Source organism: Caldicellulosiruptor morganii (assembly GCF_026810225.1).
Taxonomy (GTDB): domain Bacteria; phylum Bacillota; class Thermoanaerobacteria; order Caldicellulosiruptorales; family Caldicellulosiruptoraceae; genus Caldicellulosiruptor; species Caldicellulosiruptor morganii.
The window spans coordinates 2,295,172-2,410,514 of sequence record NZ_CP113865.1; the positions used below are offsets into that span (position 1 = coordinate 2,295,172).

Annotated in this window: 99 protein-coding genes, 4 pseudogenes and 4 CRISPR repeat arrays (2 of these 107 only partly in view); of the genes and pseudogenes, 37 read left to right on the plus strand and 66 right to left on the minus strand. The window is 35.8% G+C overall.

Annotation, left to right across the window (positions count from 1 at the left end; translation table 11 throughout):
- Positions 1–1,332: the 5' portion of a CRISPR-associated CARF protein Csx1 gene (gene csx1, locus OTK00_RS11285; protein WP_045168752.1), read on the minus strand. It extends 81 nt beyond the left edge of the window; the window shows 1,332 of its 1,413 coding nt (coding positions 1–1,332); its start codon is at positions 1,330–1,332; its stop codon lies off the left edge, out of view.
- Positions 1,333–1,467: 135 nt separating this feature from the next.
- Between csx1 and cas10 the strand changes: the two genes are divergently transcribed.
- The 7 genes from cas10 to OTK00_RS11320 all read left to right on the plus strand — a co-directional run bounded on the left by cas10 (position 1,468) and on the right by OTK00_RS11320 (position 10,814).
- Positions 1,468–4,380 carry a type III-B CRISPR-associated protein Cas10/Cmr2 gene (gene cas10, locus OTK00_RS11290; protein ID WP_045168751.1) on the plus strand — a complete coding sequence of 971 codons (2,913 nt, stop codon included), beginning with the start codon at positions 1,468–1,470 and terminating at the stop codon, positions 4,378–4,380.
- Between the two features lie 43 nt (positions 4,381–4,423).
- Positions 4,424–5,638 carry a type III-B CRISPR module-associated protein Cmr3 gene (gene cmr3, locus OTK00_RS11295; RefSeq protein ID WP_045170062.1) on the plus strand — a complete coding sequence of 405 codons (1,215 nt, stop codon included), beginning with the start codon at positions 4,424–4,426 and terminating at the stop codon, positions 5,636–5,638.
- A 7-nt stretch (positions 5,639–5,645) separates the two neighbouring features.
- Complete coding sequence (gene cmr1, locus OTK00_RS11300; protein WP_045168750.1) at positions 5,646–6,857, plus strand: type III-B CRISPR module RAMP protein Cmr1; 1,212 nt, start codon at positions 5,646–5,648, stop codon at positions 6,855–6,857.
- A gap of 24 nt (positions 6,858–6,881) precedes the next feature.
- Positions 6,882–7,988, plus strand: coding sequence for a type III-B CRISPR module RAMP protein Cmr4 (cmr4, locus tag OTK00_RS11305; protein ID WP_045168749.1), 1,107 nt, complete (start codon positions 6,882–6,884; stop codon positions 7,986–7,988).
- A gap of 1 nt (position 7,989) precedes the next feature.
- Entirely contained in the window at positions 7,990–8,373 is a 384-nt protein-coding gene (gene cmr5 / locus OTK00_RS11310) for a type III-B CRISPR module-associated protein Cmr5 (protein WP_045168748.1), read from the plus strand.
- Positions 8,348–9,385, plus strand: a complete 1,038-nt coding sequence (gene cmr6, locus OTK00_RS11315) for a type III-B CRISPR module RAMP protein Cmr6 (RefSeq protein WP_045168746.1) — start codon at positions 8,348–8,350, stop codon at positions 9,383–9,385. The genes cmr5 and cmr6 overlap by 26 nt, the downstream gene beginning before the upstream one ends.
- A gap of 481 nt (positions 9,386–9,866) precedes the next feature.
- Positions 9,867–10,814 carry an ISNCY family transposase gene (locus tag OTK00_RS11320; RefSeq protein ID WP_045168612.1) on the plus strand — a complete coding sequence of 316 codons (948 nt, stop codon included), beginning with the start codon at positions 9,867–9,869 and terminating at the stop codon, positions 10,812–10,814.
- 283 nt (positions 10,815–11,097) lie between these two features.
- Here OTK00_RS11320 and OTK00_RS11325 read toward each other — a convergent pair whose 3' ends face one another.
- Both OTK00_RS11325 and OTK00_RS11330 read right to left on the minus strand, forming a co-directional pair.
- Positions 11,098–11,376 (minus strand): hypothetical protein, encoded by a 279-nt coding sequence (locus OTK00_RS11325; protein ID WP_045168745.1) that lies wholly within the window; start codon positions 11,374–11,376, stop codon positions 11,098–11,100.
- A gap of 704 nt (positions 11,377–12,080) precedes the next feature.
- Positions 12,081–12,380, minus strand: a complete 300-nt coding sequence (locus tag OTK00_RS11330) for a hypothetical protein (protein ID WP_045168743.1) — start codon at positions 12,378–12,380, stop codon at positions 12,081–12,083.
- A gap of 598 nt (positions 12,381–12,978) precedes the next feature.
- Positions 12,979–15,603: a CRISPR direct-repeat array (repeat unit 29 nt; unit sequence GTTTACATCCCTCATAGTTCAGATAAAAC).
- Between the two features lie 130 nt (positions 15,604–15,733).
- On the opposite strand from OTK00_RS11330, the gene OTK00_RS11335 reads away from it, so the two are divergent.
- Entirely contained in the window at positions 15,734–16,681 is a 948-nt protein-coding gene (locus tag OTK00_RS11335; protein WP_045168612.1) for an ISNCY family transposase, read from the plus strand.
- 82 nt (positions 16,682–16,763) lie between these two features.
- Positions 16,764–19,375: a CRISPR direct-repeat array (repeat unit 29 nt; unit sequence GTTTACATCCCTCATAGTTCAGATAAAAC).
- A 503-nt stretch (positions 19,376–19,878) separates the two neighbouring features.
- Positions 19,879–21,171: an IS110 family RNA-guided transposase gene (locus tag OTK00_RS11340; protein WP_045168742.1), complete on the plus strand. Its 1,293-nt coding sequence runs from the start codon at positions 19,879–19,881 to the stop codon at positions 21,169–21,171.
- Between the two features lie 177 nt (positions 21,172–21,348).
- Positions 21,349–23,495: direct repeats of the CRISPR family, unit length 29 nt; unit sequence GTTTACATCCCTCATAGTTCAGATAAAAC.
- Positions 23,496–23,655: 160 nt separating this feature from the next.
- Here OTK00_RS11340 and OTK00_RS11345 read toward each other — a convergent pair.
- The 10 genes from OTK00_RS11345 to cas6 all read right to left on the minus strand — a co-directional run bounded on the left by OTK00_RS11345 (position 23,656) and on the right by cas6 (position 37,272).
- A complete protein-coding gene (locus OTK00_RS11345) occupies positions 23,656–24,900 on the minus strand; it encodes an IS110 family RNA-guided transposase (RefSeq protein WP_045168741.1) in 1,245 nt (414 codons plus the stop codon).
- A 521-nt stretch (positions 24,901–25,421) separates the two neighbouring features.
- Positions 25,422–27,708: a CRISPR direct-repeat array (repeat unit 29 nt; unit sequence GTTTACATCCCTCATAGTTCAGATAAAAC).
- Positions 27,709–27,933: 225 nt separating this feature from the next.
- Positions 27,934–28,197, minus strand: coding sequence for a CRISPR-associated endonuclease Cas2 (cas2, locus tag OTK00_RS11350; protein WP_045170061.1), 264 nt, complete (start codon positions 28,195–28,197; stop codon positions 27,934–27,936).
- 186 nt (positions 28,198–28,383) lie between these two features.
- Positions 28,384–29,364, minus strand: a complete 981-nt coding sequence (gene cas1b, locus OTK00_RS11355) for a type I-B CRISPR-associated endonuclease Cas1b (protein WP_045168740.1) — start codon at positions 29,362–29,364, stop codon at positions 28,384–28,386.
- A gap of 5 nt (positions 29,365–29,369) precedes the next feature.
- Positions 29,370–29,882 carry a CRISPR-associated protein Cas4 gene (gene cas4, locus OTK00_RS11360; protein WP_045168739.1) on the minus strand — a complete coding sequence of 171 codons (513 nt, stop codon included), beginning with the start codon at positions 29,880–29,882 and terminating at the stop codon, positions 29,370–29,372.
- Between the two features lie 18 nt (positions 29,883–29,900).
- Entirely contained in the window at positions 29,901–32,645 is a 2,745-nt protein-coding gene (locus OTK00_RS11365) for a CRISPR-associated helicase/endonuclease Cas3 (protein WP_045168738.1), read from the minus strand.
- Entirely contained in the window at positions 32,638–33,459 is an 822-nt protein-coding gene (cas5b, locus tag OTK00_RS11370) for a type I-B CRISPR-associated protein Cas5b (protein ID WP_045168737.1), read from the minus strand. The genes OTK00_RS11365 and cas5b overlap by 8 nt, the downstream gene beginning before the upstream one ends.
- Before the next feature lie 57 nt (positions 33,460–33,516).
- Positions 33,517–34,617 (minus strand): type I-B CRISPR-associated protein Cas7/Cst2/DevR, encoded by a 1,101-nt coding sequence (gene cas7i / locus OTK00_RS11375; protein ID WP_052670810.1) that lies wholly within the window; start codon positions 34,615–34,617, stop codon positions 33,517–33,519.
- Positions 34,618–34,655: 38 nt separating this feature from the next.
- Complete coding sequence (locus OTK00_RS11380) at positions 34,656–35,168, minus strand: hypothetical protein (protein WP_045168736.1); 513 nt, start codon at positions 35,166–35,168, stop codon at positions 34,656–34,658.
- Positions 35,165–36,436, minus strand: a complete 1,272-nt coding sequence (locus OTK00_RS11385) for a hypothetical protein (RefSeq protein ID WP_045168735.1) — start codon at positions 36,434–36,436, stop codon at positions 35,165–35,167. The genes OTK00_RS11380 and OTK00_RS11385 overlap by 4 nt, the downstream gene beginning before the upstream one ends.
- A gap of 50 nt (positions 36,437–36,486) precedes the next feature.
- Complete coding sequence (gene cas6, locus OTK00_RS11390) at positions 36,487–37,272, minus strand: CRISPR-associated endoribonuclease Cas6 (RefSeq protein WP_045168734.1); 786 nt, start codon at positions 37,270–37,272, stop codon at positions 36,487–36,489.
- A gap of 392 nt (positions 37,273–37,664) precedes the next feature.
- Between cas6 and OTK00_RS11395 the strand changes: the two genes are divergently transcribed.
- The 3 genes from OTK00_RS11395 to OTK00_RS11405 are packed head-to-tail and all read left to right on the plus strand — an operon-like array spanning position 37,665 to position 41,624.
- Complete coding sequence (locus tag OTK00_RS11395) at positions 37,665–39,551, plus strand: sialate O-acetylesterase (protein ID WP_045168733.1); 1,887 nt, start codon at positions 37,665–37,667, stop codon at positions 39,549–39,551.
- A 24-nt stretch (positions 39,552–39,575) separates the two neighbouring features.
- Positions 39,576–40,373, plus strand: a complete 798-nt coding sequence (locus OTK00_RS11400) for a polysaccharide deacetylase family protein (RefSeq protein ID WP_045168732.1) — start codon at positions 39,576–39,578, stop codon at positions 40,371–40,373.
- Between the two features lie 24 nt (positions 40,374–40,397).
- Entirely contained in the window at positions 40,398–41,624 is a 1,227-nt protein-coding gene (locus OTK00_RS11405) for an endo-1,4-beta-xylanase (protein ID WP_045168731.1), read from the plus strand.
- Positions 41,625–41,816: 192 nt separating this feature from the next.
- Here the strand turns inward: OTK00_RS11405 and OTK00_RS11410 are convergent, their stop codons facing one another.
- From OTK00_RS11410 to OTK00_RS11420, 3 genes are all read right to left on the minus strand, one after another.
- Positions 41,817–43,034 (minus strand): RNA-guided endonuclease InsQ/TnpB family protein, encoded by a 1,218-nt coding sequence (locus OTK00_RS11410; protein WP_045168730.1) that lies wholly within the window; start codon positions 43,032–43,034, stop codon positions 41,817–41,819.
- A gap of 124 nt (positions 43,035–43,158) precedes the next feature.
- Complete coding sequence (locus OTK00_RS11415) at positions 43,159–45,237, minus strand: alpha-amylase family glycosyl hydrolase (protein ID WP_045168729.1); 2,079 nt, start codon at positions 45,235–45,237, stop codon at positions 43,159–43,161.
- 182 nt (positions 45,238–45,419) lie between these two features.
- The gene (locus OTK00_RS11420; protein WP_082054590.1) at positions 45,420–45,659 is read right to left on the minus strand and encodes a hypothetical protein; all 240 of its coding nucleotides are present in this window, start codon (positions 45,657–45,659) and stop codon (positions 45,420–45,422) included.
- A gap of 70 nt (positions 45,660–45,729) precedes the next feature.
- Here OTK00_RS11420 and OTK00_RS11425 point away from each other — a divergent pair, with 70 nt between their 5' ends.
- Positions 45,730–46,284 carry a biotin transporter BioY gene (locus tag OTK00_RS11425; RefSeq protein WP_045168727.1) on the plus strand — a complete coding sequence of 185 codons (555 nt, stop codon included), beginning with the start codon at positions 45,730–45,732 and terminating at the stop codon, positions 46,282–46,284.
- Here OTK00_RS11425 and recD2 read toward each other — a convergent pair.
- The 5 genes from recD2 to OTK00_RS11450 all read right to left on the minus strand — a co-directional run bounded on the left by recD2 (position 46,217) and on the right by OTK00_RS11450 (position 49,942).
- Positions 46,217–48,439, minus strand: coding sequence for an SF1B family DNA helicase RecD2 (gene recD2 / locus OTK00_RS11430; RefSeq protein ID WP_045168726.1), 2,223 nt, complete (start codon positions 48,437–48,439; stop codon positions 46,217–46,219). The genes OTK00_RS11425 and recD2 overlap by 68 nt on opposite strands.
- A 167-nt stretch (positions 48,440–48,606) precedes the next feature.
- Entirely contained in the window at positions 48,607–49,119 is a 513-nt protein-coding gene (locus OTK00_RS11435; RefSeq protein WP_045168725.1) for a hypothetical protein, read from the minus strand.
- Between the two features lie 76 nt (positions 49,120–49,195).
- Complete coding sequence (locus OTK00_RS11440; protein WP_082054589.1) at positions 49,196–49,345, minus strand: YvrJ family protein; 150 nt, start codon at positions 49,343–49,345, stop codon at positions 49,196–49,198.
- Between the two features lie 106 nt (positions 49,346–49,451).
- On the minus strand, positions 49,452–49,661 hold the full coding sequence (locus tag OTK00_RS11445; RefSeq protein WP_045168724.1) for a DUF2922 domain-containing protein: 210 nt from the start codon (positions 49,659–49,661) through the stop codon (positions 49,452–49,454).
- A gap of 68 nt (positions 49,662–49,729) precedes the next feature.
- Positions 49,730–49,942: a DUF1659 domain-containing protein gene (locus OTK00_RS11450; protein ID WP_045168723.1), complete on the minus strand. Its 213-nt coding sequence runs from the start codon at positions 49,940–49,942 to the stop codon at positions 49,730–49,732.
- Between the two features lie 207 nt (positions 49,943–50,149).
- On the opposite strand from OTK00_RS11450, the gene spoVAC reads away from it, so the two are divergent.
- From spoVAC to queC, 5 genes are all read left to right on the plus strand, one after another.
- Positions 50,150–50,608, plus strand: a complete 459-nt coding sequence (spoVAC, locus tag OTK00_RS11455; RefSeq protein ID WP_045168722.1) for a stage V sporulation protein AC — start codon at positions 50,150–50,152, stop codon at positions 50,606–50,608.
- A gap of 54 nt (positions 50,609–50,662) precedes the next feature.
- Positions 50,663–50,827, plus strand: a complete 165-nt coding sequence (locus OTK00_RS11460; protein ID WP_241765436.1) for a hypothetical protein — start codon at positions 50,663–50,665, stop codon at positions 50,825–50,827.
- Positions 50,828–50,841: 14 nt separating this feature from the next.
- Positions 50,842–51,249 carry a beta-ketoacyl-[acyl-carrier-protein] synthase family protein gene (locus OTK00_RS11465; RefSeq protein WP_052670807.1) on the plus strand — a complete coding sequence of 136 codons (408 nt, stop codon included), beginning with the start codon at positions 50,842–50,844 and terminating at the stop codon, positions 51,247–51,249.
- A 38-nt stretch (positions 51,250–51,287) separates the two neighbouring features.
- On the plus strand, positions 51,288–51,641 hold the full coding sequence (gene spoVAE, locus OTK00_RS11470) for a stage V sporulation protein AE (RefSeq protein WP_045168721.1): 354 nt from the start codon (positions 51,288–51,290) through the stop codon (positions 51,639–51,641).
- Between the two features lie 127 nt (positions 51,642–51,768).
- Positions 51,769–52,437: a 7-cyano-7-deazaguanine synthase QueC gene (gene queC, locus OTK00_RS11475; protein ID WP_045168720.1), complete on the plus strand. Its 669-nt coding sequence runs from the start codon at positions 51,769–51,771 to the stop codon at positions 52,435–52,437.
- A gap of 71 nt (positions 52,438–52,508) precedes the next feature.
- Here the strand turns inward: queC and OTK00_RS11480 are convergent, their stop codons facing one another.
- On the minus strand, positions 52,509–54,227 hold the full coding sequence (locus OTK00_RS11480) for a peptidoglycan DD-metalloendopeptidase family protein (RefSeq protein ID WP_045168719.1): 1,719 nt from the start codon (positions 54,225–54,227) through the stop codon (positions 52,509–52,511).
- Between the two features lie 490 nt (positions 54,228–54,717).
- On the opposite strand from OTK00_RS11480, the gene OTK00_RS11485 reads away from it, so the two are divergent.
- Entirely contained in the window at positions 54,718–54,960 is a 243-nt protein-coding gene (locus tag OTK00_RS11485; RefSeq protein ID WP_045168718.1) for an AbrB/MazE/SpoVT family DNA-binding domain-containing protein, read from the plus strand.
- A gap of 67 nt (positions 54,961–55,027) precedes the next feature.
- Here OTK00_RS11485 and rsmI read toward each other — a convergent pair whose 3' ends face one another.
- Both rsmI and OTK00_RS11495 read right to left on the minus strand, forming a co-directional pair.
- Complete coding sequence (gene rsmI, locus OTK00_RS11490; RefSeq protein ID WP_045170058.1) at positions 55,028–55,888, minus strand: 16S rRNA (cytidine(1402)-2'-O)-methyltransferase; 861 nt, start codon at positions 55,886–55,888, stop codon at positions 55,028–55,030.
- 7 nt (positions 55,889–55,895) lie between these two features.
- Entirely contained in the window at positions 55,896–56,609 is a 714-nt protein-coding gene (locus OTK00_RS11495; RefSeq protein ID WP_045168717.1) for a tRNA1(Val) (adenine(37)-N6)-methyltransferase, read from the minus strand.
- 142 nt (positions 56,610–56,751) lie between these two features.
- Here OTK00_RS11495 and OTK00_RS11500 point away from each other — a divergent pair, with 142 nt between their 5' ends.
- Entirely contained in the window at positions 56,752–57,138 is a 387-nt protein-coding gene (locus OTK00_RS11500) for a response regulator (protein WP_045168716.1), read from the plus strand.
- A 40-nt stretch (positions 57,139–57,178) separates the two neighbouring features.
- Here the strand turns inward: OTK00_RS11500 and hydG are convergent, their stop codons facing one another.
- Together hydG and OTK00_RS11510 are read right to left on the minus strand one after the other, a co-directional pair.
- Positions 57,179–58,612: a [FeFe] hydrogenase H-cluster radical SAM maturase HydG gene (gene hydG, locus OTK00_RS11505; RefSeq protein ID WP_045168715.1), complete on the minus strand. Its 1,434-nt coding sequence runs from the start codon at positions 58,610–58,612 to the stop codon at positions 57,179–57,181.
- Positions 58,613–58,633: 21 nt separating this feature from the next.
- The gene (locus OTK00_RS11510) at positions 58,634–58,879 is read right to left on the minus strand and encodes a TM1266 family iron-only hydrogenase system putative regulator (protein ID WP_045168714.1); all 246 of its coding nucleotides are present in this window, start codon (positions 58,877–58,879) and stop codon (positions 58,634–58,636) included.
- 317 nt (positions 58,880–59,196) lie between these two features.
- Here OTK00_RS11510 and OTK00_RS11515 point away from each other — a divergent pair, with 317 nt between their 5' ends.
- From OTK00_RS11515 to OTK00_RS12195, 9 genes and pseudogenes are all read left to right on the plus strand, one after another.
- Entirely contained in the window at positions 59,197–60,291 is a 1,095-nt protein-coding gene (locus OTK00_RS11515) for a glycosyltransferase (RefSeq protein ID WP_045168713.1), read from the plus strand.
- A complete protein-coding gene (locus OTK00_RS11520; RefSeq protein ID WP_045168712.1) occupies positions 60,292–60,918 on the plus strand; it encodes a glycerol-3-phosphate acyltransferase in 627 nt (208 codons plus the stop codon).
- Positions 60,919–60,990: 72 nt separating this feature from the next.
- Entirely contained in the window at positions 60,991–61,266 is a 276-nt protein-coding gene (locus tag OTK00_RS11525) for an alpha-glucosidase C-terminal domain-containing protein (protein WP_045168711.1), read from the plus strand.
- Positions 61,267–61,427: 161 nt separating this feature from the next.
- On the plus strand, positions 61,428–61,847 hold the full coding sequence (locus OTK00_RS11530; RefSeq protein ID WP_045168710.1) for a Fur family transcriptional regulator: 420 nt from the start codon (positions 61,428–61,430) through the stop codon (positions 61,845–61,847).
- A gap of 23 nt (positions 61,848–61,870) precedes the next feature.
- Entirely contained in the window at positions 61,871–62,407 is a 537-nt protein-coding gene (gene rbr, locus OTK00_RS11535) for a rubrerythrin (RefSeq protein ID WP_045168709.1), read from the plus strand.
- A gap of 160 nt (positions 62,408–62,567) precedes the next feature.
- A complete protein-coding gene (locus OTK00_RS11540; protein WP_045168708.1) occupies positions 62,568–63,806 on the plus strand; it encodes a DNA methyltransferase in 1,239 nt (412 codons plus the stop codon).
- A 2-nt stretch (positions 63,807–63,808) separates the two neighbouring features.
- Positions 63,809–64,486: an MjaI family restriction endonuclease gene (locus OTK00_RS11545; RefSeq protein ID WP_045168707.1), complete on the plus strand. Its 678-nt coding sequence runs from the start codon at positions 63,809–63,811 to the stop codon at positions 64,484–64,486.
- Positions 64,487–64,817: 331 nt separating this feature from the next.
- On the plus strand, positions 64,818–65,960 hold the full coding sequence (locus OTK00_RS11550) for a hypothetical protein (protein ID WP_045168706.1): 1,143 nt from the start codon (positions 64,818–64,820) through the stop codon (positions 65,958–65,960).
- Positions 65,961–66,075: 115 nt separating this feature from the next.
- Positions 66,076–66,249, plus strand: a pseudogene (locus OTK00_RS12195) (DUF2752 domain-containing protein); the annotation flags it as partial.
- Between the two features lie 204 nt (positions 66,250–66,453).
- Here OTK00_RS12195 and OTK00_RS11555 read toward each other — a convergent pair.
- The 6 genes and pseudogenes from OTK00_RS11555 to OTK00_RS11580 form a co-directional block, all read right to left on the minus strand.
- Positions 66,454–67,395, minus strand: coding sequence for a hypothetical protein (locus tag OTK00_RS11555; protein WP_045168705.1), 942 nt, complete (start codon positions 67,393–67,395; stop codon positions 66,454–66,456).
- 110 nt (positions 67,396–67,505) lie between these two features.
- A pseudogene (locus OTK00_RS12265) lies at positions 67,506–67,631 on the minus strand (acetylxylan esterase); the annotation flags it as partial.
- 30 nt (positions 67,632–67,661) lie between these two features.
- Positions 67,662–68,405, minus strand: a pseudogene (gene ptsP, locus OTK00_RS11565) (phosphoenolpyruvate--protein phosphotransferase); the annotation flags it as partial.
- A gap of 8 nt (positions 68,406–68,413) precedes the next feature.
- Entirely contained in the window at positions 68,414–68,866 is a 453-nt protein-coding gene (locus OTK00_RS11570; RefSeq protein ID WP_045168703.1) for a PTS sugar transporter subunit IIA, read from the minus strand.
- Positions 68,867–68,870: 4 nt separating this feature from the next.
- On the minus strand, positions 68,871–69,806 hold the full coding sequence (gene pfkB / locus OTK00_RS11575) for a 1-phosphofructokinase (RefSeq protein WP_045170057.1): 936 nt from the start codon (positions 69,804–69,806) through the stop codon (positions 68,871–68,873).
- A gap of 25 nt (positions 69,807–69,831) precedes the next feature.
- Positions 69,832–70,587: a DeoR/GlpR family DNA-binding transcription regulator gene (locus OTK00_RS11580; protein WP_045168702.1), complete on the minus strand. Its 756-nt coding sequence runs from the start codon at positions 70,585–70,587 to the stop codon at positions 69,832–69,834.
- A gap of 346 nt (positions 70,588–70,933) precedes the next feature.
- On the opposite strand from OTK00_RS11580, the gene OTK00_RS11585 reads away from it, so the two are divergent.
- The 4 genes from OTK00_RS11585 (at position 70,934) to OTK00_RS11600 (ending at position 75,298) form a co-directional block, all read left to right on the plus strand.
- A complete protein-coding gene (locus OTK00_RS11585) occupies positions 70,934–71,317 on the plus strand; it encodes a GntR family transcriptional regulator (RefSeq protein ID WP_045168701.1) in 384 nt (127 codons plus the stop codon).
- A 2-nt stretch (positions 71,318–71,319) separates the two neighbouring features.
- The gene (locus OTK00_RS11590; protein ID WP_045168700.1) at positions 71,320–72,201 is read left to right on the plus strand and encodes an ABC transporter ATP-binding protein; all 882 of its coding nucleotides are present in this window, start codon (positions 71,320–71,322) and stop codon (positions 72,199–72,201) included.
- Between the two features lie 1,169 nt (positions 72,202–73,370).
- Complete coding sequence (locus OTK00_RS11595; RefSeq protein ID WP_045168697.1) at positions 73,371–74,093, plus strand: ABC transporter ATP-binding protein; 723 nt, start codon at positions 73,371–73,373, stop codon at positions 74,091–74,093.
- Positions 74,093–75,298, plus strand: coding sequence for an ABC transporter permease (locus OTK00_RS11600; RefSeq protein WP_045168696.1), 1,206 nt, complete (start codon positions 74,093–74,095; stop codon positions 75,296–75,298). Before OTK00_RS11595 ends, OTK00_RS11600 begins: the two co-directional genes overlap by 1 nt.
- A gap of 65 nt (positions 75,299–75,363) precedes the next feature.
- Here OTK00_RS11600 and OTK00_RS11605 read toward each other — a convergent pair whose 3' ends face one another.
- Both OTK00_RS11605 and OTK00_RS11610 read right to left on the minus strand, forming a co-directional pair.
- Entirely contained in the window at positions 75,364–76,485 is a 1,122-nt protein-coding gene (locus OTK00_RS11605) for a sugar ABC transporter permease (protein WP_045168695.1), read from the minus strand.
- A gap of 2 nt (positions 76,486–76,487) precedes the next feature.
- A complete protein-coding gene (locus OTK00_RS11610) occupies positions 76,488–77,381 on the minus strand; it encodes a sugar ABC transporter substrate-binding protein (RefSeq protein WP_052670805.1) in 894 nt (297 codons plus the stop codon).
- A gap of 216 nt (positions 77,382–77,597) precedes the next feature.
- On the opposite strand from OTK00_RS11610, the gene OTK00_RS11615 reads away from it, so the two are divergent.
- Positions 77,598–78,260 (plus strand): type 1 periplasmic-binding domain-containing protein, encoded by a 663-nt coding sequence (locus tag OTK00_RS11615; RefSeq protein ID WP_241765434.1) that lies wholly within the window; start codon positions 77,598–77,600, stop codon positions 78,258–78,260.
- A gap of 4 nt (positions 78,261–78,264) precedes the next feature.
- On the opposite strand, the gene OTK00_RS11620 is transcribed toward OTK00_RS11615, so the two are convergent.
- Positions 78,265–79,482 carry an RNA-guided endonuclease InsQ/TnpB family protein gene (locus OTK00_RS11620; RefSeq protein WP_045168694.1) on the minus strand — a complete coding sequence of 406 codons (1,218 nt, stop codon included), beginning with the start codon at positions 79,480–79,482 and terminating at the stop codon, positions 78,265–78,267.
- Between the two features lie 181 nt (positions 79,483–79,663).
- On the opposite strand from OTK00_RS11620, the gene OTK00_RS11625 reads away from it, so the two are divergent.
- Positions 79,664–80,410, plus strand: a complete 747-nt coding sequence (locus tag OTK00_RS11625) for a DUF72 domain-containing protein (protein WP_045168693.1) — start codon at positions 79,664–79,666, stop codon at positions 80,408–80,410.
- 37 nt (positions 80,411–80,447) lie between these two features.
- Here OTK00_RS11625 and OTK00_RS11630 read toward each other — a convergent pair whose 3' ends face one another.
- Both OTK00_RS11630 and nagA read right to left on the minus strand, forming a co-directional pair.
- Complete coding sequence (locus OTK00_RS11630) at positions 80,448–81,788, minus strand: glycoside hydrolase family 30 protein (protein WP_045168692.1); 1,341 nt, start codon at positions 81,786–81,788, stop codon at positions 80,448–80,450.
- Positions 81,789–81,945: 157 nt separating this feature from the next.
- Positions 81,946–83,091, minus strand: coding sequence for an N-acetylglucosamine-6-phosphate deacetylase (gene nagA / locus OTK00_RS11635; protein ID WP_045168691.1), 1,146 nt, complete (start codon positions 83,089–83,091; stop codon positions 81,946–81,948).
- Between the two features lie 176 nt (positions 83,092–83,267).
- Between nagA and OTK00_RS11640 the strand changes: the two genes are divergently transcribed.
- Positions 83,268–83,687: a hypothetical protein gene (locus OTK00_RS11640; protein ID WP_045168690.1), complete on the plus strand. Its 420-nt coding sequence runs from the start codon at positions 83,268–83,270 to the stop codon at positions 83,685–83,687.
- Positions 83,688–83,827: 140 nt separating this feature from the next.
- Positions 83,828–84,094, plus strand: coding sequence for an NPCBM/NEW2 domain-containing protein (locus OTK00_RS11645; RefSeq protein ID WP_268760856.1), 267 nt, complete (start codon positions 83,828–83,830; stop codon positions 84,092–84,094).
- A 141-nt stretch (positions 84,095–84,235) separates the two neighbouring features.
- Here OTK00_RS11645 and OTK00_RS11650 read toward each other — a convergent pair whose 3' ends face one another.
- The 29 genes and pseudogenes from OTK00_RS11650 to OTK00_RS11790 all read right to left on the minus strand — a co-directional run.
- Complete coding sequence (locus OTK00_RS11650) at positions 84,236–84,943, minus strand: hypothetical protein (protein ID WP_045168688.1); 708 nt, start codon at positions 84,941–84,943, stop codon at positions 84,236–84,238.
- A 28-nt stretch (positions 84,944–84,971) separates the two neighbouring features.
- Positions 84,972–85,322 carry a M12 family metallo-peptidase gene (locus tag OTK00_RS11655; RefSeq protein WP_045168687.1) on the minus strand — a complete coding sequence of 117 codons (351 nt, stop codon included), beginning with the start codon at positions 85,320–85,322 and terminating at the stop codon, positions 84,972–84,974.
- A 239-nt stretch (positions 85,323–85,561) separates the two neighbouring features.
- Complete coding sequence (locus tag OTK00_RS11660) at positions 85,562–86,638, minus strand: glycoside hydrolase family 11 protein (RefSeq protein WP_052670803.1); 1,077 nt, start codon at positions 86,636–86,638, stop codon at positions 85,562–85,564.
- Between the two features lie 225 nt (positions 86,639–86,863).
- A complete protein-coding gene (locus tag OTK00_RS11665; RefSeq protein ID WP_157841000.1) occupies positions 86,864–87,547 on the minus strand; it encodes a hypothetical protein in 684 nt (227 codons plus the stop codon).
- A gap of 376 nt (positions 87,548–87,923) precedes the next feature.
- Positions 87,924–91,079 carry a glycosyl hydrolase gene (locus OTK00_RS11670; protein ID WP_045168685.1) on the minus strand — a complete coding sequence of 1,052 codons (3,156 nt, stop codon included), beginning with the start codon at positions 91,077–91,079 and terminating at the stop codon, positions 87,924–87,926.
- 138 nt (positions 91,080–91,217) lie between these two features.
- A complete protein-coding gene (locus OTK00_RS11675; protein ID WP_307733340.1) occupies positions 91,218–91,526 on the minus strand; it encodes an ABC transporter permease subunit in 309 nt (102 codons plus the stop codon).
- A gap of 249 nt (positions 91,527–91,775) precedes the next feature.
- Positions 91,776–93,659, minus strand: a complete 1,884-nt coding sequence (locus OTK00_RS11680) for a hypothetical protein (RefSeq protein ID WP_045168683.1) — start codon at positions 93,657–93,659, stop codon at positions 91,776–91,778.
- Between the two features lie 499 nt (positions 93,660–94,158).
- Positions 94,159–94,710, minus strand: a complete 552-nt coding sequence (locus OTK00_RS11685) for a hypothetical protein (protein ID WP_045168682.1) — start codon at positions 94,708–94,710, stop codon at positions 94,159–94,161.
- Positions 94,682–95,455 carry an ImmA/IrrE family metallo-endopeptidase gene (locus OTK00_RS11690; protein ID WP_045168681.1) on the minus strand — a complete coding sequence of 258 codons (774 nt, stop codon included), beginning with the start codon at positions 95,453–95,455 and terminating at the stop codon, positions 94,682–94,684. The genes OTK00_RS11685 and OTK00_RS11690 overlap by 29 nt, the downstream gene beginning before the upstream one ends.
- A complete protein-coding gene (locus OTK00_RS11695) occupies positions 95,452–95,820 on the minus strand; it encodes a helix-turn-helix domain-containing protein (protein ID WP_045168680.1) in 369 nt (122 codons plus the stop codon). The genes OTK00_RS11690 and OTK00_RS11695 overlap by 4 nt, the downstream gene beginning before the upstream one ends.
- Before the next feature lie 323 nt (positions 95,821–96,143).
- The gene (locus tag OTK00_RS11700) at positions 96,144–96,278 is read right to left on the minus strand and encodes a hypothetical protein (protein ID WP_268760792.1); all 135 of its coding nucleotides are present in this window, start codon (positions 96,276–96,278) and stop codon (positions 96,144–96,146) included.
- A gap of 154 nt (positions 96,279–96,432) precedes the next feature.
- Positions 96,433–96,606: a hypothetical protein gene (locus OTK00_RS11705; protein ID WP_198525718.1), complete on the minus strand. Its 174-nt coding sequence runs from the start codon at positions 96,604–96,606 to the stop codon at positions 96,433–96,435.
- 5 nt (positions 96,607–96,611) lie between these two features.
- Complete coding sequence (locus tag OTK00_RS11710; RefSeq protein ID WP_045168679.1) at positions 96,612–97,088, minus strand: type II toxin-antitoxin system VapC family toxin; 477 nt, start codon at positions 97,086–97,088, stop codon at positions 96,612–96,614.
- A 634-nt stretch (positions 97,089–97,722) separates the two neighbouring features.
- On the minus strand, positions 97,723–98,085 hold the full coding sequence (locus tag OTK00_RS11715; protein ID WP_045168678.1) for a YkgJ family cysteine cluster protein: 363 nt from the start codon (positions 98,083–98,085) through the stop codon (positions 97,723–97,725).
- Positions 98,086–98,340: 255 nt separating this feature from the next.
- The gene (locus OTK00_RS11720) at positions 98,341–98,520 is read right to left on the minus strand and encodes a hypothetical protein (RefSeq protein WP_045168677.1); all 180 of its coding nucleotides are present in this window, start codon (positions 98,518–98,520) and stop codon (positions 98,341–98,343) included.
- Positions 98,521–98,749: 229 nt separating this feature from the next.
- Positions 98,750–100,273, minus strand: a complete 1,524-nt coding sequence (locus OTK00_RS11725) for an Athe_2463 domain-containing protein (RefSeq protein WP_241765433.1) — start codon at positions 100,271–100,273, stop codon at positions 98,750–98,752.
- A gap of 3 nt (positions 100,274–100,276) precedes the next feature.
- A complete protein-coding gene (locus OTK00_RS11730; protein ID WP_241765432.1) occupies positions 100,277–100,651 on the minus strand; it encodes a hypothetical protein in 375 nt (124 codons plus the stop codon).
- Positions 100,652–100,669: 18 nt separating this feature from the next.
- Complete coding sequence (locus OTK00_RS11735; protein WP_045168676.1) at positions 100,670–102,316, minus strand: hypothetical protein; 1,647 nt, start codon at positions 102,314–102,316, stop codon at positions 100,670–100,672.
- 327 nt (positions 102,317–102,643) lie between these two features.
- Positions 102,644–102,856, minus strand: a complete 213-nt coding sequence (locus OTK00_RS11740) for a type II toxin-antitoxin system HicB family antitoxin (protein WP_045168674.1) — start codon at positions 102,854–102,856, stop codon at positions 102,644–102,646.
- Positions 102,857–103,428: 572 nt separating this feature from the next.
- A complete protein-coding gene (locus tag OTK00_RS11745) occupies positions 103,429–103,767 on the minus strand; it encodes a type II toxin-antitoxin system PemK/MazF family toxin (RefSeq protein WP_045168673.1) in 339 nt (112 codons plus the stop codon).
- The gene (locus OTK00_RS11750) at positions 103,764–104,015 is read right to left on the minus strand and encodes a ribbon-helix-helix protein, CopG family (RefSeq protein ID WP_045168672.1); all 252 of its coding nucleotides are present in this window, start codon (positions 104,013–104,015) and stop codon (positions 103,764–103,766) included. The genes OTK00_RS11745 and OTK00_RS11750 overlap by 4 nt, the downstream gene beginning before the upstream one ends.
- 376 nt (positions 104,016–104,391) lie before the next feature.
- Complete coding sequence (locus OTK00_RS11755; protein WP_045168670.1) at positions 104,392–104,649, minus strand: hypothetical protein; 258 nt, start codon at positions 104,647–104,649, stop codon at positions 104,392–104,394.
- Between the two features lie 160 nt (positions 104,650–104,809).
- Positions 104,810–105,931 (minus strand): annotated as a pseudogene (locus OTK00_RS11760) (RNA-guided endonuclease TnpB family protein).
- Positions 105,925–106,332 carry an IS200/IS605 family transposase gene (tnpA, locus tag OTK00_RS11765; protein WP_045168669.1) on the minus strand — a complete coding sequence of 136 codons (408 nt, stop codon included), beginning with the start codon at positions 106,330–106,332 and terminating at the stop codon, positions 105,925–105,927. Before tnpA ends, OTK00_RS11760 begins: the two are co-directional and overlap by 7 nt.
- A gap of 41 nt (positions 106,333–106,373) precedes the next feature.
- A complete protein-coding gene (locus OTK00_RS11770) occupies positions 106,374–106,634 on the minus strand; it encodes a hypothetical protein (RefSeq protein ID WP_045168668.1) in 261 nt (86 codons plus the stop codon).
- A gap of 188 nt (positions 106,635–106,822) precedes the next feature.
- Positions 106,823–106,960 (minus strand): hypothetical protein, encoded by a 138-nt coding sequence (locus tag OTK00_RS11775; RefSeq protein WP_268760793.1) that lies wholly within the window; start codon positions 106,958–106,960, stop codon positions 106,823–106,825.
- Between the two features lie 6 nt (positions 106,961–106,966).
- Positions 106,967–107,116 (minus strand): hypothetical protein, encoded by a 150-nt coding sequence (locus OTK00_RS11780; protein WP_241765431.1) that lies wholly within the window; start codon positions 107,114–107,116, stop codon positions 106,967–106,969.
- Between the two features lie 277 nt (positions 107,117–107,393).
- Positions 107,394–110,624, minus strand: coding sequence for a hypothetical protein (locus tag OTK00_RS11785; protein WP_045168667.1), 3,231 nt, complete (start codon positions 110,622–110,624; stop codon positions 107,394–107,396).
- 90 nt (positions 110,625–110,714) lie between these two features.
- On the minus strand, positions 110,715–115,343 hold the 3' portion of the coding sequence (locus OTK00_RS11790) for a carbohydrate binding domain-containing protein (protein ID WP_045168666.1). 564 nt of this gene lie beyond the right edge of the window; only the last 4,629 of its 5,193 coding nucleotides appear in the window; its start codon lies off the right edge, out of view; its stop codon occupies positions 110,715–110,717.

Consider the following 115,343-nt stretch of genomic DNA (forward strand, 5'->3'; position numbering starts at 1 on the left):
TAAATACCTTACGTTATTCTTTTTTTCTTTCTCCTCTACCCACTCTACCCAAATAAACTTCTTTTCAAACCCACAGTGAGCAAAAAAATTTCGTTGCTCTTGTTGCTCTTTTTTATTAGAGATTTTTATGTAATTCAATTTATCTTTTTCATCTGATATTTCTAGTCTATCCAATTCGACTTTCAAAATATCGATGTGATTTTTAAGTCCAAATATTTTATACATTTTTCCTGCTTTATCTTCCAAATCTTCTATTGATATACCTTTTTGTTTTTGGTATTTTGAAATTTCTAAATTTTTTATTGTATCTATTATCCCCAAATAAAATCCAAGTGTATTTAACATTTTGATCCAGAGATTTTTATTTAGCTTGGGAGATTCTTTATAGCTTTTCACTATCTTGCTATACATATTGTTAATAATATTTTTCAGTAACTCCTTAACTTCGTCTGCTTCATCAATTTCAGTTTCGGTATCAAATAGATAAAGAGGTGTATTGTTTTTTATACTACTAAAAATAAGCAGGAATCTATTCAAAATAGCTTCTACTTGATCTTTGAGGTTCTCTAGTTCTATTTCAGATAATTTTTTATAAATTTCATTTAAATCATTTGATTTCAATGGAGACTCAAAGAAAACAATAAACATCTGTTTTTCACTATACACCTGATAAACATTTTTATTTCCAGGTAGAATGGGATCACAAATTGTTACAAATAATCCTGGTCTTCTTTCTTTATTAATCCAGTGTCTTAAATTTGCAAACGTTGCAAAATGTCTGAGTGCCTCAAGCATAGCTGAAATATAAATATTGTGCCCACTTGAAATATCAATATAAATTTCTTCTATTAAGCTTTCCTTTTCAAGGTACCTTTTTAACATGTCAAGGAAAATTTCTAATACTATATCTCCATAAGCGGTATCAAAACGCACTTCCTTTGTATTTTCTCCATCTTTACCATATAAATACCTACCCATCGAATGAATCACTATAAAATCATCTTTTTCTTTGCCATAAGGAAAATAATTTTCAAAAAAGCCTCGAGGGTTTCTAAAGTATTCATCTTCTTTTTCCCAAATTTCTTCAATTTTCTTCTTGCATATATCATCCAGTTTCGAATTGTTTTTAAGTAAAGTAGGATTAAAAGGTAAACTTACTGGGTAGAGAAGCACTACTTCTGTTTGTTCATTTTTTACGCTATTGAAATACTTTTTTAAATAAAGTGAACTTAATTCTGCCTCAATGCAATTTTTTTCATCCTCATCTACAAATTTAAACTTTTGAGGTTCCATATTAGAATCCAATCGCCCCAATTGATATATTAATTTCATTAATTCAGCCTCCTATAACATAATTAATACTTTTAACTATTGATTTCTTTTCTGTATATGATATAATTATACAAAATCTTTCTTTACAGTATCAACCCTGTCGAATTTTATCAAAAAATACGAAAGGTGAGCAAAATGGGTGTATGGAAGCTAAAACTAAAGGCTTTTCTGCATGATCCTCTTGACAAACAATGGGTACTAAGCTTTGATTGCCCAAAAAATAAAGAACATGAATCTCATGAAATGGTATCAGAAAAACTTCTCAACTATATTCTCCCCAACGAGTGTATAGAAGAATTCTCCGAGATAACCAAAATTGCAGACGAAATTTCATACCCGATGAACGAAATAAACGAAATATTAGAAAATCTTAAAAAACCTACTATTATAAAGCCTGAAGAAATTTGTTTTCATGATATTTACTCACGAAAAATCAGGAAAAAAGTAATTAACAAATATTTTAAAAATAAACATAAAAGGCTTGAAAAGTTTTTTCAATTACTTGGAAACATTTTTTTAAATTTGAATTGCAATGATGAAGAAAAAGCAAAATTGGCTTTTTTACTTCTCTGGCAGTATGTTCCTGATTTTTTCAAATGGGTAACTATTCATCCAGCAGATAGTCAAATACCTTCACACTCAATTTATAATCATTTGGTTCAAACAAGCGCAATTGCAACTGCTATTACAAACGTCAATGAACTTTTATCTGGTAAGTTAGAAGGTGATATCCCAGCGTTTTTAATTTTCACAATTGGACCTGTCCAAAGTTTTATTGCAAAAGCACGTAAAACTCAGGATTTATGGGCAGGAAGCTACATTCTTTCGTATCTTACATACAAGTCTTTGGAACCTCTAATAGATGAACTTGGTCCTGACATGGTAATTTACCCAAATTTGAGAGGTCAACCTTTAATAGAAAGATGGCTACATAACATTTTTTCCAGTATTAGAGATAAAAATGAGTCTTTTGAACAGATTATAGAATCATTTAAAGCAATGTTTTGCCATAATAATAAAGAAGATAATGAGCAAAAACTTCTGATTGCAAATATTCCAAATCGTTTTCTGGCATTTATACCTTTTAGTAGAAAGAATATAGCAGATAAATGCAAAGAATCCCTTACCAATACTTTGACAAAGTTTGCAAAAGAAATTGACACTCTGGTAAAAGAAGAATATTTAAAAGATTTTGAGATCAACCCTGCTTTTCAGGATGAAATAAAAAACCAGCTATTATCATATTTTCAAGTTTATTATGCAGTATTGCCCTGGACCACTAACAAATGCAATTTAGAAAGTGGTGGTAATATTCCTGGTGAACTGACAAGTGAAAGTGTATTTAATGACCATAAAATTTTATTTGAAAAGAGTGAAATTCGTAACCTCATTATTGAAGAAATAATTAAATTGAACCAAAACTCTAAAAATGGGGACAAAATCGATTATTCAAAAGCAGGCATAGGCAGGTCATATCCTTTACTAATTGATTTATTAGAAAAACTTCTGGGCGCTCGGAAAAGTATTAGAGATTTTCAATATTTACCTTCTCGTAATAGAGAAAAATGTCATCTGTGCGGTGAAAATGAAATAGTATCTTTATCCATAGATGAAAAACAAAATAAATCTTTATGGGAAAAATTGAGAAAAAAAGAGCCAGGGCTTTTAAAAGAAAACGAAAGACTTTGCAGTGTTTGCTTATTCAAAAGATTTTTCCCAAAATTGCTTGAGAAAGAGCTTGAAATTAAAGTCTTATCATTCCCTTCAACTTCTGAGATTGCTTCTATACCGGCAAAAGTAGAACTTCTGAAAAACAATGAAGAGTTTGTTAAAAAATTTGTGGAGAAATATAACAATTTTAAAAATTCAATTGAAGCAAGTGGCAGGAAGCTTCCATTTTCAGAAACAGTTCCTGCTTTGAAAAAAATGTATGGTGGTAAATACTGCAGCCTGTGTTCCATTGATGGTCAGTGGCTTATGATAGAAAGTTACTCAAAAGATTATCTTAAAAATGAGTTTGGAATTGAAAAAATTGATGAAAGTTTTCTCCGCACTATCGGAGAAATAAAAGAACTTTTATATAAAGAAAATCTGAATTTTTCAAGGTATTTTGCAATTTTACAAATGGACGGCGACCACATGGGCAAATGGATTAGAGGATTCGGAAGTTTTGAGGAAAGTGAAAAAATAGAATTCCCCACAATAAAAGAAACCATCCATGAAAAGGTCCTTGAAGATTTACAAAATAACTTTAAAGACAGCACTAATATTAACTTAGATAGTCTTATTGAGAAAGTACATCCTTCCACTCCTACATACCATCAAATATTAAGTAGCAGACTAATTTCATTTGCTTTACACGAGGTTAGACGAATAGTAGAAGAAAAATATTTTGGAAAATTGATATATGCAGGTGGCGATGATGTTTTAGCTTTGCTTCCTGTAAATACTGTTTTGAACTGTGCATACGAACTTCAAAAGCGATATAAAGAAGTAGTAAATTCAAGGGCTACAATGAGTGCAGGTATTGTTATAGCTCATCATAAATACCCACTGTCGCTTGCACTAAAAGCAGTAAGTAGCGCTGAGAAAAAGGCTAAAAATCTGCTTGGCAGAAATGCCTTTTGTGTTCAGCTTATAACCCACTCGGGTGAAACCAAAGAGAGCGGTGGAAAATGGGATCTGGTAGACTTTATAAATAAAATAAGAAACGACCTTCAAAATGGTTCAATTCCCAAAGTATTTTGTAACCAAATAATTGAGATTATGAATCAGCTTTTAAACGTTGAACAGGAATCTGTTTCACAAGAAATAGTAGAGATTTTGAAACTGGAAATAAGACGGTTATGGCAAAGAAAGAAGAAATATGAAGGCAAAAAGCCCATTTTAAAGATAGAAGATGTAATTGAGCGCTTTGAAAAATATATAGCTCAAGATATCAAAAATTCCGAAAATTCTCTCTTATATAAAACTCAGAAAATTTTGATGTTTGGCTATCTATTTTATTTAGCAAAGTTTTTGACAGGCAAAGATGATCTTAATTTATAAAAAGCAGCTCTAACAAATTATATCTGAGGTGGTTCTAAAAATGATGTTAAAGTTTGAATTTAAGCCCTTTGATGTGCTGTTTTTTGGAAGTGGTAAACCTTTTAACAGGGGAGATGACGCAAGTTCCATCTTCCCTCCGTTTCCACACACCCTTGCCGGAGCAATATCACAAAGACTTACAACTTTTTCTAAGATAGAGTCTTCAAGGACTATAAAGTTTATCTTTGGCCCTTTTGTAAAAAGACTGACAACAATTTCTGAGGAAGAAACTTTATTTTTCCCTGCACCTTCGAATATATACACTGCCCGAAAAGAAGATAAACCTGATTTTTTCTGCATACTAAATCCATTTGAAAATATGAGTCTGAAGTTATTTCTTTCCCAAAATACTAATAAGCCAAATACAATATATACATTTTGTGTTTACACTAAAGATGAGACCGAAATTGAACCCTTCAATGGGTTTGTCTCAATGAAATATTTAAAACACTGGTTAGATGGAACGTTAGAAAATAAACTTTCAAATACAGAAAATAAAGTAGAAAATAAAAACAACATTATCAAGCTTGATGAAATATGTCAAAACGATGAGAGAATTGGCATAAAAATAAATCCAGAACAAGGAACTGTAGAAAAAGATAGTGGTGTTTACAGAGTATCCTTTAAAAAACTCAAGACTGAACCTGCAGAAGAGTTTTCACTTGTTGTTTGGGCAGAGTTTGATCTTGAAGATGAAAATCTCAAAAAAGCTAATTTAGGATATGAACAAATAAAAGCTATTTTTGAAAAAGAACCACACGTGTTAAAAGTTGGGGGCGAGTCAAAAACTGTGTTTTATAAGCTTGAAGAAAGTTCATTCTTTGATGAAATAAAGGATCTTCTTGAAACTGAAAATACTATCGTTGGATTTTTAAAGTGTGAAAATGATAGTTTATCAATGATCCCCAAAAAAGTTTCAAAAATAGAAAAAGGCGAAAAAGTTCAGTTTTTATTTTTAACACATGGAGTATCTGGTAGTTTCTTGCCTGATTTGCTCAGGAGATGTGGTTTTAGAACTATAAGCATGACAATGAATGGTTGTCCCAATGTAACACTGTATTCATCAAAAAGCAAAAGATTTTTCTCAAAAGCAATTCCAGCTGGCACAGTAATTTGGACAGTAGCAGAAAAAGATATTGAAATCTCATCTGAGAACGCTTGTACTTTATCTCAAAATAATTTTATTGGTTCAAACCTTGTCCTGATTAGAAAGGAGTAAACAGAAAATGAGGGAATATACCTTTCACTGTGAGGTTGTCACTCCCCTTTTTATGGGTGGGAGTGATCCCAAAAAATTAGAATTAAGAAGCCAGTCTTTTAACGGACTTTTTAGGTACTGGTTCCGAGTTGGCGGAGGAAGTTTAGAAGATGAAAAAAGAATTTTTGGCTTTGGTGGAAATAATGCCAGAAAAGGACTTGTGCAGATAATAGTCAGACAATTGCCTCCCATTAACATTTGGCATAAAGATATAATGAAAGATACTGAGCTGGTTAAAGGTATGTATTATTTGAATAATTTTTTGCAAAGAACCGAACGCGAATGTGCTTTTATTACAGGCCAACAGTTCAAATTAATATTTCGCTTTTCACCTTTAGCAACAGAAGATGATATCAAGAAGTTCTTCTGCAGTGTGTGGCTTGCAATTAATCTTGGTAACTTTGGTGCAAGGGCAAGAAGAGGCTTTGGCTCTATAAAAGTTAATAGTATAGACGGCACAGATGAACTGTATTCTTTTCTTCAGTTTAAACCTCAAAGCTCTTTAGAAATTTGGCTCCCTGATAATCTTAAAGTGATAAAAAACACTTTGTTTGCGGAAGAAAGAAAAAGTATTCCCTGTTTGTTTAATAATAGTGTTGAAATATACTATTTAAAAAAAGAAGATTTAGAAAATTCCTATAATAAATGGTTTTCAGAAATACGCAAAAACAGAAAAAGTAATAAATATGTACCAAATTTAGAAACAAGCGATTTAAATCTAAATAATCCTTTTAAAGTATTATCATTTATGGGCTGCTTACTTATGGCTTTTAGAAATTATTACTTACCTGACTATGCAAACTTAATTTCTGCGGTTAACAATCCAAGTGAAGCAGTCAAAAAAGGAATAGTAATAGAAAGAGCGTTGTTTGGTTTGCCTCTGATTTTTATAATTGGAAAAAAAACTTATAATGTTAGTGCATATATTTCAACAAAAGAAACCAAAAAGTTAGAAAGAAGAGCATCACCTTTGTGGTTTAAAGTATTACTAAATTCAAGTTTAAATAGTATTGAAAGCTTGTTTATAGTAATGAAGTCTGAATTTTTACCGAAAAACATGATAATAAATTTGAAAATCCAAAACAGCGAAATAAAATGTTCAACAAATAAATGGAACGCTTTAGATACTTTTATCGCTACACTTAAAAAATATGAAATAATTGAGAAAATCAATTTTTAAAAAATAAAACAAAGGAGTGATAAAATGTTCAAAGATTCAATTTTAGTCACATACTATTGCGAAACTCCCATACATATGGGATCTGGGCAGAGTATTTCATATGTGGATTTGCCTATTCAAAGAGAAAAGCATACTGACTTTCCTGTTATATGGTCAAGCAGTATAAAAGGTGTGGTTAGAGATAAGTCATTCAGATGTGATTGGAGTCCAAATAAAATTAACTACATCTTTGGTTCTGACCAGGAAGAAACCTCTGATAATTTAGTACCAGCATGTGTGAGTTTCACAGATGCAAAAATACTTTTTTATCCTGTTCGTTCAGCAAAAGGTATATTTGCTTGGATTTCTTGTCCATTTGTTTTAAAAAGATTTCTTAAAGAAGCAAAAAGCGCAGGCACTATTAGCAAAAATGTGTCAACCGCAATAATTAACTGTATAACCTTTATAGAACCTATTTCTCAAAACAAAGTAGTATTACTTGACAGCAGTGCCTTTATTAAGAATTCTTCAGAGAAAGTCATGTTAGAAGAATTTGAATTTTCTGCAGAAGTTAAAGAAGTTGAAGAGGTTAATGAAACTATAAGATTTTTCAAAAGTATCCTCCCAGAAAATGAGCTTACAAAAGAATTTGAAAAAAGATTAGTGATAGTTCCAGATGATATTTTTTCAGCTTTTGTTAAATATGCAGTCGAAATTAGAACAAGGATTAGAATAGACCAAATAACAGGTGTTGTTGATGATAAAGCATTATTTACTGAAGAACTCTTGCCTGCAGAGAGTATTTTTTACGGATTTGTTTTTACAACCGACCCGTTTTTCGGTATTGATAACGATGTATATAACAAATTGAGTTCCTCTCCTATTGATTGGGAAAAATTGTGCAATTCTGTTCCCAATGAAAAGTTAGATATCTTAAAAGAGGCAGCGGGAGAAAGAAGTGAAAACGAAGCTGATAAAAGAGATGACAGGTATTTGTTTTCTAAAGATGTTGCCAATCAACTTATAAAGCTTCTTGACAATGGACTTCTCCAACTTGGTGCAGATTCAACTCTTGGAAGAGGTTTTGTAAAGGTAAAAACTACTTCAAAACATTCTTCAGACTCTGAAGATAAGCAGGAGGTAAGTGGTTAAAATGAGTATAAAAAGTACAGAACAAGAAATAGCATCGTTTTGCTTTAAGGAAATTCCTTCCTCTAATAAAACTCAACTAGCAGATAATAACGACAAACTTTCAAAGTTTAAATCTGATATAAGAAGACTTCCCGCTATGATAACCAATAATGGTCTTTTAGCTACCATGACATTTTATAAAAAGAATAATGATAAAGTTTATAATATAATAAACAAATGGTTTTCAAATAAATCAGGAAGAGATATTGATCTAATTAAATATCTAACTAATTTAACTTATGAAGAGCTGCTTTTCAAAACATCTGAAGCTCTTAAACTTGCTGACTGGTTAAAAAGAATTGTTGAGGTGAAAATTAAAGATGACAAAACAACACAAGAGGAATAAGCCGGAGTGGAATTCACAAACGAATCCACAGTTTCATTCAGCCATTGTCGAACTTGATAACTTAGCTCTTGCTTTTTCTAAAGGAATTTCGGTGGAAATTCGCAAGAAAAAAGTTTGCGAAATAAACCAAGAATATAAAAGAGATTTTTTTCAACAACTATTTAAAGGCAGAAAAAAAGATAATTTTCCCCTTATTGAGCATCAACTATTTAATAAAATGAAAAAAATAGAAGAGCATTTGCTTTCTAATCATTTTGTAAAAGTAGTTGATGCCAGCTTTAAAAATATTTCGAGACTTGTTGTAGGTTTAGGATCCGAACATGTTTTCGAAACATCCTTAACTCTTGATTATATTTGGGGAATCCCTTATTTACCTTCATCCGCTGTCAAAGGTATATGTAAGGCTACTGCATTCTGGGAAATAGTTTCTTATTCTTTAAAATTGAAAAACTATGATAAAAAAGAATCTCAAGAAGGAAATTCTCAAAATGAGATTGATGAATTAACAAAATATGTTTTTCAGAATTTATACAATGAGGATATTCATTTTGAAAATAACAAATCATCAGAACTTAATGACACTGAGAAAACAATCTTATTATGCAAACTTATATTTGGTGCACAGAACTTTGAAGGGTTACTCACATTTTTAGATGCATACCCCCAAAATTTATCAGAAGTAGCTGATATATTCGATTTAGATGTAATAAACTCTCATTACTATGAATATTATAATAATCCCGAAAATAACCCTGCTGGAGACTGGTATAATCCACAACCCGTGTACTTTCTAACAGTAAAACCAGGAATTGAATTTAAGTTCTGTGTATTTTTTGATCAATTTCGCGCTGAGAAGTTAATAAAATCTTTTAGGGCAGGAAATATTTATTCTGAACTAATTGAAATGTTTAAAAAAGATAATTTTAAATTTATTAGAAATATTATAGAAACTTCCTTAAAATCTTATGGCATAGGTGCAAAAACACGTTTAGGTTATGGTTTGTTTGAATAGGAAGAATAACTATTTCTAAGCCTGTTAATAATAACAGGAGTAATTAATCTCGTATTGCAATACAACTAAATTTTCCATTATATACTGATTTTTATATATCAACTTTATAATGCTTAGTATAAGGAAAACTATATGAAGATAAAAGTAACAAAATCAAATAAATTTATTTCGATCTATATAATGTAAAAATATTTAAAAATATTTTGTAGATCTTTGGCAATATTGCAACAAAAAGAAAAATCAGAAGAATTTATCAATTCTAAAGCAGTGATAATAAATGTAGTAAATAGAAACAAATAGACGAAAATTTAATCGTTCATAATAAGGACAAGTCAGAAAATTATGTCCATTTGTAATAAATAGCTTGTTGAATAAAACATATTGACATAAAAGTAATAAATTTATAAATGGAAAAAACCATCCTCCTTGAGATAAAATTTTAAGAAGAGAATACTAAAAAACCCAAGCAAGGAGGATGGCAATGACTAATTTTATTAAAGCACAAAAACAAAAATTTTTAAAGATATTTATGACAATTGAAAAAGTAATAAAAGATTTAGGATTGAAGATAAAAAACAACAAAAGAGGAAGACCGAAGAAATTTAAGCTGAGCCATATAATAGCTTGTTTTGTTTATAAAGTCAAAAATAGGATAAACAGCTTTAGGGAATTAGAGTACAAGATAAATGAAGATGAAGAATTTAGAAAGGTCATAGGAATAGAAAAGAGCCCCGATCATTCATATTTTTCAAAATGGGCTAAAATGATTGAAGAAGAATATATAGAAGCAATAGCAAGAATTTTAGTAAGAGAAATAGATCCCAAGACAAGAGTTTGTGCTATAGATTCTACACCTTTGAGAAGCTCGAGGGGTGATAGAGAAGCAGGAGTAGGAAGATGTGTTAGTTTAGGTTTTTACAATGGGTATAAATTACATGTGCTAGCAACAGTTGAAGATGAGGTCATACCGATAGTATGGTGGTTGACATGTGCAAATATTCATGATAGTAAAGCGGTAGAACTTTTGTATGAAGCTAAGATATTTGGACCTGATGTAATATTAGCAGATGCAGGTTATGATTGTACAAAGTGGTTTGATGTGGCTGATAGACTTGGAATAAAGTTTGTAGCGGGTATAAATAAGAGAAATACTAAGGATTTTAACAATGTCAAAAATATTCTGAGAGCACAAAACATAGAATTTTTAAGAAGTAAAGAAGGACAAAGAGTATATAAGCAAAGGATAAAAATTGAAAGATTATTTGGGAAGCTGAAAGGAGAATATAATTTAGAACAAGTACGGCTAAGAGGTTTTAGAACATATAAGAGACATGTTGACTGGATAATGGTTACTTATTTGATAGAGCTTTATATTCAAAAAATTGAAAACTGTAAATTTTCTTTTAAATATGCATGGAATAATTTATAGTCCCATATAGTTACATTAATAGTAGAATTATTTATTCAACAACTTAGTAATAAAGAAAACATAAAGTTTTTTTAAAACAAATATAGATACTCTTTGAAAGGTGAGGAACCCTATTAATTACTCTTCTAATCCTCACCTTCTATTTTTAACAATATTTTTACTCATAAGCAGAAACGATTTTTACCAAATCACTTTGTCGTTTGTCACAAATTTCTCATTATTTTTGTTTATATATCTAACAAAAGCCAAAATATACTGATTTAATCATGTTCAATTTCAAAGACTATATCTTGGGCTTTAACTCCCCTCTTGCAACCTTATCCATATACCACCACCAACCTGTTTCTCCATTTGGTGGTCCTATTACAAAAGGTGCAAGTTTATCTGCATATTTCAAAACTTTTTTCTGTAGCTCTCTACCTTCGGGGGTATCAAGCAGTTGTTTTTCCTGGAGAATATCAAGAAGATTTAATAAGTAACTTACCGCAAAATAATCAGGCTCTTCCTCTTGATAAATATCAAGACTTTCAGCTTCCATTTTAGCTCTTTTTAGAATTTCCACGTTATTACCTCCACAGAATTATTTACATCTCTGATAACTCAAATATAAACTGTAATTTTACTTCCAAAATATTGTAATATGTATTGTAACCTCAAAAACTTCTTTACATTTTCATTATCTTTATTTTTACACTTTCCATTCTATACTGCAGAAGGCTTCTTTTCTCTTCTACCTTAAACTTTTTTGAGGAAAACTTTCTGGTACATATTTTCCTTTGGCAGGTATTTTGGCATTAAAACTTTCTCTTTTGCTTTTCCTTCTGTTTTGGCTTTCAATAAGCTCAAAAAATATTTAAAAGCTTCAACCACCGAAAAAATAAGTGTTTTCTGTGCAACCCTTGATGGCAATAAATCTGTAGTTTTTGCTGCTTTTTTGTAAGATAGTATACAATACTTTTTGCAGCTATTCCTGAGATTAAAAAAGGGTTCTGAATTATACGATACAGAGCAAAGTTGTACAGGTTTTTTGAAAAGTGACAAAACTTTTGTAAAAGTTTGTATGTTTTCTTATTACATCTTATATGATTTTTTGTGTTTTGTGCAATTAAAATAACTTAAAAATATTTTATCGTATTTTAGCAATTCATTTCTATTTTGAGGAAGATAAAATTTTTGCTATATTTTCAATAAATTTTGCGTTTCAGGATTATATAAAAATAGAGATACTACCAATTAAGAGCAGAACTCTTGTAATTTTTTTGTTCTTCATATCATTGGCTTTAAATTCCCATTTTCGTCTACCTCATATACCCTTCTATATTTTTTCCCATTTATTTCTACATCTTCTATTATGAATTCTTTTCCGACTAAGTTTTGATATTCTTGTTCCCATTGTTTTCGCAGGATATCTGGCGGAGTATTTTTTATTCTTTGTTTTTCTGCTTTTAAAGATTTTAGTAATTTATGTTTAGTGAGGTCATCAATCATTTCTGAATTTTTTATCTGTTGTTCTAAATCATTTAAACTTATTTTGATTTCTTTTATTTTTTTGTTTTTGCTTTCCATAATTACCCCTCCCAATTTTATGTTTCTATTTTAATTTAGCACATTCTCCACCCTATTTTCAAAAAAATTTACTGGTCGGAAGTTAAAATAAAACTTGACTACTACAAAGTTAAGAATTAAAGGAAATTAATTGCAATGGTAAAAGATGTAATTTTTAAGGCAGCTAAAAACACAGTAACCCCAGCAAAGTATTAAATACGTATTGCTCTCAAGTTGAATTCAATTGCCCAGCTCTTACAAAGCTTTTAGAATATCTGTTAAACTGCAATTTGTATATCAGAATAAAAAATCTACCTTTATGGTATATTTTTTTAATCAATAATTATTCTTGTAAAATTGGCTTTAAAATAAATATTTTAAGCAAAGTAATTGAAAAATAGGGCATCTCTTTTTAAACACCATGCTTGCGAAATCTTACAATTTTTCAAGTTACACTAAAAATTAGATGCACAAAATTATTGACAAATTTCCAAGAGCTACCTTATTTTTTCAAATCTCATTTCAGCTCATTTTTCCTCATTTTCGTTCATTACAGGAATGCTCATAGTTCAGATAAAACTAGCAAAAACAGGAGGTTTAAACTTAGGTTCAATCTCAGTTTTACATCCCTCATAGTTCAGATAAAACCAACTCACTTAATCTTTTCATCTCTATTTCTTTTTCGTTTACATCCCTCATAGTTCAGATAAAACTATCCTATGAATTCTACCATATTCTCCCACCTTTCAGAGGTTTACATCCCTCATAGTTCAGATAAAACTTTGTTATGACACAAGAAATTTTTGCTGTGTTGTTTGTAGTTTACATCCCTCATAGTTCAGATAAAACTATCAGCGATATTACGACAGTCTAAACAATCTCATCAGTTTACATCCCTCATAGTTCAGATAAAACTTCCTTGAACATTCTGTTAATTTGAGCTGCACTAAGATTGTTTACATCCCTCATAGTTCAGATAAAACCCTGTTACAAAATATTCTATCTTTTGAATTAATAATGAGTTTACATCCCTCATAGTTCAGATAAAACCCTGTTACAAAATATTCTATCTTTTGAATTAATAATGAGTTTACATCCCTCATAGTTCAGATAAAACTCAAAGCCCGGCTGTTTGTGTTTTGTTGTTATGTAAGGTTTACATCCCTCATAGTTCAGATAAAACGGTAGATATTGGTCTACAGGCAACACACCATTTATTGGGTTTACATCCCTCATAGTTCAGATAAAACAGCGACAGCGAGCTTGCCCTTGACAGCCAAAAGACGAGTTTACATCCCTCATAGTTCAGATAAAACCTTCTTTTTCTCTTATATTTATCACGAATATTATTTAGTTTACATCCCTCATAGTTCAGATAAAACTGTATCAGCAGATTCTCCAAATGGTGGCTTAATATAGTTTACATCCCTCATAGTTCAGATAAAACCTATGTCGCTGAAAATAACAAGCATATAATTGCTCAGGTTTACATCCCTCATAGTTCAGATAAAACGCTTGGGAGTTAGATTTGCATCAATAATGACTCCAGGTTTACATCCCTCATAGTTCAGATAAAACAATACTTCCTTCGCTGCCTCTAAATACACTCTCCCCGCGTTTACATCCCTCATAGTTCAGATAAAACTCTGTTCAGCCGCTGCATATTTTGAAACGTCAATCCACAGGTTTACATCCCTCATAGTTCAGATAAAACCAAAATGGCAGAAACAGCAGAAAAGTATTTGAAAAAGTTTACATCCCTCATAGTTCAGATAAAACTGCACAAGTTAAAAAGCAGATATTAAAAGAAATAAAGAGTTTACATCCCTCATAGTTCAGATAAAACTTATTTACAACAAGTCTTCTTATGATGGACGACTTTATGTTTACATCCCTCATAGTTCAGATAAAACTTGGAGATTGCAAAGCCTAACCTTGTTCACCAGCAATTGTTTACATCCCTCATAGTTCAGATAAAACAGGATATAAGACAGGTATTTTATTTGCTGAAAGATATATGTTTACATCCCTCATAGTTCAGATAAAACTGTTTATGAAGGACAGATAAAGAAGATTAATTATTTCAGTTTACATCCCTCATAGTTCAGATAAAACTAATCCAGAGCTTACTGATAAGGAAATAGACTATATTTGTTTACATCCCTCATAGTTCAGATAAAACGTAAGAAAAATAGTAGTAGCAGAAGTAGAAAGTGCAATGTTTACATCCCTCATAGTTCAGATAAAACGTTCAACTGTGATAACGCATAAGCACCTGCTCCTGCTAGTTTACATCCCTCATAGTTCAGATAAAACTTTCCCAAGTAATCTCTTAAAAAACGCGCTCCTGTATTCGTTTACATCCCTCATAGTTCAGATAAAACTATAAATGTTGCAATAATACTCATCAGTAAAGTAATAAGTTTACATCCCTCATGGTTCAGATAAAACTTGAAGGTGAACTATCATGAGCAATGCGGAATTGAAAGTTTACATCCCTCATAGTTCAGATAAAACGGCGGGGCGGCTGGGAATTATTACTCAACACAATCAGGTTTACATCCCTCATAGTTCAGATAAAACCCATCATCGTCGACAACAAACTCAAAAGTTAGTAGTTGGTTTACATCCCTCATAGTTCAGATAAAACCAGATAAGAAGCGGTAAACTTCAATTAGCACCGTAAGAGTTTACATCCCTCATAGTTCAGATAAAACTATACGTACAGGCAAAGCGTTGGGATGCTAGTGTAGTGTTTACATCCCTCATAGTTCAGATAAAACATTTTGAAGTAGAAGATGAAGAAAGCATAGAAGTAGTTTACATCCCTCATAGTTCAGATAAAACTTTACTGGGTGTTCAAAAGGGAAAGATAAAAACAGTTTACATCCCTCATAGTTCAGATAAAACCTTTTTAACACATTCTGCCCGCAGTATTCGCAATATAGGTTTACATCCCTCATAGTTCAGATAAAACATACCTGCGTTTCGGCGGAAAAGATCTTTTGAATTTTGTTTACATCCCTCATAGTTCAGATAAAACCGCCAATATTGGCAAACTCATCAAGCAGAAACAAAACGTTTACATCCCTCATAGTTCAGATAAAACCATGTTAGTATGTATGATAAACTTAATTATGGTTATACGTTTACATCCCTCATAGTTCAGATAAAACTGAACAACTAATTGTTTTCTTTCTAAAATCACAAGCAAGTTTACATCCCTCATAGTTCAGATAAAACAGTTGAGAGATAGCTTGTTGAATAAAACATATTGACATAAAAGTAATAAATTTATAAATGGAAAAAACCATCCTCCTTGAGATAAAATTTTAAGAAGAGAATACTAAAAAACCCAAGCAAGGAGGATGGCAATGACTAATTTTATTAAAGCACAAAAACAAAAATTTTTAAAGATATTTATGACAATTGAAAAAGTAATAAAAGATTTAGGATTGAAGATAAAAAACAACAAAAGAGGAAGACCGAAGAAATTTAAGCTGAGCCATATAATAGCTTGTTTTGTTTATAAAGTCAAAAATAGGATAAACAGCTTTAGGGAATTAGAGTACAAGATAAATGAAGATGAAGAATTTAGAAAGGTCATAGGAATAGAAAAGAGCCCCGATCATTCATATTTTTCAAAATGGGCTAAAATGATTGAAGAAGAATATATAGAAGCAATAGCAAGAATTTTAGTAAGAGAAATAGATCCCAAGACAAGAGTTTGTGCTATAGATTCTACACCTTTGAGAAGCTCGAGGGGTGATAGAGAAGCAGGAGTAGGAAGATGTGTTAGTTTAGGTTTTTACAATGGGTATAAATTACATGTGCTAGCAACAGTTGAAGATGAGGTCATACCGATAGTATGGTGGTTGACATGTGCAAATATTCATGATAGTAAAGCGGTAGAACTTTTGTATGAAGCTAAGATATTTGGACCTGATGTAATATTAGCAGATGCAGGTTATGATTGTACAAAGTGGTTTGATGTGGCTGATAGACTTGGAATAAAGTTTGTAGCGGGTATAAATAAGAGAAATACTAAGGATTTTAACAATGTCAAAAATATTCTGAGAGCACAAAACATAGAATTTTTAAGAAGTAAAGAAGGACAAAGAGTATATAAGCAAAGGATAAAAATTGAAAGATTATTTGGGAAGCTGAAAGGAGAATATAATTTAGAACAAGTACGGCTAAGAGGTTTTAGAACATATAAGAGACATGTTGACTGGATAATGGTTACTTATTTGATAGAGCTTTATATTCAAAAAATTGAAAACTGTAAATTTTCTTTTAAATATGCATGGAATAATTTATAGTCCCATATAGTTACATTAATAGTAGAATTATTTATTCAACAACTTAAGTTGAGAGAGCTTAAAAATGCAGAAACAGAGTTTGGTTTACATCCCTCATAGTTCAGATAAAACTCCCTGTTCCGTAACGACTTATATCTAACGCTACTTCATGTTTACATCCCTCATAGTTCAGATAAAACCAGGTAGCTGTATTAGGGAACATAGTACTGACTGAATGGTTTACATCCCTCATAGTTCAGATAAAACATAAATGACCTGATAGTAATAATGGTTTATCTGCCTTAGTTTACATCCCTCATAGTTCAGATAAAACGTATTAATTGTATTTAGTTCAATAACGTTTAGTTTTCGTTTACATCCCTCATAGTTCAGATAAAACGCTTTAACAGGTTTAACAGCGGCCTTAATTTTAACAAGTTTACATCCCTCATAGTTCAGATAAAACTTTTTACTAATTTTCTGACTATTTCAGGGAGTATTTCTTGTTTACATCCCTCATAGTTCAGATAAAACTGAAGACGTCAACGTTGAAGAAGAAATAATAGAAAAAAGTTTACATCCCTCATAGTTCAGATAAAACTTTGAACCCTCCTTCACTTGAAATACAAAATGACCAGTTTACATCCCTCATAGTTCAGATAAAACCATATAAGCCCGGCAATAAGTACCAAGTGTCCGTCCAAGTTTACATCCCTCATAGTTCAGATAAAACCAACAAGAAGGACGATAGAGGGTGGCAGCGGGGTGTAGTTTACATCCCTCATAGTTCAGATAAAACCAAACGCAAGTGAGTTTTTAGCTTGGGCAAAGACACAGTTTACATCCCTCATAGTTCAGATAAAACTTTTGTTTTAAATAAGCTTTTACAGAAAACTTGATAATGTTTACATCCCTCATAGTTCAGATAAAACTGAAAAATACAAAGAACAATTGTTCAACAATCTTGGGCGTTTACATCCCTCATAGTTCAGATAAAACATCATTTCCCAGCTTCTACGCAAATTTTCCCTTGCTTCGTTTACATCCCTCATAGTTCAGATAAAACTTTTTGGTTTTGAACCCTTTTAGTTCTTCAAGTATTGTTTACATCCCTCATAGTTCAGATAAAACATATGGCGACTTAACTTATGCTGATGCGTTTTATTCAGTTTTCATCCCTCATAGTTCAGATAAAACTTGAAGAGTTAACAATTGAAGAGATTATTACTTTTCTTGTTTACATCCCTCATAGTTCAGATAAAACATTTTGTATTTACCGAATCTATATTTCTTACCTTCAATGTTTACATCCCTCATAGTTCAGATAAAACAATTGGACATGGTAACAGAATTATTTTCGAAAGTAACGTTTACATCCCTCATAGTTCAGATAAAACGCAGTGTGTGCAGCTGCGGGTATAGTAGCAGTTACTGGTTTACATCCCTCATAGTTCAGATAAAACTTTTCAGAGATAGTAAGTGGCACAAAATTATTACAAACGTTTACATCCCTCATAGTTCAGATAAAACCAGGATTCACAAAAGAAGAAATTCTAAAAGGTAAGTATCGTTTACATCCCTCATAGTTCAGATAAAACTACTGTTCTTTTTTGTTATCCAAATTTGGATTGAAAGTTTACATCCCTCATAGTTCAGATAAAACTTCCTTGTCGTGCGAAAAACAAAAAACGAACGTTTACATCCCTCATAGTTCAGATAAAACGTCTGAAAATCCCGCTATATACTCTTTGAAACCTCCGTTTACATCCCTCATAGTTCAGATAAAACTTTGTTGAGTATAAGATAAGCTTGCCCGTCTACAAACTCGTTTACATCCCTCATAGTTCAGATAAAACTGCTTGTAAAAAGCACTCTTAAAGAAGGATATGATTAGTTTACATCCCTCATAGTTCAGATAAAACGCAGAGTGTAGGCGTGAAATGTGGACAGCAGTGCAGTGTTTACATCCCTCATAGTTCAGATAAAACGAAGAACGTTTAGAAAAGGGAATAGATGAGGCAATAGTTTACATCCCTCATAGTTCAGATAAAACGTAAAATCATCTTTTGATAAAGTTCAAGTTTAAGCGGGTTTACATCCCTCATAGTTCAGATAAAACTCTGCGTCTTTAAGATATTTTCTTGTCGCTTGTATAAGTTTACATCCCTCATAGTTCAGATAAAACTCGTGGCAGCAAAACAGGTTTGCAGGCACAAAAAACTGTTTACATCCCTCATAGTTCAGATAAAACTTGCAGCGATTATACCAAAAACAGTAACTTTGCTAAAGTTTACATCCCTCATAGTTCAGATAAAACGAGTATTTTTCACAGTGTACTATCCAGACCCAATCAGGTTTACATCCCTCATAGTTCAGATAAAACGATTACAAAAATTATTCAAATGTGTTAGTTGATATCAGTTTACATCCCTCATAGTTCAGATAAAACTGGCGCATTTTCCCTTTTAATTTGCTGCCAGTTAGGATCGTTTACATCCCTCATAGTTCAGATAAAACGCTCAAGGAACGTTTGTGCATTGCCACTTTTCCCGCGTTTACATCCCTCATAGTTCAGATAAAACTCTTATTGGTTTAAGAGCAACTGAGAGTCCGAACCGAGTTTACATCCCTCATAGTTCAGATAAAACCATAAAACATTGAGTTAAGGCATATAACTTGTCTTCTTGTTTACATCCCTCATAGTTCAGATAAAACCTAACATCAAGGGGCATAGTTCACGCCCCCTTGTATAATTATTTTCGTAAGACACATCAAAAAAATTCTAATAAAATAACAACCAAAGTTTCGGTTAACATAAGATTTTGAGTCTCATCCTTAAAATAACATCTCAAATACTACCTCTTTGAGAGGAAAGCAGCGCAAAGTCTCTTCCTGCTGCTTGTGGCTTCTAATCTTTAGCCACTTTAACGCTGGCCTCTTGCCAGCCATTCTAACTTTGATATAATTCTTTCTATCTGGGCATGGAATTTACCTGTACGCGCCCCCTGGGAACGGAACTTCTTTCCGTATACCCGTGAAAAAGATTATTATTCCATTCCAGGTAAGTCTAAACTATTTGGCTGGTTGAGGCCAGCTTAGATCCTAATCAAAGCTGGTTCCTCGCATCACGTGCAAGGTTGTATACTTACCTTTGCTCGGAATGGAAAACTCATGCCCTAATTCAATTTCAAAATCACTTGCAGGGAGGTTTAATTGCTATGAATCTAAAACCTATTGCCGGGATTGATGTAGCCAAGTATTTCAGCGAAATGGTGATTATATCTCCTACAAATGAAATAATTGCCCGCTTGACTATCCGTCACAATAATCCCTCTGATTTTGATAGGGCTATTGAAATCCTTAAAAAAGTTGAAGAGGATTTCGCAGCACGCCCTATCATCGTCATGGAAGCCACAGGGCATTACCACAAAATCCTCTCCCGCTTCTTTACTTCTAATGGCTGGGATGTTTCAATTATCAATCCCATCCAATCTAATTCTATCAAAAATGCGGGAGTTAGAAAAGTAAAAAATGATAAAACCGATGCCCTGTGGATTGCATTAACTTTTAGACTTACTGACTCTACTGTAGTACAACCTTCATCTGAAATCCTCGACTGCTTGAAAAACCTATGCCGCCAGTATTACAACCTCAGTGATGAACTAACCTCTTACAAATACAGACTTACTTCTGTCGTCGATCAAATTATGCTCAATTTCAAAGAGGTCTTCCCTGACATTTGTTCTAAAACATCCTTGGCTATACTTGAAAACTACCCAACTCCAACCGATATCTTAGGCGCTGACAGCGAAAAACTTATTTCCATCATTCAGCTAACCTCTAAAAAAAGCTATCAATGGGCCAAAGAAAAATATGAATTACTTGTCGCAAAAGCTAAACAGTTTCAACCTTTTTCTATATCAGACTTAGCAACTGTTACTATGCTTAAAGTCTATATTAACATGGTCCTGAATTTACAGCAGAATATCGACAAAATTTTTGAAGCCATAAATCAACTTGTTCAGCAATCTTCGCAATCTCAGCCTTCACTCATGGAAAATATTAACCTCCTTCAATCTATCCCCGGCATAGGTTTTCTATCCGCTGCAACTATCCTTGCTGAAATAGGTGATTTCGAAAAATTTTCAAAACCCAACAAGCTTGTTGCTTTCTTTGGTGTAGATCCTTCCGTAAATCAATCGGGGCAATTTGTTGGCACAAAAAATAAAATGTCTAAACGTGGTTCTAAAATCTTGCGAAGAATCTTATTTACAATTGCTCTTGCCAATATCAGAACAAAAAGAAATTCTAAACCTTGTAATCCTGTATTATTCGAATACTATCAGAAAAAGTGCCAACAAAAGCCCAAAAAAGTTGCATTAGGTGCTGTTATGAGAAAAATTATTTGTATTATCTTTGCTGTTATGCGCGATAAAAAACCTTTTGAACTTAGAACTCCAGAAGAACATATTCAAAAATACTTTAATAAAACTGCAGTTTGTAGTGCATAAACAATTGTTCTGTTTACGAAACATTAGTTAACAATAACACTACTCAGCCTCCATATGTTATGTCAACTTCTAATGGATGGCTTACCTTTTTGCGCCCTCTTTAAAGAATCTTATACCATAAAATGGTGTCAAAATTTTTTAAAAAAACTCTTGACTTTAATTAGCTGGTCTTGATGTGTTTACATCCCTCATAGTTCAGATAAAACCATTTTTTTACCGATAACAACTATATTTACATTTTTGTTTACATCCCTCATAGTTCGGATAAAACTAGCGAAAGCAGCAAAAACAGCAAAAGGACAATTAGCGTTTACATCCCTCATAGTTCAGATAAAACTTCAAGAAAGCAGGTATTCTAATTCTTCCGTTCTCTGTTTACATCCCTCATAGTTCAGATAAAACTTAACCTCACCTGTTCTTTTTGTTTTTAGGTCTGTCTTGTTTACATCCCTCATAGTTCAGATAAAACGGACTTGCAGAAGCTGTAAAGACATCTGTGTATTTGCGGTTTACATCCCTCATAGTTCAGATAAAACTTTAAAACTGTTAGTTTTAAGCCTATAGTGTTAGGAGTTTACATCCCTCATAGTTCAGATAAAACATTAATTTTTTCAACGCAGCATCTTCTGTTCTGATGTGGTTTACATCCCTCATAGTTCAGATAAAACCAGATATAGTTCTGATTTACAGAGAGAAGAAAGCATAGGTTTACATCCCTCATAGTTCAGATAAAACCTTAATAGTATGTTTGTTAATTCATTAGCTGTAGCAATGTTTACATCCCTCATAGTTCAGATAAAACTGTTTTTTGCAAACATTTATTGCTTTATAGTATCGTTTACATCCCTCATAGTTCAGATAAAACCTTAATAGTATGTTTGTTAATTCATTAGCTGTAGCAATGTTTACATCCCTCATAGTTCAGATAAAACTAACCTCTTCTAACATTTAACCTCACCTATTTTCTTTTGTTTACATCCCTCATAGTTCAGATAAAACCTCAATCGTTGTTAAATAAGCACTCAATCGTTGTTAGTTTACATCCCTCATAGTTCAGATAAAACCCTCCCATTTTTTGTTTTGCCCTCACGGGCAATCCCCAAGTTTACATCCCTCATAGTTCAGATAAAACAAGTCATGTAAAGGCTTGGTCCAGCAGGGTACAGTATGTTTACATCCCTCATAGTTCAGATAAAACTGGGGATTGCCAAGGGCAAAGCCAACCGGCAAAGCCCAGTTTACATCCCTCATAGTTCAGATAAAACTGTTGAGTATAAGATAAGCTTGCCCGTCTACAAACTCGTTTACATCCCTCATAGTTCAGATAAAACTAGATTTGCGTAATAGCATTGAAGTATTAATACAAAGGTTTACATCCCTCATAGTTCAGATAAAACTTCTGCGTCTTTAAGATATTTTCTTGTCGCTTGTATAAGTTTACATCCCTCATAGTTCAGATAAAACTCAGCGACAAACTTATCATGGTCACCATTAAGGGCTATGGTTTACATCCCTCATAGTTCAGATAAAACCAGGTATTAACCCAGAAAATTGCACAATTAAGTACAAGTTTACATCCCTCATAGTTCAGATAAAACTCCTTTAAAAGTTTTAATTGATTAGCATCCACAAGTTGGTTTACATCCCTCATAGTTCAGATAAAACCAGCACTTAGAAGGCTAATGATGGCACCGTTAGCGAGTTTACATCCCTCATAGTTCAGATAAAACCTCAAATTCAAGTGCTGTGAGATATTTAACAACTGCTTGTTTACATCCCTCATAGTTCAGATAAAACAACTTTATCAATATCAACAAGCTGAACGTCAAAGCAGTTTACATCCCTCATAGTTCAGATAAAACCGCAGAAAAGTGGCTATATTTGGGGAATAGACGAAAGTTTACATCCCTCATAGTTCAGATAAAACGACCCTGCTTTATATTCTGATGAAAACAGATTAATTGTTTACATCCCTCATAGTTCAGATAAAACTCAATTACTTGACGGGAGAAATAGAATTTAACGAAGATGTTTACATCCCTCATAGTTCAGATAAAACCTCAAAAGAAAGGGTGGATATGGATAATCGAAGAAAGTTTACATCCCTCATAGTTCAGATAAAACAAAGGCAAAAGCTGTGGGAGTTTATGAAAAATCTAGACGTTTACATCCCTCATAGTTCAGATAAAACCATAATTATTTATTGCAGGCCTGAAAAGGAAATAATTGTTTACATCCCTCATAGTTCAGATAAAACAAACAAAAACACACCAATCTCTGTTTGTAAAATGAGATGTTTACATCCCTCATAGTTCAGATAAAACATTACAAGAGACAAACGGTAAAATGTCAAGAGGGTTTTTAAGAAAAATTTTTTAGATTATTAGGCGAAAAAAGGCAATAAAATACCTGGCCGCACAGCATGGTAAAATTTAACTGGCAGCTTGTTCAGAGAAAATTATTAAACTAAAAATTTGAGATTAACTAAGTATTGTAAACATCACCTCTTTCTTGATATATTTGACCTTTGCTGAGCATTGCAAAGATCAGAGGAATTAAGCGTCTTGCGGTGAGGACGAGGGCACGTTTATGCTGGTGTTTGGTAACCTCTGAGAACTTCTTGTTGTAGAAAGCTTTGTAGCGTACTGTGTGCACCCTTACACAGTTAGCAGCTTCAACAAGATAGTATCTCAGGTATTGGTTACCACACTTAGCTAATGAGACATCTTGGGCATTGAAATTGCCTGACTGATATTGAGTCCAAACCAGGCCAGAGTATTTAGCTAAAGCAGCTTCATTTTTGAAGCGCTTGATATCACCGATTTCAGCGATGATGCCGGCTGCGAGAACGTCACCTATGCCAGGAACGGTTGTTAATGTTTGAGAGAAAGCTTTAAGAAGTTTTGAGATTTCTTTGTCAAGTTTTTTGAGTTGTTCTTGCATAAATCTAATGTTTTCAAGTGTCATAGACAAAGCTAAATCATTTGCCTCAGCCAACAGAGGATGTAATCTAAAGGAGCGATTAGCAGCAGTTTTAAGTATTTCAGCAATTTTATTAACATCTGAGAGTCTATTGTTGCCGTTATCGGATACGAATTTAATTAAGTCTTCTAAAGGCATAGAAGCGATATCATCAGGTGTAAAGTTTTCGATGATAGCGCAAGATGCCTTACCGAAGATATCTGAAAATGGGCACTCTTGAGAATAAGTAGAGAATTTAAGGTATATGAGATTGAGAGCTCTGTTTTTTTCGCGAGTTAGATTATGAACAAGGTGGTAGCGCATTCTGGTAAGGCGTTGCAGTGCAGCAAATTTAAAATCTGGCAAAGGTGTTGGATTTAGTTTACTGAACCTGACACATTCAGCAATAACGATAGCGTCAATATTATCTGTCTTAGGCAAGAAAGTGTAGATTTTTTTAAATCCTTTGACGATGCTTGGGTTAAGTACGTAGAAGGTTGGTTTGTAAGGTAGTAGTTCAGAAGAAGAAGCAAGATGAAGGTGAAGATGCCATGTGTAATGTGAAGTTGCTTCCATGCCAAACTTAATACAGGATAGATTATACTGGCTGAGACAATCAATAACTCTTTTGATTAATTCGTTAGCGCCTTCTTGATTGTTAGGCAAGGAAAAAGGTTTTTTAATCAAGTGATTACCGGCATCATCGATGAAGAAGATAGAATTTGACTGACTACTGATATCAATGCCCACGATTAATGTATTAGGCAATTTAAAAGCCTCCTTTCTAAAGTGTGGTGTTAGGAAAAGAGTTAAGCCCTTTATCCCTGGGGATTACATGTAATGCAGCCTCGCCGATATTAGAGCTACGGAGCAGTTTACAGGGTGCACACATCTGATATGCTCAAATCAGATGTGGTAAACTGACCATGCACAGCAAACGAGTAAACATTACTCATGTAATCCTTTGGGGTTCAGTCTCTCACAAGCTGTGGCGTGCAGTTATCAAAGCACGTCCAGCAGGGGGTGACAAAAAATATCCAACAAACTAAAATCAGGCTTAACTTTTTTCTGATTTTAGTTTACCAAAGATAAAGGGCAAATTTAAGCTGTAGCAGTCAATTTTAATATTCAATTTTTAAGAAGTGAGTGTTTTAAGAATGGGAATTTATTTTAATGAATTTCCAGTAATCAATTGGTACTAATAATTTAATGTACCAATTGAGATATGAATTTTTTATTGATTTGATAATCATATTATACGAGGAGGGAGAAGAAGTGAAACCCTATGAGTTTACATCCCTCATAGTTCAGATAAAACCAAATCTGTCGTCTTTCAAGAGCAATCCGTAAAACCAGTTTACATCCCTCATAGTTCAGATAAAACAATAGTTAGTTCCGTTTTAATTATTAAATTCACCTTTAGTTTACATCCCTCATAGTTCAGATAAAACTGCCCCCAAGCCTTTATTAATCTTGGATGTGAATGATCGGTTTACATCCCTCATAGTTCAGATAAAACCGAAGTTACTTGGAGGCTTCTTGATGAAATATTAAAAGTTTACATCCCTCATAGTTCAGATAAAACCCAACACTACAGAGCAGAGTAAACAATATCGAAACGGTTTACATCCCTCATAGTTCAGATAAAACGAGGTTTTAAAGAATTTATAGCGGGCTTTTCAGATGGGTTTACATCCCTCATAGTTCAGATAAAACACACCACATTGTAACTGGATTATTCCTTTTGATTATCCGTTTACATCCCTCATAGTTCAGATAAAACTATATGGACGATCCGGTACTGGAAAAACCACTTTTGCAGTTTACATCCCTCATAGTTCAGATAAAACTCGCTGGAGAAGCAAGGTGGCTTCCGGAGAAAAAAGCTGTTTACATCCCTCATAGTTCAGATAAAACCTTTTTGTGGAATTTAAACGTGGGAATTTTCTTTAAAAGTTTACATCCCTCATAGTTCAGATAAAACTGCAAGAATTAAAACAAACAAAATATTTCATTACAAGTTTACATCCCTCATAGTTCAGATAAAACCCTTTGTTGAATTTGAAGACAAGCTGTTGTTTACAGAGTTTACATCCCTCATAGTTCAGATAAAACACCAGAGAATGAGAAAAAAGCCTTGCTGGATGGTTCATGGGTTTACATCCCTCATAGTTCAGATAAAACTTGCGTGTTTTAAAAATTATAGAGCAAAAAACGAAATGGTTTACATCCCTCATAGTTCAGATAAAACCAACAGCCGTGAGCATTTGTAATATTTACAAGTGCTCGGTTTACATCCCTCATAGTTCAGATAAAACAAATTGAATAACGAAAATTACCAAAACTTGATAGTAAGGTTTACATCCCTCATAGTTCAGATAAAACAACATTCAAACCAGACTATAGGCTCAAAATAGACTAGTTTACATCCCTCATAGTTCAGATAAAACAAGTTCTTATTCAAGATAATGATAATGAATATGTTTAGTTTACATCCCTCATAGTTCAGATAAAACAAAACATTACCACGTCCAGTTATTGCTATTACTTATAGTTTACATCCCTCATAGTTCAGATAAAACTTGTTAGACTGGGTAAAGCAGGTAAGACAGCTTGATTTGTTTACATCCCTCATAGTTCAGATAAAACTCAGAGTATATAACTTAACTCAAAAAGTTAAAGCATACGTTTACATCCCTCATAGTTCAGATAAAACTGTTGTTGTATAAGTTGCAGGACTGTTGGCACTACGTTTACATCCCTCATAGTTCAGATAAAACGGCGGCTGATGAGTAGTCTTGCTGCGTTTTACATATAAAGTTTACATCCCTCATAGTTCAGATAAAACTGAGCGTGCCGAAAAAAACTGAAAAGCCACCCTGAAGTTTACATCCCTCATAGTTCAGATAAAACTTCTTTAATTATTTCTACTATTTCATCAAGTCTTTTGTTTACATCCCTCATAGTTCAGATAAAACTTGGCAGCTCAGTTATAAAGTGCAGTCTTGCTCCTTGTTTACATCCCTCATAGTTCAGATAAAACAATGGGAACGGCAAGTTTATGAAGACATAGAGTTTATTGTTTACATCCCTCATAGTTCAGATAAAACGTACGTCTTCTTGCACAATGTAAGTAAGCGTGTAATCAGTTTACATCCCTCATAGTTCAGATAAAACAGACATGATGCAACTAACAAATGCTGGAATCAAAGCTGTTTACATCCCTCATAGTTCAGATAAAACCTGTTGTAAAAGCTTAATATTTTCTAAATCCTTTATTGGGTTTACATCCCTCATAGTTCAGATAAAACGTATCTTCTGCCCCGTTGGTATGTATGTGAGCTCCATGTTTACATCCCTCATAGTTCAGATAAAACCCTCTTTGCGTCGGTTAACACGTTTTTAAAAACATCGTTTACATCCCTCATAGTTCAGATAAAACTGTAAAAATCTGCGTTTTAAATCCTTAATGTTATTTTTGTTTACATCCCTCATAGTTCAGATAAAACGGGTCAAGCCTCATTCGAATTCTGTTAACCTTTGCAAGGTTTACATCCCTCATAGTTCAGATAAAACCCATTCTTATGAAAATGCCCTCAGTTCAGATTATATCAATAGTATAGTATATTTGCCCAAACTTTGCAAGGTTATATATTTGCAGCAAAGGGGGAATTGGTTTTTGGTTTTGATTTCAAAAAAATAAGCTTTTACAGGAATGATAAGGCTTTTGGACCATAATACTGATTTTGAGGTTTGCTGCAAAATGGTTGTATTTGGAATAAAATTGTATTCGCAGCATCTTTACAGTATTATGGAATCATAGTTTTTCTCCTGTCCAAGTACTTTTTTGTTGCACACAATTTTATATTCCATTTCATAAAAATACACTGAATCCTCGTCCTTCTCTATCACAGAAAAAAGTTCGCGTTTGCATTTTTCAAGCTTTCCGTATGTTATTTCACCTTCAAATACAGAGTTCTGTACCCATGTGAAATACTTTTTCAAAATCTTTCGAACCTTGTTTACACGCTTTTCATTCACATCATATGTCACGATTACAAAAATTGTCAATCACCCTTTGCACCAAATTCTTAAAAAGAAATTTCTTTTCATAAAGTTACATTTGTTAAACTTTTCTATATAAAATTTAGGAATACCTGATAGTAACTATTTTGTATCTGACTTTTAAAGCAGCATCTTCTGCAATATGTTTTTTGTTTTTAGCACAAAGTGTTGTCTTTTGGCAACCACTTACCACCATGCCTTCAGAGGTGAGTAGACACTATCACCTATAAAGTGCTTTATTAACTTGTAGCACTCAAGCCTTATATAACCTTTGTAAGATACATTTCTGTTAAGCTGCCTGTGGCGAACTGTTGTTTCAAGTTTGTTCTGAAGCTCTTTTATAAAAATCTTTCTTCCTTCTTGATTCAAATAGCAATAATTCAAGTCCTCATCAAAGTGTTCAAGTGTAATCTGACGATTGTTTAGAAGTTTGAAAATTACACTGTCCACAATAAGTGGCTTAAAAATCTCCGAAATGTCAAGGCTCAGAGAAAATCTCTTTTCGCCCGGTTCATGCAAAAAACTTATGCTCGGGTCAAGCTGTGTGTGATATATTTCTGTCAAAATGGTGCTGTATATTAGGCTATTCCCGAAAGAAATCAACGCATTTATGGGGTTTGTTGGTGGTCTTTTTTCACGTCTTTCCATGTAAAAATCTTCTGGCAAAAATTGATTGAAAGATGAATAGTAAATGTTCCTCACCCTTCCCTCAAGCCCCATAAGCTCTGGTATGCTCGAAATATTAAACCTGCCATTTTCCCATTCGTCTTCAATAGCATTCAAAAAAGCCTCAGCTTCTTTTCTCTCTCTCAAGTTTCTCATCATATGATAAACTGCTGATTCTACAAAGCAGTATGCTAAAAACATTCTTTTATCCCTGTCAAGATAGTGTAGTGCCTGCCGAACAACCACATCACCCGAGACATTTTTCTTTCGTGGCATAAAGCTTCCTGCATAAAAGCCATAGTAGTTGTAAAAGTGAAGAACTATACCATACTGGGAGATATAGTTCAATGCCCTGGTATTCAAATCAACCTCACCAAATATATGAATTTGTTCAATGTTTTCAATGTCAACAGCCCTCTTTTCGGTTTCTGTCTCAAAGTACAGGGTGTTTTCTTTTCTTCGAAGTCTTCCATTCGAATTTATATAAAGCGTCTTTTGCATAGCAACTACCCCCAGCAAAACTCAAAATATGCACAGCTTTTGCAAATTCTCTGTTTTGTTGCAGGCGGTGGGACAGGTTTTTTTGTGATTTCTTCTATCTCCTTTAAAGCCTGCTTTACTTTTTCCTCATACTCAGGTGTAAGATCCAGCACCTCTTTTCTTCTTTCTTTCGGGTAATTGATTATCCCCTGTTTTTGTATCCCTTTCTGTTTCAAATAGTAAAGATAGTACATAACCTGCATAATGTCTGCCTCTTTCATTTTGCTGCTGTGTTTTACCTCTCTCACTGCACCATCCGATAGAATGTCAATCCTTATCAGATTGTCTATCAAAACCTCTTTTGTCTCTTCTTTGGGATAAGAATATTCATGCAAGATTTTGCCAAGCAGAACTCTGTCAGACCAATTTTCAAATGTTATATTTTTGCTAAAAAGCCAGAGCTTGCGTTTGCAAACGTAAAGATAGTTTATTTTTATACCCTGGAATTTGAGTTCAGAATATTCTTGTATATATTCCATATATTTTCACTCGCTTTTTTACACTATATAATTTTCAATGTCATATCTTTCATTTTTCAATAGTCCTAATTCCTCATTGTATTTATGTGAAGAAACATAGATATCTGATAACCATCGCTGTAATCTGATTTCCCAATTATTGTTATTGAATTTCAAGTTTAATCTTTTAATTACAGGAGTTAATCCTCTTTCAAATGGTTGATTTACTACATATTTTGCCAGAACATCTTTTTTAAAACGTGTAAATAATAACTTCTTTTCTGATGGTGTCGCTTCTTCTTTACTAATAAAATTTAAAATGTCCGCTTCAAACTTTTCTAAATATTCCTCTGGAACAACTTGAAGACTAAAGATATTTCTAAAGATCTTCTCAGCCTCTGATTTTTTCTCAGACATCCAGCCTGCTTCAAGAATATCAAGTGTATCATAATAACTCCTTAAATAGGTACCATTTTGTTTTAATGTACTATAAAATAAAGAAACCAATACATATTTCTCATACTCTGATAACTCAATTTCGGTTTTGTCTATCTTAGATAACCAATCATTATTTTCAACTATTGTATCATATACATTACTTTCCTGATTCTTTTTATTCTTCTTTTTACCGCTCTTTTGAGATATGTTTTCCAATAAATCTAAAAATTCTTGTTGAAAAATCTTTTCTTCTATTTTTTTATCATAATCAATATCGTCTTCTTTGAACTGAGAAACTTCATTTAAGAGAGTGTCCAAATTATTTTTTTGACTTTCCTTCCATAACCATGCAAGAGAAAGTTTTACAAGTTCCTTAGGATAAACTAAATCTCCACCTGATTGTAACTTATCATCAAAAATGAATACATGAACATTTGGTTCACCACTTGGTTCCTTTTCAAATGCTTTAAACATTTCAGACAACTCATGCTCATCATTATTGCTCTTATTAATTACTTTTCCGTTCCTATAAAAATACCTTCTCAAAACTCTTCCCATTCTCTGAACCAATGCATCAAGAGGGCATATTTCTGTAAACAAAACATCTGCATCAATATCAAGTGAAGCCTCAACCACCTGTGTAGAAACAAGAATTTTACCGACATTTTCATGTACAGATTTTGGATTGTAAAATGATTTAATATATTCCCTTTCTTTTATCTCTTTATCATTTAAAGTAAAACGAGAATGAAGCAAAAAGATGTTATTTCGAATCTCTCCAGAAGCTTTTTCTTTTAGCTTTTTATAAACTTCTTGAGCAAAAGCCACAGTATTCAAAATAACAAGTACTCTTTTACCTCTTTTGGCTTGTTCAAGTATTTCATCAATTTTCTCCTCTGGTAATCTGAAATCTGCCGTAGAATCTGTTTTGCTTTTTATTAGTTCAAGTCTTAACTTGTGTTTGTAAATTTTCTCTAAATGCCTTTTTTCTTTTTTATAAATATTTACTTCTTCTACTTGATCATTAAAAGAAGGAATCAATTCTCTTATTCTGTGTTCTATAAATTTGGGCATTGTAGCAGTCATAAGTAAAAATTTTCCTCCAATTTTATACAACATTTCAATAAACTTCGTTATTATGGCACATGCTTTTGGATCATACGCCTGTATTTCATCAATTACAAGTCGGGAATAAGAAAGAGTAGCAAATAACTTTTCAAAGCCTGGAGGTCTTAGAGCATAAGGGAAAAACTGGTCTCCTGTTGAAATTATTGCAGGATACGAAAGTTGTTTTGCAAGTTCGTAAATTTTCATTACATCAGCTTCATCAGAAGCTTTATTTAACAAATACAAATCAATATCTGAATGCAAAACTCCAGTTTTATCATCGCCAAATATTCCTTTTGCTCTTTCATAAGTATTATTGACTGCTGATCGAATAGGAAGAGTGTAGAAAAATTTTTCACCATTTGACCACAAAAACGCAAATTCAGTTTTCCCATAACCAGTGGGTGCAATTAATATAATATTTTTGTCCAATTTATTATTCAATGCTACAAATTGCCAGGCACTTTCCCCTACTTTGGTAAGTATACTGCTATCTATCGCATTTTTATTCATAGGGTCAATTTCCACCTTGTCTAATTCTTCTTCTTTCCCTTCTTCTTCACACCACGAAGCATAATGATCACATCTTTGTAGAAAACCTGCAACTAAAATCCATTCTTTGTTAACTTCTCTTCTCAAAGGCTCATAATCAAATTTGTATGGTGGTATTGCAAGGTCTAATAAAATCCTTCCATTTATTATACTATTAAGCCATTTTCGGTTGAGAGTTATTAAGTCTTTGTATTCACCATGATTAGAAATTTTTTCATATTCATTGTCAAGATTGTTCTGCAAATGTTCTCCCCACTTATCAATTATCAATTTACATAGTTTTTTGAGCATCTCATTTTCTTTTGAAATAAAGTCATCAAACCTCTCTCTCCAATGATGATATGCAACAGCTGAAATGACAAAATTCAAATAATCCTCACCATTAAGCTTTTCTTTTAATTTGTTTATATCAATCCAAAAAATAGAAAACAGAGAATGAGGAACTTCATAACATATATCCCATGGTTGATACATTTTATTTTTGAGAACTTTAATCTGAAAAGAGGGCAACACTTTTCCAAGGTCATGTAAATATATTGCAATTTTTGTCGCATCAATTAATGACTTATTTTTGATTTTTATCTCTATATTTTTAAATACTTCTAAAACATCAGAGACATGCTTTGATAAAGTTATTGTCTGCTTGTTTATATCATCATAACTTGATTTTGCCCAAATTTCACTCATTTTTATCCCCCTTCAGGTCAGCAAAAAATACCGGGATTTTTTCTTCATGGTCAAAATAAGCAAATATGTCTCCCATATTCCCATCATTAAGTTTTGATTTCATATAATAAAAATTTCTTGATCCATTTATTATCCTGTAAAAGGTGGGTAGACTATAAACTAATCCACTTACTTTTTTAAATTCTTCTCCAAATCCTGTCCCAAAAATTCTTTCAGGAATCCAAAAAAATTGCCTATAATTACCGTTTATTTCTTCGACGCTTAGTTCCACTTCCTTTAGGTCTTCTATTACTATCCAATCCTCGGCTCTTCCCAAATGAAGAATTGATGATTTTTTTTCCATATTTTCAAAACTCCATTTTATCTCATTCAGGAATGAATTATCATGATGATATAAATAAACAAAAATGCGAACATCATTCAAAATATCAATTGAACACGGTGACTGGCCTCCAATATGCTCAATATGTCCCGCTACGTTTCTATTTGCTACTGTACCAAATCTTTTTATATGGTATTCTTTGTTTAAATTTCTAAGCCACGTATACTCTATGCTTTTAGATTTAAAGTTTCCACAAACCCCTATCTTAATCATTTTATAATTGCAGTAAGCACACCCGCAATTTTCTTTTGTACATGGCTCTTCCTGCCCTGGTAAATTCTTTATACCAAGAACATTTGCTACAAGTCCCATAACTGTTGAATATGGGGGAAGCGGATAAGTATGTCGCCTTTGGTAACTAAAGGGTATTCTATAGTGTGCCTGTGGCTGATATATTTTTATTTTCAACGCTTTAATTTTTTCATAACTCATTGTTATCTTACCTACCTCTTTAGGTTTTATCCGCAGAAGAATTGCTATCTTTGTCTTTCATAACTCATTTATAAATTCATCCCAATCTTTGATTATACTAATTCTCTTTTCATCTTTTACATTTTTTATAAACTCTTCTTTTCCTTCTATTTGCATCCTCTTGCAGTCCATTATATATACCTTATTTATAATCCAGCTATTTCTCAATGCATCAATTACACCCAATACTTTATACGTTTGATTACTACATACAGGTTCAACAAAGATATATGGATGAAAAACTGGAGATGGAACCTTTACATATCCTGCAATCATAAATAGAGGAACAATTGTATTAGTCTCACCGCTTGATTGCGCATAAAGTCCGTCTTTGATAGCTTCAAGGATTTGTTTTATACGCTCTTTCTTTTCTTTCTCATTCAGTTCAAAAGTTATTTTATATTTCTTTTTATTGCCAACTTTAACTTCCTCCCATGTAATAATTCCATTTGTAACTTCATATTTATTTTCTTTATTATCAAGAGGCTTAGCATTTTCTATTTCTTTTACTCTTTCAGAGGATAATGTAATCTTTATTAATCCATTATTGAACTCTGGCTGTGCATCAACAATCCACTCATCTTTCCCCAAGGTATCCACATCAACTGTAAAGCTTACCTTATATAATGAAATATGCTCCTCTTTGTTGTATGGATCAGGATTTGCATCAAACCCCTGTTTTATTGCTCTTTTAACAAGATCATGGTTTGCATAAAAAGCCATATCGCCCTCATAAGAATTTAAACCTATAGCTTTTGTAATACCTACTGGAGCCTTTCGAGTAATCGAAGATTGGTTATTTATAGTATACATGTACCCAAATGCATCAAGTTCTGGACATGTTAAAATATCTTCTTTTAAAATATCAAACTGGACAACCTCACCCCGTTCTGTTAATGTGACCGGACATGCCTTCCAATTGTAACCTTTAACCAATGTCTCAAAAAGGTAATGTCTCATAGCAGGTTTCCCTAAATAGCTAACTGTTTTATCACCCTGTTTTAACTTCTTTAATGATAGAATGTTTCCACCTATCTTCTCATCTCTGTTCAGTGCTGAAGCTTCAAAAATCAAAGTAACAGTTACATGCTTAAAATTATTTCTGTTTATTAATTCCATTTTCTACACCCTCCCATACTTTTTTATATTTTTTAATTTCAACCCAGTAGTCCACTCATAAAAGAATAAACTAAAATTTTAAAGTTTTCTATCGAGTATTTTGGATTAAAGGCATTTACAAGATCATGCTTTAATTCTTGCTGTGCATTCACAAACTCTCTTAAAAGTACATAAAAAACTTCTTCTCTTTTCCCAAGTCTTGTTAACTCGAGAATCCTAAAGGCTATACCTCTTGGAACTTTTTTATCCTCATCATAAAATCTCTTATAAAGCTCGGAGTTTTTTAATGATTCTCCATATCTTTTCACCCTATCACATAGCTCACTGATATTTTGAAGAGAAATCTCATAAAACAATGCCCAAAGTTTAACCTTATCTTCATCCTTTGCATTTTTTGCTGCAAACTCCAGTATTTTTTCGAGCTCAAAACCAAGTTTTTTGTAATTGTTAATTGCTTTTTCGAATACGTCAATTTTAATCTGATTTTCCTTTATTGCTTTTTCTAAGCTTTCTTTTATTTCATCAAAATTGAAATTGAAACTTTCTCTCATACAAAAACCTCCCTCTTAATTTTCTCTTCAATCAATGCATAGAGTTTAAAAAGTTTGTAAGATAAATTGGTCAAATTATCAATATTTTTTTGTAGCTTAATATTTTCCTTTACAAACTCTTTATCATTTTGTTTAAGCTTCTCTACTGAATAGTTTAAAAGAGAAATTTTTAATATTCTTTCACCAAGTTCCATTATTTTTGAAAAATCATTATTCAATACAAAACTTAATATACTGAGTTCCCCAATATCATTTAATAATGTTGCAATCTCGCGATTCGAGAGAAGAACAGTCGTTTCATACAGAATGGAAAAGAAATCTACTTTTTTGTTATATAAAGTAACAATTTCTATATTCATCATTGTCCACTTTCCAAGTTGAATATTGAGTTTTAAAGCCATTTCTATAAGTGACATACCCAGAAGTTCTTTTGTTCTGGATATTCTTTCTCTTTTATAAATGGTTTGTACATACTCATTTAAATGCCACATTACCTCAAACGAGGGAGCATTTACAAACATTTTTAAACCATCAGCTAAATCTGTCATACAAACATGGTAATGAAGAATTAGATAGGCACAGAGCGGGCAAATATATAAACTATCAGCATTATTACAGAATGAATTAGGAAATTCTCCTAATGAAGGTGCCAACAAAGCATTATGCCGCATGTCAAACTTTTTAATACCATTCAAAAACTTCCCTAAAGTTTCTTTCATTTTTTTATAATTTACTTCTATTTGTTTATCTTTCATACTAAGAATTTTGAAAATTTTTGAATATGGTATTTCTTTGGAAGAATTTTTAACATTGTTTGTATTATTAATCTGCCTTTTATTGGCTTTTTCTATATTATTTTTTTCTCTTTTATGTCTATTGATTACACATCTTATCATCTTTCTCTGCATATCTTTAATATCTGTATCAGAAAATGCAAATTTTCTACCACAAAAATCGCACGACATAGATTCATCAACTTCTTTTATATTGGCTAAGTTCTTAACAAAAAGCCTAAAAACTTCTTTCCAATCTTCACCATACTGCAAATAGTTTATGTGAAAAGATGATTTACCTATAATTGACGCAACCTTTTTTTCATAATATCTTTCCTCAATTTTTAATTGTTTAAAAATATTCTGGTCTATAACAACACTGCCATCTTCTTTAAAACTAAAATGGTTTGATAAATTTTCAATTTCTTTTACAGAAATTAAAAAACCAATCACTGAAGCATTATACAACCAATTACCAGGATACAATGTTAGCATTTCATTTATTCTACCTCCTGATTCAGAATAGAGAAAACCTATTTAACACTTTACCTCGCCACCTCAATAAAGCCAAAGCCCTGAGCGCGCCTGAATCCAAGGCCATTCTGGTAAATCTCTTTCAAATCCTCGGGATGTCCTGATAGTTCAAATATCCCCGAAAAACCTGTAAGATACATAATCTCTTTGCCGGTATTTTTCTCAAACTCTGAAATCTTATGCTTTACAACAGTCTTTTTTATATTTTTTGGCTTAAAACTGATTCTTTTGTGAAGTCCGCGGTTTTGTCCCCTCAGAATTCTTATATTTCTGATCTCAAAATCAATCACGTCATTCAAAATCTCCTCAAAACCCTCCTCATATGGCAAAACCGGTATTTTGTCATCTCCTTCTTTTTTTTCAATTAAAACCGGTGAAAATGTTTTGAAAGTCATGGTGGAATCAAACTGATCAGGCTCTTTGACAAGGTAGGATCTTTTTAGTTTGACCACGCAATGGTCTGCCAGTTTGTAAGGATACAGGTTCTTGCTTATAAGCCCATTGTAAATATTTACAAAAAACTCATAATCGGAAGTTGAAAGATTCAAAACTATATCGCCTCTGAATAAAACCTTATCATCCAAAAAATTCATATTTGGCAGGTTCACTGCATATACAAAAGGCTTTTGCCACTTGTTTTTCTTATCTTCCCACCAGTATAACTTCCGAAAATACTCGCTGTTGTAATCTGACAGTGCCTTTTTCAAAAAAGCCATAAAAACTGTTCTATAATAAACCGGCAACTCCCTGTACTCTTCTTGACTGTTTTGCACTTCAAATATAAACTTTGCTCTCATCCAAACAATCTCCCCTTTTTGATGAATTTTTCCTCTTTATAGCGTTGTTTATTATAATTCGACATTAAGTGCAAAATTCCTTCTTATTGTAAAAAAATTTTTTAGCATAAAGGCAAGCAGCTTATTTTTAAAGCAGGTAATTTGGTTTTGAATAGCAGTTTTTATGATTCATTGGATGTAAGTCTGCAGAATATAGCAATATAAAAAATAGCAGCAATCACCTTTTTCAGGCGTGCTGCTTGCTTTGAGTTTTACTTTTCTGTTTTCTTTTCCTGCTTAAAATGATATAATGTTTATGTGTGGAAAAGTCAGATAAAGAGGATTATTGTTTTATGATATTTTGAAATCGTTTTCTATATTTAAAATACTTTTAAAAGTCAGGGTGATTGGTTATGCCGCTTGTATTGCCGAAGCTTCTGAGCGATGGTATGGTACTTCAAAGAAACAGCAATATAAAAATCTGGGGATGGGCAAATGCAGGTGAAACTGTAGAGGTGAATTTCCTGGGCAAATCGTACACAGCAAGACCCTCCGATGAAGGCAGCTGGGAAGTCATTTTACCTCCCATGGATGCCGGCGGTCCATATTGCATGGAGATCAAATGCGCGCATCATACCACTGTTATAAAAGACATTTTAATTGGTGATGTGTGGGTTTGCTCGGGTCAGTCCAACATGGTACTGCCCATGGAAAGGGTTATTGACCTGTACCCTGAAGAGCTTGAAGACTGCAACATTCCATTTATCAGGCAGTTTACAGTCCCCGACAGATACCACTTTAAAGGTCCGCTCAAAGACTTAGAAGGGGGATGCTGGGAGGTTCTTGGCAAAGAAACCATACTGAAATTTTCAGCGGTGGGATATTTTTTTGCAAAAGCACTTTACAAAAAATATAAAATCCCCATAGGGCTGATTAAAGCATGTGTTGGCGGAACTCCAATTGAAGCATGGATGAGCAAAGAAATAGCAGTCCAGTTTATTGAAAATCCTGAAGAACTGGAAAAGCTCAAAGATGACAGCTTTATAGAATCTGTCAAAAAAGAAGAGGAAGCGAAAATAAAAGCATGGTTTGACTATCTGGAAAACAATGATATAGGGCTTAAAAATACTCCTTTCCCATTTTTTGATGAAAACTATATCCCATCCGGGTGGAAGCCAGTAAATATTCCAGCTACATGGAAGCAAATGGGCCTTGATTCAACAATAGGTGCTGTGTGGTTCAGAAAAGAAGTGAACATCCCCTCACGTGTAGCAGGAAAACCAGCCAAACTCTATCTCGGAACTATAGTTGATAGCGATTTTACGTATGTAAATGGAGTGCTGGTTGGTTCTACTTCATACCGATACCCGCCAAGGAAGTACAATATACCCGCAGGGCTTTTAAAAGAAGGGAAAAACACAATTGTTGTGAGGGTTATAAGCAACGACGGCAATGGTGAGTTTGTAAAAGGAAAAGAGTACAAGCTGTTTACAGAAGATTATACACAGGACCTCAGCGGACAGTGGCTGTGCACGGTCGGAGCACGTGCAAAAGAACCTCTGCCATTACAAACTTTCTTTCAATACAAACCTACAGGTCTTTTCAACGGAATGATTGCACCGCTTTTGAACTACAGCATAAAAGGCATAATATGGTATCAGGGAGAGTCCAATACTGACAATCCTGAGGGTTACTGTGAAAAACTTTGCGCTTTTGTAAAGGACCTGAGGGAAAGATGGAAGAACAACTTTCCGTTTCTGTATGTTCAGCTTGCAAACTTTATGGAACCAAAGCCACAGCCAGGTGACAGCAACTGGGCAAGGCTCAGAGAAGAGCAAAGAAGAGCACTTTTGCGTCTTGACAATGCAGGCATGGCAGTTGCAATTGATGTTGGCGAGTGGAACGACCTTCACCCGTCCAACAAAAAAGCTGTTGGTGAGCGGCTTGCTCTTCTTGCACAGAAAATTGCATACGGCGAAAAAGACCTGGTTGCATCAGGTCCTCTTTACAGGTCAATGAAAATTGAAGGAAACAGAGTCATACTGGAATTTTCTGATGCTGGAAGTGGCCTTTGCACAAAAGATGGCAAGATGCCGAAAAGCTTTGCAATAGCCGGTCCTGATAAAAATTTTGTATGGGCAAATGCTAAAATATATGGCAGCAAGGTGATTGTCTGGAATGATAGCATCCAAAACCCTGTTTATGTAAGATACGCCTGGGCAGACAATCCTGAAGGTGCCAATCTTTATAACAAAGAAGGGCTTCCAGCTTCACCTTTTACAACAGAAGAAGAACTTTAAGATATTTTAATGAGGTGATAGGCGATGTATGTTAGCTATCTGTTCCCCGGTGGCAGGTCAAAAGCAATTACACTCAGCTATGATGACGGTCAGATTTTTGATCGAAGGCTTGTCAGCATCTTCAATGAATACAAAATCAGGGCAACATTTTTCCTGAACTCGGCAAATCTTGGCAGGAATATATTCATTGAGCCCGACGAAGTGAGCCGGCTTTACCAGGGGCATGAGGTCGGCGTGCATACAAAAACCCATCCTTTTCTGGACTCCATTCCTGTTGAAGCTGCAGTTGAAGAGATCATGGAGGACAGAAAGGCTTTGGAGAAACTTGTAGGGTACCCTGTTAAAGGCATGTCATACCCTTATGGAGTTTACAATGAAGACATTGTAAAGATTCTGCCATCGCTCGGCATTGAATATTCAAGGACTGTGATTTCTACTTTCAGCTTCAACCTGCCATCAACCTTTCTGGCATGGCATCCAACCTGCCATCACAACCAGGATCTTCTTGATATATCAAAGAAATTCCTGGAAAGCCCCTACCTTCAGCATCTGCAGCTTCTGTACATATGGGGGCACAGTTTTGAATTTAAGCGTGAAAATAACTGGCATATCATTGAGAATTTCTGCAAACTGGTATCAAAATTCGACTCTGTCTGGTTTGCAACAAACATTGAAATTGTTCGATATGTTAAAGCTTTAAAAATGCTTGAGTTTTCGGCTGACAAAGAAATTGTCTATAACCCATCTGCAACTTCGATCTGGTTGCTTGTTGACGGCAATCCGGTTGAGGTTAAAGGCGGGCAAATGGTTAATTTGAAATAAAGATTATAGGGAGGGTTTAAAAAAATGGATAAGTATCAGCACCGAAAAGGTAAAGCTGCTGTCAAAATCAAAACACCGGATGGTCAGCCTCTTAAAAATGCAAAAGTGGAAGTCAAACAAACAAAGCACAGGTTCCTGTTTGGCTGTGCGGACTTCTCAGTGGTTCCGTTTGTAAACAATGAATTTTCGGACGAGCTAAGAGAAATTGTTCAGATGTCGTTTGAAAAGTTTGTGGACCTCTTCAACTTTGCAACTCTTCCATTCTACTGGGGCAGGTTTGAACCTGTGCGCGGCAAGCCGGATACACAGCGACTCAAAAACGCAGCACAGTGGTTAAAAGAGCGCGGATTTGTATTAAAAGGACATCCTCTCTGCTGGCACACAGTCACAGCACCATGGCTTCTTGAACTTACCAATGAACAAATTTTGGATGCACAGCTTGGCAGAATAAAACGCGAAGTGAGTGATTTTGCCGGGCTTATTGACATGTGGGATGTGATAAATGAGGTTGTGATAATGCCAAACTTCAATAAATATGACAATGGAATCACCAGAATCTGCAGACAGTATGGCAGAATAGGGCTTGTCAAAATGACTTTTGAAGCAGCCAAAGAGGCAAATCCAAAAAGCATTCTGCTCATAAACGACTATGTGGTATCAGATGCATACGAAATACTCATAGAAGCTTTGCTTTATGCCGGTGTCAGGTTCGACGTTATCGGCATACAGTCGCACATGCATCAGGGTTTCTGGGGTGTTGAAAAGACACAGGAGGTGCTTGAAAGGTTTTCACGTTTTGGAATACCTTTGCATTTCACAGAAGTCACATTGATATCCGGAAAGCTTATGCCACCGCATATAAAGGACCTTAACGATTACAAACCGGAAAACTGGCTTTCAACTCCGGAATGCGAAGAGCGCCAGGCAATGGAAGCCGTGCTATTTTATAAGATGCTCTTTGCACATCCGCTTGTTGAAGCTATTACATGGTGGAATTTCATCGACACATTCGCATGGCTTGGTGCACCGGCTGGCTTTGTTACAAAAGATGGAAGAATCAAACCCATTTACAGTGCTCTTTACAATTTAATCAAAAAAGAATGGTGGACAGGCACACAGGAGCTTGTCACAGACCAGAGCGGAACTTTAAAAGTCAGTGGATTTATGGGTGAATATGAAATTGCATTCAAAGACAAAAAAGCCAGCTTTACTATTGACAAGCCTGAATGCACTGTTGAGGTAACCCTTTGAAGACAATGTATAAACACGGAAGGGGGCTTTATAAAGTCAAAACCTCTTTATAAAAAAGCCCCCTTCCGGTTTTTTAAAGTCTTACCTGATGCCCGCCTTTGACCTCAAATATCATGCCTATTTTCTAAAGCTTTTAAGTAAACTACCATCCACCTGAAGAGGTGGAGGCTTCGTGAGAAGTTTGGTAGGATTTTAAGCTACCCTTATTCTCACAGGGTGGTTCACACACCCACTACTGATTATCTGCTTTATCGCAGATTCACCAGCTACCTTTAAAAGTATGTTTATCGCCCCATTTATATCCGCATTCAATACATTCCCACAGTTCTTGCACACATACAAGCCCCTATGCTTTCTGTTACTCTTGTCAACCATCCCACATCTGCTGCACCTCTGTGAGGTGTAGCTTTCTTCTACCTCCACATACTCTATACCATATAACCTGCACTTTGCTTCTAATTTTCTCTTAAACCTCTTGTATGGTATTCCCACAAAGTTCTGATTGTTCACCTTCCCCAGCTCTATACCCTTCTTTATCTCTTTCATATTACCCACAACAACTATTCCTATTTTATTTTCCAGACAGTGCTTAACTACAACGTTTACAGCCTGATTTAAAAAGTTATCAACTATATGCTGTCTTTTTAAAGAAACTTGAGCAAGTTTTGAGCCATATTTGATTCCCTGTTTGGAGTATACACTCTGCAGTCTTGCTTTTTCCTTGTTGTACCATCGGTTGACTGATTTTAAAAACCTGCCTTCTATCAAAAAGGCAGTCCCAATGGTATCCGTAAGCGCTGCAAAGTTGTTTAATCCTAAGTCTATTGCCAAATACCTGCTTCTGTCAAGCTTACAATCCTGCTCCTTTTCCTCATACACATACTCAATCTCAAACCATTTACCATGGTATCTCGGGATTATCCTGACTTCCTTAATCTTTTTTTCTGCAATGTTTTTTGGCAAATCAAAATATAAGTATCTTACCCCAAACTCCTTTGAAAAACTTCTGCCAAGACTAAGTCTCACTTTTCTGTCTTCTACTTTGGACTGGTCTTTTGGGAAAACTATCTGATACATCCCATCCTTGGGCAGATACTTTGGCATTAAAACTTTCTCTTTTACCTTTCCTTCCTTTTTGGCTTTTAAAAGGTTCAAAAAAGATTTAAAAGATTCATCCACCGAAATAAGTGTCTGCTGTGCAACCTGTGATGGCAAAAGCATATAGTTTTCGTTGCCTTTTGCAATGTGATATACACTTTCATATCGCAGGTGTTCATGGGTTTTAAAGTAATGCTGTCTTATATTATACAGAGCAAAGTTGTACAGGTTTTTTGAAAAGTGACAAAGCTTTCGCAAAATTTTGTATGTTTTCTTATCACATCTTATATGATTTTTTTGTGTTTTGTACACTTGACATCACCCAGAAATATTTTATCACATTTTTAGCAATTCATCTTCATCTTACAGAAGATGGAGTCTTCTTGCTATATTTTTGATAAAAAAACACCCTTTTAAAAGGGTGCAAACATTGATTTTACCTTGCAAGAAGGATCTTTATATCAAGTGGCTTTAAGTTGCAGATAAGTTTTTTTCCTTCTAACATGCAGTCTTTCCCATCCTTTAAACTGAAAATAACTTCAATCTTTTCTATCTCAGATGATAGATTCAGCTTCACTCTGTCAAGATTCAACTCCACTTTTTTCTCCCTCAGATTATCAGCATTTGCAACAACAATCAAATATTCTTTGCCCTTTGCTTCATTCATGTATGCAAAGGTGATAATATATTTACTGTTGTAAGGAATTTTAAGAAAATTATTTGCGTCAATAAAACTTCTGAATTTATTTCTTATCTTTGATATATTGGATATAAGCTCAATCATATCCTCTGCGCCGTCATTTGTCCAGTGAAGAGCAAACCTGTCAAAAAACGCAAGCCTGCCATAAAACGGGTCAGACTTTGGCAATTTAAACCTTCCATCTTTCTGCGGGTCAAGCCCCAAGTTCATTGGCTGGACTTCATAAACCTCCTGCCCGGATGTCAAAAAGAAGACTGCATTTGGCAGAAAGTTATTCAGCACAACCGAAAATCTTGAAAACTCCCTGCCACCCAATCTTGATGCCGCCCTTGGGCTGTCCGGAATCTCAGATGCAGCGAAAACAGGAAGTTGAACCTTCAAAAGCTTATCAATCATTTTTTTGAGGTTCCCCTGATAATACCTTGGCACCTGTGCCCATAAATCACCTATTATCATGTCATAGCCCGACTCTTTTGCCTTTCTGTCCCCCGATAAAGTAAGCTCTTCAGCTATAAAGCAAAAGTGAGGGTCTGCCTTTTTTGCCTTTGATATAATCATGTCTTCAAGCTCTTTTGGCAGTGCATGGCCCATGTCAATCCTTGCACCGTCAACACCAAAGTTTTTGATATAGTGAACTATTATGTTCGACAGCATCTCCCAGAGCTCTGAATTGGGTCTTTCCCCTTTGAATATATTTGCTCTGATTGTGTCAAACAGTATATAGGGTGGCTGATTTTGAGATACATACTTTGCAGACTGCACCGGATGGTCAAGATAAAGCCTCAGATAGGTAACATCTGTCCATGGTGGCTGCGGGTCGTTCAAACAATCAGAAAACGCAGGTGCAGTTGTAAGCCCTATATTGTTTTCTATAAGTTCAAAAAAGTCTGTGGCGGGATTTCTCTTGCAGGCTTCTTTTATCTCAGCCCACTTTTCGGGTGCAAACTTGTCCGGCGAATCAACAAATAGCTTTAAATGTTCTTTCACTGCTTCATCCCTGTAAATTATGTCAATGTTTGACTCATCGGCTTTTGTAAACTCTTTGATAAGTGTAAGCTGTGGCGGGCGATATTTCGGGGCATCCGATAATCTTATCCAGTAGAACCAGTCAGGATGTTCTAAAATGAAGTCAGAATCCCTTGCAGATGTTCTTGGAATTATGTCTATTACAAACCTCATTCCAAGTATGTGACATGCCTCAACAAAAGCTGCAAACTCCTCTTTTATTGAGAGCTCTTCTGTCATTGGGTCTTTTAAAACAGGGTCAAGCTCATAAAAGTTCTTGACTGCATAGGGCGAACCCATCTCACCCTTTTTGTACCTTGTGCTGTTTTTGGTAATAGGCAGGGTGTAAATTGTGTCAAAGCCCATCTTCTTTATAAGAGGCAAAAGTGCAATTGTTTTTATAAAAGTCCCTGTGTCCTTCAGCCCGAATCTATTTTCAAGCTTCAGTTCTCTATCACCATCATGGTCCCAGGCTGAAGTTGTCCTGATTTGCATCCCGTAAATGCTGCTTTTTTTAATCCAGCCCTCCTGTGAAGCTTCTTTGTCTCCTTTTTGTATTTCAATTTGTGCCATCGTTTGCAAATAATCTGTGTCTGGATCTGCATACGGCAGAATGCATCTTTCAATGCACTCCGAAATAAAATTATACGGGTTTACAGTCAGGGTTCTGTCAGGATTTTCTTTCTTCTCATCTCCCATGTAGCCAAAGCTATCCCACAGCACCGGTATCCTGTAATCATTTTTCATATCCCATTTTTTTGCTTTTTGTTTTAGAATCTCAAGCACTTTTTGAAGATTTAAGCTTCCCATAAAAATCTCTCCTTTCAGCTTCTTATTATGTAAAATTCCATTAGCAAACGTTTGCATTTCTTTGAGAATATTATATCATACTATCAGCAAATTTTACAGAAGAAATTATATTAAAAAAAGTAGCTTCCTTGTAAAATTGCAAGGAAGCTACCATGGTTTTTCTGTATCATTTTCCCTTTTACTTACAAAAGCACACCGTCTTCCGGGTTTTTAGAAGTATACATGCCATTTGCTTCTTTATTCTCGGTTCTTTCTTCATGCGCTATTGTCTTTTCTTCAGAGGTCTCTTCTTTTGCAAGAAGAATGGAATTCAGTATCTCCTGCTTCATCCTGTTTACATTCTCATCCTCTTCTTTTTCGGGTTTGTAATCAACACCCAGCTCTTTTGTCAAAAGTAATGTTACGCAAAATATCCTTGACATTTTGATATTTGGCTGATATATTTTTGGTAAACCATTTTAATATAATAAGTTTACACAAAGGGGCAAAGAAATGTCGAACACAAAAAGCGCATACACAACAAGGATGATAATTCTATCTGCCTTATTTGCAGCAATTGTGGCTGTTTGTGCACAGATCTCAATTCCAATTGGTCCTGTGCCATTTACATTGCAGGTTCTGGCAATCTTCTTATCAAGCCTTGTTCTGCCACCAAGGTATGCATTTTTAAGTCTTTTAGTATATGACCTTCTGGGTGCTGTTGGCATCCCAGTGTTTGCAAACTTCTCGGGCGGGCTTTCAAAGTTTGTGGGACCAACAGGCGGATATCTTCTGGCATTCCCAGTTGCTGCATTTTTGACAAGCTACATTAATCAGAAAAAGCCTATCAAAAACGATATTGTAAACACAGCCTTTGCCCTTATTTCAGGGCTTGTTCTGATTTACACAGCCGGTTTTTTGTTTCTGGCAGCCGCAGCACACCTAACACTTAAAAAAGCATTCCTTGTGGGTGTTGCACCGTTTATAATCCCTGATATTATCAAGCTTGCAGTTGCGTATCTTTTAGCTTCCTTCTTAAAAAGTCGTAAAGTGCTGAATATCGCATAGCTTCTTTCTGGTTTGCTATCATGTACTGCAGGGCGCTTTTTTTGCCCACCAGCACAACAAGCTCTTTTGCGCGCGTGACTGCTGTGTACAAAAGGTTTCTTGTCATCAAAATTGGGTAGGTCTCAACAACCGGCATTACAATGCACCTGAACTCAGAGCCCTGCGATTTGTGAACAGTCATGGCATACGAAAGCTCTAAGTCATCAAGAAGCGAAAAGTCATAAAACACAAGCTTGTCATCATCAAATACAATCTCCATAACACCCTCTGCCCTGTCAATGTCTTTTATAACCCCTATGTCACCGTTAAATATTCCTGTTGAGACCCTGCCCTTCTCATCACCTTCTATAACTGTATATTCAAGCGAGTAGTTGTTCTTCACCTGCATAACCCTGTCGCCAACTCTGAATGTGTTCTCTTTATAGACAAACTCCTTTTTTGAAGCCCCGGCAGGATTTAAATACTGCTGAAGCACCCTGTTTATATTGTACATACCAACAATCCCTTTTTTGGACGGACATAAAACCTGAATATCTCTCAGGGGGTCGGCTGAAAGGTAAGATGGAAGCTTTTTTGTCACAAGCTCGACAACTGTCTTCAGTATGTCCTGCTGTGAATCTTTCTGGATGAAATAAAAATCACTGTCTTTCTGAAGGTGAGGAAATTCGCCATTGTTTATCCTGTGAGCGTTCAGAACAATGAAGCTGTTTTCACTCTGCCTGTAAACCTCGGTAAGCCTCACATACGGCACAACATCGCTTCTTATAAGGTCTTTGAGTATGTTCCCTGCTCCAACCGAAGGCAGCTGGTCCTTGTCACCAACAAGAATAAGCCTTGTTGTGTCTTTTGTGGCAGCAAGAAGATAGTTCATGATGAAACTATCAACCATGCTTGTCTCATCAACTATGATAACATCGCACCTGAGGGGATTACCCGGTCCTCTCTGGAACACAACCTGAGAATCTGTGACGGTCATCTCCAGAAGTCTGTGGATGGTCTTTGCCTCTTTCTGGCATGCAGCCTGCATCCTCTTTGCCGCCCTGCCTGTTGGCGCGCACAGAAAAACCTTTTTACCCTCCTGCTCAAATATGTCAATTATACACTTTATAATTGTGGTTTTCCCTGTGCCGGGTCCACCTGTTATTATGCTCACACCTTCTGTCAAAGCCATCTTTATTGCCTTTCTCTGGTTGTTCGAAAATGCTATGTTGTTTCTCTTTTCAAATTCAGAAATCTTTTCATCTATATCAGCAATATCCTCATAAGTTCTCAGCATAGAGAATATCCTGTCAGCAATGAATTTTTCACATTCGTAAAATCCAAAAAGAAAAACCATCTCCACTCCATCTATTGTATCAATCACAACCCTTTTTACTCTCTCAAGATCTAAAAGTGCCTCTTCTGTCTTTTCTTTTTCTATTTCAAGTGCCTTTGAAACAAGCAATACAAGCTTTTCTCTGGGAAGGCATGTATGCCCTTCGCTGCTGCTTCCTGTGTTCAAAATATTTATAATTTTTGCCTGAATTCTTCTTGCATCTTCCAGACCAATGCCCATATCAAGTGCCATTCTGTCCACCTTTTTAAAGTCAAGCTCGGGAAATACATCCAGCAGAAAATATGGATTTTCATTCAAAAGCCCGAGCGCCGAAAACCCGTACAGTTTAAAAAGTCTCATAGCATGATTCTGCGATAGCCCGTACTGAGAAAACACTGTCATAATGTCTTTCAAAAACTTCTGGAATGCAAACATATTCTTTATTCTTTCAACCTTTTCGGGTGTCATTCCACGGATAGAAAGAAGTCTCTCCGGTTCCTGCTGCAAAACTCTTATGGTGTCATCTCCAAAGGTATCAACAATCTTCTTTGCAGTCTTTTTGCCTATGCCCTTTATCACTCCGGATGAAAGATACATGTAAATCTCATCCTTCGTCTCTGGCAAAAGCTTTTCAAGATATGAAACTTTTAGCTGCTGCCCATAAACAGGGTGGACATAAAACTCTCCGTATATCTTCACCTTTTCGCCAATTGCAATATCCGGAACAATTCCAACAGCTGTAAAAACCTCTTCATCGCAGAGAACTTCAAACACTGTGTAGTTGTTCTCAAGGTTTTTGTAAATAATATCACTTACCATTCCTTTTATATCCTGAAGCATCTTTTGAGCTTTTATCCTCTCTTTTTCAATAGAATTGCTACATTATATATTACTCCAAATTGGTTTGATTCTCAAGAAAGTAACCGGTAGCATCCTCTTTACAAAATTATAGCACCATGCCTTTTTTAAACTCTTCCAGAGCCATGGTGCTGTGACTTTTTTGATTTTTACTTAAACTTAAAAATATTTTCAACATCACATTCTTCTTTTATGGTGCACATTCCTTTTGCCCACATGGAAGAAAGATAGTCACTTATAATCGTTGCGGCTGTGATTCTCCTTTTGAAATATTTTGCAGAACCAAAACACTTTAAAACTGCGCCGCACCTGAACAAAATCTCAAAGCCCTCTTTCTTTTCATCTATTTTAAAAATCTGTGTAAGGTTTACATACCCGAAGATTGGGTCTGTTGAAACCCTTGCTTTTCTTGTCTTCACAGGGATAAATGTTGCATCCGGAAGGACAATGGGAAGCAGATTCTTTTGCCCAACCTTCTTTGAAATTATTCTCTTTATGCTGACAGGGTCAATTGCATACATTGAATACAGCTTTTTGACAAAGCTTCTGATTGATATGGTGCAAACTTTTTTCTGTCCATCCAAAAGCAAAATTACAACTCCATCTCCATTTTCAAGATACTCAGGAATAAAATATATGATATCTTTTGGAATGCTGTCCATATCAAAAACACCATCCTTTTCTCACAATCCAGTTTTTACAACTTTGTATTTATTATATCGAACTAATGTTTGTATGTCAATTGCTTTTAATTTGCATTATCTTCTCGGAAAGTTTATCTATTGTATCAGAGAGCTTGTCAATCTTGCTTTCAAACCTTGTCAGAAGATATATGCAAAGCACAATGGGAAACCCTATATTGGCTATGTTTGTAATAATCTCCTGCATTTGTTCCACCTCCTTTTTAAATGGCATTATATTATGTACACAATTTTAAGAATATCAGGGCTGTCTTCTTGCTGGGGAAATTGGCAAAAAGACAGCCCCTTTTGCACTATCCGATTATCTGGTTGACATTTCTGTCAATAACCCTTGCCGAAACCTTTTCAACAATTGGGCTTGAGGTTGAAAAAATATTCTTCTGGATTATCAGATTCATCACACTGTCAACCTCCTGTGCTGTCAAATTGCTCTTTGGGTCAGGAATTGAAAGCCTGAATGTCTTTCCATTCTGAAGCCTGAATGTCAAAACCAAAGTAAGCACCTTAAAGCTCACCTCCTTTCTACTTTTAAAAAAGTTTTCACAAAAGAGTTTTAAAAACCTCAAAACCATCAATAAACAAGTTCAAAGTTGCTCTGCCTAACAATTGTGTAAAGTGGCTTTGACTGAAGGCCTGCTATAGCCCGGGCAACCTGATAAACATCAAGATCCTGCGCATCTGGCTTGATGTCATAGGAAAGTGTTTTGACCTTGATTCTGCCGGTTGAAGTTGTTCCATTTTGAAGCTTAATCAAAAGGTTGCCTGTCAATGGATTTGCCGCCATCCTCTTTTCACCTCCTTTCTACAGCTTCTATTTTAACCGGCACAGGCTATACAATCAAAAATTATACGAATGTTTGTTTGTATCATCTGAGTGAGATTTGCTATCAAATCAAAATCGGATGATTTCAAATCGCAGCTGGATGTGAATAAATCTCAGAAAAACTTAAAATAATATTTTTTTGAAACCCATCATGCAGGAGGTTTGAAGATGAATCTCAAAGAAAAGCGAACAAAAGAATATCAGGATATGGTAAAAGCCAGTGAGCCAGGAACAAATATTTTGAAAAACTGCATATTTGCTTTTTTAACAGGTGGAATTATTTGCGACATCGGACAGGCTTTTTTAAATATCTATTCAACGTACCTTCCAAAAGATGAGACACAGACACTCACATCAATTACAATGATTTTTCTCGGGGCTTTTCTGACAGGAATTGGGGTATATGATAAAATAGGCAGGTTTGCGGGTGCAGGCAGCATTGTTCCAATCACCGGGTTTGCAAATTCCATTGTATCGCCTGCTGTTGAGTATAAAAAGGAAGGGTTTGTGTTTGGAGTTGGCAGCAAGATGTTTTTGATTGCGGGCCCTGTGCTGGTCTATGGAATATCCACATCAATAATTATCGGGCTTATTTACTACTTTGTAAAAATCTTCCCTGCCATTTAGCCAACCTCAAAAGCTTGAACTTAAAAATCCAGGCAAAAAGGAGGAAAAGCCGGCTTGAAAAAGCTTGGAAAAGCTACTTTTAGGTTTGAAAATCTTCCTGTTATCTCTGACTGCTTCACTGTGGTTGGCAAAAAGGAATCAGAAGGTCCGCTTGGAATCTTCTTTGACATGGCCATTGAAGATGAATATGCCGGGCAAAAATCCTGGACTATGGTATAAAAGACCCGAACAACATGGGCGCGTGCATGGCACCCGCTGCGTTTGACACAATCACAACCCATCTTGAGGATACAAAAAGAGATTTTTCTTATTATGATGTAATTGTCACGGGTGATCTGGGGTATGTGGGAAGAAAACTTCTTGAGGATCTTTTCAAAAAAGAAGGGAAGTACCTGCCATTTGAACTTTTGGACTGCGGAATTCTGATGTTCGACTCAAAAACGCAGGATACAGGATCCGGTGCAAGCGGATGTGCAGCCTCTGCGTGCGTATTTGGTGGATATTTCTACAGGCTCATGCTGCAAAAAACTTTTAAAAGAATCCTCATTGTGCTAACCGGGGCGCTTTTGTCAGCTTCAACAGTTCAGCTTGGTGAAAGCATTCCGGTTATCGCCCATGCACTTTCAGTTGAAATAGAGTAACTTTCAAAAAAACACTTTCAGGAGGTTTCGTTGTCAAAATGGACTATCTAATGGCGTTTTTAACTGGCGGGCTTATCTGTGTTATCGGTCAAATCCTGATTGACAGGACAAAACTGACTTCAGCAAGGATACTTGTGCTTTTTGTAACCCTTGGCGCAATCCTGCAGGGTCTTGGACTTTACCAGAAGCTTGTTGATATAGCCGGTGCCGGTGCAACAGTGTCTCTCCCAGGCTTTGGTTACTCTCTGGCAAAAGGGGCTATTGAAGAGGTTAAAAAAATCGGGCTTGCCGGTGCATTCACAGGGGGAGTATCAAAAACAGCCGGCGGCATTTCTGCAGCTGTGTTTTTCGGGTATATAATTGCTCTTATCTTTAACCCGAGGAGCAAATGATATTTAAAGCAAATTAATTTTTTTTGCTATGTACACAAACAGCACGCCACCCTTGACAAAAACAATTTTTAAGTTTATGCTCAAACTGTAGAAACAGGCTTTTAAATTCTGTGAGGTGAAAAGGTGGATGAAAGCTCTGGTTGTGCTCTCGGGTGGTATGGATTCAACCACACTTTTGTATGATGTCAAAAGCAAAGGCTATGAAACATACGCTATAAGCTTTGATTACGGTCAAAAACACTCAAAAGAGCTTGAGTTTGCAAAAAAGACATGTGATCTTTTAAAAGTGCCCCACAAAATTGTTGACATATCCTTTTTTGCAAAATTAGCACCATCTGCCCTAACTCTGGCAAACTGGCAGATACCCGAAGGATATTACACAGATGAGAATATGAAGCAAACAGTTGTGCCAAACCGCAACATGGTGCTATTAAGTATTGCAACAGCGTATGCTATCTCAATCAGAGCGCAAAAGCTCTTTTACGGTGCACACGCTGGCGATCATCCGATATATCCTGACTGCAGAAAGGAATTTGTTGAGGCTATGAAAAGTGCAATTGCTCTCTGTGATTATCACACTGTTGAGCTTGAAGCTCCTTACATTGACCTGAAAAAAGAGGATATTTTAAAAATTGGACTAAAGCTTGGTGTGGACTTTTCTCTTACATGGTCATGTTACAAAGGCGGCGAAAAGGCATGCGGAAAATGCGGCACATGCACAGAGCGAATAGAAGCTTTTAAAAAGCTGGGGATAAAAGACCCCATCGAATACGAAATTGAAATTGACTGGAACTGATATAAAAAGGGCTGACCTCAAGTTTTTTGTCAAAACCGGTCAGCCCTTTTTTGTTTCTATCAACTTTACTTTTACTGCAAATACCTCAAAGGATTCTGTGGCACTCCATATTTTCTCACTTCAAAGTGAAGGTGCGGACCTGTGCTTCTACCGGTTGAACCACTTTTTGCAATCAGCTGCCCCTTTGCCACTTTTTGCCCCGGTGCAACAAGTATGCTGCTGAGGTGCCCATAGTATGTCTGATATCCATTCTGGTGGTTTATAACAATGAGCTTGCCATAGCTACCCGACCAGCCTGCAAACTCAACAACACCGCCATCTGCTGCATACACATTTGAACCCCAGGGCACTGCAAGGTCAATTCCATTGTGAAACTCTCTGCCCCTGTAGCCAAATCTTGATGTGAGAGTTCCCCATACAGGGTATGAAAATCTGCCTGTTGCAAAGTAAGCAGGCGGCTTTTTGGTGCCCTGAACAACTATCCTCTCAACCGGCTTTTGAATAATCTGCTGGGATAGAATCTCCCTGTCATATTCAAGCCCGTTCATGTATACAATCCTGGCACGAATCTTTGCCCTGCCATCCCTACCCTCCTGCTTCACAATGCTCTGGGTAGTGTAGTATCTATCCGACTTTACAATCTTAACTTCCTTTGGCAGCACATCTTCATACTCTATTTCTTTTTCAAGCATAACATTTATAAGCGGAGTAGCCTTTGTAAGTCTTATTTTCTGCCCCGGCATAATCTTTTCTGAAAGTCCCGGGTTTGACGCAAATATGTCATCCACAGAAAGATTGTATTTTCGTGCAAGTTCCCAAAGGGTATCTCCTTCTTTGATAGTATACTCCATTACCTGGTCTTTCCCAAACATAATCCTGGTAAAGGCGCTTTCTTCATCGGCAACTTTCATATCTGGTGATACATAAACTGGCTTTATTTCAACCTTTTCTTTAAATTTTGCCTGACCTGCTTTGCTGCCATAATAAAGACTTTTTAACCTTTCAAGAATCCTGCCCGGCAGACTGGAGTCTTCAAAAACAAAATATGGCTTTGAATCAACAAAAAGTGCATATCTTTTCACAAGCACCTTTCCTTTTTCTAAAATAGCGTTTTTCAGAATATCTATACTTGTTTCTCTATACTCACCCGGCTCAATAGCTTTTAATTGAAGCTGGTTTTGCAGGATAAAGCTGTTTGTTTTGTGCTTTTGCTGGACTTCCTTTGCTATCCTATCAAGAAGGTTTTGCGCCTCAGATTTATCCTTCACATACCCCACAACCTGGTTGTTCAGCACAACCGCATACGCTTTCTTGTATGCCGGTGGCATTCTGGTAATCAAAAAAAGCGTTAATATCATTAAAATCATTGTCCCAAAAATCTTTGTCTTCAGCAAAATCTCGGGAAAGTTTGGTGCATTTTTTATATACCTCAGCCCGAATAAAATCCTGTATACTTCAGAAATAACATTTTCTTTTGCAACCAAAAGTTTTTTCTTAAAACCACTTTGAAAACTTCTAAGAATACTTTTTTCAAATTTAACCCACTTTGATAATCTATGTAAATTTACTTTATCTTTCTTTAAATCACTGCCACAGCTTTTTTTGGCTTTTTCCACTTCTCCGGTCTTCTTTTCTCCCTGACGCATGGAAGTTTTGCTGAGCTTCTTTGTCTCTTTTTTATCAAAGCTTTTATTATGCACATTGCTGCTTTTGGGAACAAATCGGGCTTTTTCTTCCCTTGTTATTATGGCTGTGGCACTGTGGCTGCTTTTTTTACTGTGCCCCGCCACAAAAACACCCCCTTGCAAAAACAAAAAGGGTATTAATGATACCCTTATATAATTTATATTATGTTGAGTATGCAAAACACTATACCTTAATTTTAATTTACATTGGTTGATATGTCAAAGGCAAATATTGTTTTGATTTTGAATAGATGCAGAGACATTTATCTTAAGTTTAAACACAATTCGTCAATAGCTGTCGAAATATGTCGAATTTTAAGATATTGCGAACCAATTAATATTTACAGTTTTTTCTTTCTTCTTGTTACAATTATTTTACTCTACTAATTAGATAGCTGTACTTTTAAAAATTTTAAAATGCGCAGAAACTCAGGAGTAATCTAATATATTCACATTAAACCTGCACAAGCTATACTTTGATGTCTCACAATATATTGTAAAAAGAATTAAAAAATGCTTGACATAAAATTGAAACTATGGTACAATAGCATCGTAAGAAAAATGTCGAAATTTGTTGAAAGGAGGCAAATAAAAAATGAAGTCAACAGGTATTGTGAGAAAGGTTGACGAGCTTGGCAGAATAGTTCTTCCAATTGAGCTCAGAAGAACACTTGACATTGCAGAAAAGGATGCTCTGGAGATTTTTGTTGAGGACGACAAGATAATCCTCAGAAAGTATGAACCGGCTTGCATCTTCTGCGGCAATGCAAAAGATGTTGTTTACTACAAGGGCAAAAATATCTGCAAAGACTGCTTGGAAGAGCTTAAAAAGAACTAATTTGGCAGGATAAAACAATATACACTGTTAAAAAAGGGTAGAGCTTTCGAAAGTCAGGCTCTACCCTTTATTCTTTATTGTAAAAATCTTCAAGTTCAAGTGAAGCTTTATAAACAATATTTTTGGCAACCTTCAGCTCTTCTGCCACCAACTTTACAGCCTCTTTTCTGGTAAGTCCCTGTGCTATTTTTTCGCAAAGCTTATTTTTTATAAATTCCATATCATATTTATTTTTATCTTGCTGGCTTTCCTCCTCAAATCCCCTTACAACAATTACATATTCACCTTTGGGAGGATTTTTCTTAAAAAACTCTATTGCCTCACCTATTGTAGTTATCATCACACTTTCGTGTATTTTTGTAATCTCTTTTACAATGCTAATTTCCCTTTCCTCTCCAAACACCTCTGCCATCTGCAAAAGTGTATCCAAAAGCTTGTGAGGTGCCTCGTAAAATATTATGGTTCTCTTTTCAAATTTTAAGCTTTCAAGCTTTTCTCTTTTTGCTCTTTTATTTTTGGGCAAAAAGCCTTCAAAGATAAAATTCTGGGTGTTCTGTCCTGATATTACCAGTGCACAAACAAAGGCACACGCACCGGGTATTACCGTAACATCAATCCCTTCTTTTATACATCTTCTGACAAGCTCATACCCCGGGTCTGAGATAAGGGGCATTCCCGCATCGGATACTAAGGCAATCTTTTTTCCATTTTTGAGCTCTTTTATTAACATATCTTCCCTTTCTCTTAAGCTGAATTCATGGTAGGAAACAAGCTTTTTTTTAATCCCAAAATGGTTTAAAAGCTTTACTGTAACCCTTGTATCCTCACAGGCTATAAAATCCACAAGATTCAGTGTATCCAGTGCTCTTTTTGAAATATCATCAAGATTTCCAATTGGCGTTGCCACTATGAAAAGTTTTCCGCACAAAGTTTTCTCACTCCGAATCCTCATTTTTGATTTCACCATAATATTCCATTTCATCAATAAAAAGTGGCCTGTCAACCTTTAATGTGCACTGCTTGCCTTTTTTTGCCTCAATCAAAACAAGTGAAGACTCCTTTTCTTTATTCTGGTGTACAAATCGTATCAAGCTCGGTTCTAACTTGTAATACCTGAGATAATAAAGAGCATCAGTAAGTCTGTCACTTCTGTAAACCATATAGAACCTGCCGCCAAATTTTAAAATCTGCATGGCACTTTTTATAACATCTTCAATTGTGCACATAATCTCATGCCTTGCAATTGCCTTTTTGATGTTTGGATTTATTGTGCCGCTATTTACCTTTCTGTAAGGCGGATTTGTAAAAACAACATTTGCAAATTCCGAACCAAAGATTTTTAGCGCATCTTTTAAGTCTGCATTTATTATCTCTATTCTGTCCTGAAGGTTATTTATATTCCTGTTGAGAATAGCAAGTTCACATACCTCTTTCTGGATCTCCAGCGCATAAAGTTTTTTAAACCTTTTGTTTTTTGCCCATAGCAAAATTGGAATTATCAAATTCCCCGTCCCAAATTCTACAACTATGTCATTTTTCTTAAGCTGAATAAAGTCGCTGAGCACAACCGCATCTGTCCCGTACAGGAAAAAATCTGTATCCTGATATATAGAATAGTTACCTATCTTAAGATTTTCCTTCCTGAGCATACTCTTACCTCTTTGCACTTAAAGCTTATATTATTTAATTTTTTTAAATTCCAATAAACAGTGTTGTCTTTTTCTGCAAATGCATTATAATATATTATAGTGTTCTTGAAACTATTTGACAATGTCAAAGAGGAGATCTGTTATGAAGATATGTATTGTAGACGATGCCCAGTTTATCAGGCAGATTTTGAAAGATATCTTCACTTCCATGGGACATCAGGTTGTGGCAGAGTACTCTTCTGCTTCTGAATTAATTGAAAATGTCGAAGATCTGGAGCCTGACATTGTCACGCTTGATATCACAATGCCTGATATGGATGGACTTACCGCAACCAGAATTCTAAAAAATATACTTCCGGATGTTAAAGTCATTATAATTTCTGCAATTTCTCAGCCAGATATTGAAAAAGAAGCTAAAAAATATGGGGCATACGAATTTGTGCGAAAGCCTTTTTCCAGGTTTGTGATAGAAAGTATAATAAAACAAATTGAAGATGAAGAAAATAGCAAAAACGGGGCTGTGCTTTAGCCCCGTTTTGTGTTAAATAAACTTTACTTTCAAAATGCCCTTAAAAATACAGATCTCTCTGTCCGTTTTTTATCATCTCAAGCCTTTTTTCGGTTTCTTTTCTCATCTTCTCATCTTTGATTTCAAGAAGGCTTCTGTAAATAAGATCTCTTCCTATCTGCTTTGTCTTTTCAGATCCATAGTCTTCTAAATATTCCATAAATGTCAATAGCGCATTTGGCGTGCAAAAGTCCTGAATATCGCCTGTCTTTGCATACTGCATAAAAAGATCCCCTGTTCTTCCTTTTCTGTAGCAGGCAGTACAGTAGCTTGGAATATAGCCAGACTCACACAAAGTTCTTATAACCTCATCAGGGCTTCTTCTGTCCTCAACCTCAAACTGTGCAAGGTCTTTTTCTAAGTCTCCGGTTGATTTTCCTTCATATTCAAGCGTGTAGCCACCAACACCGGTGCAGGACCCGGCGCTGATTTGTGATATACCAAGGTCAATCACCTCTTCTCTAAAACCCGGTCTTTCTCTTGTAGACAGAATCATGCCGGTGTAGGGCACAGCAAGCCGAATTATTGCAACAATCTTTTTGAACTCATCATCAGATACCAGATATGGATATTTTTCTTTTGTCACATCAACACCCTCGGCAGGGCGAATTCGCGGAACAGAGATTGTGTGCGGTCCCACTCCAAACCTCTCCTCTAAATGCCTGGCATGCAAAATCAATCCTACAACCTCAAACCTGTAGTCATAAAGTCCAAACAAAACCCCAAGCCCGACATCGTCAATGCCTGCCTGCATAGCCCTGTCCATTGCCATTGCATGCCAGTCATAGTCAGACTTTGGACCTTCAGGGTGCATGTATTCATAGGTTGGGCGGTGATATGTCTCCTGGAAAAGCACATACGTGCCAATTTTTGCATCTTTTAGCATTCTGTACTCTTCAACTGTTGTTGCCGCAATGTTGACATTCACTCTTCTTATATTGCCTTTTTCCCTGTAGACAGAATATATGGTATTTATGGCATCTATTACGTACTCAATTGGAGTTTCTTTTGGGTCCTCGCCAAGTTCAAGAGCAATCCTTTTGTGCCCGAGAGACTCTATTATCTCAACTTCTTTTCGTATCTCATCCATTGTGAGTTTTCTTCTTTTCATTCTGGTGTTTGACCTGTGATAGCCACAGTAGCGGCAGTTGTTTACACAAAAGTTGCTGATGTAAAGCGGGGCAAAAAGGACAATTCTTTTGCCATAGATTCTCTCTTTTACCTTTTTTGCAGCTTTGAATAGTTTTTCTAAAAGATGCTCATCTTCTATATAAAGGAGGGTGGCAACCTCCTCGGGTTCAAGCCCATTTAACTTTAAAGCTTTTTCTATTATATCTTCTGCCCTGTGCTGATTTTGCCTACCCTTTTCAAGGATTTCAAATACCATATCATCATTGATAAAATCTGCTCTTTCCCACTCATCTTTTCTAAACATCTCAAAACCACACTCCAATCTTTATTTTGTAAGAGCACTTTTTACCTTCACACCGCTCAAAGCTCCAAGCTTTCCTGTCAGCGCACCAATATCATCTGTTGTCCCATCCACAATCAGAGAAATCACACACAGCCCTCTTTCTTTATACGGTATACCCATCCTGCCAACAATGATATCACCATAATCACTCAGGATTTTATTGAGCTTCTCTGCCACATCTTTTCTGTTTTCAACAACAATCCCAATAACACCAATTCTCCTTTCCAATTTACTTCACCGTTCCTTTTCAAAAAATAAATCCACCTCTCCTGACCTTTTCAATCAAAAGAGGTGGACATAGCCTTCCTTTTTAGCATCAAACCAATAACCCCCTCCCTATCAGGCTGCAATGCCCTCTAAGTCAGGATCAAATATTCTGTTTGTTAATATTATAACATACTTTCGAAACTTTTTAAAGCTACCTGAAAAATTTTTTCTTCATCCTGATTTCATTAAAACAAAGCAGAAAAATGATGTATAATATAATAAACATATTTCTTTTTTAAACAAACATGCTTCTACACAAAAAAAGGAGCTGATTTTTAATGATACTTCTTTTTTTCCTTGTATGCTTAGCTTCAGGATTTATTCTTTTTTCAAAGACTTTCCTCGAACCTTCTCAAAACAAGCTTGATAAATTTAGCCGAAAAATTTCTGTTATCATTCCTGCTCGAAATGAAGAGAAGAATCTGCCTATTCTCCTAAAAAGCCTTTTGAATCAAACAGTAGTTCCTGATGAAATAATAGTTGTAGATGATTTTTCTGAGGACAATACCCCGGGGATTGCCAGAGAATTTGGTGTTAAACTGATAAAAAACCCTCCTCTGCCCTCCGGCTGGACAGGTAAAAACTGGGCTTTATGGAATGGATATTTGCACTCAACAGGCGATGTTCTGATATTTATGGATGCTGATGTGAGACTATCTGAAGATGGCATAGAAAGAATTTTGAAGACACTTTTTCTATCCGGTGGAGCAATCTCGGTTATACCATACCACACAACTGAGCAATTTTATGAAAAGCTGTGTTTAATTGTAAATATCCTGGGTGTTTTTGCTTTTATGTCACCGTATGAGAGAAAAAGCTCAAGCAAAGGAATGTACGGCTCATGCATAGCAGTTTTCAGAAAAGATTATGAAAAAGTTGGCGGGCACAGAAGCATATATGAAAGCATAACCGATGATCTTAGCCTTGGAAAGCTGTTTTGCGAAAATGGTGTAAAAGTAGAAAACTTTTTGGGATATGGCAGCGTTTCATTTAGAATGTACCCAAATGGGATGAAAAGCCAGCTTGAAGGAATCGCGAAAAGTGCTGCTTTGAGCATGCAGCAGCTGCAAAAAAAGACCATTTTTCTGATTGCTCTGTGGGTTTTTGGGCTTGTCATAACAGGTTTTCTAACACCTGTATTGCTATTTTCACATCATCCTCTGGCAAAGCAGTTTTTGCTGGGCTATATTTTTTATGTTATTCAAATACTATACTTGCAGCTATACATAGGAAATTTTGGCTTTGTACTTCCTTTATTTTTCTTTATTCCCACTGCATATTTTTTGCTTATGATTCTGTATTCATTCTATCAGGTCAAATTCATTGGAAGCATATACTGGAAGGGAAGACAAATAAAGGTAGGTGATAAGTAAATGCTTGTAGCAATCACTCTTTTGGAATTCTTTTGTGGATCTTTGATGTTTTCTTACTGGCTTGGAAGGCTTGTAAAAAAGGATATAACAGCAGTTGGCGATGGTAATCCGGGTGCGTTTAACCTCATACTCTTGGCCGGTTTTAAAATTGGGCTTTTAGGAGTATTTCTCGACTTTGCAAAAGGATATTTTCCTCTTGTGTACTTTATTGAAAAAGGGTATCTTCCAAAGTCTTACATAATTCCTGCTGCAATTGCCCCAATTCTGGGTCATGCATTTTCACCCTTTTTGAAATTCAAAGGAGGAAAATCCATCGCAACCACATTTGGAGTTTGGAGTGCAGCAACCAAATTCAGAGTATCCTTTTTCTATGCAATTGTTCTGGCACTTCTTTTCGTAATTGCCAAAAAACTTAAACACGGAGGTTCTACAACAACCGAAGAAGATGCTTTCATGGTGGTGCTTGGCTTCTTGCCTGTGGGGGCTTATCTTTATCTTTTTGACTTTTCTGCATACCTTCTGGCACTCTGGTTTTTAAACTTAATGGTAATGATTTATAAGAATAAAGAAAAGCTTTCTGCATTTTACTTTACTATTGTAAACAAAGAACATGAACTGAAAAAATAATCTATTAATTTCCATAAGTATATTTTATTGTTATTTTTCTTCTGAAAATGTTTATTTTATTACTTTAAGAGGTTGATTGAACTTAGAAAAAAGCATCCTGTCATTGTGTATGGAGATATTCAGATGTTTTATGAAAATGATGAAAAGATTTTTGCATACACAAGGAATTATGAAGCTGAGAGGCTGCTTGTCGTCATGAATTTCTCTGAAGAAGAAAGTGAGTTTTTAGCACCAAATGAAATATTTACTCAAAAACCTCGGCTTTTAATTTCTAACTATGAAGTGGATGACAGTATTCAAGAAAAAATTGTTTTAAAACCATATGAAGCAAGGGTATATATAGTATAAAAGAACCTTTTGATGAGGGCTGTTTCAGAAAATAGTAAAAGTATTAAAATGGCAGCCCTTTTTAGTTTTATAAAAGATTTATCTTGACAAATTGCAATATTGAAAATATAATAAAATTGTAATTAGTTCAATTTTAAATTTGGTTCAAGGGGGAAGCAAAGATTTCTGATTTAACATTTTTAAAAAAGCAATTGGAGCAAAAGGGAATTAAACCTTCGTTTATAAGGCTAAAAATCTATCAATATTTGGTAGAGCACAAAACTCATCCAACAGCCGACGAAGTCTACAATAGCCTGCTTTCTGAAATCCCCACACTTTCAAAAACATCTGTATACAATACTTTAAGTTTATTTGTCTCAAAAGGTCTTGCTCAGATTATCACAATTGAAGAGAACATTGCACGCTTTGATGCTGATACGTCGGTGCACGGGCATTTTAAGTGCAAAACCTGTGGCAAAGTTTATGATTTTTTAATAAAATCAGACTCTATTTACTCTTCGCTTTCTCCTGAATTTGTTGTTGATGAGGTTTACGTCTACTATAAGGGCACCTGCCCTTATTGTAAAAATAAAAACAATTAAATTGTGGGAGGTTGATTTTTGAAATGAAGGATTTGAAGGGAACACAGACAGAAAAAAACCTGTGGGCAGCATTTGCAGGTGAGTCCCAGGCAAGAAACAAGTATACCTACTTTGCATCACAGGCAAGAAAAGAAGGATATGAGCAGATTGCAGCAATCTTCGAAGAGACAGCTGAAAATGAAAAAGAGCATGCAAAGCTATTTTTCAAATTCCTAAATGGAATTGGAAACACTCAAGAAAACTTAAAGGCTGCTGCAGAAGGCGAACACTATGAATGGTCTGAGATGTACAAAGAGTTTGCAAAGGTTGCAAGAGAAGAAGGCTTTGATGAGATAGCCCTTGCTTTTGAGTTTGTTGCAAAGGTTGAAGAAAAGCATGAGGAAAGATACAGAAAGCTTCTTGAAAATGTTGAAAATGGCAAGGTATTTGTAAAAGATGACGTGGTTGTCTGGAAGTGCAGAAATTGTGGTTATGTACATGTGGGAAAAGAAGCACCAAAGGTATGCCCAACCTGCAAACATCCACAGTCATTCTTTGAGATTAGAGCTGAGAACTACTGATTTCAAATTTATGAAGAAAAACATAAGGCTGCTACTAGTGTTGATATGTGGCAGCCTTAATTTTTGCAGTAAAATAACTTAAATGATTAATTGTTTAGTGTTATAATTAGGTTGTGAAAAAGAATACTTTCTTATCTGAAAAACGAAAGGAGTTCAGAGGATGAATTGGGGAAAAATAATCATAGGAGATAGCAGAAATATGTCTGAAATAGATAATGAAACAATTGATTTGATAATAACCTCACCGCCTTATTGGCACCTAAAAGATTATGGTGTGGAAAACCAGATAGGATATGGTCAAACACTTCATGAGTACTTAAAAGATTTGTATCGGGTATGGCAAGAATGTTTTAGAGTACTTAAAGAAGGGCGCCGTTTGTGCATTAATATTGGTGACCAATTCGCACGTTCTATAGTCTATGGCAGATATAAAATAATCCCATTACACTCTGAGATAATTGCTCAGTGTGAAGATATAGGATTTGATTATATGGGAGCAATAATTTGGCAGAAAAAAACCACTATGAATACAAGTGGTGGAGCAAATGTTATGGGATCTTATCCATATCCACCAAATGGCATGATAGAAATTGATTATGAATTTATACTTATATTCAAAAAGCCTGGAAAATCTCCAAAGGTGTCTCCTGAAATCAAAGAAAAATCTATCCTGACAAAGGAAGAGTGGAAAGAATACTTTAACGGACACTGGTATTTTAAAGGAGAAAAACAAACTGAACATGAAGCCATGTTCCCTGATGAACTTCCATATAGATTAATCAAAATGTTCTCTTTTGTTGGAGACACAATATTAGATCCATTCTTAGGCAGCGGAACGACCCTAAAAGTTGCGTTAGAACTTGAGAGAAATGGAATAGGATATGAAATTAATTCAGATTTTTTAGAAATAATAAATAAAAAGTTAAATACAATTAATAACTCTTTCCTTTATAAGATTGAGACTATTAAAAAAGAAATCAAAACTCCTGAGATAAAAGCTGTGAAATATGAGCCTCGCATCAAAGATGCATCACCCATGATTGATCCTAAGATAATTGAACCTAAAAAAAACCAATATTTTAAAGTTTCTGAAATAGTCTCTGCTGATACAGTTAAACTTAACAGTGGTTTGGAAGTAAAATTATTAGGAGTAAAAATAAAGAAAGAAAAGGAAAAAGAGGCTGTAGAATACTTAAAAAATTATGTGTTGAATAAAGAAGTTTTTTTACGCTACGATACCAACTCTACTGTAAAAAACAATAATGTAAATGCTTATTTATATCTTAAAAACAAAATCTTTATTAATGCTTACTTAATAAAAAGTGGACTTGCTTTAGCCGATAAAGATAGTTTTTACACTTACAAGAATAAATTTGAAAAATTAGAGGGGATTGACTAATAATGGCAAAAGAGTGGATTTTAAACATGGCTACTAACAGATGGGGATTAAATAAAAAAGACAAAGTGGGTCCTGTTGCTAAATGGATTAGAGAAACAGCGCCTAAAAATATCGAAGAGTGGGAAAAGGCTTATTTAAAACTTGTAGAAGAGAACATTTTAAAAACTAAAAATTCAGAATTCTCCAATGCTGAAGAATATCTTGAAGAGCTTGGTAGAAAACTTTATATTAAAATAACAGAAGTTATTCAGGCTGAAATTGACGATGTCACTGAACAAGACTGTATAAATTATATAAAGCAATTAGTAATAAATCGCACTTTTGAAGGGTATCTTACTGAAAAAAACACCATCTACGGTAGAATAGAAAAATTGTTGAATGTAAAAATTTATCCTGCTCCAGATGAATGGGATAGATTATATAATGTAGACTTTTATATTCAAATAAAAAACAAGTATATTGGAATACAAATAAAACCCATTACCTATGAACACATGCCTCAAATACATAATTGGATAGAATGGCTTTCGCAGACCCACAAAAAATTTTCGGAAAAATTTGGTGGAAAAGTATTTGTTATATTTTCTATCAAAAACAAAGATGGCAAAAAGGAGATACACAAGGAAAACGAGATAATAGAGCAAATCAGACAAGAAATAGAAAGACTAAAGCAAATATAAAAATTGAAAGGCTGTTACAAAAGATGATGTAACAGCCTCCTTGTTTATCTTTTACCTTTCCACTCTATGATTTAACAGCAGCCTTTTCTTCTTTTCATATTATTCCTCAGATATCTCGCCATTTGCAAACTTATATTTAAAATTTTCAATGCTTCATCCTCTGCTTCTGATTTTGATTTTTAGCAATTTCAAATAATGATAATCACAACTCAAAATTTCTGACAAAGGTTTCAATTACTATTCCAAATATTTATTGACAAACAGAATTTTATTGTATATACTTGACATACATACAATTTTAAATCTATATTCCGTCGAGGGGGTAAATGTTTTGAAAAGAAAAACTCTACTGACAACCTGTATTATACTGGTTTTCATCTTGAGTATTCTTTTTAGTTCTGTATCCTATTCTCAAACACTATCAACTCCACTTTTAAAAGCCGGTCTGGCTTATACTCAGGCTCTGAATACTAAAACTATCGACGAAGAATTAAGAATTGACCTGAGATTTTCTGTCGGCAATGGTGCAACAGCAGATAGCAAAAAATTAGAAGAACTTCTCAAGAAGATGTACATCAAAGTAAGGGCTGTTTCAGATAACATCAAATATGAAGCTAATTTGCAAATAACTTTCTATTACAATAACAAGGAGTTTTTGAAAGGCTCTATGTATGTCAACAAAGAATATGTTGTATACAATTTCCCACAGATCTATTCAAAGCCGCTTTATGTGAAGCTGAACCAAGCTAATATGCCTCTGCAGATTGATACAAACAAGTACGTAAAACTTTTTGATATCAAAAACAATCCTCAGCTTCAATCACTTGTTGCAAGCTATGCACAGGTTGTTTTGCCAAAACTGTCATCGTGTGTAAAGATGTCTGATAAAAAAGTGGAGCTCAAATTTAGCAATGGTAAAAAACAAAACTGTGATGAGATTATTTTTGAGCTCAATAAAAATTCTTCACTTGACATTTTAAAGGCTATTTTGACAAAAGCAGCTGATGACAAAGCAACCAAAGAGTTTGTGCTTTCGGTTGCAAAGATGATTCTTGAAGATGCGCAGGCCATTTTGAATGCTCAGCAGACTGATAAAAGCACCACTTTCAATATTGAGGATATAATGAAGCAGGCTGATGATACTTATTCCCAAACAGTAAAAGAAGCAGTCTACCAGCTTGATACAGTAGCTGCCCAGATACCACCGTTTACTTTACAGTACAGAATGAGAATTGATGGCAACAACAATCTCAAAGGTGAGAGGTTGTACTTTTACTTAAAAGATTCCAACAATCTCAAAGTCATGATTAATCTGGATGGTATTATTAACTCAATAAATCAACCAGTTAATATAACAAAGATTGACATATCAAAAGGGGTCAATATTAACAAGCTATCGGATAAGGATATTGAAACAATGACAAAAAATGTTGAAAATATATTTAAGAAATTGGGAATTACTTTTTCTAAATAACATTTTTGAGAATCAAAAGCAAGAAGAGGAGTTATTTTGAGAAGCTCCTTAACTCCTCTTTATTTTTTACTCTCAAATTTTTTGAAAAATATTATAACCTACCTGCCCATTTAGGAAAATTACCGGACTGCCATGTCCGGGATGTGGTATGACAAGGGCTTTTTTAGTGCTGCTGAGAGGGCAAATTATTCCTTCTTTTGTATATCATCCGCTGTGGTTTGTTGTTATAGTTTATCCTATTTATTGTTTTTACTATTATTGTATAAGTTATTCAGAGTTTCTTAAATGATTAACAAAAGCCTTAAAATTGTAATTAAGACATTTATTGTTGTCTGGATATTCAGGCTGGTTCTATTTTATCCTTTCCTTCCACCATTTGAACCGGATAGAAAAGCAATCCTTTACCAACTGTTTAAATTACTTATAGAAAAAAGCATTGGGCAGCCATTTCTATAAGCTGCCCATCTTTATTTTTTTGAAATTTTTGTATTTTTCATTCTGAGTCTCGGTCTGTCTCGTTATAACTATAAGAATTGTTATTATCAATAACACTTTTTCCCTTATTTATTGCTTCATTTACAATATTATACATAACATATTGAATTACCATAATATAAGGAAAAGCCAGAAAGTAAATAATAATTGAAATAAGAGTCAAAACAAAATAAAATGCTGTTTCTTGAAAAGTACCACTTACATTTATTGCATCAATTATATAAACTGGAATTTCAACCACTATTGACACAACTGCATTGTACAAAATGGCAGCTATCAAAAACCCTAATTTGCCCTTTGTAAGTTTCAAACTTTCCCTTATGCTTTCCAAAACAGGCAAATCTCTGTCGACAAGAACTAAATTTGAAAAAAGTAATCTCAAAAGAAGGTATATAGACAGTACAATGCCGGCAAGACCAATAATTATCAATATCGCACGCACCAAAATGTTAGATACAGCAGACACCTTGGCAAGTGCAATTATCGCAACAAAAAATATTGGAGCCAATATAAGCATAAGAAGTAGTCCAAGGCCGAACATCTTCAGAGCAATCATCAAATTCTTTTCTTTCATCGTTTCAAAATAAATATAAAAAGGTCTTTTTACAATCTCCCTGTCTCTTGTGATTTCAATAAATGTTTTTGTAAGAGGATACTGAATAAAGGCAACAGCCAGCCACATCCATACTACAAATAAAATACCCATAATAATCAGGAAAAAGATAAACCTGCTGCTCAGAAAAGGAAAAATATCTTTGTCATTCAAAATACTCAGTGTTGAAATGTCAACCCTCATTATCATTGCAAGTAGAAGCCCAGCAAGTATCAAAACAACAAGTGATAAAATTGCAAAAAGAAAAGATAACACTATAAGTCCAAATATGTATCCATAATATCTTTTTGTGTAAAAAAATGAATCTTTTACAAAAGTTTTGAACAAACCCAATACCTCCTTATATCAGTAATTGTGAAAGATTATATACACTAAATATACCACAAATTTCTCATTTTTAAAACAAAAAGGTTAAAGTGCTCCTGTAGCACTTTAACCTTTGAATAGCCATTTTGCCCCCTCACATCCATCGCAGCAACAACAAAGCCAGCTGCTGCCAAAGCAAACTTGTCACTCCAATCACCTGAATACCAGGCATAACCATGAAAGCTCAGCACTGCAGGTAAAGCAAAGCCTTAAGCAGCCTTATCTTCTTAGCTTATCTGTAAATGTTCACTTATTTTGCTTTTTTCTACATTATAATCTGTCTCTGTTATTTTCTTTTTAACGCTTAAAACCTTTGCTGGATTTACGCTAAGCTCATCCACTCCAAGCCCAATCAAGATTGGCACAATATTTTCATCAGAAGCTATCTCTCCACAAACTCCAACCTCTTTACCTTTTTTGTGGGCGTTGTCAATTGTCATTTTAATTAACCTCAAAATGGCAGGATTCAATGGGTCATACAAGTATGAAACCTTTTCATTTGTTCTATCAATTGCAAGCGTATATTGAATAAGGTCATTTGTCCCTATGCTGAAAAAATCCACCTCATCGGCAAGAATGTCTGAAACAATTGCTGCAGCAGGTGTTTCAATCATTATGCCTATCTCTATTTTTTTTGAAAAATCAATCCCCTGGCTTTTGAGCTCTTCTTTAGCTTCTTGCAAAATACTCTTTGCCTGTCTTACCTCATAAACGCTTGTTATCATGGGGAACATTATTTTCAAATTTCCATAAACCGACGCTCTCAAAAGCGCTTTTAACTGTGTCTTAAATAAATCTTTATTACCCAAGCAAAACCTTATAGCTCTGTAACCCAAAAATGGATTGAGCTCGTTTTCTATATTTAAGTATGGAATATTTTTATCCCCACCAATATCCAGTGTTCTTATAATAACAGGCTTCCCTTCCATTTTATCAACCGCAGCTTTGTAAGCAGCAAATTGCTCATCCTCCTTCTAATTTAATTTTGTTCTTCAAAAGCTTTAATGACATCATCAAAAGATTTTGAATTATATAACTTTTCCCTAACATCTTCATGCATAAGCTTTCTTGAAATATAGCTCAGCACATGAAGATGTGTATCGGCAGCGTTATCAGGAACAGAAATCAAAAAGAAAATATGAGCAGGCTTTCCGTCCATTGAGTCAAAGTCAACATCATTTTTGGACACACCAAAAGTTATACAGGGCTCCAAAACTGAACTATCCTTGCCATGTGGAATTGCTATTCCCATTCCTATTCCAGTTGAAAATTCTTCCTCTCTCTTAATTACTGCTCTTTTAAACTTTTCTTTGTCAGTAAGTTTCCCATCATTATAAAGAATGTCAATTAATTCATCAATAACCTCTTGTTTTGTCTTAGCCTTTAAATCAAAACATACTCTTTTGGGAGAAAATAACTCTTTTATATCCATCACATCATCCCAGCCTTTCCAATTCTATTTTTTCAAAGCATTGTTGCACACTGTTTTTATCGGGTGCTCTGACACCCTCTTGGGCTACCTTTGCTAAAGCACATGCGCAGGCAAACTTAAACATCTCTTCTTCAGACATCTTCTTTTCAATACCAAAAGCTATAGCCGCAACCATTGAATCACCTGCACCGGTTGTGCTCTTAACCTCTGTTTTCACTGGTTTTGCAAAAAGAGCTGTATTTTTGCTAACATACACTGCACCATTTTCGCCCATTGAAACCAGCACCATCTTTACTCCTTTCTCAAAGATAAGCTGTCTTGCACAAAGCACCAGAGAATTCAAGTCCCTTTCATCTACATCAAATAAACTCTTGAATTCATATATGTTTGGTTTTATAACATCCGGGGCTGCTTCAAGTCCTTTTTTTAAAGCATTGCCATCTGCGTCAAAAATCACAACCACGTCTTTTTGCTTTAGTTTTTTTATAATTTCGAAGTAGATTTCTTCATCACAATTCCCCGGAAGACTTCCCGAGATGACAAATATGTCATCTTTTCCTGGCACTTCTTCTAACTTATCAAAAAGGTTCTGAATGTCTTTTTCTGTTATTTCAAACCCTGCCTGATTTATATCGGTGTATGCAGAAGCCTCGGTTTCTACAATTTTGACATTGATCCTTGTAAAGCCATCTACAAATACAAAATCATTTTTTATTCCAAATCTTTTAAGATATTTTAAAATATAGTCGCTATTTTCCTTCCCCAGAAAACCCAGTGCAACTGTCTCGCCTCCCAGCGCCTTTACAACTTTTGAGACGTTTATACCTTTGCCACCGGCATCCAGCATATAAAAGCTACTTCTGTTGACCTGTCCTTTTTCAAGTTTGTTGATATATACTGTCATATCAATTGCAGGATTAAGTGTCAGGGTGTATATCAATTCAATCAACCACCTTGCAAATTTTTTACTCAGTAATAACCTCAACTCCAAGTGCTTTAAATTCTTCTTTTTGCTTTTCATCCATTCTGTCAGTTATAATATAATCCAGCCTTCCAACCGGGCAAATAAGAGCAAATGCGACCTGCCCGAACTTTGAACTGTCTGCAACCAAAAATACCTCTTTTGCGCTTTCTATCATTGTTCTTTTTACAGCTGCCTCTACATGAGTTGGAGTTGTCACCCCAAACTGAGCAGACACAGCATTTGCTGCCACAAACGCTTTGTCACATCTGAACTGTTTCAGAGTATTTTGAGCAATATCTCCAACCAAAGCTTTTGTCTTTGACCTAATCACACCGCCTGTTACAATTACCTCAATATCCTCTCTGCTTGAAAGTTCATTTGCTATGTTAACAGAGTTTGTTATTATAACCACATTTTTTGCTGTTATGTTCCTTGCTATGTATTGAGTTGTGGTTCCTGAATCTAAAATGACAGTATCTCCATCTTTTATATACCTTGCTGCAATCCTGCCTATATACTCCTTTTCCTTTGCAAATCTGTCTTCTTTTTCTGAAAACGAAAGCTCAAAGCTGGTCGCAAAACTATTTACAGCCCCGCCATGAGTCCTTCTGACAATCCCAAGACTTTCAAGTTCATTCAAATCCCTTCTGATTGTTGACTCTGAAACACCAAACATCTTTGCCAGCTCATTAACCTTTACACTTTTGCCCTCTTTAATCATCTGAGCAATCCTGCTTTTTCTCTCCTCTGCAAACATCCCATCACCTTACTCTCATTTATGCTCACTTATCTGCTCGTTTATGATTTTATATGCTCATTTATGATTGATTTTATTATATGACATTTTTTTAAAATTGTCAATATTTCAATAATGTATGTTTTTAAATAAAATCAAAGTTTGTTATATTTAAATAAATTTCTTTTTATTTCCCGTTCAAACTCTACAAACACAATCTTCCTTAAATGCAAAGCCCTCATTTTGGGACTGAGTTTTTCTTACTAAAACCATGAATTTGGATAAAAACTTCAAACAAATCATCTTGACAGATTTTCTTTAACTGTATATACTGTATATATACAGTATCAAAAGGGGCAGTGGCAATGTGTTGAATATTGTTATATCGCTGACATCAAGTGAACCAATTTATGAGCAGATAAAAAATCAGATAAAACAGCAAATCCTGCTTGGATTTATTAAGCCGGGAGATGCTCTGCCTTCTATCAGAATGCTTGCAAAGGAACTCAATGTAAGTGTCATCACAACAAAAAGAGCATACGAAGAGCTGGAAAAAGAAGGCTTTGTCATCACCACTCCTGCAAAAGGCACTTTTGTTGCTGAGATTGACAGAGAAAAACTTTCAAGTCTTGGTTTGCAGGAAATAGAGAATGATTTAAAAGCTGCTGTCAAAAAAGCTAAGACACTTGGTGTTGATCTTCAAAGTCTTTTACAAATCATTGAAAAACTATATAAAGGAGATGAGCTTTAAAAATGATTGCTCTGAGAGTAGAAAACCTTGTAAAGACGTATAAAGATTTTCGGCTTGAAATTCCAGAGCTTACCTTGGAAAGTGGTTATATCATGGGGCTTTTGGGCAGAAACGGTGCCGGGAAAACAACTTTGATAAAATGCATACTTGATCTTGCAAAAAAAGAAAGCGGCCAGGTTTTTATATTCGAAAAGCTCTTTGACAGTGATGAAATTGAAACAAAACAAAGGCTGGGGATTGTCATGGAAACGCCAGTACTTCCGGCAAATTACAAACCCAAGGAGATAAAGCAGATTTTTTTAGCATTCTACAAAACGTGGGATGAAAAGCTTTTTAAAAAGCTTTGCGATCTTTTTGAAATTGACCAGAATAAGAAGATATTGCAGCTTTCAAAAGGAACCATTATGAAACTCTCAATTGCTCTGGCTCTTTCAACAAAACCTGACTTTTTGATTTTAGATGAGCCAACATCAGGTCTTGACCCGGTTGCAAGAAATCAGTTTATTGAAATACTGCAGAGCTTTGTCCAGTCCGAAGAAAAGACTGTATTCTACTCAACCCACATAGTTTCTGATATTGAAAATGTTGCTGATTTTGTGACAATAATTGACGGTGGCAAAATTATCTTTTCAGCATCGCGTGAAAGCATTGAAGAGGAGTTTTGCATTGTAAAAGGACCGGCAAAAGAAGCAGACAAAGTGCCCGCCAGAGCAGTTTTATCAATGAAGAAAGGTTCATTTTCATTTGAAGCTCTCTGCAAAAAGAAAGAGATTGAAAGATTTTTGCAGCCCGGCTTTGTTGTTGAAAAGCCTTCAATTGAAAAGTTCTACGTGATGCTTGTAAGAAAGGATGAAAAAGATGATAAAGTACTGGAAATTTTATGAATGCGAAAGCATTAAATACTGCTTTGCAGGCAAAGCTTTCAATGCTCCTTTTTTACTTAGGTGTGCCTGCAGCTTTTATCCTGCCAATCATTGCTTTAAATAATAACTCCCACTTGAAATATGCAGTCCCAGTATATTTAAAAACTTTTTTGCCATTCTTCTTTGGGTACACTCTAATTCTGGCAATTATATCTTTTACTGTTTCATATAGGCTTCTAGCAAAAACTGAAATATGAAAAATTGCTTTAAATTTGCAATTTATAAAATAATTTTTTATAGCTCTTTTTAAATTTTTTAAATTTTTTGAAAATTAATTACCTATTAATTAAATTTCATAAGGAGTGATAATATAAATGTTTACCTACTTTAAGCTTTTCAAAAACATCAAAAATAGAATTGTTTTCGATACCATAGTTTTTATTATTCTTCTATGCATTCTTTTATTATTGAATAAAAGTGATAAAATAAATTTCCCTTTAGCTATTGTAACTCTTTTTACCTCATATATTTTAATAATCCTAATGGCAACAAAATCACCGTTTTATCTTTCAAAAGCAAAACAACAAGAATTAATATCATACGTTTCATATATTTCTTTAGTTTTATTACTTCCTATTAAAAAAATAAAAATTATTTGTTTTGAGTTTGTTTCAGATATACTCATCATTTTAATAAATCTTATATTACTTAATTGTGGAATGTTTACATTAAAAGTGCTTAACTTAATATATTCCTATAACTTTTTATTATCGTTTGTTTACCCGTTCTCTTTTATACTTACGTGGTATTCCCTATTCACCTTATTATACTCCCTTACTTATTTCTTTAAAGACATATTTTCTAAACCAATTACCGAAATGTTAGCATCAACTTTGATCACAGTAACAGGTTTTATACCTATATCTTTACTTTATCTTTCAGATCACCACAAAAGAATTGAAAAAGCTATTATAAATCTATATAATAATCCTGAAATAAGTTTTATATTTCTACTATGTTCGGTATTTTTGTATACAATATCTTTTATTGTAAATATAACGGCAATTTACAGACGAGAAATTTAGATTTCTTTTGAACAATTCTGTTTAACAGAAGGAGTGAGAATACAAAAATGCAAGTCCAAAGATTAAAAATATAAATAACAAAAACTATCAAAGGAGGAGTAAACTGTGATTGAGCTCATTGAGCTTACCAAAGAGTTTGGCAAAGTCAGGGCGGTTGACAGGCTATCTTTTACCATAAGGCAGGGCGAAATCTTTGGAATCTTGGGTGAAAACGGTGCTGGCAAGACCACCACTTTGCGAATGCTTGCAACAATGTTAAAGCCAACATCAGGCACTGCCATAATCGAAGGGCTTGACATTACAAAAGAACCCGAAAAGGTAAGGCGCAAAATTGGCATTCTCTTTGGGAGCGAAAGCGGGCTGTATGGCAGGCTTACCGCAAGAGAAAACATCGAGTACTTTGCTCTTCTGCACGATATGAAAAAGGATGAGATCAAAAAGCGGATTGATGAGCTTGTTGAAAGGTTTCAGATGCAGGAGTTTATAGACAGGCCGGCAGGAAAATTCTCAAAAGGGATGAAACAGAAGGTGTGCTTTGTGCGCTCTATTATCCACAATCCCGATGTGATGCTTTTTGATGAGCCAACAAATTCTCTGGATGTGACAGGCGCAAAAGAGGTGCATGATTTTATCAGGCTTTGCAAACAGGAAGGAAGAACCATTATATTCTCAAGCCATACAATGAGCGAGGTTGAAAAGCTCTGCGACAGGGTGGCAATAATTCACAAAGGTCAGCTTGTTGCAATAGGCACAATTGATGAGATAAAGCAGAGATTTTCTGGTTCAAGCTTTGAAGATGCATTCATTAGATTGGTGGGTGATAATTGATGAGTATAAATATGAAGCATGTGTGGATTGTATTTAAAAAAGAGCTAAAAGATGCGTTCAGAGACAGAAAGGCTCTGCTTGTTGGTATAGTTCTGCCCATGATATTCATCCCTGTGATATTTATTATCTCCTCACTTGCTGCAAAGTCTGCCTATGAAGTAAAACCGCAAAAGACACCAATTGTTGTCATTGGAAAGGAATATTCAAAAACATTAACAAGTATTATAGAAAAATCCGAGTTCCAGATTGTTGATTCCAAAAACCCAAAGAAAGACCTTCAGGATGGTAATGTTAAAGCTGTGCTAATAATTCCAGAAGATTTTGAAAAGCTCATTTTACAGGAGAAACAGGCTCAGGTTCAGATTTTGACAAATGAGGCTGACATGAAATCTTCAAATGTAGGAAGCATCTTGAGCGAGATTATTAACAACCTGTCAAAAGAAATAACAAAATCAAGGCTTATTAAAAAGAACTTAGACCCATCGATAATTGAACCAATTGTAATAAAGAAAGAAAATGTCGCACCACCGCAAAAGCAGTCAGCCACATTTTTATCCTTCCTTCTGCCAATGTTTTTAACCCTGTGGGTTGCTGTTGGTGGAATGAACGCTGCAATTGACATAACAGCCGGCGAAAAGGAAAGAGGGACATTGGAACCACTTTTAACAACAGCAGCAACAAGAGCATCACTTGTCACGGGAAAATACTTAGCAGTGAGCTTTATGGCACTTTTAGCAGGTCTATCTTCTCTTGTGGGTGTTATAGTATCGTTTATTGCTCTGCCACGCGCACTTGGTAGTGCTCTGCAAAACAGCCCTATACTTGACTACAAAGTCTCTCCACTTACAGTGTTTATAATGTTAATTGTTGTAACCCTGACTGCAATCATCTTTGCTGCAATTGAGGTTGCAATTGCCTCATATGCACGCTCATTTAAAGAAGGGCAGACTTATTTATCACCTGTCAGCATTGTTGTGGTAATTCCACCATACCTTACAATGTACAAGATGCCAAACGAGCTCACAGATACCTATTTTGTCCTGCCACTTGTAAATGCTATATCCATACTAAAAGAACTGATTTACGACATCATAAATCTGCAGCACCTTGCACTCTTTGTGGTTTCATCTCTGGTTTACATTGCAATATCAATAAGCTTTGCGTCAAAGATGTTTGAAAATGAAAAGGTGCTGTTCAGAAGCTAAAAAAAGGAGCTGGTTTTTTAGACAGCCCCCTTTTTTTGCCAATTGCCCGAATATTAATAATCCTTTTATGACTTCTTCCTCGATGCAATATCAAGCCAGACAGCAAAAACAAGTACAAGTCCTTTTACAATCAGCTGATAAGAGTATTCCAGGTTAAGAAGGCTCATGCCATTGTCGATGCTTGACATAATCAATGCACCTATTATAGCGCCGGGGACAGTGCCCTCACCGCCCAGAGTACTTGTTCCGCCGAGGATTGCAGCGGCAATTGCATCAAGCTCCATATTTGTCCCTGCTGCCTGTGTTGCAGCATCAAGCCTTGAAGTCAATACAATTCCCGCAACTGCCGATAAAAATCCCATCAGAATAAATATCTTCATGGTTACCTTCTTGATGTCAATACCGGAAAGTCTTGCCGCCTCTTTGTTGCCTCCAATTGCATAGACATATTTACCAAATGTTGTATTTTGAGAGATAAAGGCAAGCAATATGGTAAACACAACAAGAATAAGAACAGGTATGGAAATTCCTTCATAGCTTATCATAACAAGTGTAAATGCCAAAATAAGAGCTATAACAACTGCCGCTTTACCAACTTCCAATGGCACAGACAAAACTTCTAAGTTGTATTTCTTTCTCTTTCTTCTTTCGTTAACTGTCAAAAGCAGATAGCCAAATATGAGCAAAAGTCCAAAAGCAATACTCAAAGGCTTGTTCAAATAACCCTGTCCTATAAATGTAAAGCTATCTTTAAAAGGCGAAATTGTAATACCTTTGCTTGCCAGAAGCACACCACCTCTGAAAACAAGCATGCCCGCCAAAGTGACAATAAATGCAGGAACGTTCCTGTAAGCAATCCAGTATCCCTGCCAGAGTCCTATCAAAACACCAACCGCCAGAACAGCAACCACTGTCCAGAGAGTTGACCATCCATGCCACACCTGCAAAACACCGGCTATTGCACCTGTAAAACCGACAACCGAACCCACTGACAGGTCTATATGCCCTGCAACAATTACAAATACCATCCCTATTGCAACAAGTGCAGTGATTGCCATCTGTCTTGCAAGCATTGAAAGATTTCTCGGTGTCAGAAAGTTCCCGTCTGTCAGTATAGTAAATATTGTCCATATAAGAAGAATGGCTATTATAAGAGTATATGTCCTCAAGTTTTTCTTCCAGTTCATTATTACCTTCCCCCTGTTGCTAAAGTCATAATCTTCTCTTGAGTTGCCACATCGGCTGCAAGCTCTCCGAAAACAGTCATGGTCTGTGTCCCTTCAACAATTCTCTTTATAGCTGCCAAATCAGCATCCTGACCTGTAACAACAACTTTTCCTGCAAGCCCCTGTGCTTTGAGAGCCTGAATAATGCCACCCGCTGTACCGTCGTTTGGAGCCAAGATTCCCTGAACATTGTTCTTTGCAGCAGTGAGGGCATTTTTGCAAAGTCTCATAGCCTCTTCTGGCTTCCAGTCTTTTACCGGCTGGTCAAAAAGAACTTTTACCTTTCCGCTCTTTACAAGAGGCTTGATGTATTTCATAGCACCCTGATAGAATAGTGTTGCGTTGTTATCTGTTGGAGCGCCTCTGAAAACAAAGTAATTTCCTTTTGGAACCTTTGTTGTAAGGTATTTACCCTGAAGTTCTCCCACCTTGATATTGTCAAATGAGATGTAAAGGTCAACATTTGCATTCTTTATAAGTCTGTCATATGAGATAACCGGTATTCCTGCTTTGTGTGCCTCATCAATTATTGATGTGAAAACTTCAGCATTGTTTGGAACGATTACAAGAACATCCACACCCTGGCTAATCAAATTTTCACATTGTTCCTTTTGCTTTACATCATCCATATTAGCTGCCTGAACCAGAACCTTTGCACCGAGTTTTGTTGCAGCTTTTACAAACTCATCTCTGTCCTTGTGCCATCTTTCCTCCTGCAGTGTTGCAAGAGAAAGTCCAATTTTAATCTGCTTGGAAGACTTTGCACTTGCATATTTTGGTACAAATGCAAAACTAACACCAATCACAAAAGCAATAGCTACCAGAACAGCAACAATTCTTAATAGTGACTTTTTCATCACAAACAAACTTCCCTGAAAAATTTTTTTGTTTGTTTTGCAATATCATTTTATCAATAAGCTTTTATCAAAACACTATTCTTTTTTGTCATTCTGGTAGAATTATTGAATAGGAAGTTCATAACCTGCAGTAATTTTTTGAAATCAAAAAATTACTATAGGGAAGTTGCACATAAAAATGTTATAATCAAAAGATAAGGGAGGATGGTTATCAACATGAAGGCGAAGTTGCAAAAGTTCAGTTTCAGAATCATGGTATTTTTCAGTGTGATTATTTTTGCAGCAATTATTCTCTACGATGTTTACAGCATGCGCCTTATAAGTACCACCGCCAAAAAGCCAAATTTGAAAAACCTTATGAGAATTATGATTGTTCTGCCTGAAAACCAGACATACTGGAATTGGTTTTTGGACAAGTTTCTTGATATTTCTGAAAAAGAAGGAATACTGTCTGATATTGTATTTTACAGCAGTCCCAATGAGGCATACAAACTTCTAAAACTTGCCGATGTTGTAAAACCGAATGCAATCGTAATGTGCAATGTTTACAATTCTAAAGAAATAGCCCAGGCACTGTCAAGCCTGAAAAACAGCGGAATTTTTATGGTTTCCCTTTTCAATGATATGCTTTTCAGATATGAAGATGTGTTTGTTGGAATTGATTATTATTATAAAGGAAAGATTGCAGGCAAGATTATATACAAAGTATTAAAAGAAAAACAATCTGTTCCTTCCAGCTTAAATATTGCAATTGTAAATCCTCTTTACACAACAATCGGTGGTACACTTGAAGTAAAGGGACTTGTTGATTTTCTGAAAGAAAAAGGTGTGAACTACCATCCACCTGAAGAGGTGGAGGCTTCGCGAGAAGTTTGGTAGCATTTTAAGCTACCCTTATTCTCACAGGATGGTTCACACACCCGCTACTGATTATCTGCTTTATCGCAGACTCACCAGCTACCTTCAAAAGTATGTTTATCGCTCCATTTATATCTGCATTCAATACATTCCCACATTTCTTGCATACATACAAGCCCCTGTGCTTTCTGTTACTCTTGTCAACCACCCCACATCTGCTGCACCTCTGTGATGTGTAGCTTTCCTCTACCTCCACATACTCTATCCCATATAACCTGCACTTTGCTTCTAATTTTTGCTTAAACCTCTTGTATGGGATTCCCACAAAGTTCTGATTGTTCACCTTCCCCAGTTCTATCTCCTTCTTTATCTCTTTCATATTACCCACAACAACTATTCCTATTTTATTTTCCAGACAGTGCTTAACTACAACGTTTACAGCCTGATTTAAAAAGTTCTCAACTATATGCTGTCTTTTAAGAGAAATTTGAGCAAGTTTTGAACCATATTTGATTCCCTGTTTGGAGTATACACTTTGCAGCCTTGCTTTTTCTTTATTGTACCATCGGTTGACTGATTTTAAAAACCTGCCCTCTATCAAAAAGGCAGTCCCAATGGTATCCGTAAGCGCTGCAAAGTTGTTTAACCCTAAGTCTATTGCCAAAATCCTGCTTTTGTCAAGCTTACAATCCTGCTCTTTTTCCTCATACACATACTCAATTTCAAACCATTTCCCATGGTATCTCGGAATTATCCTGACTTCCTTAATCTTTTTTCCTGCAATGTTTTTTGGCAAATCAAAATATAAGTATCTTACCCCAAACTCCTTTGAAAAACTTCTGCCAAGACTAAGTCTCACTTTTCTGTCTTCTATTTTGAACTGGTCTTTTGGGAAAACTATCTGGTACATCCCATCCTTGGGTAGGTATCTGGGCATTAATACCTTCTCTTTTACCTTTCCTTCTTTTTTGGCTTTCAACAAGCTCAGAAAAGATTTAAAAGATTCATCCACCGAAATAAGTGTCTGCTGTGCAACCTGTGATGGCAAAAGCATATAGTTTTCGTTGCCTTTTGCAATGTGATATACACTTTCATATCGCAGGTGTTTATGAGTTTGAAAATAGTGCTGTCTTATATGATACAGAGCAAAGTTGTACAGGTTTTTTGAAAAGTGACAAAGCTTTCGCAAAATTTTGTATGTTTTCTTATCACATCTTATATGATTTTTTTGTGTTTTGTACATTTAACATCACCCAGAAATATTTTATCACATTTTTAGCAATTCATCTCCATCTTACAGAAGATGGAGTCTTCTTGCTATATTCTTGATAAAAGATAATTTCCATACATGGGAAGAGGTGTATATTGTAAAGTAAAAAAACTTTTCAGTTTATTCAAACACAGAAGGTTTGGGGGAAGTTGCAATGCTAAACAAACTTTACATAGGAACATCCGGCTGGGCATATTCTCACTGGAAAGAAATTTTTTACCCTGCCAGTTTGCCCCATGAAAAAAGGCTTGAGTTTTACTCAAAACATTTTGTTACCTGCGAAGTCAACTCTTCTTTTTACCATCTGCCACAGCAAAAAACTATAATAAACTGGTACAATTCCACCCCGGAGGGTTTTGTTTTCTCTGTTAAAGCTCCACGGTCCATAACACATTTAAAAAGGCTTTTTGAAGTAGATGATGAATGGGAAAAGTTCAAAAGCAGGATAGAGCTGCTCAAAGAAAAACTTGGACCTATTCTTCTACAATTTCCTCCAGGCTTTAAGAAAGATGAGGAAAATCTGCAAAAGCTAATAAATTTTTTGAGAGGAAAAGAAAAGTTTAGATTTGCTCTGGAATTCAGGCATAAAAGCTGGTGCAATGAACAGGTTTATGAGATTTTAAAAAGTTTTAATGCAGCCTGGGTAATAGCAGACTCATCACGCTACCCCGGGGCAAAAGTTGTGACAGCACACTTTTGCTACATTAGAATGCACGGTCCACAGAGCCTTTATAGCTCAAGTTATTCAGATAAGCAGCTAAAAGAACTGGCAGACGAGATAAGACAATATGCAAAGGTTTGCAATGAGATTTATGTGTATTTCAACAATGATGTAAATGGCTGTGCTGTTCAAAATGCCAGGAGCCTGCTTGAGCTCACAGCGCAAATATTTGAAAATTAAAGGTGGGCTTTTTCACCCACCATTTTTATTTTACATCTTATTTTCCCAGAACAATAGTTGATATAGACCTTGCCGGGGATTTCCCGTAAAATATTTTATCCTCAATGACCATGTTGAACTCTATTTCTTCCGGATTTTTATTTAAAACAACCACTGCCAAAGTATCATCCTGGTTTTTTGCTGCCAGAACCTCAAGTCTTGCATCACTGCAGCTGCTTCTGACTACTCTGGCACCCGGCTTTATGAATTTAGAAAAATGCCCTATATAATAATATGCGTTCTGGTAATAGATTAATTTTGATTTTGTATCAACAATTATGGGTGCATCACAGAAGTTTCCAACATGATTGGGGCCACCCATAGTATCTAAGACCATGTTCCAATCCATAAATCCAATTGTGTAGCTGTTAAAATCACCAATTATCTCATGAGCATACCTTTCTCCAAGCTCCCACGAGCCAGGTTTTACCCCACCTTCCTGACAACCTTCTGTAAACACCAGATTCACATCTGGAAACTCTTCCTTTATCTTTTTGAGCTGGTCAAAGTGGTCTCCTCCATACCAGTGGAATGCAACTCCCCACACATACTTGGCAGCTTCTCTGTCGCTTAAAATTGTCTTTGCTCTCTCATAAATAATGTCTTTGTTGTGGTCCCATACAAGTATTTTTACATGCGAAAGCCCTTCTTCTTCCAAAGTTGGTCCCAGGTAATTCTTAACAAAATCCCTTTCCTCTTCAGCTGTGTATATACACGACTCCCACACCTGAGTTGCCATCGGTTCATTTTGAACTGTCACAGCCCATATATCAATCTCTTCTTCCTTGTAAGCCTTTATAAACTTGCAGAAAAACCTTGCCCATGTCTTTTTGTACTCCTCTTTTAGCTTCCCACCATGGCACATATCACCATTTGTTTTCATCCATGCAGGCGGACTCCAGGGAGAGACGAGAATTTTTAGGTCTTCGCAATATTCCTTTATTCTTTTCAGAAGCAGAATTATCATCTTTTTGTCACGTTCTATGTTAAAGTGCTTTAATTCAACATCGCCTTCAACATCATCACAGCTGTAGGTACTTATACAAAAATCACAGCTGTTCATGTGGATCCTGCAGAGTTTGTAACCAAGCCCATTTTCCGGGTCAAAGTAGCCTCTTAAAACCTCTTCTTGCTGCTGTGGCAAAAGTGATAGTATGTTCACTGCAGCAGCTTCAGTGAGTGCTCCACCAAAACCTATTACCTCTTGAAATGAACTGGATGGCTCAATTGTTATAACAGACTCCTTTTCTATCTTCTCGCTCTCTTTTATATTGTCTGCCTGCTGCATTGCAGTGCCCTGATCTTTTGCTGTTATGTAACATGCAATTTTTTTGAACATTTTTATCTGCCTCCCTTTGTTTTGACAGTTTCTATGTGTTTCATTCTAATTTAATAGCACTTTATAAGTAAATACACTGAATTTTAGAAAGGGTATCCTAAATATAAGCATTTTTTGAGCTGCAAAAACAGGACAGTTCCATGGTTCTTTGAAAAATTCATGTGTCTTTATACACAAGCTCTCCCCCAGCATATACCTCTTTTACATTCAAATCCTCATCCATCAATACAAAATCTGCCAAAAAGCCTTCCTTTATTACTCCACACCTAAGTGAGAAAAGCCTTGATGGATTGCAGGTTGCTGCCATGAGAGCATCTTCCAATTCAATCCCAATTTTTACAAGATTCTTTATCGCTCTATCAATCGTAAGCGTGCTGCCGGCAATAGTGTTATCTTCCAATTTGCAAATTCCATTCTCAACTTTTACTTTCAGGCTTCCCAAATAGTATTCACCGTCACAAAGGTCTGTTGCAGCAATGGAATCACTGATAAGGATTATATTCTCTGCACCTTTTAGTTTATAGGTAAGCTTGATAATCTCAGGGGACAGGTGAATAAGGTCGCAAATTAGCTCCACTTTTATATCGCTCAAAAGAGCATAGGTTGTAATAGAATTTTGTCTGTGATGTAGCTGTGGCATTGCGTTGAAAAGGTGAACAATATTTTTTGCACCAAGTTCATGGGCTTGTTTTGCCACCTCAAAGCTGCTGTTTGTGTGGCCAAGAGAGATATTAATGCCATCTGCATTTGCCTTTGCAAAAAACTCGTCAGGATTTTCAAGAAGCTCTGGTGCTATTGCAATGTCAAGAATCTTTTCTTCACAGTTTGCAGTAAGTTCTTCAAGCTTCTCAGCTGTTGGTATTTGCAAAAATCTCTCATCATGTGCACCTTTTTTTGCAGGGTTTATAAATGGTCCTTCTAAGAATATTCCGGGGATATTTAGTTTAAAATTTGGGTTTTTCTTGGCTTTTTTAATTGCTTTTGCAAGCTTATATATGTTTTCAAACGGAGCTGAGACAATTGTCGGCAGCACAGTTGTAACACCATGTTTAAAATAGTAGGTTTGAACTTTTATTAAATCATCCTCAGTAATATCAAAAAAATCAACCCCACCAATACCATGGGTGTGTTTGTCAAAAAAGCCAGGTGATAGAATAAAATCTCTTCTGTCTATAACCTCATCTTTTTCAGTATCAATTCCTTTTTGTGTCCCCAGAATTACCCCATCCTCTACAACCAGAACATTGTCTGTGATAAACGAATATCCATCGAATATCCTTTTGACCAAGAATCTCTTTTTCATTTTTACAAATCTCCTCCAAAAGATCAATCTGGATATGATAATTTTAAACATTTTAAAATTTCTCTGTCCAGTTTTTGTTCTGTACAACACTTTTTGTATAATATGTATTGACAATCTTTCTTTTTTTTGTAAAATTTAATACAGCAAAAATCAAACTATTGAGGAGGAGATGTTTTGTGAAAAGAAGAATTGCAATAATCTCATTTGTGGTGTGTATTCTTTTTACCCTGTCAGCAATAGCTTCATCTTCAACAAATTATAAAGCGCTTTATGAAAAGCTGCTGAAAGATTATAATACTCTGAAAACCGAAAATCAAAAGCTAAAAAACGACATAGCTTTACTTAAAAAGAAAAACGATGAACTTCAGAAGAAAGTGGCTTCAATGCCCAAACTCTCATATTACGATATTGTGATCAATGGAATCAGTGCAGCAAAAGAAATACCCTTTATAAACTATAATGGCAGAAGATACGTCCACTTTGATTCCATGCTCAAAACCTTCTTGAGTGTTGGAGATATGGGTTATATCTTCAATGATCAAGCTAAAAAAGTAGAAATAGGTGCTTTTGTGAAAAATAAAAATGTGTCTGGCTGAGTGATTTAGCATATTTTGATAGAGGGGGCTCTTGGTATGATTTTGGTTTTAATGCAACCGATGTTGTTATAAATGGAAAAAAGTTTTACAAAAATATATGGTGGTATGATTGGGCTTATAAAGATAGACAATTTAGACTAATATATAAACTACATGGCAAATATACAAAATTCCAATTTAAATATGGCGTGTTAGATTCTTCTTTAAAAGGTGCAAGAGGAACAATAAGGATTTTCGGTGATAATGAACTTCTTGGAGAGTATACCTGTGAACTTTATGATGATGCAAAATCGGCAACTCTGAATATAGCGGGGGTTAATTACCTGGCAATAGAGTTTCAAAGTTTAGTGAATAATGATAGTAGTAAAATATACTTGGCAATTTGTGATCCACTGCTTATTCCATAGAAAATACAATTTTTCTAATAAACTTTAATTCAAGTGAAAATTGCATAACCATTAAAGAAGCCTCCTTCTGAAAATTTATGGATCTTCGCCTAAGCTTTCTCAAAGAAGGGGGCTTTTTTTATTCATTGCTGTGTTGAACAATTATCTTCTTCTTGCTTCCTCAACTTTTTTCCAAGCCTCTTTCGGAATTTCATCCATTACAGGAATTTTTTCAAGTTTGTCGATTCTGTTAATTTCTTCACAAAGTTTTTCCAAGGTTATATTAAAAAATCTCTTTTTATACCTCTCTTCGTACCACCAGCATGCAGGATACACGGTGTTGTCGCTATTAACTTTAAATATAAATCTATTCTCAGTCGCAATCCACCACACACCTGGTTTGTCTTTTCTTTTCTCAATCATAAAAACAAATTTTTCACCAGGTTTCATCTCAAAAAGATCTGATTTATTAAATGGATCATACAATGCAAAACAAAGCTCAATTTGCCTGTCATCCACATTTCCTTTTAGGACTTTCTCAACTTCAACAGTTACATATAATCTATTCACCGCAGTTGACGGTGTTCCCAATTTTGATTGTAATTCATATACGTTTGTTCCTGGTATTGCCTGTACTGTTTCAGTTGTTTCTTCTTTTTTGACTGCTTTGCCTGCAATTACCGCTTGTGAATTTTTGACGTAGTACTCAAAAGTCAAATGTTGATAACTTTTTAAAGGGTCATAATATATAATTGGTTTCTCATAATTTTTCATTTTGTTCGTATTTTTCTTTATATAACTCAAAAACGGTAAGCTAAAAAGCAGGATCACTATTATAAGTATACAACTAATTTTAACGCTTTTTTTCATTTTGACCCAACCTCCTCATAACTATCTGTTAAATACTCAAAATTATTTCAATGTCACATATATCATGTACAGTTGGGTATTCTTCGGTATAACTGTAATCCATAATACTTCCATAACTATCAGCTGAATAGCTATTTCTTGAGTCCGAACAACTATGATGACCTAAGCCCATAGCGTGTCCCATCTCATGCATTAAAATACCTTTTCGCTGAGTTAAAGTATGTGTAGATGCACTTACATAGGGGCTTATATAAATTATAGCCTGACCAATATTCCTATCACAGGATTGAATGATCGAAGAATTGATTTCTTTTCCAAAGATACTCTTTAATGTTGTATAACCTTCAACATATTTGGATATTGTACTTCCGCCAAACATTGAGTCCCACCATGTTGGATCAGCTGTGCAAAAACAGATTTGTATTTAAAAAAGTTAAATCTACACACTTTTCATGAGACACAGCACAAATATACTTTGCATTCTCTATACCCTATATATTATTCAATTGCTTCAATCACTACTCCATGCAGAATTATTAGAGTAAATATACAACACAAAAACAAGGGGCTACCTATCTCTGATGATATGAGGTAGCCCCTTGAATTCAACAGGAGACATTACTTAATCTCCAGATAATCTAAATATACATCCCATGTACCATTGTCAGATGTTACTACAAGTTCAATTGTTTGATTACCCGTTGGATGAGATATATTACTTAACGTCTGTACAGTTGGTGTTGTGCCTGTAAAGTAGAATGTACCCACCTTTGTACCGCCAATTCGTAAGTCAACCGCTGCCGTGTTGGAGTTACTTGAACAACCGCGGAGAGAGAAAGTATGGGTTGAATTAGCAAAATATTGAGTATAATATGCTTTATCATTATTAGCATATAAAGCTACTCCTGAGAATGGTGAAGTAATTTTTGATGCATACTGACCACTCAGCGACATATTTTCGCATTCTACTTTAGTAGTAGTTGGCGTAGTTGAACCTCCACCACTCGAATCACTTGTTATAGAGAACGTATTTTGTGTTATATTAGCTGAGCCACTGCTCTGGTAACCTTCCACACAGAGTGTAATCTGGTCAATTGTACCCAGGTTCAAACCTTTTGCAGCCCATGCTCTGAAATGATCTGTTACAGTAACAGTACCACTTGTTCTTTTCGATGTTCTAACGCTCCAGTACTGATCAAATGTTCTTGTTCCTTCAATTGATGGCTGGTTAACACGAGTTGTCCTATAAATATCATATGTTCCTCCATCAATTGTTACAGTGCCAAGTGACGTTGCCCCGGGTGGACGCCATGAACCCCAGCTTTCAACGATATAAAATTCAACAAGTGGATTTTTTGACCATCCATAAATGCAGAGATAGGAATTGCCATTTGGATTGTAGGTAGCAGAGTAGGTAATCTTTACAGTCCCAAGCTGATTCCATGCAGTACTAAACTTTTTACCTGTTCTGAAGAGTGCATTGTTAATATTACTCCACTGACAGCTAAATCTTCCTCCTGTGTCAACTGTCATGGTAGTATTCCCTGTGTCCTTCCACAACTCGTAGTAGTAACCATCGTATGTCCCACTTGCATTAGAGGTAAGTGTTATGGCTGCCTGTGCATAAAAAGGATTAGCCAACACAACACACATCAAAGCAGCCAGTAAGACTTTTAAAAGCTTTCTGTACCTCATCTTTAAAACCTCCCTTTACATATAGTTTTATTTTTAACGCCTTTTTAAGGCGTTAAAGCCATTTTTTCTGTCATATTTTACTTATTGCCGATATTTATGATTAATTTAACGACATATATCTTAATTTTCTGACAATTATATTGTACAATCAATTTATTTTTTTGTCAATACCTTTTAAAAAATATATTTTTCTATCAATAAATTTGTTTCTTTTGCACTTTAAACTCAAATTCCTTCTCCCACAATTACAATTTGGTTAATCACATCCTTCTTAATGGTTATTATCTTGCCTGAAAATTTTTCTTTCAATAAATAGTTTTTTTCTGACTCTTCAATAAGCCATCCCTCATATTTTGTTAAATTTTCACCCCAAATTATTACCTTGGGAAGATAATAATAAGATATGAGAGATGCAAAACAAAATATATTTATTGCTTCTACTAAAAACATGCTAAAAACATCAATTAATATGATAAACTTGTAATTAATATTTTCTTTGGGAATATAAATAAGAGTTGTATAATAATTTATCAGGAAGCTAAAAATTATGTAAACCATCAAACCCACAATTATGAATTTTTTTTTCTTTTCCGATTTTAAAATTTTAAAAGAATTTTTGAAGAATAATTCTTTCTCTATAACCTTTTTATAGTAATACAAAATCATCATTGCAACAAGGTTCAATACCAGCCAGATCTTAAATAATACAAATTCGATAAAAACTGCAAAGTGAATTCCTACAAAGATAATACTTAATATTATTATCCAACTTTTGTTGTTCACAAAACAATTTTTACAAACCTTTTTCATAAATAATGTTCCCGTGCCATAAGCCAATACACTTATAATTAGAAGGTTTACAAATAAAGAGTTATTCACTTTTCCTCCTCCTTTCAAGTCAAAATACAATCACAGTCCAAGTCATGTATAACAATCTCTAAATTTTTAATCATAATATTAAATACATCTTCTAATTAATTGGACAAATATCCTATTTACTCTTCTTTGTTGTTAGTGATTTTATTATAAATTCACAATTAACTTCTGTAAACCCTAAAAATTTTAAAAAATCCCCTATAAATCATACTTCTTTGCCCGTTGTCAGTATATTTTTGTAAAATTTTTGTCTTTGTTTAGTAATTTTTGAATTTGTTTTTAGAAAAAATATTGAATTTTTTCTAAACATTCAAGAGGTTAAATTCACAAAAAAATAGCTACTTTTTCAAAAGGTAGCTATTTGTATTATAAAGCCCAAAAAATCCTAATATTGTATGACAATACGCTTTTACGGAGCAGGCGTAATCAACCTTGTCGGAAAATCATTGGTATTATAAGCCATCGTACAATCTACCCCAGAAACTTTTGTAATTGAAATTCTTATTCTTTGATTGTTGAAACTAACATCGGAAGAGGTAGAAATATTGAAAACTGATTGATGATTGCCTGTACCAGTTGTATTTACATCAACTGTCTGAGAACCAATCAATGTTGCTCCACTTCCATCGCTGTTTACTTTATAGATTTCCACTTTAACTTGAGAAGAAGAACCTGGACTGTTTGTCCACAATATAAATTGCCATGTTCCTGCTTTGTACGTGCCATTGATTGCAGGTGAATACCAATGCTTTGTGGTAGTTGTTATAGTAGTAGTTGGCTGCCATCCCGTAACAGAACTGTTCGTTGTTTGCAAATTCTCTCCACTTGGTGTAACTCCGCTTGTTTGCTGATTGAATAAATACCATGTAGTTTGAGGTAAGTATTGTGCACTGCCACTCTGAGTTCCATAAACTTCAAACTCCCACAAAGAATATCCCCATTGTGTGCCACGCTCTGTCCCGTACATTCTTACATAGCGTGCATTGATTGGCGTAAACGTTATGTTATTAATCCCACCTGTGCCACTTGTTGTAGAATAGACTGTAGTCCAGTTTGTATTGTCTGTTGATACTTGAATCTGGAACGACTTTGCATATGCTGTCTCCCAGTATAGTTTCACACCTGTGATATTATAGGTTGCACCTAAGTCAACCGCAATCCACTGCGGGTCTGAGAATGCAGATGACCAACGAGTTGATAAATTACCATCAAATGCATATGCTGCCGGATAATTGGAGTTTTCTACCGATGAAGCTGTTGCTGGTTTGTTCAAAGCAATGTTTGTTTGAGTACTTGCCCCACCACTGTCCACAGTTAAGCTATTCGCAGAAGCTGTGACTACTTTTCCATCAGAAAATGTAACAGTTAGTTGTGTGTCTGTCGGATTGTATACAACATAAGTTTTTGTTCCATTTTTATTGAATACCTGATAAAGCGGATAGTTTGCTGTTGTGCTAAAATCCGGTGTCCCTAATGTATTGAGGGCATTTAACCATACATAGGTAAAGGATTTTGATTGACCAGTTTCATTTGGTATTGATGTATTCCACTTAGAAAGTGCTAATGATGGATTTGCTAAAGCTAAATACATATACCAAATATCCTGCCATGATGATGGCTCACTTGTCCCAGCTTGAGTCAGCATTTCGTTGTAATAATTCTGTACATATGTTTTATCTTTTGCAAGGTAGAATGAACCGCCTGTTATTGGCAAAAGCTCGATACCTCTGCTCTGTGCTGCAAAATTTGCAACTGAGCCTGCATCCCACCAAATCTCAGCACAGTATTTTCCGCCCCAAATTAAGGATGCGTAATTCCAATTATAAACCCCGCTATGGTCTATTACATCTTTATATAAATCAAACACATAATTGTATGTGGCTTCTGCCTCAGTTGTGTATAAATATATTCCCAAGTCGCGGATTGCTGTCTGCCCAGTTACTGTACCCCATAAAATTATAGCCTGCCATGCATTCATTGCTTCAGAGAATGACTCCTGATTGTTACCATCCACAAAGTTTGCATGACCACTTGCCCATGAATGCCCTTCATACGGGTCAAAATATCTCAAGAATGGAAATCTTGTATCTGTTCTGTCCCAGTTTGCAATATCTTTTATAAGCAAGTTTACCATGCCACCCCATTGATTCTGAGCTGCCCAGCTTTTATCTACCAAAGCTATTTGCGCAGCTGCATTTATAAAATAACCATAATGGAAGTGATGATCATTTATCTGGTCATTTGTGCCATAACTTGGCGGATAGCCTATAAGTGTTCCCCATGTAGAATTGTAATAGAAATACTTGCTGTCTGTAGAACCACTATAAGTAAACCAATCTTGCAGATTGTTCTTCAAAGCAGATATAGCATTGTTTAATACCGTTGTATTATTGTTCATCTTCGCAAGTTGAACAATAGATGAAACCCTGTTTTGTTCTTTCCCATTCCAGTAAGTATCTGATGATGAAATTGAAGTAGATTCACTATTGAGCAAGGAATTCAATGTAGCTGTGTCAGAACCATTAAGCGGCATAATGGGTAATATACCATAGAACTTATATTTAGTTGTGAAATTTCTTCCTGATATTGTTTTCATGAGCCCTCTAACTGTGTTATAGGTATATGACAAATATGACAATGAGTTATTGCGCCATTGATGAGGATAAAGACATATGATTGTGTCTAAATTTGTGCCTTCTTTTGCTGTTGTGGTAATTGTAAATGTTGTTGTAACCTCACTTGTATTCGCATTATATGACCATGACACCTGAGTATTCGTTATAAACGCATAAGCTCTATCTTTAAAATAGTTTAATGTAGTAGTTGTGTTATCGGGTAGAACAGCAATAGAAAAGTATGTCTTGCCGCTTGGTAAATTACACGTTAGAGTTGTTGTACCAATACCACTCCAGGTTGATCCTGAAGGTGCAAACAATCCATAACTTATCCCATTTATTGTTATACCTAAATACTGGCTACTGCTACTGCCATAGAACACAGTGGGAACAGAAGGAAATACTATTTGAGGTTTGCCTGTAGGGAAATCGAAATAAATATAAGGACTTCCCTTTGTTATAGTTGCTTTTAATACGTTTGTTGTTCCACTTGTCAAAACACCATCAAATGACCAATCTGTCATCTTGTCTGCACGTGCATCTGTGTAACTGCTGTAACTTGAATTTTTAATTGTCATATCAGCCCTGTGTTGCCACAACACAAATCTGCCTGTGTATCCACTTGTTCCCTCTCCGCTTTTAACAGGCTTGCCAATTTCTAATCCGTTAGAAGTAAACTTTACAGACAGTGGGTGAGGATACATAGCTTCTGAATACTGCGACCTTAAAATTGAGCTTTCCCAGCTGTTAGTAGGAATTGCCCCTGTCAAATTAGAGGTTTTGTAAACAGTTGCAGGTGGTCCAACTTGTCCACTTGGTAGAGTATCAGTATAGCTCCCTGCACCACTAGTAATTGTGGCAGCAAAAACAAATTGTGGCAATGAACCAAACAAGCTTAACATAAGAATTAAAATTACCAAAATACTGACAACTCTTTTACACTTTTTCATAATACAATCTCCTCCTGAGAGTTTTTGTTTTGTGTACTTATAATTATAGTGGGAAATGTTTTAAGATCAATGCACTAAATTTAAGATTGATGGTTTCTCAATTTTATTCACAAAACTTAAAATCAGGAATCAAAGCAATCATCCCTTCACAGCACCGGCTATCATGCCTTTTAAAAGTTTGTCCTGCAAAACAAAGTAAATTATTATGCTTGGTATTGCAGAGATTACAACTGCTGAAAACATTTTGGTAAGCTCTGCTTCGTACATCCCTCTAAAATTCAAAAGTCCAACAGGCAGGGTCATCTTTTCCGGTGTTTGTATCAAAACCAGGGGTATCAAAAGGTCATTCCACGCACCAAGGAAATTGAACACTGCAATTGTCACAAAAGCTGGCATGGTCAATGGAAGAATTATCTTGTAAGATTTGAGTTTGCTGGGACACGCAATTCTTTTTTTTCATAATACTGTGACTCTGCTTTTGCAGGTTGGAAAAAGGCAGGGTTTGGGAAAATGGAAAGTAGCAGGACTGCAAGCATGAGCAGGACCGATTTTGCAGTCCTGCACACCAAGCAAAAGCGCATTGCTCTTTTCTCCCTCCCTTTACTTGTATTTCGGGTCAGGCTTTGCAACTATGAACTTAACACCCGGTCTTAACTTGCTCGGTTTCTCGTAGTATACTGTCAAAAATGTTTGTGGTCAGTCCGGGTTAAAAGCATACCTGTAAGCATACACATCGCCATACTGCACAAGCACACCGGGCTTGTTGGGAATAAGCGCTTTGTTCTTTAGGTTGTAATAGTACTTACCATCATCCATTGCACGCTTCTGGTATGCATCCGGTACTCTGTGCGATACTGCTGTCAACCTTGGCGCAAGCAGGTACTGTGATGGGTCGTTGTAAATACCTAAAGGCAACCGTGCATGCTCATAAAACAGCGGACCCGGTTCAAATGAGAAGTACACACCTTCATAGATTGCAATATTACTCAATAAATCGTTGATATGTGCAAGTCCCACAACACCGGCAGAAGATAGACTATCCTGGTACACTCCCCATACAAGGTATGGTTGCGTAAACCATGCTTGTTTTTTATTGTTTTCAGCATCATACTTTCTGAATTTCAACTCATCAACAAGTGCGGGATTCAAGCGCAGTGTGACGGTTGGTGTGCTGAATATCGCCCCGTTTCTTCCTATATAGGCTGTTTTTGTATAGTCAATTTTTGTGTAGTTATCGACGTTGCCTATGTTGGCCCCGCCACAGATGACATCACCGTTTTTTGTAAAGTACAACTGTACGGGGCCTGTGTACTCGTCAAACACGTCGCGCTTGGACTTGCTAAAAAGCCTTGTCAAAAACTGTTTTGCCTCTGACTCTGTAAGAGTCTTGCCGGGCTTTGCACGGAACTTTTGCAGGTAAAACGGTGATGTGTCCCAGACATATATGCCAAGGTCAAGCATGTGCAAAACGGGTTCTCTATAGAGTTTTGGGATAGCCTTGTAGTCTTCGATGTATCCTCTTTCTTCAAACCTGCGCCAGTCTTCATACTTCCATCTTCTGGGCAGACTCTTTACCCACTCGTAAATGTACCTGTTGTATCTCAAATCCAGTTTGGGACGAATATAATGGTCTATTTCCTTTATTGCCTTCTCATCTGTGCTCATAAATTCTTTGAGGTAACTTTCTATAACTGCATTTTTTTCATCTACCCAACCTGTGTAGAGCAAGAGCACCGGTTTGTATGGTGTTCTCTGCCCGTTGTCAAGGATATAAAACGAATTTGCGTATGGTAGTTTGTTGCGTTCAAACAGGACATAGTAAGCATCACCTTTGAGTTTTAGCGTGACATATTCTGGTTTGAAGGTTTTGGGGTTTTTGCGATGTCCACTGACTGTCTTTACTGCATTTTTAATCACGATTATGTTTGGCCTTTTTGGTAGTTCAACAACAAGTTTGTTCGGGTACTTTTTCTTAAATGTCCGAATCAAATCTCTGACATCGTCAATTGTGTAAAGTTTGCGGTTGCCGTTGAATCTGATCGGGTTGAAGATGTATTTAACTTCCTGTGAACCGTCCGGGTAGTAGATTTCGTAGCGCAAAAAGTCGAACATCTGATATGCTCCAAAAGTGCTGTAGCCAGGATTCATTACTACGTCCTTGCCGGACAGGTAACTATCCCACAGGTCATACACCGCAGTGCTGACAGGTATGTTTTGTGCTTTGAGTTTGTCAATTTTGTTAATGGCGTTCCAGATAATGTATGATGCCTGGGCACGTGTCAGGACAGTGTTGGGGTTTTTGACTTCTGGTGGAACAAGTCCGAGGCGTTTTGCCTCATCATACTTTGGCAGATTGTACCCGGCATTTAGCAAAAGCGCCTCTGTAAAACCCTTTGCAGTGGTGATTTCTGCAACAGGTTTGCTCTGTGTTGATGGTTGTGACTGCGACTGGGACTTGGTAGCAGTTGCAACCATCTCTGTTTTGCTTTTTGTTGCTGTTGTATTACCACATGCGGTTAAAACCACAAGTATGACCATTAGCAGTATCGCAGCAACCTTTTTGAACATTTTCTTAACCATGAAAACCACTCCCTTTCATTTTTTTTACTCATTGTTAATAATAACCTTGCAGTCTGAAAATTTCAAGTTGGGGGCAAAGGCATTCTCATGACTAAACCAACTCCTTTTTTTAGGTTTTCCCTGTTATAAGTTATACCGCAGTTTTTGAAAAAGCTACACAAAATTTAAGTAGCTTTACAAATACAAAAAGCCACGACTGGACAGGCAGCTTTGAATAAGCTACCTTAAAAACCAATCGTGGCTTTACTCCCCTTCTTTTCGCTACTTTTTTTGCGTTTTACTCTCTGCTACTTTCTGCTCTTGTAGAAAATTTGACATTCTTTATAAACAGCTAATTTATACACTTCTGGCAATTATTTTCTTGAGTATATTATACCATTGTGGCTTTAAAATTTCAACAACAAAAAATTTGACATTCTGTATAAACACCTAAAAAGTGTATTTCTGGCAATTTATTCTGAGTATATTATACCACTGTAGTTCGAAATTGTGAAGTTTTTTAAATGGTTTCCTTGTACTTGTCAAGAAGTTCAAAAAAACTGTAAGTTGAAAGTTTTCTTTTCCTTAGTTGCATCTCATCTAAAATTTGTTGTCCTTCCTGAAAGCTTATGAGTTTTTGCTGATATGCAAGGTACAGAATTGTTTCGGTTGTTATTAATGGTGGATGATCTGGTTGAATGTTTGGCAGCACATCTTTAAGATTGTTACTGGCAAGAGTACCATTGTATTGTTTTGCAAGAGCAATTGCTTCTGCTTCACCCTCTCCTATTCTGTTTATATTATCTTTATCAGTGAGTTGAATATACTCAGGGAAAAACTCATCAGACGGAGTTAGTTCTGCAACTTTGAAACTACCTGATTCTATTTGCCTTTTGATATTCTCGTACACATATTTACTTTTTGTGAATTTAAGTCGTTCAATTTCTCGAATTACGTTGGCTGGAATGTAGATGTTGTTCTCGAAAAGAGTTATTAGAATATCAAGACGGTTTACCCATGAAAATGAACAAATACAATCATTGTCAAAAAATATCGGCATCTTCAATCTCATTTTCTACACCTTCTATCTCTTCTGGTGCGTTGAATACTACATCAGCATAACCGCCTTCGATTAACAGTTCTTCATATTTACCTCGTGATATTCTGCCTGATTCATACAACCTTGTTGCCAGCTCGAGATACTTTGAATAAACTTTTATTCCTTCATCAGATGTGGGTTTGTATAACCTCGCAGAGTACCCAAGTTCACATGCTCTTTTGACAACATTTTTTTTAAACTCTTCATACTGGTTTTTATTGATGTATCCAAGTTCTTTAAGTCTTATTAGCATTAGTTGATGACTCACTTCAAAGTACTGTTCCAAAAAAATTACATCATCAAATTCAATACTTCTGTTTTTGACTCTTCGTGAGAGCATAAACTCTACCGCTTGTCTTGGCAGCAAAAAGTTTACTGCAAATTGATTGGCTTTATACTCTTCTTCGTATTCATCCTCAAACTTCTTGATTGGACATATCCGATGAGAAATGTTTCTGTCAAATTTGAAGTGGTAATATTCATGTGCAGCAGTAAAATATTGATGTCCCAAAGTTTTTCTTGAGTTTATAACAATCAGGCTCTCATCTTTTCGACTCAGAAGCATCCCGGATATTTTATCACTCATTTCAACCACCATTAGTGATATACCCTCTACCTTGCTCAAAAGGTCGAACACATTCACCTTTTCAAACAATCCTATCCCCAGGTTATTTCGTGTTTGAAGAGCCAACAGTTCCATTTCCTGTTTTATGTTCAACTCTTAATCACTTCCTTTTCTTGAGCAAGCATCTCTTTCATTTCCTCAAGATTAATTAAAAACTTATTGGCCATTGCAATCACTTCTAAGTCTTCCTTTTCCAACTCATCAGCACGAAACAAAAAACTTACTTCTGGTTCTCTTGTTTCATCATCAGAGAGAAAATAGTCCACTGTATAACCGTATAAGTTAGCAAGATTTCGCAGAGTTGCAATACTTATTTCTCTTGTTCCGTTTTCATAATATGAAATTAGAATTTTATTAACACCCAGGAAATCCGCAACTGCTTCCTGAGTAAGACCAGCTTTCTTCCTTGCTTCCTGTAGTTTCTGCCCTATCTTTTTGTAAAGCTCTGGATTTTTCATTAAAACCACCTCATTAACAAATTTGTTAACTCTAAAATTAACTATATTACATTGTTAACAAGGTTGCAATACTTTTAAAAAACAAATTTCAAATAGCTTTACAAATACAAAAAGCCACGACTGGATAAGCAACTTATTCAAAGCTACCTTAAAAACCAATCGTGGCTTTACTCCCCTTCTTTTCGTTACTCTTTTTACGTTTTACTCTATGCCATATTTTATTTTTGTAGAAAATTTGACATTCTGTATAAACAGCTAATTTATACACTTCTGGCAAATGTTTTAAGTATATTGTAGCAGGTTTTTGTTTGTTTTGCAAGAGCTCAGTACGGCAAAGCAACAAGAATTTGAGCTACAAGTATTACAAACATAATGAGAACAAGGGTTACTTCTGGTAGGAGAAGTTTTAGATTTTGAAGTTCTTTTCGAATATGAAATCCTGGTGGTCTTTCTGGCATTTTGAACGCTCCTCAAAAACAAAAACCGCAGAAAATCTGCGGTTTGGTTTTTATTTTTACATTTTTGTAGACGCATTTTGAACATGGTTTTGCTGCCTGTTTTAATTATACATCGAATTTTTAAGTTTTGTAACATGGTTTGAAAACAAGGTTCTTATTGTTTCAGTACTTCTTTCCCATTTTCCTCTTTAAACTCTTCTAACTCTTTTCTGACTTTTTCTGCTCTTTTGTGTACGTACTCTAAAAATTCTTGCAAAGTCATACCTTTTGTTTCTTCATAAAATTTCTCCTGAAACTGATGAATTTCTTGCATTACAGCATTTTCCATAACTATCACTCCTCATCTACAAGCATATTGGGAGCCACAATTTGAATTTCTTTATAACCTGTCAGTTTATTAATCCCATTGACTCCCAATATAGTTTTCGCACGTACAATATGTTTGAAGTTCCATGATACAAGAAAATCGCAGTTTGAAACGGTTGCTGCTGCTATGTGCAATGCATCTGACTTGTACTTCTGTGGTATAATACCTGCGTTAATATACTTTTCTGCAAGATTGTTAATTTCTTCTGTTAGAAATATTAGGTTATAATTGATTTGCCGCAAATAATTATACAAGTTGGACCTTTTTACAGGGTTACAACCTTCAAGCTCTATCAGCACAAGTTCCGAGATGAAAATAATATATTCCTGTTTTCTGCAACTGTCCCAGAGTTTTTGGGTTATCAATGTATTCTGAGGGTTGTCAGGATGGTCCAGATGGCTTATTACTGAAGTATCAAAGTATAGTGTTAATTTTTTATTCATTTTTCCCCTCTTTCTTTTTTTTGGCAAACTATAAATAGCAAGCTTCTACCCAATGAGAGTTTTTATTTTTACATTTTTGTAGACAGGTTTTAAACACAGTTTTGCCGACTGTTTTTATTATACACCCTATTTGTAGTTTCTGCAATACAATTTAAGCAGAGATTTTTAGGACTTTTAGACTACTGGACAAGGTATTGTCCGGGCTTTCAAGTTATCTTTTCTTTTCTTCCTGCTAGGTATTGCGGGAGGCTTTTGTGTAATCGTTTACACTCATTTCTCCTGAACTTTTTGCTATTGTTGTTGATACCCCGGCTCGAAAGCCTTTCTCGGGTTTGACTGCTGTCTTGCTACCCCAGTAGCTGTCTGTCTTTTAGCTACATGCCAAAGCCCGCCTTGAGCTTTCAAGCTACCCTGCCACCGGCCATGGTTTTGAAAAAGTTTGAATTGGCTTGAGTTTGTTATAAATAGCGAACATTTGTTGGTGTTAAATCTGGCTTTTTTGATTTTAAAAAATTTGACATTCTTTATAAACACCTAAATGCTACATTTATGGCAAATGTTTTAATTATATTGTAGCAGGTTTTTGTCTGTTTTGCAAGAGCTAAAGTCAACCACTATAGCAACGGCTAAAAAACTATCTTTCCTTTAAAAAGCTTGGAAAAAAATACTCTTCATGAGGACTTAGAAACCTTTCACCGTCTAATTCATAGCTGTTGCCATATTTGCACTCCATCCCCTTAACAACTCCAAAAAGCCTGCAAATTAAAGGTCTAACAGGATATATTGCACACTTTTTCATTTGGATATCTCTATAAGGACAGGCAAGAGGGTGTTTTTTCTGGCTAAGTAGCCTTTTTTGTTTTTCCTGGCTTATTGAGTTTTCAACATATCTTTTAACTGCTTCAATCTCGCTTTTTGTTGCCAGAACTTGCCCACAGCAAGCACCACAGTTTAAACATGTATGCTGTGGAATGTTGAAAAGAATACTACTGGGCATAGAAAACACCTCTGAAGGCTTTAATTTTCTCAATGAAAAAAGCAGGGACTTAAATCCCTGCTCATTTTAGAGTAACTACTTGCTACAAACTTAATTGTAGGGCAAGTTAAAAACCACAAGCAACCGGGCTGATTTTGTTTACTCTTCTGGAATATTTGACAATTACTATATCATCATTGTTTTTAGGTTTGACTCTGGATTTGTTTATTACTTTGACCTACTCCCCGCCTCATAGAGGCGAGGATTCTTGAGGTTTTACTGAACAATTTCTTTTCTGTTTTTCTCTCTTAACTCTTCTAACTTTTTCTCTACCTCTTTGGCGTTTTCTTTGAAATATCTAATCAATTCTGTCACAGTCATGTATTTTGTTTCTTCATAAATCTCTTCCTGTATTTTGTGCAATTCTCTCATTGCGTTTGTTTCAAGTATCTTCATCACTCCTTCTCTTCTAAAATCATAAGTGGTGACACCAATTGAATTTACCTATATCCCATTAGTCTGTTAATTGCGTTTATGCCTTCTATGGTTTTATACTTAACTATATGTTTGAAATTCCAAGACACTAAAATATTACATTCGTTTACGATAGCTGCTGCAATATGAAGTGCATCATCGAAAAACTTTAATGGTATTATATTCTCACTTACATACCTTCGCGCAAGTTCTAAAACTTGCTCATTAATCTCAACGTAACTGTTGCTTGTGCATTTTTTGAAGTTGACCATGCAGAAGGATACTCAACCCCGTTTATTTTTGCATAATACCTTGCCCTCGCTGCAAAGTTGATTGTCGCTTTACCCTGACTGTTATAGCTCAGGCTCTTTGGGTCAATGTTATTGAACTTTGCTGATGAGTGGTTTGTATCTATGTTAGCAGTCGGGCTTGAGGTTGTCACAGTCATAGTTGGCTTGGTTGTTCCATTGCCTGAGATGTCAAACTCCCATTTTGTTATCTGTGCAGATGCTGGCAGGTTTGAAACTGATGCTTTACCGCTAAGCATGAAATTGAGACTGCTGGGTGTGTATGTGTTGTTCTGCCCTATTGTAACCTCTGTCTGTGCTGGAATCGGTGATAAACTGTCCATCTTTGGCGCTGGTAAACTTGGCTGAATAACTATCTGCGCTGTTACACTCTTTGTACTACCCTCTGCTGGAGTGCCTTTGTTAAAGTTAACCTTTGTATGCCCGGTTATCTCTACTGTTATTGGAACGTCAGTTGCATCACCCTGTCCATACTGTAAATAACTCCTCGGTATCTTAACCCCTATCGAACTTGCTGTAATGTTCATGAAATCGTCACTACGTCTAGGAGCTGCCTCTAAATCTTTGCCAACAATATTCAAATTCAAAGTTGTTACTTTATCTTTGTTATCAGTTCCCTTTTTAATTACTTTAACAGAATCAATCACAACCGCATACTGTGTAACATCGTCTCTTGTATAGTTAAATGCCTTGAAGTATAGTTTGCTGCTACCTGAGTTATAGTTATCTATCATCTTACCAGTAATGTCAACGTAGAGTACAGGGTCCTGGTTAGTTGCTGGGTCGTACTTAAGCTTACCATCGCTGGTTTTGACAAGGTAACTATCCGATGCAACTTTGTAGCCAATAGTATCAGTTGTAACCTGAGGTTTTGCTTTATCTGGTATGCCATCGTAGGTTCTGTAATGCACCCAACCATCTGGTTCCTGTAAAACAAGCACAACCTGAGCACCTGCAACAGACGTTGCGTTAGAAATCATGGCATAATCAGCCAGCATTGATGCTGAATTTATCTTTGAACCTGACTGTGTCTGTGCTATGTTTATAGCATCTGCAAGAGTCTGCCCTTTCATATCCACGAACCTCGAAAGTGACTGCCATGTCTGGGTAATTGCTTTAGGGTCAACATTGTTGGGATTATACGACTCTGCAACCGCACAAATCTGTCTTGCAACAGAGTTTGTCCATGGTTTGTATATAATCTTTGTGCCTGATGTGACAGGAGCATACTCATCCCTGTCAGACGGGAACTCCTTGTCAGACTGCACACTGCCTGTTTGTGAAAATCCCCAGTATCTGAAATACCCTCTTACACCAGTACCAGGTGAGGAAAGATGATAATACCCATCAGACTGCAAACTTGCCCAGAAGTAACCGTTTGAGACCTGCTTGAACCCTGGCTGTGCCTTTGTGAAATTGTCTGCCACATCCTAGGGTATGCCATATATCGCATACCCCCTGTCTATCGTCGCCTCTACGTTGAGAGGGATAATATAACTATTACCATCTTTAGAATACCCGTATTGTCCATTCTCACATTTGGATTTTGCAGATGCAGAAAGTTCATCGGGATTTGCGGCTATTACTTCTTCTGGTACTCCATAACTTCTAGCACAATCCTTCCTGCTAACACCCTTGTAATCACTAAAATTAGAACCACCCTCATAAACAGTATCTCTTTTGTCAGCATAGTATTCAGCCTTTGTTTTGAGCACAGGTGGGAATACAGGGCATAAACTGAGCAGGATTGAAACCACTACTAAAAAAGAAAGAGCTCTGAACAAGCTCTTTTTACGTCTTACCACACCATCTCACCTCTCAATCTATTTGATATTCGGGTCTGGTTTTGCATACATAATTTTTGCGTTTGGATAAAAATTGCTGTTTGAAGGATTAACTGAACACCAGTATGCCATATTCATACTTCCAAAACGGTTAACATACCACATATATACATCTCCATACCGCTTTACAATACCATCCGGTGGAAGTTTAACATTATTCGATGTATAATACTTAAAATCCTTTTTAACCTCTGCCAGATATGCCTTTGGTACTACCGGCGTAACCCAACCTACTGGAAAGTTCACAATATTAAATCCCTTATCTTCCCACGGTATCAAATGCAACCTTCCATAAGGTAAATAAAACTCTAATCCAGCGAAAGAATATACTACAAATGAATTACCAATTCTATTATTCCAAAATTTTGTCCAATAATATTTTTCTACAGGGTCATTCATAATCTCTTTAATCAACGCCAGCAGTTTCAACTTGTCCATCCTGAATGTTATTTTAGGTTCAGAAAATACAGGTACATCACCACTTTTCAGTTTGTTATATACACTTTTATTGTAAATACTCATTCGCGGTTTATAATCCTTTTTATAATCATCCCACAAGTAAACTATTCCTGTGTTCATATCAACATAGTCTCTTAACTGCCAGACAAACTCATCATATACATCCCGCTTTGACTTATCGAACACTCTTGTGATTAACTGGACGGCATCAGAGCGTGTGAGCATCTTTGCAGGGTTAAATCGCACCTTTGCAACAAACAGTGGCGACATCTCAGGAGTGATAATGCCAAGGTCGGCAAGTCTGAGCATTGGTTCTCTGTAGAGCTGCGGGATTTTAGTGTAGTCATCAGCCATCTGTGCAAACCTCGTGTAATCTAAAGCAAACCTGCGCGGATAGTTCTTGATATACTCCTCTAAGTACTTGTTACGACGTAAGTCATACGCCAAATTCCATTTCGTTCCTCCAAAGTCTATTGCATATTTTGTATCAGGGGATAAAAGAGAATTCTTTATTCCGTTCTCAAAAGGTAAGCAATAATAATAGGACTTCGTTGCTGGGTCATATTTGATATACCCGCCCTCAGTTTTTGGTGCTACTTTCAGTTTATCAGGATTCTTTTTAGCAAAGTCATATAAGAATTTTTCAAAATCGTCACGCATGATATAGCCTTTTAGCGTGTCCCATACATATTTGGTTTCTCTTGTTCCATCGGCATAGTAGTTGTCAATCACAAGCAAGTCAGCCCAGTACATAACAAAGTTAAGATTTGTTAAAAAGTCATACAGGTAACCTCTGCCTCTTATGGTCAAATCCCATGGCGTGAGTATCTCTGCTTTGACTGGTATATTCTTGTTTTTCAGCTCTGGCACGCTATTTATTAACTTCCACACAATATAGCTTGCCTGAGCTCTTGTTAGTGGCTTGTCCTTTTTAACCTCAGCAGGTATCAAACCCATAGAAACAGCTTTGCCCCAGTAGTCAGCAATGCCATTGGGTTTGACTTTTGCACCCATCAAAAGCGATGTGACAAACTCTCCTGCTGTAATGTATTGGACTTTGTTTGATACTGCCTGCACTGTTTTGGAAATTGTCCCTGCATGTGCTACTGGGAAGGCAAAACTTAAAAGCAGGCTTATAATTGCTATAAAGCTCAAAAGTTTTCTCATGACTAAATCAACTTCTTTTTGCTAAAGTTTTTTCTCAATATAGTTATACCATGATTTTCAAAAAAACTACACAGAATTTTGAAGCTCTCACAAATACAAAAAGCCACGACTGGACAAGCAGCTTTGAATAAGCTACCTTAAAAACCAATCGTGGCTTTACTCCCCTTCTTTTCGCTACTTTTTTGCGTTTTACTCTCTGCCACTTTTTACTTTTGCAGAAAATTTGACATTCTTTATAAACAGCTAATTTATACACTTCTAGCAATCATTTTCTTGAGTATATTATACCATTGTGGCTTTAAAATTTCAACAGCAAAATAGGGATACTTAGAAGACATTTAATACTGCCACCTCTATAGTAGTTATCAATGGTGGCATTTGTGGTTTTTGTATTTCTTCCCCTTCATAATAGAGTTCAAGAGCTTCTTTCAGGTTTGCTATTGCTTCTTCAATAGTTTTTCCCTGCAAGGCTACACTGTTTTCCACACATTTAGCTACATACCAGTTGTCCTCTTTGTTTACTACCACTGTAAACACCATCACAAAATCACCTTTTAAAAATTTTTGCTTACATCTCTTATTATACCACACAAAAAACAAAAACCACAGCTCAAAAGCTGTGGTAGTTTTTATTTTTTATATTTTTGTTGACAGGTTTTAAGTGCACTTTTCCTAACTATTTTTATTATACACCCTGTTTGCAGGTTTTGCAATAGTGGTTTGAACAGAAATTCTAATGGTTTCTAATACTCAAAAAATCTTATCTTTTGCAGTTCCCTTCTGGCTGAGGGTGATTCTGCAAATTCAGTATTCTCAAAATTTTTGAGATACTGCCAAACCCCAAAAAGAGCTTTGAAGCCAACCTGAATGTGCTTGAGGCTGTTGTCTTTTTCTGTTCTCTGCTATGAAAACGTTTCCATAAGGGTTCTATGTTGCAATTGCCCCAGTAGGTGTTTCTGCAGCTAAACTTTTTTATACTACTGCTTTTCTTCTAATTCCTTGACGATTTTGCCAACTCTTCTAAAGTTTTTTAAGTTCTTTTAAAAACTCAATTTGTTGTTTATCAGGCATATACATCATCTCCTTTTTAATTTTCTACAGATTAGTCGTTTCTACAACCCCAGTAGAATCTTTATTTTCTCTTCCAGTTCCTTCATTTTTACTTCTGGAAGTTGACCTATCTTTTTGACAAGTCTTTCTTTTGAGATTGAGCGTATATCTTCAGGTTTTGCAAATGATACTTCTGCAAGTCCGCTGTTTTCGGGCTGTATTTCTACATGCAGCGGTATATTTTTATTCTTGCTTGTGATTGGTACAACAACCACCAGCTCAGCAGCACATGAATTGAATTCGTCCACTGAAATTATCACTGCTGGACGAACACCACTCTGTTCATGTCCTCTTGTTGGATTTAAATCTACAAGCCATATTTCTCCTCTTTTGGCATTCATTGCTCAATCCCATCCTGCAACGTGTTTTCCCAAAGCTTCCTTTCTTCAATTTCCTCCTGCCAGAGCTTCTTGTTTTCTTTAAGAGCAGCAAAAGCTTCTTGAGTTTTAGAGAGCATGACTTTCCTTTTGTACTCTTTAAGAGCTTCCTGAATTATCTTTTGCATTGGTTGATTGAGCTCCGAAGCCAGTTTCTTTAAGCCTTCATACGTTTCAACATCCACTCTTACCGTTGTTGTTTTGTTTAGCATACAATCATCTCCAGTAGATTGTTTTGTCTACTTAATAGTATACCATGTTAGGATGAGTTTTTGCAAACAAATTTTTTGCACTTTTCTACAATGGTTTCTCAAAAACTCCTTGTACCAGCTTTTTGAAAAAGCTACACAAAACTTTTTAAAGAAAAAAGACCAGCTGCTGGGGAGGGTCCCATTTTTGTTTTGCGGAACTTTTTACGTTGGTGTTTTAAAAAAAAAACAAAAACCGCAGGCTTTAAAAACCTGCGGTGTGCTTGCATTTATTTTTTATATTTTTGAGACCTAACAAATGTCTTAAATTTCTTTTACATATTTCCCTTCCTGATTTACTATTTCATTCAAAAAACCTTCCCTGATCTGTCCATCATCTTCATATGGCACATCTCCCTGCAACTTTGAAAAAAAAATATACCTGCTTGCTCTTGTTTATAATTTGAACTGACTGAACAATTTCCTTTGTTGATATATACTGGCTTATCTTTGTCAGGATATTATTGTACAGAAAAGAATCCTGATGATCGGTATATCTTGCAAAAGTCTTTCCAATGTCTGATATAAAGCTATCGTCCATTATAAAGTCGTATTTTATGCTATTGAGCTCATCAAGATAACTTTGAACCTCCTGCACAGCATTTTTGAAAAGAACCTGGTTATAAAGAGTGAACTACCATCCACCTGAAGAGGTGGAGGCTTCCTGCTTCATCGACCAGACTTGCCACCATGGTCTTATCCATGATGGTAGAGGTCCAGATCTTCACAGGCGTAAATTCGGGTGGTCTCCACCCTATTTACCTCTTTATACATCTATATCCATAGTCTCTTAAGTTCTTTCCTGCGTTCTCGTCCCTGTCATGAACTTCTCCACATTCAGGACATCTCCATACCCTATCTTTCAATTCCAACTCTTTATAAATATGTCCACACTTGCTGCACATTTTTGACGATGAAAATGTCATATCTGCTTCTATTATTTCCCTTCCATACCACTCTGCCTTGTACTCCAGAAAATCTATAAACTTTGCAAAGCTGCTGTCCAGAACATGCTTCGAAAGCTTTGTCCTTGACAACCCATTTACATTCAAACTCTCAACCACCACGACTTGGATCTCATCTATGATGGCTTTCGATAACTTGTGTAAAAAATCTTCTCTTGCATTTTTTACATACTCATGCTCTTTTGCAAGCCTTTCTCTTGCCTTCTCCCAATTCTTAGAACCTTTTTCCTTTCTCGCAAGCTGCCTCTGTAACCTTTTAAGCTTCTTTTCAGCTTTGATTAGATACCTCGGATATTCAATCTTCAAACATTTCTTATCATTTACAACTGTTGCAAAACTTTTCAAACCCAGGTCTATCCCACAAATAAAATTCTGTGGCTCTTTAACTTTATTCCTCGGGTCATCCACATCTACAAGTATGCTCACATAATACATGCCTGCTTTGGTTTTAACAACTGTTGCTGATTTTATCCTCCCCTCAAATCTTCTGTGAAATTCCGCTTTTATTCCACTTTTTATCTTCGGCAGGTACAAAAGCCCTTTTTCAAAATCCACCCTGATTGTCTCATTTCCACTTTTAGTCTTCTGATTATTTGTGGTGTATGACTGTTTGTCTTTCTTCCTCTTGAACTTCGGAAGTCTAAAATGTTTGGAATTTTTGAAATGATTCCTAAATGCTTTCTCTTGCTGAAGCTAAACATTTGCAAGAGCAAGACTATCAACTTCTTTTAAAAAAGGGTACTGCTTTTTGTACTTTGCTGGAGTTATCCTTGGAATATTCCCTTCCTGTCTTAATGCTTCAAGCTTTTCTTCCAGCATCATGTTTCATACAAATCTGCAACAGCCAAAGGTCTTTTTAAAAAATTCTTTTTGCTCCTTGTTCGGATATATACGATACTTGTATGCTTTCAGCATTTTCTTTTTTCACCCTGGCTTTCAATATACCTTTTAATTACTTCAACTGAAGCACCACTATTTATAATAAGACAATAACTTCTTGACCAAAAATATTCCTTCCAAAGCTTTTGCTTGATTTCAGGAAATTCTTTTTTTATAAGCCTTGATGAGGCACTTTTATAAGCATTTATGAACTTAGAAAGCGGTGTTGTAGGAGTTGCCTTGAATAAAACATGAATGTGGTCTTTATCATGGTTCCACTCAATCAGGGTTATGTTGTAATTTGGTTGAATATACTCAAAAATTTCTTTCAATCTTTTTGAAATTCTATCATCTATTACATTTCTTCTATATTTTGTTACCAAAATCAAATGGTAGTATAGTAGAAATACTGAATGTTTATTAGTATCAAACTTCATTGTTATCACCAGTTTTATTATATACCAAAACTAATTATTTATCAATCGCAATTCATCTCCATCTTACAGAAGATGAAGACTTCTTGCAAAATGTAGGTTAAAATTAACTCTTTAACTTTGCTTGCTGGTTCTTGATCTTTTATTCCAGCTGAGTAGAATATCGCACCTATTTCTATTAATTTTTTCGTTCGCTTTTTTCGCTCTTGTTCTTTCAGTTTGTTCTGTATAAGCTGTTTTTGTGCTTTTAATTGTGAAATTTTTTCATCAATGTTTTTTAGTTTTTCTTCAAGATTTTTAGCCATTTTCTACACCTGCTCTTATCGAGTATGCTTTTTTACTTTCACATTTTTGCTTTCAGCTTTTTGCAGTGCATTTTCGATTATGTTTTCAACTTTTTTGCCTTCTTTTTCAATCAATGCTTTGTCTTTTTCGTTCAACATTTCTTTAGCTTTTGATTGTAGCTCTTTAATTTCTCCTTCGTATTCTTCTCTTACAACATTTCTACAAACTTTGACTCGTTTTCGGCAATTAAATCTAGAAGTGTGACGTACACGGTGTAAGCTCTTTCAATGGTGTCCTTATTTCCGCTGTATGCTTCATCTCTTTCTTTTGCAAGGGCAGCCTTCATTTTTTTTTAGTTTTTCAATTTTTTCTGCTCTTTATCTTCGATGTCTGAGTTTTCAATGTTAATAAGTATATTTGTAAGTTTACCCAAGAGGCCGCATATTAAGTCAATGCCAACTTCGTTTCTGATATCCTCTCGAATAGTTTTTATATCGCTCATCTTCGTCTACCTCCTTTAGTTTAATAATATCACTTTTGAGTTAAATTTTTTAAGCGTTGAGTTTCTCAAAGAAGTATAGGAAAAAACAAATATAAAGGACATAGGAATAGCTATCAAAAATACAAAAGCTATCAGAAGCTTATTTTTAAGCTTTATGTCATTCCACTTTGCAAAAAGCCTTGAAAGCATCTTTATCTCTCTCCTGAATCCAAAATGTCAAAAAAGACTACACCACCGCTTTTTAAAAAACAGGGGCAGTGTAGTCTTTTTTGTTAAATTATAAAAACACCTCTATTTTTCTGCACATGCCATTTCTTATTTCATACGAATAAGGTTTTTGCACCATTTCACCTTCAATTTCAACCACTTTATCATCAAAATGCAAAATATACTTTGAAACCTTTACATCTTTATCATATGTGTTAAGCCTCTGTGGATTGTGATAAATAACAAGCACCCTGCCAAACAGCACTGCCGCTAACTGATTTTTACCCAAAACAATGGTCTGTCTGGCACCGTTTATCAAAATCTCAACCTCTTTTTCATCTTCGGCAAACATCCAGCCAGGAAGTTTTGGAGACAGTTTAAAAATAAGATCTTCATTTTTGAACTCAAATGGCTTTTCGCCAAACAGCATAATAAGCTCCATGTTTAAAAATTCTGTTGTTGTGCCAGAGAGCCTTGCAACAAACCCTGTTCCCCAGATGCTTCTGTCAGGATTGCTTGAGCTTGCAATAAAAGATGAATTTTCAAATACGCTTCTTCCGTAGACTTCCGGATTCATATAAGGTGGCAAAGCCATCTTGAAATCCTCATAGAATTCTTTGTAAAGCCCGCCCTTTAAAAGCTCAAGCAGATATTTGTATTCCATGTGCATGAAAATGGATTCATTCTCAAGCCAGCCGGGTGTAAAAGCCTTTATCCTGCCAAGCTGGTTTGGCTGGTTTGCAAGGCTTTCGTTTGTCTTGTACATTTTGAGCACTCTGTCGTAAAGGTCACTTTCTTTAACGCTCCGGTAAATCCTCCTCTTTTGTTCCACATCATCTATTACCTTCATTGCCCTTACCTGCGACTCCAAGAAAAATGCCACTTTTTTCTGCTCAAATTTCTTAATTTTAACCTCCTGCTTTTCCTCATCATACTCATACTCAACCGGCTGGTTTATAAAGTAGGTATAAAATAGCCCTTTCTCGCTATCAAAAGCTTTTTCTATTGCCTTTATTAGCCTATCTTCACACAGATTTAAAAACTCCAATAAATCTTCTTTGTTTATTTTTTCAGTTTTGCCGCTTATTCCAAACCTTGTCTTGCTTCTGTACTCCTCTTTAATAGCGTTGCTCTCATCCCAGTATAAAAGTGTGTGTCCACTTTTCTCTGTATCACCAAGAAGATTTTTAAGTTTTGCAAAGAACTCAAAAAGCTCTTCAAAAACCTCAATTCCGCTGACATCTTCAAGATAGGCTTCAAAATACTTTTTGAGCATTTTTACAAGCCTTAATAGCTCAAACGTCTCGCACACAGACGAACCAAATATTCCTGGAAGCCCGTTTAGTGCATTGTTCCAGCCCGGCTTTGAAGCTTCCATCTCCACTCCAACACCAAATGGATCTAAGGTTGCCATTCTGTTTAAAAGTACCACCAAAAGCTTTTCAATGAGGCTGCCTGTGTAAACATTACCATGACCATTTAAGACTCTTACATACCTTTTCCTATCAGTGCGGGAGTTTATAAGACTTTGCTTTTGTTTGTCAAGCGCATATGCACCGTGCTGCTTCACTTTTCCATCCATAATCTTTATTCTTTCTCTTCTTGGTTTTACATAATGTTCGCTGTCATAATAATAATATTTCCTTTGCAAAAGCAGCTGTTTCATCTTATCAGGGTATACACTTTCGAAGTTTTCAATCAGGTCAAAGTTGTAGGTAAAATGGTCTATCCAGTAACCTTCACCGGGGTCTGCTTCAATTACCTTCTCTGAATTTACAAGACAGCAGCTTACAAATTCTTCTTTTGATATGTTTATTTTTACATCATGTGTTTCCAGAAACTTTATAAGTTCATATGGCAGATAGTCCTTTTCAAAAAAGCTCTTTAGCTCTTCACTGCCGCTTATTACATACTTCTCAATGGTCTCAGGATCGCTCAGCCTGTACTTTATACCTTTCACAACCAGAGGATTATAGCTGTCAAGCTGAATAAGGCTCATAAAATACCATACGTTAAAGTCAAAAATGTCAGGGTTGAAAAGAAGGTCATTTCGCCTGTTCTGGTTGATATCCCTGAAGTTCCCATTTCCCTGGGAATAATATGTGTCCTGAATCTCAAAAAAGTTATAATCTCTCTCAAGGTCGCCATGCTTTCGCGAAAACAGATATATTACATCTTTTTTGCCACCATGCTCAATTGTAACCGGCACACCGCCGCGCAGGATATTGTCAAGATAGCACATTTTAGTATATTCATCCAGTTTTCTGTCGGATGTAACAATTGCATTGTTTAAAATAATACTATCAATCACTGCTTTGTTTTCTTCAAATGCTTTTTTAAAGAACTCAGCTGATTTGATACCATTGGCAAACCGGTTGAGATTTTCAACAAGCTTTGCATGCCCTGCTATACTGTAAAGTTTCAAAGCCTGCCCGGGGGTTATTGTCCTTTTTATATGGGCAAAAGCACAGCATGTTTTATTTGCAAAAACCTGGTCTGATATGTCAAGCTCATCTGAAAGAATAAATTCATACGGTTTTATTATCTCCGAGCTTATACCAAAAATCTTTTTAGGGTCAATCACTATATCGCATCTTTCAAAGCCATTTCCACTGTCTTCAAAGGTTATATAAAAGTTCCCCTCTTTGATCTCGAAAACTTCTGTTGTGTCCTCGGACGATGAATGAAACCTAAAATATGGCGCCCTTTTATCCAGGTTCTCAACAAAATTCCACGCCTCACTTGTCCTGCTCATGTTCTTTAGCGCAAAGTCACCTTTTCCGTATGGAACAATCAGCGGAAGCCCATCTAAAACTTCTATTTCTACCGGTGAAGATGAAGTATTTTCTATTGTAATCTCTCTTATGAGCCCGGCAAGTGTTTGATTTGCAAGTGTGTAATATTTTACATATGTTTTTATGCCAGGTTCTGGATTTTCTTCGCAGATCTCCAATCTGTCAGGGAAAATAGACATTTTACTCTTTGCGCCCCTGTACAAATTATCAACCTGAAAGGGCTCGTAAAAAATCTTCCTGTCAATCTTCAGGAAGGTCCTGAATCCATGGGTTGAAGCAAGCCTGTAAGCCCTGTCTGCCGGCAAAAACTCTAAAATAGCCCCATCCTTGTTCTTTGTGCCAAATGAAACTATACACTGTCCTCTGTTTACATAAAAGCACCAGAGTGGAATACCAAATATACCGGCAATCCCTGGCAGAAAGCTTGAAAATGGCTTTGCAATCTGATAATTCTCAATGCAAAATGCATTTGTCTTTTCATCATAGTAATATTTGGGTTTTGTCATTCTATAGCCTCCTTTTGTAGTTTTCAAAACACAGGGTTGCAAGGGCTTTTGCCCTGCAACCCCAAAATGCTGGTTTCAGACGGCACTTTTTTACTTATCATCCACAACTGTGAGTGTCACATCATCAAGGTGGATATCAAAAGGAACAGGTGGATTAAACCCACTTACTGGTCCGAGCTCAAACACAACCTTTGTCACATCTGTTGGCTGTGTAACCCTGAAACTGAGTTTATATTCCTGCTCATCTGGAGAGATATCAAACACGGTTGGTGGCGCATAAGGTATAAACCATGGATCATATGTTAATTCTTTTCCAATGTTTACCTGAATCTTTGTGCTCTTTGATGCACTCATCCTGAACCTAAGTTCATAGGTAAGCCCGTTTTCAAGCGTGAGGTTCTTTCTTGCAACCTGTGCACTGTAAGACTGCCACCCTACAGAATTTAGATGAATCTTCATCCTGCCATTTTCAACTGCAACCTGCATATCTGAATAACCTGAGTACTGGTCGCCGCTCCAGTATATCCATTCGCCCATACCTGTGTCAAATGTCCCATCGGGTATTATCTGGTCACCAACTTTTTGAGTATGGGATACCGGCTCTTGTGGCTCTTGCGGGATTTCATCTATGACCTCTATCTGTATATCATCAAAGTATACATTAAATGGTACAGTTGAAAATCCATCCACTTTGCCTATCTCAAACACAAGCTTTGCATTTGTATCTGTTTCATTGTTCATGGTGAAGTATATTAAATATTCTTTCATGTCGGTTGTAATATCCATTGTTTTCTTTGGCATGTACTCGATAAACCACGGATCATATGTCAGCGGCTTTCCAAGTGCTATGTTTATCTTTCTTGCAACAGATGATCTTGCTTTGAATGAAATCCTGTAATTTTTACCTTGAACAAGAGTAATGCCTTCGCGGAAGATCTGTGGATCCCATGGATAATTCCCAACCGAACTTACACCAACCTTTAACTCTCCATTTTCAATTGACATTGTTACATTGTTGCCAGCTGTTGACCACCATTTCCAGTTATTAATACTGTCCGGTGTGTCAAAGCTGCCATCCGGCAAAAGTTTATCTCCCACAAACTGCTGCGGCTCAGAAGAGCTGCCACCTGTTATTTCTTCAGCCACATTTCTTTCAAAGTAGCCACAGTTTTCTGACACCTCTGCAATTCTTACATTGTCAATTGTGACTGTATGAGCCGTTTGCTGTGGATTTTGACCACCTGGTGACATTGTCCCCAAGCCTATTACAAGTCTTATATCAGACCTTGTTGCATCCATTACAAAATCAAATGTGTAATTTTTCATCTCTTCTGTAAGCGGCACATACTTTTCAAGATGCCCATAGTATGTTGAGTCGTCAATCTTAATAAACATATCCCTCGGTGAATTTGACTTTGCATCAAAGGAAATTCTGTATACCTTGCCGCTCTCAAGCTTCATTGGTCCCTGGATAATCTGTATGCTCCAAAATGCTAATCCTATATTGGTAATTGATGCCTTTAGCTGTCCGTTCGAAGCCAAGATACTTCCACTGCTGCCATTTCCAATCCAGGTATCCCACTTTTCAAGCCCATTTGAAAAGTCTCCGTTTGCAATCATGTTTGGAGATATCTCCACATAGTCAAGATCAAGATTGTCAGCTGCAATTTGAACCTGCTGATTGCCTGCATCAAAGTATACACTGTCTGTTACAATTACCCAACTGCCATTTGTATTGGCAATCTGTGTTTTGTAAACCTCATCTCCAGCTGAAAGTCTTAAAGTGCTATCCTGCTGCGATCTTACTTTGTATGAAACAACATACTCTCCACTTTTTGCAATATTTACATTGAATACTGCACTGCCTCCCTGATCAAATGAAACATACTGACCTGAGTTTTGAGCATTAGTTATTTCAGCAAAGTCTTCTGCCTGAACTATTACATAGCTTGATGGCAATATTTGCTTCATTGATACATTGTCAAGCCCAACATTTGTGTTTGAACTGCCAAGCTCAAATACAAGCTTTGCCTTAAGGTCTTGTTGCAGAGTTTCATTTGTATTTAAATTCAACCTGTAATCTGCCCAGTCTGTCCCAAGTGTTACTGTTTTGACTTCCGAAATTGGACTGAAGTTCTGGTCTGATATATAAACCCTAATCTGCCTTGATGTTTCAAATGCCTTTGCCCTGAAAGAAAGAAGATAATTAGATTTTGCTTCAATTTTTATGTTGGACTGCACAAGCCTTATATCAGAAAAACTGCTGCCACCGTCTGTTATTGCTGTCTTGAAGAACCTCTCTTCTGGCTTTGTTCCTATCTGGTATGTTGCATTTGCAGCTGTTGATTTTACAAACTCCCACGCAGCAAATCTGCCATCGCTCTGGTCAAATGTGCCATTGTAAATGAGGTTCCCATTGGGCAGAGGCTCTTTTATGATGTTTGGATCATTAAGGTTGTACTCAACAAGCCTGACATCATCTATATACACCGGCAATGTGCTAAGACCAACATTGAACTCAAGCCTTGCTTTTGCATATGTGCTGCTTTGCATGGTAAAGATGTATGAGTATTCCTTCCACTCATTATCCAAGTTAAATGTCTTTACTGCATAGTCAATCCAGGTGCTACCATTGTCGCCTCCACCGCTTGAGAATTTTACTTCTATTGTTCGGCTGTCGTCACTTTTTGCTCTGAATGATAGCCTGTATGTCCTGCCTTTTATGAGGCAAATTGGCTTTTGAACAAGCTGAACAGAATATGTTTGACTGCCAGGCTTTGTTATATTTATCTTTATGCTGTTGTCAACATTTTCTACACTGCCATCTCCGCCAAAATCGGCAATGTGCAAAAACTGCCAGTAGTCGGTGTTTGCAACACCTTCTATGCCTTCAACACCTGGATCATCTGTGTCAAAGCTACCATTATATACAAGATTACCATCGGCAAGTGGCACTCTTGCATCGGCCGGATAGCCTGTGTCAGTCACAGGTTTTGTCACACTGCCAGAGTATGTTACATCTGTGCGCTTGTAAACTTTAACCCAGTCAACAACCATCTTCTGCGGGAAATAATCTGCATTATCCGGCGGATACCCCGGCCAGTTACCACCAACGGCAACGTTTAATATCAGGTAGAATTCTCTGTCAAATGGTGCAGGGTAGGTATAATCAAACGCCTCGTTTGAAGACCTTGAAAACCAATCGCTTGTTTCATAGTAAAGCTGGCCATCAACATACCATTTTAGCTTCCCGGGTTCCCACTCAAGAGCAAATACATGAAAATCATCTGAAAACTTTTTGCCATCAGGCAATGTATAATTGCCACCATGGTATGTGTGCGGATTTCCATAATGGATTGTCCCATAAACCTTGCCTGGCTCATGCCCCAGAAGCTCCATAATATCAATCTCTCCGCAGGCTGGCCATCCACCATATAAATTCATATCCTCCGGCATCATCCAGATAGCCGGCCACACACCCTGCCCTTCTGGGAGCTTTGCTTTTACTTCTACCCTTCCATAGGTGAATGCAAACTTGCCCTGTGTTGTGAGTTTTGCAGAAGTGTACGGACTTCCCTGATAGTTTTCCTTCCTTGCCTCAATTACAAGCTTTCCATCTTCCACTCTTGCATTTTCAGGTCTGTTTGAATAATACTGAAGCTCATTATTGCCATAGCCGCCCGCACCAATTGTGAAGTTCCAACTTGATGTATCAATTGAATTTCCGTTAAAATCGTCTTCCCACACAAGCTGCCATTGTGGCTGTTGCTGCTGATTCCCCTGCTGGTTTTGGTTCTGAGCTGACTGGTTATCTGTACCTGTGCCTGAAGATTGGGTTGATGATGCAGCTGTTGAAGCTGCCGATGTACTCTGCACATCAGCTGTGGTTGACTGCTGAGAAAATGAATTTTGCGTTGCTATCAATGAACTTACATCAACATCCTCACCTTTTGGCAGTTTACTTTCGTTTATAACAATACCATCCGAGTAAACTGAAGCCTGTTCTATCTTGCCACTACCTGTGATGCTTACATTTTCGGCAAGTGCTTTGACCACAAGTTTTAAGACCTTTGACTCTTTGTCTATTTCCACCTTTCCATTGCTATTCAGTTCCATTTTTTCAACCTGAGAATTTGCTAAAAGCAGCCTGTAATTCTTTGCAAGGTTGCTTGCCACCACATTTTTTATTTGAGCATTCTGGATACTTACTTTGCCATTCTGGGAATGTATATATAGCGTTTCACAGTTTGCATTGATTTCAACCTCTGTCTGCTGTCTGCCATCCTGTTTTAATAAAATAGTCTTGATTGAGCTTTGATTGCCTTCCTGTGAAACCTTTGCAGATGATAGCACAACTATACTCTCAACCTGGGTGTTTTGCCCAACTTCAACATTGGTTTTTGAAAGTCTGCTATCAATAACTATCTCTCCAACCTTTGTGTTCACAAGCCTGACAGAATGCTCTCCACCGCCAAGTACAAACAATTTCCCACCTTCTACAGTGACATTGTTTAAAGTAACAGTTCCGTCACCAACACTCTGAGTTATATATACATTTCCTTTGATTGACGAATCTCTGATTTCAACATCGCTGCTGTTTATTATTACAAATCCATCACTTTTTGACAAAGAATAAACTCCGGGCTTTGTGGCTATAAATGATGCAATCCTGCTCAAAAGTTTAACTATCTCCGCCCTTGTAATTTCCTTCTGAGGCTT

Coding starts and splice junctions, on each gene's coding strand:
- OTK00_RS11630 (WP_045168692.1), bottom strand. CDS start 81,788: ATGTTCAAAAAAATTGCATGTTACATAACAGCAAAAGATCAGGGCACT.
- OTK00_RS11700 (WP_268760792.1), bottom strand. CDS start 96,278: ATGCCAGAAAGACCACCAGGATTTCATATTCGAAAAGAACTTCAAAAT.
- spoVAE (WP_045168721.1), top strand. CDS start 51,288: ATGGACTATCTAATGGCGTTTTTAACTGGCGGGCTTATCTGTGTTATC.
- OTK00_RS11440 (WP_082054589.1), bottom strand. CDS start 49,345: ATGCAGGAGATTATTACAAACATAGCCAATATAGGGTTTCCCATTGTG.
- OTK00_RS11335 (WP_045168612.1), top strand. CDS start 15,734: ATGACTAATTTTATTAAAGCACAAAAACAAAAATTTTTAAAGATATTT.
- OTK00_RS11465 (WP_052670807.1), top strand. CDS start 50,842: ATGGGCGCGTGCATGGCACCCGCTGCGTTTGACACAATCACAACCCAT.
- OTK00_RS11425 (WP_045168727.1), top strand. CDS start 45,730: ATGTCGAACACAAAAAGCGCATACACAACAAGGATGATAATTCTATCT.
- cas10 (WP_045168751.1), top strand. CDS start 1,468: ATGGGTGTATGGAAGCTAAAACTAAAGGCTTTTCTGCATGATCCTCTT.
- OTK00_RS11540 (WP_045168708.1), top strand. CDS start 62,568: ATGAATTGGGGAAAAATAATCATAGGAGATAGCAGAAATATGTCTGAA.
- hydG (WP_045168715.1), bottom strand. CDS start 58,612: ATGTTTAGAAAAGATGAGTGGGAAAGAGCAGATTTTATCAATGATGAT.
- OTK00_RS11520 (WP_045168712.1), top strand. CDS start 60,292: ATGCTTGTAGCAATCACTCTTTTGGAATTCTTTTGTGGATCTTTGATG.
- cas7i (WP_052670810.1), bottom strand. CDS start 34,617: ATGGAATTAATAAACAGAAATAATTTTAAGCATGTAACTGTTACTTTG.
- OTK00_RS11720 (WP_045168677.1), bottom strand. CDS start 98,520: ATGAAGATACTTGAAACAAACGCAATGAGAGAATTGCACAAAATACAG.
- cas5b (WP_045168737.1), bottom strand. CDS start 33,459: ATGAGTTATGAAAAAATTAAAGCGTTGAAAATAAAAATATATCAGCCA.
- OTK00_RS11365 (WP_045168738.1), bottom strand. CDS start 32,645: ATGAGTGAAATTTGGGCAAAATCAAGTTATGATGATATAAACAAGCAG.
- cas6 (WP_045168734.1), bottom strand. CDS start 37,272: ATGAGAGCAAAGTTTATATTTGAAGTGCAAAACAGTCAAGAAGAGTAC.
- recD2 (WP_045168726.1), bottom strand. CDS start 48,439: ATGCTTCAGGATATAAAAGGAATGGTAAGTGATATTATTTACAAAAAC.
- OTK00_RS11680 (WP_045168683.1), bottom strand. CDS start 93,659: ATGGTTAAGAAAATGTTCAAAAAGGTTGCTGCGATACTGCTAATGGTC.
- OTK00_RS11435 (WP_045168725.1), bottom strand. CDS start 49,119: ATGGACAGCATTCCAAAAGATATCATATATTTTATTCCTGAGTATCTT.
- OTK00_RS11785 (WP_045168667.1), bottom strand. CDS start 110,624: ATGACAAAACCCAAATATTACTATGATGAAAAGACAAATGCATTTTGC.
- OTK00_RS11405 (WP_045168731.1), top strand. CDS start 40,398: ATGGATAAGTATCAGCACCGAAAAGGTAAAGCTGCTGTCAAAATCAAA.
- OTK00_RS11605 (WP_045168695.1), bottom strand. CDS start 76,485: ATGAACTGGAAGAAAAACTTGAGGACATATACTCTTATAATAGCCATT.
- OTK00_RS11495 (WP_045168717.1), bottom strand. CDS start 56,609: ATGCTCAGGAAGGAAAATCTTAAGATAGGTAACTATTCTATATATCAG.
- OTK00_RS11735 (WP_045168676.1), bottom strand. CDS start 102,316: ATGAGAAAACTTTTGAGCTTTATAGCAATTATAAGCCTGCTTTTAAGT.
- OTK00_RS11420 (WP_082054590.1), bottom strand. CDS start 45,659: ATGTCAAGGATATTTTGCGTAACATTACTTTTGACAAAAGAGCTGGGT.
- OTK00_RS11625 (WP_045168693.1), top strand. CDS start 79,664: ATGCTAAACAAACTTTACATAGGAACATCCGGCTGGGCATATTCTCAC.
- OTK00_RS11620 (WP_045168694.1), bottom strand. CDS start 79,482: ATGTACAAAACACAAAAAAATCATATAAGATGTGATAAGAAAACATAC.
- OTK00_RS11695 (WP_045168680.1), bottom strand. CDS start 95,820: ATGAAAAATCCAGAGCTTTACAAAAAGATAGGGCAGAAACTACAGGAA.
- nagA (WP_045168691.1), bottom strand. CDS start 83,091: ATGAAAAAGAGATTCTTGGTCAAAAGGATATTCGATGGATATTCGTTT.
- OTK00_RS11580 (WP_045168702.1), bottom strand. CDS start 70,587: ATGTTTGCAGAGGAGAGAAAAAGCAGGATTGCTCAGATGATTAAAGAG.
- OTK00_RS11590 (WP_045168700.1), top strand. CDS start 71,320: ATGATTGCTCTGAGAGTAGAAAACCTTGTAAAGACGTATAAAGATTTT.
- OTK00_RS11400 (WP_045168732.1), top strand. CDS start 39,576: ATGTATGTTAGCTATCTGTTCCCCGGTGGCAGGTCAAAAGCAATTACA.
- OTK00_RS11750 (WP_045168672.1), bottom strand. CDS start 104,015: ATGCTAAACAAAACAACAACGGTAAGAGTGGATGTTGAAACGTATGAA.
- OTK00_RS11710 (WP_045168679.1), bottom strand. CDS start 97,088: ATGAATAAAAAATTAACACTATACTTTGATACTTCAGTAATAAGCCAT.
- OTK00_RS11415 (WP_045168729.1), bottom strand. CDS start 45,237: ATGGGAAGCTTAAATCTTCAAAAAGTGCTTGAGATTCTAAAACAAAAA.
- OTK00_RS11500 (WP_045168716.1), top strand. CDS start 56,752: ATGAAGATATGTATTGTAGACGATGCCCAGTTTATCAGGCAGATTTTG.
- OTK00_RS11600 (WP_045168696.1), top strand. CDS start 74,093: ATGAGTATAAATATGAAGCATGTGTGGATTGTATTTAAAAAAGAGCTA.
- OTK00_RS11685 (WP_045168682.1), bottom strand. CDS start 94,710: ATGAGATTGAAGATGCCGATATTTTTTGACAATGATTGTATTTGTTCA.
- OTK00_RS11650 (WP_045168688.1), bottom strand. CDS start 84,943: ATGAAAAAAAGCGTTAAAATTAGTTGTATACTTATAATAGTGATCCTG.
- OTK00_RS11610 (WP_052670805.1), bottom strand. CDS start 77,381: ATGAAAAAGTCACTATTAAGAATTGTTGCTGTTCTGGTAGCTATTGCT.
- OTK00_RS11660 (WP_052670803.1), bottom strand. CDS start 86,638: ATGAGGTACAGAAAGCTTTTAAAAGTCTTACTGGCTGCTTTGATGTGT.
- OTK00_RS11770 (WP_045168668.1), bottom strand. CDS start 106,634: ATGGCTAAAAATCTTGAAGAAAAACTAAAAAACATTGATGAAAAAATT.
- cmr6 (WP_045168746.1), top strand. CDS start 8,348: ATGACAAAACAACACAAGAGGAATAAGCCGGAGTGGAATTCACAAACG.
- cas1b (WP_045168740.1), bottom strand. CDS start 29,364: ATGCAAAAGACGCTTTATATAAATTCGAATGGAAGACTTCGAAGAAAA.
- OTK00_RS11655 (WP_045168687.1), bottom strand. CDS start 85,322: ATGTTTGGCGGAAGTACAATATCCAAATATGTTGAAGGTTATACAACA.
- OTK00_RS11570 (WP_045168703.1), bottom strand. CDS start 68,866: ATGGATATAAAAGAGTTATTTTCTCCCAAAAGAGTATGTTTTGATTTA.
- OTK00_RS11515 (WP_045168713.1), top strand. CDS start 59,197: ATGATACTTCTTTTTTTCCTTGTATGCTTAGCTTCAGGATTTATTCTT.
- OTK00_RS11740 (WP_045168674.1), bottom strand. CDS start 102,856: ATGGTGTTTACAGTGGTAGTAAACAAAGAGGACAACTGGTATGTAGCT.
- queC (WP_045168720.1), top strand. CDS start 51,769: ATGAAAGCTCTGGTTGTGCTCTCGGGTGGTATGGATTCAACCACACTT.
- cmr3 (WP_045170062.1), top strand. CDS start 4,424: ATGTTAAAGTTTGAATTTAAGCCCTTTGATGTGCTGTTTTTTGGAAGT.
- OTK00_RS11330 (WP_045168743.1), bottom strand. CDS start 12,380: ATGGAAAGCAAAAACAAAAAAATAAAAGAAATCAAAATAAGTTTAAAT.
- cmr4 (WP_045168749.1), top strand. CDS start 6,882: ATGTTCAAAGATTCAATTTTAGTCACATACTATTGCGAAACTCCCATA.
- OTK00_RS11545 (WP_045168707.1), top strand. CDS start 63,809: ATGGCAAAAGAGTGGATTTTAAACATGGCTACTAACAGATGGGGATTA.
- OTK00_RS11320 (WP_045168612.1), top strand. CDS start 9,867: ATGACTAATTTTATTAAAGCACAAAAACAAAAATTTTTAAAGATATTT.
- cas4 (WP_045168739.1), bottom strand. CDS start 29,882: ATGGAATATATACAAGAATATTCTGAACTCAAATTCCAGGGTATAAAA.
- OTK00_RS11715 (WP_045168678.1), bottom strand. CDS start 98,085: ATGCCCAGTAGTATTCTTTTCAACATTCCACAGCATACATGTTTAAAC.
- tnpA (WP_045168669.1), bottom strand. CDS start 106,332: ATGAAGTTTGATACTAATAAACATTCAGTATTTCTACTATACTACCAT.
- cmr5 (WP_045168748.1), top strand. CDS start 7,990: ATGAGTATAAAAAGTACAGAACAAGAAATAGCATCGTTTTGCTTTAAG.
- rbr (WP_045168709.1), top strand. CDS start 61,871: ATGAAGGATTTGAAGGGAACACAGACAGAAAAAAACCTGTGGGCAGCA.
- OTK00_RS11395 (WP_045168733.1), top strand. CDS start 37,665: ATGCCGCTTGTATTGCCGAAGCTTCTGAGCGATGGTATGGTACTTCAA.
- OTK00_RS11615 (WP_241765434.1), top strand. CDS start 77,598: ATGAAGGCGAAGTTGCAAAAGTTCAGTTTCAGAATCATGGTATTTTTC.
- OTK00_RS11780 (WP_241765431.1), bottom strand. CDS start 107,116: ATGAGCGATATAAAAACTATTCGAGAGGATATCAGAAACGAAGTTGGC.
- OTK00_RS11745 (WP_045168673.1), bottom strand. CDS start 103,767: ATGAATGCCAAAAGAGGAGAAATATGGCTTGTAGATTTAAATCCAACA.
- OTK00_RS11670 (WP_045168685.1), bottom strand. CDS start 91,079: ATGAAAAAGTGTAAAAGAGTTGTCAGTATTTTGGTAATTTTAATTCTT.
- OTK00_RS11775 (WP_268760793.1), bottom strand. CDS start 106,960: ATGAAGGCTGCCCTTGCAAAAGAAAGAGATGAAGCATACAGCGGAAAT.
- OTK00_RS11380 (WP_045168736.1), bottom strand. CDS start 35,168: ATGAGAGAAAGTTTCAATTTCAATTTTGATGAAATAAAAGAAAGCTTA.
- cmr1 (WP_045168750.1), top strand. CDS start 5,646: ATGAGGGAATATACCTTTCACTGTGAGGTTGTCACTCCCCTTTTTATG.
- OTK00_RS11340 (WP_045168742.1), top strand. CDS start 19,879: ATGAATCTAAAACCTATTGCCGGGATTGATGTAGCCAAGTATTTCAGC.
- OTK00_RS11450 (WP_045168723.1), bottom strand. CDS start 49,942: ATGGCGGCAAATCCATTGACAGGCAACCTTTTGATTAAGCTTCAAAAT.
- OTK00_RS11705 (WP_198525718.1), bottom strand. CDS start 96,606: ATGGAAAATGCTGTAATGCAAGAAATTCATCAGTTTCAGGAGAAATTT.
- OTK00_RS11485 (WP_045168718.1), top strand. CDS start 54,718: ATGAAGTCAACAGGTATTGTGAGAAAGGTTGACGAGCTTGGCAGAATA.
- OTK00_RS11385 (WP_045168735.1), bottom strand. CDS start 36,436: ATGCTAACATTGTATCCTGGTAATTGGTTGTATAATGCTTCAGTGATT.
- spoVAC (WP_045168722.1), top strand. CDS start 50,150: ATGAATCTCAAAGAAAAGCGAACAAAAGAATATCAGGATATGGTAAAA.